At 71.1% G+C, this 112,226-nt stretch carries 110 protein-coding genes and 5 pseudogenes (2 of these 115 running past the window's edge); 44 read left to right on the forward strand and 71 right to left on the reverse strand.

What is annotated here, in order from left to right:
• Positions 1-765: the 5' portion of an Acg family FMN-binding oxidoreductase gene (locus RPX00_RS37590; protein WP_406632622.1), read on the reverse strand. Its footprint begins 216 nt before the window's first position; the window shows 765 of its 981 coding nt (coding positions 1-765); it begins with the start codon at positions 763-765; its stop codon lies beyond the left edge, outside the window.
• A gap of 193 nt (positions 766-958) precedes the next feature.
• Between RPX00_RS37590 and RPX00_RS37595 the strand changes: the two genes are divergently transcribed.
• Complete coding sequence (locus RPX00_RS37595) at positions 959-1,426, forward strand: universal stress protein (RefSeq protein ID WP_406632624.1); 468 nt, start codon at positions 959-961, stop codon at positions 1,424-1,426.
• Positions 1,427-1,510: 84 nt separating this feature from the next.
• On the opposite strand, the gene RPX00_RS37600 is transcribed toward RPX00_RS37595, so the two are convergent.
• From RPX00_RS37600 to RPX00_RS37630, 7 genes and pseudogenes are all read right to left on the reverse strand, one after another.
• Positions 1,511-3,871 carry a phosphoketolase gene (locus RPX00_RS37600; protein ID WP_406632626.1) on the reverse strand — a complete coding sequence of 787 codons (2,361 nt, stop codon included), beginning with the start codon at positions 3,869-3,871 and terminating at the stop codon, positions 1,511-1,513.
• Positions 3,868-4,764 (reverse strand): universal stress protein, encoded by an 897-nt coding sequence (locus RPX00_RS37605; RefSeq protein ID WP_406632628.1) that lies wholly within the window; start codon positions 4,762-4,764, stop codon positions 3,868-3,870. Before RPX00_RS37605 ends, RPX00_RS37600 begins: the two co-directional genes overlap by 4 nt.
• Positions 4,761-5,366: an HPP family protein gene (locus RPX00_RS37610; protein WP_406632629.1), complete on the reverse strand. Its 606-nt coding sequence runs from the start codon at positions 5,364-5,366 to the stop codon at positions 4,761-4,763. Before RPX00_RS37610 ends, RPX00_RS37605 begins: the two co-directional genes overlap by 4 nt.
• Positions 5,367-5,410: 44 nt before the next feature.
• Positions 5,411-5,686 carry a DUF1918 domain-containing protein gene (locus RPX00_RS37615; protein ID WP_406632631.1) on the reverse strand — a complete coding sequence of 92 codons (276 nt, stop codon included), beginning with the start codon at positions 5,684-5,686 and terminating at the stop codon, positions 5,411-5,413.
• A gap of 33 nt (positions 5,687-5,719) precedes the next feature.
• Complete coding sequence (locus tag RPX00_RS37620) at positions 5,720-6,292, reverse strand: HPP family protein (protein ID WP_406632633.1); 573 nt, start codon at positions 6,290-6,292, stop codon at positions 5,720-5,722.
• Between the two features lie 85 nt (positions 6,293-6,377).
• A pseudogene (locus tag RPX00_RS37625) lies at positions 6,378-6,786 on the reverse strand (hypothetical protein).
• 5 nt (positions 6,787-6,791) lie between these two features.
• Positions 6,792-7,424 carry a CBS domain-containing protein gene (locus RPX00_RS37630; protein WP_406632636.1) on the reverse strand — a complete coding sequence of 211 codons (633 nt, stop codon included), beginning with the start codon at positions 7,422-7,424 and terminating at the stop codon, positions 6,792-6,794.
• Positions 7,425-7,683: 259 nt separating this feature from the next.
• Between RPX00_RS37630 and RPX00_RS37635 the strand changes: the two genes are divergently transcribed.
• Positions 7,684-8,274, forward strand: a complete 591-nt coding sequence (locus tag RPX00_RS37635; RefSeq protein ID WP_406632638.1) for a hypothetical protein — start codon at positions 7,684-7,686, stop codon at positions 8,272-8,274.
• 68 nt (positions 8,275-8,342) lie between these two features.
• Here the strand turns inward: RPX00_RS37635 and RPX00_RS37640 are convergent, their stop codons facing one another.
• On the reverse strand, positions 8,343-9,341 hold the full coding sequence (locus RPX00_RS37640) for a zinc-binding alcohol dehydrogenase family protein (protein WP_406643225.1): 999 nt from the start codon (positions 9,339-9,341) through the stop codon (positions 8,343-8,345).
• Positions 9,342-9,482: 141 nt separating this feature from the next.
• Here RPX00_RS37640 and RPX00_RS37645 point away from each other — a divergent pair, with 141 nt between their 5' ends.
• The 7 genes from RPX00_RS37645 to RPX00_RS37675 all read left to right on the forward strand — a co-directional run bounded on the left by RPX00_RS37645 (position 9,483) and on the right by RPX00_RS37675 (position 15,041).
• Entirely contained in the window at positions 9,483-10,010 is a 528-nt protein-coding gene (locus tag RPX00_RS37645; protein WP_406632640.1) for a DUF6292 family protein, read from the forward strand.
• 124 nt (positions 10,011-10,134) lie between these two features.
• Positions 10,135-10,530, forward strand: a complete 396-nt coding sequence (locus RPX00_RS37650) for a DUF302 domain-containing protein (protein ID WP_406632642.1) — start codon at positions 10,135-10,137, stop codon at positions 10,528-10,530.
• Complete coding sequence (locus tag RPX00_RS37655; protein WP_406632643.1) at positions 10,527-11,111, forward strand: hypothetical protein; 585 nt, start codon at positions 10,527-10,529, stop codon at positions 11,109-11,111. The genes RPX00_RS37650 and RPX00_RS37655 overlap by 4 nt, the downstream gene beginning before the upstream one ends.
• Before the next feature lie 225 nt (positions 11,112-11,336).
• Positions 11,337-11,606 carry a metal-sensitive transcriptional regulator gene (locus RPX00_RS37660; protein WP_406632645.1) on the forward strand — a complete coding sequence of 90 codons (270 nt, stop codon included), beginning with the start codon at positions 11,337-11,339 and terminating at the stop codon, positions 11,604-11,606.
• A gap of 701 nt (positions 11,607-12,307) precedes the next feature.
• The gene (locus tag RPX00_RS37665) at positions 12,308-13,123 is read left to right on the forward strand and encodes a helix-turn-helix domain-containing protein (protein ID WP_406632647.1); all 816 of its coding nucleotides are present in this window, start codon (positions 12,308-12,310) and stop codon (positions 13,121-13,123) included.
• A 245-nt stretch (positions 13,124-13,368) separates the two neighbouring features.
• The gene (locus tag RPX00_RS37670) at positions 13,369-14,238 is read left to right on the forward strand and encodes an SAM-dependent methyltransferase (RefSeq protein WP_406632649.1); all 870 of its coding nucleotides are present in this window, start codon (positions 13,369-13,371) and stop codon (positions 14,236-14,238) included.
• 65 nt (positions 14,239-14,303) lie between these two features.
• Positions 14,304-15,041, forward strand: a complete 738-nt coding sequence (locus RPX00_RS37675; protein ID WP_406632651.1) for a CPBP family intramembrane glutamic endopeptidase — start codon at positions 14,304-14,306, stop codon at positions 15,039-15,041.
• 86 nt (positions 15,042-15,127) lie between these two features.
• Here the strand turns inward: RPX00_RS37675 and RPX00_RS37680 are convergent, their stop codons facing one another.
• On the reverse strand, positions 15,128-15,727 hold the full coding sequence (locus tag RPX00_RS37680; RefSeq protein ID WP_406632653.1) for a hypothetical protein: 600 nt from the start codon (positions 15,725-15,727) through the stop codon (positions 15,128-15,130).
• Between the two features lie 289 nt (positions 15,728-16,016).
• Here RPX00_RS37680 and RPX00_RS37685 point away from each other — a divergent pair, with 289 nt between their 5' ends.
• Both RPX00_RS37685 and RPX00_RS37690 read left to right on the forward strand, forming a co-directional pair.
• On the forward strand, positions 16,017-16,487 hold the full coding sequence (locus RPX00_RS37685; protein WP_406632655.1) for a universal stress protein: 471 nt from the start codon (positions 16,017-16,019) through the stop codon (positions 16,485-16,487).
• Positions 16,488-16,559: 72 nt separating this feature from the next.
• Positions 16,560-17,540 carry an Acg family FMN-binding oxidoreductase gene (locus tag RPX00_RS37690; protein ID WP_406632657.1) on the forward strand — a complete coding sequence of 327 codons (981 nt, stop codon included), beginning with the start codon at positions 16,560-16,562 and terminating at the stop codon, positions 17,538-17,540.
• A gap of 26 nt (positions 17,541-17,566) precedes the next feature.
• On the opposite strand, the gene RPX00_RS37695 is transcribed toward RPX00_RS37690, so the two are convergent.
• The 13 genes from RPX00_RS37695 to RPX00_RS37755 all read right to left on the reverse strand — a co-directional run bounded on the left by RPX00_RS37695 (position 17,567) and on the right by RPX00_RS37755 (position 28,336).
• A complete protein-coding gene (locus RPX00_RS37695; RefSeq protein WP_406632659.1) occupies positions 17,567-18,022 on the reverse strand; it encodes a CHAD domain-containing protein in 456 nt (151 codons plus the stop codon).
• A complete protein-coding gene (locus RPX00_RS37700; RefSeq protein ID WP_406632661.1) occupies positions 18,019-18,423 on the reverse strand; it encodes a hypothetical protein in 405 nt (134 codons plus the stop codon). The genes RPX00_RS37695 and RPX00_RS37700 overlap by 4 nt, the downstream gene beginning before the upstream one ends.
• Entirely contained in the window at positions 18,420-19,262 is an 843-nt protein-coding gene (locus tag RPX00_RS37705) for a universal stress protein (RefSeq protein ID WP_406632663.1), read from the reverse strand. Before RPX00_RS37705 ends, RPX00_RS37700 begins: the two co-directional genes overlap by 4 nt.
• 22 nt (positions 19,263-19,284) lie before the next feature.
• Positions 19,285-20,112 carry a universal stress protein gene (locus RPX00_RS37710; protein ID WP_406632665.1) on the reverse strand — a complete coding sequence of 276 codons (828 nt, stop codon included), beginning with the start codon at positions 20,110-20,112 and terminating at the stop codon, positions 19,285-19,287.
• A 159-nt stretch (positions 20,113-20,271) separates the two neighbouring features.
• Positions 20,272-21,144 (reverse strand): universal stress protein, encoded by an 873-nt coding sequence (locus RPX00_RS37715; RefSeq protein ID WP_406632667.1) that lies wholly within the window; start codon positions 21,142-21,144, stop codon positions 20,272-20,274.
• Complete coding sequence (locus tag RPX00_RS37720; RefSeq protein ID WP_406632669.1) at positions 21,141-22,154, reverse strand: Acg family FMN-binding oxidoreductase; 1,014 nt, start codon at positions 22,152-22,154, stop codon at positions 21,141-21,143. Before RPX00_RS37720 ends, RPX00_RS37715 begins: the two co-directional genes overlap by 4 nt.
• A gap of 176 nt (positions 22,155-22,330) precedes the next feature.
• Complete coding sequence (locus RPX00_RS37725; RefSeq protein WP_406632671.1) at positions 22,331-23,782, reverse strand: amidase; 1,452 nt, start codon at positions 23,780-23,782, stop codon at positions 22,331-22,333.
• Positions 23,783-23,867: 85 nt separating this feature from the next.
• Positions 23,868-24,494: a hypothetical protein gene (locus tag RPX00_RS37730; protein ID WP_406632673.1), complete on the reverse strand. Its 627-nt coding sequence runs from the start codon at positions 24,492-24,494 to the stop codon at positions 23,868-23,870.
• Positions 24,491-24,901 (reverse strand): hypothetical protein, encoded by a 411-nt coding sequence (locus RPX00_RS37735; protein ID WP_406632675.1) that lies wholly within the window; start codon positions 24,899-24,901, stop codon positions 24,491-24,493. The genes RPX00_RS37730 and RPX00_RS37735 overlap by 4 nt, the downstream gene beginning before the upstream one ends.
• Entirely contained in the window at positions 24,867-25,991 is a 1,125-nt protein-coding gene (locus RPX00_RS37740) for an acetate/propionate family kinase (protein ID WP_406632677.1), read from the reverse strand. The genes RPX00_RS37735 and RPX00_RS37740 overlap by 35 nt, the downstream gene beginning before the upstream one ends.
• Before the next feature lie 102 nt (positions 25,992-26,093).
• The gene (locus tag RPX00_RS37745) at positions 26,094-26,633 is read right to left on the reverse strand and encodes a hypothetical protein (protein ID WP_406632680.1); all 540 of its coding nucleotides are present in this window, start codon (positions 26,631-26,633) and stop codon (positions 26,094-26,096) included.
• 103 nt (positions 26,634-26,736) lie between these two features.
• Positions 26,737-27,306, reverse strand: a complete 570-nt coding sequence (locus RPX00_RS37750; protein WP_406643227.1) for a TetR/AcrR family transcriptional regulator — start codon at positions 27,304-27,306, stop codon at positions 26,737-26,739.
• A 28-nt stretch (positions 27,307-27,334) separates the two neighbouring features.
• Positions 27,335-28,336, reverse strand: coding sequence for a helix-turn-helix transcriptional regulator (locus RPX00_RS37755; protein ID WP_406632682.1), 1,002 nt, complete (start codon positions 28,334-28,336; stop codon positions 27,335-27,337).
• Positions 28,337-28,421: 85 nt separating this feature from the next.
• On the opposite strand from RPX00_RS37755, the gene RPX00_RS37760 reads away from it, so the two are divergent.
• Positions 28,422-29,636 carry an FAD-dependent oxidoreductase gene (locus RPX00_RS37760; RefSeq protein WP_406632684.1) on the forward strand — a complete coding sequence of 405 codons (1,215 nt, stop codon included), beginning with the start codon at positions 28,422-28,424 and terminating at the stop codon, positions 29,634-29,636.
• A gap of 102 nt (positions 29,637-29,738) precedes the next feature.
• Here RPX00_RS37760 and RPX00_RS37765 read toward each other — a convergent pair whose 3' ends face one another.
• The 10 genes from RPX00_RS37765 to RPX00_RS37810 form a co-directional block, all read right to left on the reverse strand.
• Positions 29,739-30,242 (reverse strand): hypothetical protein, encoded by a 504-nt coding sequence (locus tag RPX00_RS37765; RefSeq protein WP_406632686.1) that lies wholly within the window; start codon positions 30,240-30,242, stop codon positions 29,739-29,741.
• A gap of 36 nt (positions 30,243-30,278) precedes the next feature.
• Positions 30,279-31,010 carry an alpha/beta fold hydrolase gene (locus RPX00_RS37770; RefSeq protein ID WP_406632689.1) on the reverse strand — a complete coding sequence of 244 codons (732 nt, stop codon included), beginning with the start codon at positions 31,008-31,010 and terminating at the stop codon, positions 30,279-30,281.
• 181 nt (positions 31,011-31,191) lie between these two features.
• Positions 31,192-36,006 (reverse strand): RHS repeat-associated core domain-containing protein, encoded by a 4,815-nt coding sequence (locus RPX00_RS37775; RefSeq protein WP_406632691.1) that lies wholly within the window; start codon positions 36,004-36,006, stop codon positions 31,192-31,194.
• 271 nt (positions 36,007-36,277) lie between these two features.
• Positions 36,278-36,784 carry a TetR/AcrR family transcriptional regulator gene (locus tag RPX00_RS37780; RefSeq protein WP_406632693.1) on the reverse strand — a complete coding sequence of 169 codons (507 nt, stop codon included), beginning with the start codon at positions 36,782-36,784 and terminating at the stop codon, positions 36,278-36,280.
• Positions 36,785-36,865: 81 nt separating this feature from the next.
• Positions 36,866-37,681, reverse strand: a complete 816-nt coding sequence (locus tag RPX00_RS37785; protein ID WP_406632696.1) for an ABC transporter ATP-binding protein — start codon at positions 37,679-37,681, stop codon at positions 36,866-36,868.
• A complete protein-coding gene (locus RPX00_RS37790; protein ID WP_406632698.1) occupies positions 37,678-39,504 on the reverse strand; it encodes a dipeptide/oligopeptide/nickel ABC transporter permease/ATP-binding protein in 1,827 nt (608 codons plus the stop codon). The genes RPX00_RS37785 and RPX00_RS37790 overlap by 4 nt, the downstream gene beginning before the upstream one ends.
• Positions 39,501-40,442, reverse strand: a complete 942-nt coding sequence (locus RPX00_RS37795) for an ABC transporter permease (RefSeq protein WP_406632700.1) — start codon at positions 40,440-40,442, stop codon at positions 39,501-39,503. Before RPX00_RS37795 ends, RPX00_RS37790 begins: the two co-directional genes overlap by 4 nt.
• Before the next feature lie 58 nt (positions 40,443-40,500).
• Positions 40,501-42,024 (reverse strand): ABC transporter substrate-binding protein, encoded by a 1,524-nt coding sequence (locus RPX00_RS37800; protein WP_406632702.1) that lies wholly within the window; start codon positions 42,022-42,024, stop codon positions 40,501-40,503.
• A gap of 286 nt (positions 42,025-42,310) precedes the next feature.
• Positions 42,311-43,288, reverse strand: a complete 978-nt coding sequence (locus tag RPX00_RS37805) for a methyltransferase dimerization domain-containing protein (protein ID WP_406632704.1) — start codon at positions 43,286-43,288, stop codon at positions 42,311-42,313.
• Positions 43,289-43,376: 88 nt separating this feature from the next.
• Positions 43,377-44,333, reverse strand: coding sequence for an aldo/keto reductase (locus tag RPX00_RS37810; RefSeq protein WP_406632706.1), 957 nt, complete (start codon positions 44,331-44,333; stop codon positions 43,377-43,379).
• A gap of 86 nt (positions 44,334-44,419) precedes the next feature.
• On the opposite strand from RPX00_RS37810, the gene RPX00_RS37815 reads away from it, so the two are divergent.
• On the forward strand, positions 44,420-45,142 hold the full coding sequence (locus tag RPX00_RS37815; protein WP_406632708.1) for an SDR family NAD(P)-dependent oxidoreductase: 723 nt from the start codon (positions 44,420-44,422) through the stop codon (positions 45,140-45,142).
• A gap of 63 nt (positions 45,143-45,205) precedes the next feature.
• Here the strand turns inward: RPX00_RS37815 and RPX00_RS37820 are convergent, their stop codons facing one another.
• Positions 45,206-46,567, reverse strand: coding sequence for an amidohydrolase (locus RPX00_RS37820; protein ID WP_406632710.1), 1,362 nt, complete (start codon positions 46,565-46,567; stop codon positions 45,206-45,208).
• Between the two features lie 104 nt (positions 46,568-46,671).
• Between RPX00_RS37820 and RPX00_RS37825 the strand changes: the two genes are divergently transcribed.
• From RPX00_RS37825 to RPX00_RS37845, 5 genes are all read left to right on the forward strand, one after another.
• Positions 46,672-47,781 (forward strand): zinc-binding dehydrogenase, encoded by a 1,110-nt coding sequence (locus RPX00_RS37825; protein WP_406632713.1) that lies wholly within the window; start codon positions 46,672-46,674, stop codon positions 47,779-47,781.
• 47 nt (positions 47,782-47,828) lie between these two features.
• Positions 47,829-48,794, forward strand: coding sequence for an aldo/keto reductase (locus RPX00_RS37830; protein ID WP_406632715.1), 966 nt, complete (start codon positions 47,829-47,831; stop codon positions 48,792-48,794).
• A 108-nt stretch (positions 48,795-48,902) separates the two neighbouring features.
• On the forward strand, positions 48,903-49,880 hold the full coding sequence (locus tag RPX00_RS37835) for an alpha/beta hydrolase (protein WP_406632716.1): 978 nt from the start codon (positions 48,903-48,905) through the stop codon (positions 49,878-49,880).
• Complete coding sequence (locus tag RPX00_RS37840; protein ID WP_406632718.1) at positions 49,877-50,851, forward strand: alpha/beta hydrolase fold domain-containing protein; 975 nt, start codon at positions 49,877-49,879, stop codon at positions 50,849-50,851. Before RPX00_RS37835 ends, RPX00_RS37840 begins: the two co-directional genes overlap by 4 nt.
• A gap of 50 nt (positions 50,852-50,901) precedes the next feature.
• Positions 50,902-52,065, forward strand: a complete 1,164-nt coding sequence (locus RPX00_RS37845; protein WP_406632720.1) for a multidrug effflux MFS transporter — start codon at positions 50,902-50,904, stop codon at positions 52,063-52,065.
• On the opposite strand, the gene RPX00_RS37850 is transcribed toward RPX00_RS37845, so the two are convergent.
• Together RPX00_RS37850 and RPX00_RS37855 are read right to left on the reverse strand one after the other, a co-directional pair.
• A complete protein-coding gene (locus tag RPX00_RS37850; RefSeq protein ID WP_406632721.1) occupies positions 52,051-52,557 on the reverse strand; it encodes a GNAT family N-acetyltransferase; N-acetyltransferase in 507 nt (168 codons plus the stop codon). The two genes, RPX00_RS37845 and RPX00_RS37850, sit on opposite strands and share 15 nt — an antisense overlap.
• Complete coding sequence (locus tag RPX00_RS37855) at positions 52,554-53,120, reverse strand: hypothetical protein (protein ID WP_406632723.1); 567 nt, start codon at positions 53,118-53,120, stop codon at positions 52,554-52,556. The genes RPX00_RS37850 and RPX00_RS37855 overlap by 4 nt, the downstream gene beginning before the upstream one ends.
• Positions 53,121-53,313: 193 nt before the next feature.
• Here RPX00_RS37855 and RPX00_RS37860 point away from each other — a divergent pair, with 193 nt between their 5' ends.
• The 5 genes from RPX00_RS37860 to RPX00_RS37880 all read left to right on the forward strand — a co-directional run bounded on the left by RPX00_RS37860 (position 53,314) and on the right by RPX00_RS37880 (position 57,834).
• Positions 53,314-54,231, forward strand: a complete 918-nt coding sequence (locus RPX00_RS37860; RefSeq protein ID WP_406632725.1) for a diiron oxygenase — start codon at positions 53,314-53,316, stop codon at positions 54,229-54,231.
• A 1-nt stretch (position 54,232) separates the two neighbouring features.
• Positions 54,233-55,735, forward strand: coding sequence for an FAD-dependent oxidoreductase (locus tag RPX00_RS37865; RefSeq protein WP_406632727.1), 1,503 nt, complete (start codon positions 54,233-54,235; stop codon positions 55,733-55,735).
• Between the two features lie 331 nt (positions 55,736-56,066).
• Positions 56,067-56,915, forward strand: coding sequence for an alpha/beta hydrolase (locus tag RPX00_RS37870; RefSeq protein ID WP_406632729.1), 849 nt, complete (start codon positions 56,067-56,069; stop codon positions 56,913-56,915).
• The gene (locus RPX00_RS37875) at positions 56,912-57,253 is read left to right on the forward strand and encodes a sigma factor (RefSeq protein WP_406632731.1); all 342 of its coding nucleotides are present in this window, start codon (positions 56,912-56,914) and stop codon (positions 57,251-57,253) included. Before RPX00_RS37870 ends, RPX00_RS37875 begins: the two co-directional genes overlap by 4 nt.
• Entirely contained in the window at positions 57,187-57,834 is a 648-nt protein-coding gene (locus RPX00_RS37880; RefSeq protein ID WP_406632733.1) for a sigma factor-like helix-turn-helix DNA-binding protein, read from the forward strand. The genes RPX00_RS37875 and RPX00_RS37880 overlap by 67 nt, the downstream gene beginning before the upstream one ends.
• On the opposite strand, the gene RPX00_RS37885 is transcribed toward RPX00_RS37880, so the two are convergent.
• Positions 57,776-58,399 (reverse strand): hypothetical protein, encoded by a 624-nt coding sequence (locus RPX00_RS37885; protein WP_406632735.1) that lies wholly within the window; start codon positions 58,397-58,399, stop codon positions 57,776-57,778. The genes RPX00_RS37880 and RPX00_RS37885 overlap by 59 nt on opposite strands.
• A 48-nt stretch (positions 58,400-58,447) precedes the next feature.
• Entirely contained in the window at positions 58,448-59,224 is a 777-nt protein-coding gene (locus RPX00_RS37890) for a GH25 family lysozyme (protein WP_406643228.1), read from the reverse strand.
• A 295-nt stretch (positions 59,225-59,519) separates the two neighbouring features.
• Between RPX00_RS37890 and RPX00_RS37895 the strand changes: the two genes are divergently transcribed.
• Complete coding sequence (locus tag RPX00_RS37895; RefSeq protein WP_406632736.1) at positions 59,520-61,334, forward strand: hypothetical protein; 1,815 nt, start codon at positions 59,520-59,522, stop codon at positions 61,332-61,334.
• A 42-nt stretch (positions 61,335-61,376) separates the two neighbouring features.
• On the opposite strand, the gene RPX00_RS37900 is transcribed toward RPX00_RS37895, so the two are convergent.
• Positions 61,377-62,222: an oxidoreductase gene (locus RPX00_RS37900; protein ID WP_406632738.1), complete on the reverse strand. Its 846-nt coding sequence runs from the start codon at positions 62,220-62,222 to the stop codon at positions 61,377-61,379.
• A gap of 98 nt (positions 62,223-62,320) precedes the next feature.
• On the opposite strand from RPX00_RS37900, the gene RPX00_RS37905 reads away from it, so the two are divergent.
• The gene (locus tag RPX00_RS37905; protein WP_406632739.1) at positions 62,321-63,217 is read left to right on the forward strand and encodes a LysR family transcriptional regulator; all 897 of its coding nucleotides are present in this window, start codon (positions 62,321-62,323) and stop codon (positions 63,215-63,217) included.
• Between the two features lie 20 nt (positions 63,218-63,237).
• Positions 63,238-63,816, forward strand: coding sequence for a hypothetical protein (locus RPX00_RS37910; RefSeq protein ID WP_406632741.1), 579 nt, complete (start codon positions 63,238-63,240; stop codon positions 63,814-63,816).
• On the opposite strand, the gene RPX00_RS37915 is transcribed toward RPX00_RS37910, so the two are convergent.
• The gene (locus RPX00_RS37915; protein WP_406632743.1) at positions 63,803-64,693 is read right to left on the reverse strand and encodes a glycoside hydrolase family 16 protein; all 891 of its coding nucleotides are present in this window, start codon (positions 64,691-64,693) and stop codon (positions 63,803-63,805) included. The two genes, RPX00_RS37910 and RPX00_RS37915, sit on opposite strands and share 14 nt — an antisense overlap.
• A 218-nt stretch (positions 64,694-64,911) precedes the next feature.
• Between RPX00_RS37915 and RPX00_RS37920 the strand changes: the two genes are divergently transcribed.
• Genes RPX00_RS37920 through RPX00_RS37940 form a run of 5 tightly spaced genes read left to right on the forward strand, consistent with a single transcriptional unit; the run spans position 64,912 to position 68,892 of the window.
• Positions 64,912-65,730: a helix-turn-helix transcriptional regulator gene (locus RPX00_RS37920; protein ID WP_406632745.1), complete on the forward strand. Its 819-nt coding sequence runs from the start codon at positions 64,912-64,914 to the stop codon at positions 65,728-65,730.
• A 40-nt stretch (positions 65,731-65,770) separates the two neighbouring features.
• On the forward strand, positions 65,771-66,625 hold the full coding sequence (locus tag RPX00_RS37925) for an oxidoreductase (protein WP_406632746.1): 855 nt from the start codon (positions 65,771-65,773) through the stop codon (positions 66,623-66,625).
• Entirely contained in the window at positions 66,622-67,332 is a 711-nt protein-coding gene (locus RPX00_RS37930; protein ID WP_406632748.1) for an SDR family oxidoreductase, read from the forward strand. The genes RPX00_RS37925 and RPX00_RS37930 overlap by 4 nt, the downstream gene beginning before the upstream one ends.
• 16 nt (positions 67,333-67,348) lie before the next feature.
• A complete protein-coding gene (locus tag RPX00_RS37935) occupies positions 67,349-67,687 on the forward strand; it encodes a YciI family protein (protein WP_406632750.1) in 339 nt (112 codons plus the stop codon).
• Positions 67,684-68,892: an RNA polymerase sigma factor gene (locus RPX00_RS37940; protein ID WP_406632752.1), complete on the forward strand. Its 1,209-nt coding sequence runs from the start codon at positions 67,684-67,686 to the stop codon at positions 68,890-68,892. Before RPX00_RS37935 ends, RPX00_RS37940 begins: the two co-directional genes overlap by 4 nt.
• Here the strand turns inward: RPX00_RS37940 and RPX00_RS37945 are convergent.
• On the reverse strand, positions 68,870-69,472 hold the full coding sequence (locus tag RPX00_RS37945) for a TetR/AcrR family transcriptional regulator (protein WP_406632754.1): 603 nt from the start codon (positions 69,470-69,472) through the stop codon (positions 68,870-68,872). The two genes, RPX00_RS37940 and RPX00_RS37945, sit on opposite strands and share 23 nt — an antisense overlap.
• Positions 69,473-69,592: 120 nt before the next feature.
• Between RPX00_RS37945 and RPX00_RS37950 the strand changes: the two genes are divergently transcribed.
• Positions 69,593-71,026 carry an amidase gene (locus tag RPX00_RS37950; RefSeq protein ID WP_406632755.1) on the forward strand — a complete coding sequence of 478 codons (1,434 nt, stop codon included), beginning with the start codon at positions 69,593-69,595 and terminating at the stop codon, positions 71,024-71,026.
• 100 nt (positions 71,027-71,126) lie between these two features.
• Entirely contained in the window at positions 71,127-72,203 is a 1,077-nt protein-coding gene (locus RPX00_RS37955) for a GDSL-type esterase/lipase family protein (protein WP_406632757.1), read from the forward strand.
• 355 nt (positions 72,204-72,558) lie between these two features.
• Here the strand turns inward: RPX00_RS37955 and RPX00_RS37960 are convergent, their stop codons facing one another.
• The 4 genes and pseudogenes from RPX00_RS37960 to RPX00_RS37975 all read right to left on the reverse strand — a co-directional run bounded on the left by RPX00_RS37960 (position 72,559) and on the right by RPX00_RS37975 (position 74,764).
• On the reverse strand, positions 72,559-72,858 hold the full coding sequence (locus tag RPX00_RS37960) for a hypothetical protein (RefSeq protein WP_406632759.1): 300 nt from the start codon (positions 72,856-72,858) through the stop codon (positions 72,559-72,561).
• Positions 72,845-73,073, reverse strand: a pseudogene (locus RPX00_RS37965) (hypothetical protein). Before RPX00_RS37965 ends, RPX00_RS37960 begins: the two are co-directional and overlap by 14 nt.
• A 31-nt stretch (positions 73,074-73,104) precedes the next feature.
• Positions 73,105-73,557: an Lrp/AsnC family transcriptional regulator gene (locus RPX00_RS37970; RefSeq protein ID WP_009078207.1), complete on the reverse strand. Its 453-nt coding sequence runs from the start codon at positions 73,555-73,557 to the stop codon at positions 73,105-73,107.
• A 64-nt stretch (positions 73,558-73,621) separates the two neighbouring features.
• Positions 73,622-74,764 (reverse strand): M24 family metallopeptidase, encoded by a 1,143-nt coding sequence (locus tag RPX00_RS37975; RefSeq protein WP_406632761.1) that lies wholly within the window; start codon positions 74,762-74,764, stop codon positions 73,622-73,624.
• 162 nt (positions 74,765-74,926) lie between these two features.
• Between RPX00_RS37975 and RPX00_RS37980 the strand changes: the two genes are divergently transcribed.
• Positions 74,927-75,871 carry a 5'-3' exonuclease H3TH domain-containing protein gene (locus tag RPX00_RS37980; protein ID WP_406632763.1) on the forward strand — a complete coding sequence of 315 codons (945 nt, stop codon included), beginning with the start codon at positions 74,927-74,929 and terminating at the stop codon, positions 75,869-75,871.
• A gap of 39 nt (positions 75,872-75,910) precedes the next feature.
• Here RPX00_RS37980 and RPX00_RS37985 read toward each other — a convergent pair whose 3' ends face one another.
• The 13 genes and pseudogenes from RPX00_RS37985 to pafA form a co-directional block, all read right to left on the reverse strand.
• Positions 75,911-77,128, reverse strand: a complete 1,218-nt coding sequence (locus RPX00_RS37985) for a GNAT family N-acetyltransferase (RefSeq protein ID WP_406632765.1) — start codon at positions 77,126-77,128, stop codon at positions 75,911-75,913.
• Positions 77,129-77,169: 41 nt separating this feature from the next.
• Positions 77,170-77,556, reverse strand: a complete 387-nt coding sequence (locus tag RPX00_RS37990; RefSeq protein WP_406632766.1) for a DUF4333 domain-containing protein — start codon at positions 77,554-77,556, stop codon at positions 77,170-77,172.
• A 37-nt stretch (positions 77,557-77,593) separates the two neighbouring features.
• A complete protein-coding gene (locus RPX00_RS37995; RefSeq protein WP_406632768.1) occupies positions 77,594-78,793 on the reverse strand; it encodes a GNAT family N-acetyltransferase in 1,200 nt (399 codons plus the stop codon).
• A gap of 52 nt (positions 78,794-78,845) precedes the next feature.
• On the reverse strand, positions 78,846-79,526 hold the full coding sequence (locus tag RPX00_RS38000) for a DUF4333 domain-containing protein (RefSeq protein ID WP_406632770.1): 681 nt from the start codon (positions 79,524-79,526) through the stop codon (positions 78,846-78,848).
• A 127-nt stretch (positions 79,527-79,653) separates the two neighbouring features.
• The gene (locus RPX00_RS38005) at positions 79,654-82,419 is read right to left on the reverse strand and encodes a DEAD/DEAH box helicase (protein ID WP_406632772.1); all 2,766 of its coding nucleotides are present in this window, start codon (positions 82,417-82,419) and stop codon (positions 79,654-79,656) included.
• 51 nt (positions 82,420-82,470) lie between these two features.
• Entirely contained in the window at positions 82,471-83,361 is an 891-nt protein-coding gene (locus RPX00_RS38010; RefSeq protein ID WP_406632774.1) for a diacylglycerol/lipid kinase family protein, read from the reverse strand.
• A complete protein-coding gene (gene tatC, locus RPX00_RS38015; protein ID WP_406632776.1) occupies positions 83,361-84,335 on the reverse strand; it encodes a twin-arginine translocase subunit TatC in 975 nt (324 codons plus the stop codon). Before tatC ends, RPX00_RS38010 begins: the two co-directional genes overlap by 1 nt.
• A gap of 88 nt (positions 84,336-84,423) precedes the next feature.
• A complete protein-coding gene (gene tatA / locus RPX00_RS38020; protein ID WP_406632778.1) occupies positions 84,424-84,759 on the reverse strand; it encodes a Sec-independent protein translocase subunit TatA in 336 nt (111 codons plus the stop codon).
• Between the two features lie 37 nt (positions 84,760-84,796).
• Positions 84,797-85,009: a bacteriophage holin gene (locus RPX00_RS38025; protein ID WP_406632780.1), complete on the reverse strand. Its 213-nt coding sequence runs from the start codon at positions 85,007-85,009 to the stop codon at positions 84,797-84,799.
• 10 nt (positions 85,010-85,019) lie between these two features.
• A pseudogene (locus tag RPX00_RS38030) lies at positions 85,020-85,999 on the reverse strand (helix-turn-helix transcriptional regulator).
• On the reverse strand, positions 85,996-86,988 hold the full coding sequence (locus RPX00_RS38035; protein WP_406632781.1) for a helix-turn-helix transcriptional regulator: 993 nt from the start codon (positions 86,986-86,988) through the stop codon (positions 85,996-85,998). The pseudogene RPX00_RS38030 and the gene RPX00_RS38035 overlap by 4 nt, the downstream one beginning before the upstream one ends.
• A gap of 156 nt (positions 86,989-87,144) precedes the next feature.
• Positions 87,145-88,173, reverse strand: a complete 1,029-nt coding sequence (locus RPX00_RS38040) for a WD40/YVTN/BNR-like repeat-containing protein (protein WP_406632783.1) — start codon at positions 88,171-88,173, stop codon at positions 87,145-87,147.
• Between the two features lie 187 nt (positions 88,174-88,360).
• Positions 88,361-89,719, reverse strand: coding sequence for a Pup--protein ligase (pafA, locus tag RPX00_RS38045; protein ID WP_378304617.1), 1,359 nt, complete (start codon positions 89,717-89,719; stop codon positions 88,361-88,363).
• A 205-nt stretch (positions 89,720-89,924) separates the two neighbouring features.
• Here pafA and RPX00_RS38050 point away from each other — a divergent pair.
• From RPX00_RS38050 to RPX00_RS38065, 4 genes and pseudogenes are all read left to right on the forward strand, one after another.
• Positions 89,925-91,363 (forward strand): annotated as a pseudogene (locus RPX00_RS38050) (bifunctional phosphatase PAP2/diacylglycerol kinase family protein).
• A 289-nt stretch (positions 91,364-91,652) separates the two neighbouring features.
• On the forward strand, positions 91,653-92,870 hold the full coding sequence (locus RPX00_RS38055) for an alpha/beta hydrolase (RefSeq protein WP_406632785.1): 1,218 nt from the start codon (positions 91,653-91,655) through the stop codon (positions 92,868-92,870).
• A gap of 109 nt (positions 92,871-92,979) precedes the next feature.
• Positions 92,980-93,330 carry a YciI family protein gene (locus tag RPX00_RS38060; RefSeq protein WP_406632787.1) on the forward strand — a complete coding sequence of 117 codons (351 nt, stop codon included), beginning with the start codon at positions 92,980-92,982 and terminating at the stop codon, positions 93,328-93,330.
• Positions 93,323-94,558, forward strand: a complete 1,236-nt coding sequence (locus tag RPX00_RS38065; protein WP_406632789.1) for an RNA polymerase sigma factor — start codon at positions 93,323-93,325, stop codon at positions 94,556-94,558. Before RPX00_RS38060 ends, RPX00_RS38065 begins: the two co-directional genes overlap by 8 nt.
• On the opposite strand, the gene RPX00_RS38070 is transcribed toward RPX00_RS38065, so the two are convergent.
• The 5 genes and pseudogenes from RPX00_RS38070 to dop all read right to left on the reverse strand — a co-directional run bounded on the left by RPX00_RS38070 (position 94,537) and on the right by dop (position 98,969).
• Positions 94,537-95,274, reverse strand: coding sequence for a transglutaminase domain-containing protein (locus RPX00_RS38070; RefSeq protein WP_406632790.1), 738 nt, complete (start codon positions 95,272-95,274; stop codon positions 94,537-94,539). The genes RPX00_RS38065 and RPX00_RS38070 overlap by 22 nt on opposite strands.
• A 66-nt stretch (positions 95,275-95,340) precedes the next feature.
• The gene (gene prcA, locus RPX00_RS38075) at positions 95,341-96,126 is read right to left on the reverse strand and encodes a proteasome subunit alpha (protein WP_406632792.1); all 786 of its coding nucleotides are present in this window, start codon (positions 96,124-96,126) and stop codon (positions 95,341-95,343) included.
• Between the two features lie 61 nt (positions 96,127-96,187).
• Complete coding sequence (gene prcB / locus RPX00_RS38080; protein ID WP_406632794.1) at positions 96,188-97,045, reverse strand: proteasome subunit beta; 858 nt, start codon at positions 97,043-97,045, stop codon at positions 96,188-96,190.
• A gap of 138 nt (positions 97,046-97,183) precedes the next feature.
• Positions 97,184-97,378, reverse strand: coding sequence for a ubiquitin-like protein Pup (locus RPX00_RS38085; RefSeq protein ID WP_037363480.1), 195 nt, complete (start codon positions 97,376-97,378; stop codon positions 97,184-97,186).
• A gap of 89 nt (positions 97,379-97,467) precedes the next feature.
• Positions 97,468-98,969, reverse strand: a pseudogene (gene dop / locus RPX00_RS38090) (depupylase/deamidase Dop).
• A gap of 41 nt (positions 98,970-99,010) precedes the next feature.
• On the opposite strand from dop, the gene RPX00_RS38095 reads away from it, so the two are divergent.
• The gene (locus tag RPX00_RS38095; protein ID WP_406632796.1) at positions 99,011-99,535 is read left to right on the forward strand and encodes an NUDIX domain-containing protein; all 525 of its coding nucleotides are present in this window, start codon (positions 99,011-99,013) and stop codon (positions 99,533-99,535) included.
• A gap of 165 nt (positions 99,536-99,700) precedes the next feature.
• Here the strand turns inward: RPX00_RS38095 and RPX00_RS38100 are convergent, their stop codons facing one another.
• From RPX00_RS38100 to RPX00_RS38110, 3 genes are all read right to left on the reverse strand, one after another.
• Complete coding sequence (locus RPX00_RS38100) at positions 99,701-100,306, reverse strand: hypothetical protein (protein ID WP_406632798.1); 606 nt, start codon at positions 100,304-100,306, stop codon at positions 99,701-99,703.
• Between the two features lie 68 nt (positions 100,307-100,374).
• Positions 100,375-101,298 (reverse strand): aldo/keto reductase, encoded by a 924-nt coding sequence (locus RPX00_RS38105; protein ID WP_406632800.1) that lies wholly within the window; start codon positions 101,296-101,298, stop codon positions 100,375-100,377.
• A 93-nt stretch (positions 101,299-101,391) separates the two neighbouring features.
• Complete coding sequence (locus RPX00_RS38110) at positions 101,392-101,730, reverse strand: hypothetical protein (RefSeq protein ID WP_406632802.1); 339 nt, start codon at positions 101,728-101,730, stop codon at positions 101,392-101,394.
• Between the two features lie 121 nt (positions 101,731-101,851).
• Between RPX00_RS38110 and RPX00_RS38115 the strand changes: the two genes are divergently transcribed.
• Entirely contained in the window at positions 101,852-102,757 is a 906-nt protein-coding gene (locus tag RPX00_RS38115; RefSeq protein ID WP_406632804.1) for a DMT family transporter, read from the forward strand.
• 55 nt (positions 102,758-102,812) lie between these two features.
• Here the strand turns inward: RPX00_RS38115 and arc are convergent, their stop codons facing one another.
• Entirely contained in the window at positions 102,813-104,615 is a 1,803-nt protein-coding gene (gene arc, locus RPX00_RS38120; protein ID WP_406632806.1) for a proteasome ATPase, read from the reverse strand.
• A gap of 350 nt (positions 104,616-104,965) precedes the next feature.
• On the opposite strand from arc, the gene RPX00_RS38125 reads away from it, so the two are divergent.
• Both RPX00_RS38125 and RPX00_RS38130 read left to right on the forward strand, forming a co-directional pair.
• Positions 104,966-105,862 (forward strand): hypothetical protein, encoded by an 897-nt coding sequence (locus RPX00_RS38125; RefSeq protein WP_406632808.1) that lies wholly within the window; start codon positions 104,966-104,968, stop codon positions 105,860-105,862.
• Positions 105,863-106,321 carry a hypothetical protein gene (locus RPX00_RS38130; RefSeq protein WP_406632809.1) on the forward strand — a complete coding sequence of 153 codons (459 nt, stop codon included), beginning with the start codon at positions 105,863-105,865 and terminating at the stop codon, positions 106,319-106,321.
• Here RPX00_RS38130 and RPX00_RS38135 read toward each other — a convergent pair.
• The 4 genes from RPX00_RS38135 to RPX00_RS38150 all read right to left on the reverse strand — a co-directional run bounded on the left by RPX00_RS38135 (position 106,318) and on the right by RPX00_RS38150 (position 110,550).
• Complete coding sequence (locus tag RPX00_RS38135; protein ID WP_406632810.1) at positions 106,318-107,148, reverse strand: tRNA (adenine-N1)-methyltransferase; 831 nt, start codon at positions 107,146-107,148, stop codon at positions 106,318-106,320. The two genes, RPX00_RS38130 and RPX00_RS38135, sit on opposite strands and share 4 nt — an antisense overlap.
• Positions 107,149-107,227: 79 nt before the next feature.
• Positions 107,228-108,382 carry a M50 family metallopeptidase gene (locus RPX00_RS38140; RefSeq protein ID WP_406632812.1) on the reverse strand — a complete coding sequence of 385 codons (1,155 nt, stop codon included), beginning with the start codon at positions 108,380-108,382 and terminating at the stop codon, positions 107,228-107,230.
• Positions 108,383-108,593: 211 nt separating this feature from the next.
• The gene (locus tag RPX00_RS38145; protein ID WP_406632814.1) at positions 108,594-109,727 is read right to left on the reverse strand and encodes a 4-hydroxybenzoate 3-monooxygenase; all 1,134 of its coding nucleotides are present in this window, start codon (positions 109,725-109,727) and stop codon (positions 108,594-108,596) included.
• Between the two features lie 73 nt (positions 109,728-109,800).
• A complete protein-coding gene (locus RPX00_RS38150; protein WP_406632815.1) occupies positions 109,801-110,550 on the reverse strand; it encodes a helix-turn-helix domain-containing protein in 750 nt (249 codons plus the stop codon).
• 289 nt (positions 110,551-110,839) lie between these two features.
• On the opposite strand from RPX00_RS38150, the gene RPX00_RS38155 reads away from it, so the two are divergent.
• Positions 110,840-111,733 (forward strand): RecB family exonuclease, encoded by an 894-nt coding sequence (locus RPX00_RS38155; protein ID WP_406632817.1) that lies wholly within the window; start codon positions 110,840-110,842, stop codon positions 111,731-111,733.
• Positions 111,733-112,226: the 5' portion of a thioesterase family protein gene (locus tag RPX00_RS38160; protein WP_406632819.1), read on the forward strand. The gene runs 298 nt beyond the window's last position; only the first 494 of its 792 coding nucleotides appear in the window; the start codon lies at positions 111,733-111,735; its stop codon lies off the right edge, out of view. The genes RPX00_RS38155 and RPX00_RS38160 overlap by 1 nt, the downstream gene beginning before the upstream one ends.

The raw sequence follows: 112,226 nt of genomic DNA on the forward strand, positions 1-112,226 counted from the left end.
GAGCGCCACGCCCGCGTCGAGGTGCGCCCGTCTCGTGTCGTCCTCGGTGCAGAACACCACGAGGGTTTCCGCCGCGAGCCGTTCGGCCAGCCGGACGTCGTCCGGCACCGGAGTCGTCCGCCGGACGAGACCGGCGGCGGGCAACGGTTCGTTGCCGAAGGAGGCTTCCGGAACGCCGTCGACGGCTCCCAGCGCGTAGCGGCCGAAGGTGTGCGCGGTCCAGGTTTCCAGCTCGCGCTGGTAGGCCGCGTCGGCACGGAACACCCGGGTCGCGAAGCCGAGCATCTCCGCGAGGACGCCGACGCAAGCCGGTGCCACGGCGTGCACCGACGGTTCTTCGACGGTGTCGAGCAACTGGGCGAGGTCGTCCACGCGTTCCGGTGCGAACTCCCGGCGGTAGCTCCGGCGGCGGCCGATCGCGTGGTAGCGCGCCAGGTCCGCCTGGGCCGGGGCCTCGCCCGGTCGCGTGTGGACAGTCGCCGCCACGTCGCCGTGCTCGGGGAACGAGGTGGTGATGTCGCGGCGGAGCGCTCGCGCGGCGAGCTGGAGGTTCGCGAGCGCGGCTCCGCACGAGAGCAGCCGGTCCCGGCCCTCCGGATCGTGCCGGGGCAGGACGACGTCGGTGCGTTCGACGAGGTCGACGTCGGGTCCGCGCACGTGCAGCCGCCAGGGCTGACTGTTGTGCACCGACGGGGCCCGGCTGACCGCGCGGGCGAGGGTCGCGGTTTCCGCGGGGGCCAGTTCGGCGGGTGCCGAGGTCTTCATGTGGTCGCTCCTGAAGCCGGGATCCGTCGTCCCGGTCCCTTCCATGCTGGTCGTCCGCGGGCGCGCGGGGCTGGGGCCGAAAGTCATCGCGCGCGTTGCGGACGTCCCTGTCCGCAGCGATGACCTACGGCCCTGTCCAGCGGCCCGGATGCTGCCGCACTATCGGCCGGAACCTGAAGAAAGAGGCACGAAAATGACCTTCTCCGACCGTCTCATCGTCGTCGGCGTCGACGGCTCGCCGCCGGGCGACGCCGCCCTGCGCTGGGTGCTCGGCGTCGCCGCGCAACCCGGCGACCGCGTGCTCGCCGTCGTGGTGCGCCCCGCGGACACGCTGCTTCCCGGCACGTCGTTCGCGTTCCAGCCGCACGGCCGCCGTCCGGACCGGTGTTGCCTGCCGAACGAGCGCATCGCGAGAATCCGGCGCGAGTTCCCAGACGCCCCGGACGTTTCGGTCGCCACCCCGCAGGGCGACCCCGCGACGGAACTGGTGGCCGCGTCCGCCGACGCGGACCTGCTCGTCGTCGGCGCGCACGGCGCCGGGCTGACGCGGCAGCTGATGCTGGGCAGCGTGTCGCGGGAATGCGTGCGGTATTCGCGCTGCCCGGTGGTCGCTGTCACGCCGGAAGCGGCGGAGCGGCTGGCTGCCGCCGCGGCTGGGTGACCCCGCCAGCCGCCCCGAAAACCGCCCCGCCGATCTCCTCGGGCACTCGACAACGACGGTTGCGCGTGCCCGCTGGACCGGCCGTCACCGGCCCGGCCACCGCCACTCCCGCACCTCCGGCAGATCCTCGCCGTGCGCGGTGATCCAGTGGCGGTGCCGTTCCCGCGTCCTGGTCATCCGCTGGCGCAGCGGCCCGGTCGCGGCGAGCAGCCCGGGCACCCGGTCCAGTACGTCGATCACCAGCTGGAACCGGTCCATCCGGTTGCGCACCAGCATGTCGAACGGCGTGGTCGTGGTGCCGTGCTCGGTGTAGCCGCGCACGTGCAGCCCGGCGTGGTTCGTCCGGCGGTAGGCCAGCCGGTGGATCAGCCACGGGTAGCCGTGATAGGCGAAGATCACCGGACGGTCCGGGGTGAACAGCGCGTCGAACTCCCAGTCGCTCAGTCCGTGCGGATGCTCCGTCTCGGGCTGCAGCCGCATCAGGTCCACGACGTTCACCACGCGGACCGCCAGCTCGGGCAGTTCCGTGCGCAGGATCGCCGCCGCGGCAAGGACTTCCAGCGTGGGCGCGTCGCCCGCGCAGGCGAGCACGACGTCCGGCTCCCGGTCCGCGTGCGTGCTCGCCCATTCCCAGATGCCCAGTCCGCGTGCGCAGTGCAGCGCGGCTTCTTCCGCGTCCAGCCAGTCCGGCGTCTCGTTCTTGCCCGCGACCACCACGTTCACCAGGTCCCGGCTGCGCAGGCAGTGCGCGGCCACCTCCAGGAGGGTGTTGGCGTCCGGCGGGAAGTACACCCGCACGACCTCCGGGGCCTTGTTCGCCACGTGGTCGACGAAACCCGGGTCCTGGTGGGAGAAACCGTTGTGGTCCTGTCGCCAGACGTGCGAGGTGAGCAGGTAGTTCAGCGACGCCACCGGCCGCCGCCACGGGATCTCGCGGTGCACGCGCAGCCATTTGATGTGCTGGTTCACCATCGAGTCCACGATGTGCGCGAACGCCTCGTAGCAGGAGAACAGTCCGTGCCTGCCGCTGAGCAGGTAGCCCTCCAACCAGCCCTGGCACAGGTGTTCCGAGAGCACTTCCATGACGCGGCCGTCCGGCGCGAGACGGTCGTCCGGAGGGGCGGACGGCAGCTCCCAGGTCTTCGCGGTCACGTCGTACACCGCGTCGAGCCGGTTCGACGCGGTTTCGTCCGGGCCGAACAGCCGGAAGTTCGCCCGGTCGGCGTTGCGGCGGAACACTTCCCGCAGGAACCGGCCCAGCGCCCGGGTCGGTTCCGAGGTGCTCTCCCCCGCCGCCTGGACCTCCGTCGCGTGGTCGGCGACCGGCGGCAGCGAGAGCGGGCGCAGCAGCACGCCGCCGTTCGCGTGCGGGTTCGCGCCCATCCTTCGCACGCCGTCGGGGATCAGGGCGGTGACCGCCGCGGTCGGGCGGCCGGCCGAGTCGAACAGCTCCTCCGGACGGTAGGAGCGCAGCCAGTTCTCCAGCTGCCGCAGGTGCGCCGGGTCCTCGCGCACTCTGGTCAGCGGAACCTGGTGCGCCCGCCAGGTGCCTTCGACCTGCTGACCGTCCACTGTGGCCGGTCCGGTCCAGCCCTTCGGCGACCGGAGCACGATCATCGGCCACTGCCCCGCGCCGTCGCGGCGGAGCACGGCCAGGTCCGCGACCACCGTGTCCAGCGCGGCGGCCATCGCCTGGTGCATCGCCCGCGGCTCGTCGCCTTCGACATGCACCGGAGCCCAGCCCGCGCCGCGCAGCAGCGAGTCCAATTCGGACGGCGGGATCCGGGACAGCACCGTCGGATTGGCGATCTTGTAGCCGTTCAGGTGCAGGATCGGCAGCACCGCCCCGTCGCGGCGGGGGTCGAGGAACCGGGTGGCCTGCCAGCTCGTCGCCAGCGGACCGGTCTCCGCCTCGCCGTCGCCGACGACGCACGCGACGAGCAGGCCGGGGTTGTCGAACGCGGCGCCGAACGCGTGCGCGAGCGAGTACCCCAGTTCGCCGCCCTCGTGGATCGACCCCGGCACGTGCGGGGACACGTGGCTCGGCACGCCGCCGGGGAACGAGAACTGCCGGAACAGCCGGTCCATCCCCTCGGAGTCCCGCGAAACCTCCGGCCACGCCTCGGAATAGCTGCCCTCGAGCCAGGTGCTCGCCAGCAGCGCCGGGCCGCCGTGCCCCGGCCCGGTCACGAACATCGCGTCGAGGCCGTGCGCCAGGATCGCGCGGTTGAGGTGCGCGTACACGAAGTTCAGGCCGGGCGAGGTGCCCCAGTGCCCGAGGAGCCGGGGCTTGATCTGCCCCGGCTCCAGCGGTTCCCGCAGCAGCGGGTTGCCCATCAGGTAGATCTGGCCCGCGGCGAGGTAGTTCGCGGCGCGCCACTGGGCGTCGATCTGGGCGAGTTCCTGCTCGGTGAGGGTGCCGACGGGAGTCTCCGTCGCGGTCACCGCTTCGGCTCCCGCACCACGAGCACCGGGCACGACGCGTGGTGGACCAGTGCCTGGCTGGTCGATCCGAGCAGCATCCCGGCGAACCCGCCGCGTCCTCGGCTGCCGACGACCAGCAGCTGGGCGCGATCGGACTCGGCGAGCAGCACGTGCCGCGGCCGGTCCCGGACCAGCTTCCGCCGCACCTCGACGTCGGGGTATTTCTCCTGCCAGCCCGCGAGCCGCTGCGCCAGGAGCCGTTCCTCGGTCGGCTGCAGCGTTTCCCACTGCGGCATGAGCCGCGCCATGCCCTCGGCCGAGTCGTAGACCACATCGGCCCAGGCGTGCGCCGCGACGAGCGGGACCCGCCGGAAACTGGCTTCCTCGAACGCCGCCGCGATCGCCGCCTCGCTGTTCGGGCTGCCGTCGACCCCGACCGCCACCGGCCCGTCCTGCGGCACCGGGCCGTCGCCGTGCCTCCCGCGCACCACCGCCACCGGGCAGCCGGCGTGGCTCACCACCGCCGAGGTCGTCGCGCCCACCAGCATGCCGGTGAAACCACCGGTCCCGGTGCGGCCGAGCACGACCATCCGGGATCTGTGAGAGCGGGCGATCAGCAGGGCCGCTGCCGAATCGGTCAGCACTTCGCTGTCGATTTCCAGCGAGGCGTCGACCGAAAGCGCCAGTTCACGCGCCTCGGCCACGATGCGCTCGCCGCCCTCTCGGATGCCTTCGAAAAGCACCGCGCTGCCGGCGAGACCGCCGCCGTACACGAGCCCGGCCAACTGCAGGCAATGCACGAGTTCCAATTCGAGATCGCGTTCCGAGGCAAGCCGCGCGGCCCAGCGGACCGCGTCCGCCGACGCCTCCGAACCGTCGACTCCGACGAGCACCGTCCGGGTCTGATCAGTCATCTCCCCACCTCCTGTTCCGCGGACACGGTGTCCGCTCCGACCACGCCGGGCACCGCGAGCGCCAGCAGCGTCGCGACGTGGCGATCCGTTGTGTCGTCGAAAAGGTCGACGATCCGCACGACCCCGTCGTGCACCTCGACCTTCCAGCGGCCCGTGCCGCCGTAAATCTCCAGCCGGTGCCGGACGTCCGCGGCGATCGCGGAGTCTTCGCGGGCCAGCATCCGCACCACGTCGCCGCGCGTGACGATCCCGATCACCCGGCCGCCGTCCACGATCGGCATCGCCCGGATCCGCTCGTCCGCCAGCGCCTGGCACAGATCGGCCACGTCGGTACCGGAGGACATCGCGGTGGCCGGCGAGGTCATCACCGCCCCAACGGTCGCCTCGACCGCGTGCGGCTGCCGGTGCTCCGACCGGGCGTCCGCCGGGATCCGGTCGCGGATCAGGTCCGCCTCGGTGACGATGCCGATCAGCCGGTCGTCGTCGTCCACCACCGGCAGCGCGGTGAAACCGTGCTCGGACAGAATCTCGGCCGCTTCCTTCGCCGGCGTCCACGGACGCACCGTCTCCACCGGCGCGGACATCAGATCGCGTGCGCGCATCAGGTCCGTCCTTTCCTTGTGCTGCCTCGAAAATAGGAGCGGGCTCAACCGTCGACCACGGCTCTCCCGGCCCGCCGCAGCGCGCGCAGCCGCTCGAACCGTTCGCGTTCGTGCTCGTCCTGTTCGGCCATCTCGGCTTCGGTGAGCACGATCGCGTCCGGTCCGGGGAAAATCGTCGAGACGCGGTCGTCGGCGAGCCAGCGCACCGTGAACGGCGGGGCGCCGCCGGGGCCGCCGGCCGCGACGATCCGGCCGCGCTGCTCCGGGAGATCCACCCGGACGCCCTTCACCACCAGCCAGTCGCCGGGCTGTGCGTGCATTTCTCCTCCTCGGGTCCTGATGCTCCGCGGCAATCACCGCGGAGCGCGAAGCTCGACGGCGAGCACGCCCTCGATGGTCCGGGCGAGGGCCGTGACGAGACGGCGCTCGGCCTCGTCGGCGAAGGCGCCGCGGACGGTCACCGTCCCGCCGACGACGGTCACGTCCCACCGGTCCCGGTGCCCGGCATAGTCGCTCAGCAGCACGCGCAGCCGCGAGGCGATGGCGTCGTCGCGGCGGACCAGCGGGGCCAGCAGATCTCGGCGGCTCACGATCCCGGCGAGGCCGCCCTCGTCGACCACCGGCACGCTGCGCAGCCGGTCGAGGAGCATCCGGGCCGCGATGTCGCTGCCGTCGGCGTCGAGGCCGACGGTGTCGACGGACTTGGTCATCACGGCGTCCACCCGCAGATCCGCGGCGACCGGCTCGCCGGTCAGCACGCCGGCCAGCGCGTCCGCCTCGGTGAAGATGCCGACGACCCGGTTGCCGTCGTCGACCACCGGCAGCGCCGCGACACAGTGCTCGGTCAGCAGCGCGATGGCTTCGCGGACCGGCGTTCCCGGCCCGACCCGGACCACCGGCCTGGTCATGATGTCCCGTGCTCGCACGGCTTTCACCTCGTTCCTCGACGGACTGGCGGCCCGTGTCCACGGTCGCGCACCGGAACGGGCGCCGGGCAGAGCCCGAAGTCCCTTACCGTCGGGACGAAAGCGGCGTGTTCTTCGCCAGCGTCGCCGCGTGGTCGGGCACCTCGCGCAGCAAGCGCCGGTCGGTCCGCGCGTAGCCGGTGCCGGGCGAGCGGGGCGGCAGCTTCACCGGCGGGGGCGGGATCTCGCGGTAGGGAACGCTGGCGAGCAGGTGCGCGATCATGTTCAGCCTGCCGCGGCGTTTCTCGTCGCCGTCCACGACGTACCACGGGGAGTCCGGGGTGTCGGTGTGCAATGTCGTCCTTGGCCCGCGAGTAGTCGTCCCACCTCGGCACCGATTCAAGGTCCACTGTGGACAGTTTCCAGCGGCGGAGCGGGTCCTTCACCAGTTCGATCTGGAGGCGGGCCAGTTCCGCCTCGTAGACCGCCCTGGGCAGCCGTCCGTTCGCGCCCATCCGCGTCAGGCGACGTCGTCCCACACGTAGTCGAGTCCGTTGCTGACCGCGACCACGCCGGGGACGGCTTCGATCAGGCGGGTGACCGGGGCGATCTCGCTGCGCCGCTCCACCCGGCCCGCGACAGTCACCACGCCCGCGTGCACCATCGCGCGCGCCCGGTCCGGGCCGAGGTGCAGCGTCTCGTACAGCACGCCGGTCACCACGTCGCGTTCGATCTCGGAGTCCGGGCGGGTCAGCACGCTGAGCACGTCCCGCCTGGCGACGACTCCCACCGGACGCCCGTCCGCCACCACGAACAACCGCCGCAGGCCGGTTTTCTCCAGCTTGGCCGCGGCCGCGGACACCGGCTCCTCGGCCGAGACGGTCACCGCCGGGCTCGTCATGACGGCGCGTGCGCTCCGTCCGTGGGCCTTCCGCGCCTCCTTCCGGTGCCACCACCGGAAACGGCGGGCCTCCACCAACGGCAGCAAGTCCTTTTCGGACACTACGCCGACGAGCGACCCGGTGTGGTCGACCACCGCGACCGCGCTGATCCCTTCTCTCGCCAGCATCGCGGCGATTTCCTTCACCGGCGTCTCGGTGCGCACGCGGACCGGGCGGGCAGTCATCACCGCGGAGACCGGGGTCGTGTTCATTGTTCCTCCGTAGCGGGCCGCTGTCCGGCGCGGCGATCAAGTCCGTTTCCTTGTACTGCCTCGAAAATAGGCAATGAGGCCGCTCGGACACGCCGGTCCGGAGTCATCGGGGAGAGGGACCAACGTCCTCAGCGCGCCGTTCCGCACCTGCATGTCGTGAGACTGAGCGGCCAACGGCCCGCGCGACGGGGACCTTCGGCTCCAGAACCTCCGGTACCAGCGGGCCAGACTCGCTGGCAGAGACGAATGGAGGCCCTTCATGTCCGTGAAACACGAGCACGACAAGCCCACCGCGGCACGGATTCCCGCACACCGCACCGAAACGGACTCGCCGCGACCCGGCTACGGCGCGCGGTCGCTCGCCGTCCTGCGGATCGCCGCCGGACTGCTGTTCCTGTGGCCCTTCGCCGACAAACTCTTCGGCCTCGGCTACGCCACCCCCGCTTCGGGGGCCTGGCTCCACGGCGGCTCACCCACCTACGGATTCCTCAGCAAGGCCGACGCCGGCCCGCTCGCCCCGATGTTCCACGCCTGGGCCGGAACCTGGTGGGCCGACTGGCTGTTCATGCTCAGCCTCCTCGCCATCGGACTCGCCCTGATCGCCGGCGCCGGACTGCGCATCGCCGCCGTCTCCGGCACTGTCCTGCTCGTGCTCATGTGGGCCGCCGAATGGCCGCCCGCCCGCACCACCGGCGCCGGAGCGCCCACCCACTCGACCAACCCGATCCTCGACTACCACCTCGTCTACGCCCTCGTCCTCATCGCACTCGCCGCCACCTGCGCCGGCGACACCTGGGGCATCGGCCGCCGCTGGGCCGCCCTCATCGGACACCGCACCTGGCTGCGCTGAAGGCACTCGTGTACAACGAATCGGCGCTGCTGGCCAACATCATGCCCACGTCGTACGACATGGGTCACTCACGAGTCCGCGTGCAGGACGGCGGCTCCGGTGACCCGGTCCTCCGCCAGGTCGGTCAGTGCGTCCGCCGCCGCGGACAACGGATACGACATCGTCCGCACCCGCAGCCGGTGCGCTCCCGCGAACTCCAGGAACTCCCGCGCGTCCGCCCGCGTGTTCGCGGTGACGCTGCGGACTTGCCGTTCCTGGAACAGATGCCGCTGGTAATCCAGCACCGGGATGTCCGAGAGATGGATGCCCGCGATCGAGAGCGTGCCGCCGCGGTCCAGCGCCGCCAGCGCGACCGGCACCAGTTCGCCGACCGGAGCGAAGAGGATCGCCGAGTCCAGCGGTTCCGGCGGAGGCTCGGCCGCGTCGCCCGCGGAAGCGGCGCCGAGTTCGAGCGCCAGCTTCCGCGCCTCGGGGCTGCGAGTCAGCACGTGCACCGTCGCCCCGCGCGCGAGCGCGACTTGCGCGGCAAGGTGCGCGCTGCCGCCGAAGCCGTAGATGCCGAGCCGTCCGCCGTCGGGCACCTCGGCGCGTTTCAACGCGCGGTAGCCGATCACGCCCGCGCACAGCAAAGGTGCCAGCTCCTCGTCGGAGTACCCGTCGGGCAACCGGTGCGCGAACGCCGCCGGGACGACGGCGTACTCCGCGTAGCCGCCGTCGGCGTCCCAGCCGGTGTACCTCGATTCCGGGCACAGGTTCTCCTTGCCAGCCCGGCAATAGCGGCAGACGCCGCAGGTGCCGCGCAACCAGGCGATCCCGACCCGGTCCCCGGCCGCGAATCCGCCCGCACGCGGCGCGACCACCTCGCCGACGACCTCGTGGCCCGGCACCACTCCCACCCGGTGCACCGGAAGATCCCCTTCCGCGACGTGCAGATCCGTGCGGCACACCCCGCACACGCGCACCCGCACGAGCAGTTCGCCGTCCCCCGGCTCCGGGACCGGCCCGCGTTCGAGCACCAGCGGCCCGCTCGCCATCGGACCGGGCGCGCGCACCCGCCAGGCCCGCATTTCCGCCGTCATCGCGACTCCTCTCGTCCCGGACCGGTCCAGGATGTCGGCCCGCCCGGCGCCGAACGACGTCCGCAGGTCCCGCCCGCCGGGGACGTTCGGCTCTTCTCGCCGGGCACCGCCGTTTCGCAGAGTGGCACTATGGCTGCTCCCCCGCGCGGCGAACCGGGCGAACCGGCTCGCGCCGAACCTTCCCGCCGTCGTGTGCGGCAGCAGAAGCGAGAATCGATGGCCCGCCAGCCGTTGACCACCGACGACGAATACCGCCTGCTCTGCGGAATGAGCGCCTACCTCGACGCGGTGAGCGCCGCGGCCGCCGTCGGCCCGGAGTCCCGCACGATGGACCTCGACGGGCCGGTTTCGGCCTACCTCGCCCTCGACGGGCAGCTCGCCGCCCATCCCGGACGCGACACCGCGCTGGTGTGGGACGAACGCCACGGCTGGTCGTTCGCGATCGAAACCCACTCCGGCGAGGACCTCCTCGTCATCGCCTCTCTCGGCGGCGAACTGCTGCCGTCCCCGGACCGGGTCCGGGAGTTCGTCCGCGCGGTGCGAGCCCGGACCCAGCCCGCTCCCCCGCCCGCCCCGCCGGACCTGAGCCGTGATCGAGCCGACCTGATCGCCTGTCTCCTCGGCTACCGGACTCCCCCGGCTCCGCTCGGCCACTGAAGATCGCCGCCATTCCGCCGCCGGACTAAGGACGGGCGGCTCCGTTCCGCTTGTTTGACAGATACCCCCGGGGGCATGTGCAATGCCCCCGGGGGTATCGTGGAGCCCGAGGAAAGGAGCCGCCGTGACGCTGAGCCTGTCCCGCACCTACCCAGGCGCGGGTTTCGACGACGTGATGGCCAAGACGCGAACCGCGCTCGGGACCGCCGGTTTCGGCGTGCTGACCGAGATCGACGTGCAGGCGACGATGCGCGAGAAGCTGGACGAGCCGATGGAGCGCTACACCATCCTCGGCGCGTGCAATCCGCCGCTCGCCCACCGTGCGCTGACCGCGACGAGAGAGATCGGATTGCTGTTGCCCTGCAACGTAGTCGTCCGCGAGAACGGGTCCGGGGGCACGATCGTCGAGGCGATCAATCCCGCCGTCATGGCCGAGGTCGTCCCCGCGGCGGACGTCGCCGCGGAAGCCGCCGAACGGCTGGAGTCCGCACTCGACGCGCTCGACCGGGAGCTGACATGACCGGCGTGGTCCTCTACGGGGATCCGGTCTGCCCGTTCGCCTGGCTCGCCTACCGCTGGCTCGACGGAGCGGAAACGGATTTCTCGGTGCGGCCGATGAGCCTCGCCGTGCTCAACGAGGGAAACACCGTGCCGGAGTCGCATCGGCAGCGCGTCGAGGACTCAAGGCACGCGGGCCGCGTCCTCGCCGCGATCGAGGATCCGGCGGCAGCAGCCCGGTTCCAGGTCGCGCTCGCCCGTCGCATTCACGAGCAGCGGCAACCGTTCGGCAGCGCGCTGCTCCGCGCGGCCCTGCGTGACGCGGGGCTCCCGGAACACCTTGCCAGCCAAGCGGATTCGGCGGACGCGGACCCAGCGATGCACCGCGCGCACCAGGCGAGCCAGGACGCGCTCGGCGAAACCGGCGGCAGCCCGATCACCGAGATCGACGGCCAGGCTTTCTTCGGTCCGGTGCTGACCGAACTGCCCGCCCCGGCTGACGGACGCGCTCTGCTCGACGCCCTGCGCGCGGCCGCGGCCGTCCCCGCGTTCGCCGAACTCCGCCGTCCTCGCGCCGGCGCACCGACTATCCCGGAAGGATGACCATGTGCCGTCCCACCCCGTGCCGCACGTGCGGCAAAACCACCTGGGCCGGCTGCGGCAACCATGTCGCTCAAGTGAAAGCGGCCGTCCCCGCCGAACAGTGGTGCCCCGGACATCCCGCCGAACCGCGGCCGCCGCGCTCGTGGCCGTGGCGCAAGCGCCGCTCGTGAGTGCATACCCACAGGGGTATCGTCGGCTCCACCGACCAGCCACGGAGAGGACACCATGATCGGCGACCAGGACACCGTCACCCAGGTGCGCAACCGGCTCCGCCGCGCGCAGGGACAGCTCGCCGGCGTCATCGCGATGATCGACGAGGGCCGCGACTGCAAGGACGTGGTCACCCAGCTCGCCGCGGTCTCCCGCGCGCTCGACCGGGCCGGATTCAAAATCATCGCCAGCGGACTGCGCGAATGCGTCTCCGGCACCGGCGAGGACGGCGAAACCGCCATGACCGAAGAACAGCTCGAGAAACTCTTCCTCGCGCTCGCCTGAACCGGACGTCCGGAGTCCCGGCCCTTCGTCCTTCCCGGTGAGGACATTGCGCCCTGCCGCACGACGGCGAAACGAAGCAGTATCGAAAGCGCGAGAACGGCCGCGGGCCACCCCGACGAATCGGCAGCGGCGCTCTCGCCTGGAGCGGTGGCGGCGGCACGGGCTCTTCCCCCTCGCCCCCAGCCCCGCCGCTGCCGCCGCTTCTACGCCGTGCCGTACGGCACGCCGTCCAGCCAGCCCTGGTCGACAATGCGAATCTTCGACCAGGCGAAATGGTAAAAAATCGAAGGCAGCCGGACTGCTGATCCACATCTTGACGCCGTTAGTGATCAGGAAGGTGGCGTTGGTGGCGGGGCCCTTCGCCAGAGCCGCACCGTCCGACAAGTCGACGTCACGCGGAATGCAGTTCACATTGGTGGTGACTATTCCATTCCAGTCGACGAAAAGATTGTCGTAGGTGACCGGTCCCGGGATCCATCTTCGTGAGCCGCACAACACGAGGTCGTCTTTCCAGGATCGAAATTGATCCGAGTGATCCACGCTCCGCGAAGACCAGTCCCAGACGTTAGCGCCAGATCGGCAGATGGCCTTGTAAAAATGCGAAGCACGGGCGATGGCTGAGCGAAGATCCTTGTGGGAGCCTCGGGGAGCGCACTTCGATGCCAGAGGGTGGAGTATCGATGCGGAACTGGGGAACCGCCATGGCCGCTTACCGAACCCAGATCGAGCCTCGCGAGGTGGTGCACGGGACACCGCATACGGCGTTGCGGGACGTTATTGCCGGATATGTCGGATACCGGAGTTTCAGCTCGCGTCCGGTCGTGCGCCAGCTGTTCCCGCGCGGCTTCGTGGTGGTGCTGTTCGACTTCGAGTCGCCGCAGCGCTGGCTGCTCGGCAGGGAGCACCTGCTGCCCAGCTTGACCGTCCCGGTGCTCGGCCTGCACGACCGGGTCGTGCGGTTCGTTCAGGCGGGACAGCACAGCGGCATCGCGGTGGGGCTTCCCCCGAGAGCCGCGTTCAGGCTGCTGGACGTCAAGATGACCGAACTCGCGAATCGGCGGGGCGACCTCGTCGACCTGCTCGGCCGTCCGGTACTCGAGGTGGTCGAGCGGCTCGCCGAGGCGGCGGACTGGCCGTCCCGGTTCACCGTCCTGGATCAGTTTCTGCTCAGCGCGCTCCAGGTCCGGCCCGTCGACGACATGACGGGCGCCGCCTGGCACCGGCTGCAACGGGCCGGCGGCGCGATCTCCATCGCCGCGCTGGCCGACGAACTCAGCGTCAGTACGCGCACCCTGGAACTCCGCTTCCGGGCGCAGATCGGGGTTTCCCCGAAAAACGCGGCCCGGATCCTGCGCTTCCAGCACGCCGTGCACCTGCTCGGACGGGACTGCCGGGGTGGGCTGTCCTCGATCGCGCACGAATGCGGATACACCGATCACGCACACTTCGCCAAAGAGGTCCGGGTGATGGCCGGATGCACGCCGACCCAGCTGCGCGCCACTCTCCGGCGGCCCTGACACCTCCGGAACACGGCATTAGCGGCCGCCCGTTTCGCTTGCGCCGCAGTCGATCGGCTTCCGTGGGCGAAAGACTCGGACAGCCTTGCCCTTCGGCTCTGCCCGGGGCACCCCGTTCGAGGGCATTACGGACCGCCGAGTGCTCGGCATCGGCGCCTAGCTCCCGGCCGCGCGTATTGTGGGCTGTGGTGTGCCGGGAAGCCTGGTCGGCGTATATCTTCTTTGATCTGCCTGGGGAGCACGTCATGAGCACAGGAGCCGACCGGACCGCGTTCGGGCCGATGGTCATCGTCGCCGCAGACCAGCACGAAGCCCGGCCCCTGGTCGTGGATCCGTGGGCCCGCCGCCTCCTGCCCGCCAGCGGGCGGCTCGCCGTCGCACTGACGCGATACCGGCCGGTCCGACAGGCGATGATCACCGCGACCGAGAAGAGAATCCCCGGCCTGTGGGCGAGCATGTTGTGCCGCAAACGCTACGTCGACGACGTCCTCGTCGCCGCCCTCGACGACGGCGGGATCGAGGCGGTCGTCATCCTCGGCGCGGGCTTCGACACCCGCGCCTGCCGCCTGCCCGCGCTCGCGGAGATCCCGGTCTTCGAGGTCGACCTGCCCGCCAACATCGACCGCAAACGCGCCGCGCTCACCAAGGCACTCGGCCGGGTCCCCGACAACGTGACGCTGGTGCCGATCGACTTCGAAACCCAGAACCTCGCCGACACCCTCGCCCAGCATGGCTACCCCGGCGGGCGGACTTTCTTCATCTGGGAGGCGGTCACCCAGTACCTCACCGAGGACGGCGTCCGCCGCACTCTCGACGTCCTCGCCTCCGCCTCCGCGGGCAGCCGACTGGCGTTCACCTACGTCCGCAAGGACTTCCTCGACGGCAAGCAGTTCTACGGAGCACGGGCCGCCTACGACGATTTCGTCGTGAAGCGGCGGCTCTGGCGGTTCGGGCTGGAGCCCGGCGACGTCGCGGGCCTGCTCGCCGAGTACGGGTGGCGCGAACGCGAACAGCTCGGGCCGGACGAGTTCACCGCCCGCTACCTGCGCCCCGCCGGACGCGAGCTGCCGGTGTCGGAGATCGAGCGCTCGGTGCTGGCCGAGTTCACCGGCTGACGTCCGCGAACCGCACGCAGGAAATCCAGGTATGGCTCGCGTTCCGGGGGCACACTGGAAGCACGATGTCTGTCTCCGCCGTTGTCCCGGAACCGCCGGAAGTCACCGCTTTCCGGCGTCGTGCGCTCGCCGTGCTTCCCGCCGTCCTGCTGCTCGCGGCGGCTACGGTGCTGGCCAACCGGGTGCTGCCCGGCTGGGCCTACCCCGTCTGCGGCGCGGTCACCGCCGCCGTGCTCCTGGCGCTCGCCCGCTTCGCCCGCGTTCGCTGGGTCGAGATCGGATTCAGCCGCGCGCACCTGCGTCGGACGCTGTGGTTCGGACTAGGCGGGTTCGCGGGCGTGGCGCTCGGTTTCGGCCTCGCGGTCGCGATCCCTTCGCTGCACGTGCTGTTCCACGACGGACGGGTCGGATCTCACGGATTCGGGCAGCTCCTGTGGCTCGCGCTGGTGCGGATTCCGCTCGGCACGGTCCTGGTCGAAGAGGTTGCGTTCCGCGGCGTGCTTCCGGCTTTGCTCGGGGCAGGCGAACGGTGGCGCTGGTGGCCGGTGTTCGGCGCGTCCGCGCTGTTCGGGCTGTGGCACCTGCTGCCGTCGCTCGCGCTCACCCAGAACGCGGCCGTGCACCAGACCGTCGGCGGACTGCCGCTCGCGATGATCTCGGTGCTGGCCATGGTCGCCGCGGCCGGAGCGGGCGTGTTCCTATGCTGGTGGCGCTACACCGGGCGCGGGCTCCTCGCCCCCATGCTGGTACACCTCGCCACCAACTCCGGCGGACTGGTGCTCGCCTGGGCGCTCGTCCGCTGACCGGCCCGTCATCGCGCGCACGCTTGTCGACTCGATCCGCGTCGTCGATCTGCTGATCGGCGAACAGCTTCCGCGGATCTGCTGACTCACGGGTGGGTGCGCTTCTCCTGCTCGGCGTCCCATTCGCGCTGCCACTCGGCCATCCGGTGCCGGTCCAGCGCGAACACCACTCCGCCGCACACGACGGCGAGCAGCAAGCACACCGCCGCCCACAGCCCCACAGCCGCGCACACCGCGTCGACCAGCACCGCGGCGGCGCTCAACGGCGGCGGCACCGGGTTCCCGGCCCGGTCCACCCAGATCGAGACCTGCTCGCCGCGCCGCGTTCCCTCGTCGGCCGCCACCTTCCCGACCCGGCGCGACCCGTCCGGTGCCGGCCAGGCCGCGTCCGTCGGCGCGGAGTTCGCGACCACGCCGCTGCGCCCGCTCACCGTCGCCGCCGGACCGTCAGCCAGCAGCACCGCCTTCGCCGGACTGCGCTGCGCCACCTGCTCGACCGAGACCGGCTTCTGCGTCCCGTACAACTCCGAACCCGCCGCGGCCGCGAACGGAACGGCGGCCACCGCCACCAGAACCGCCCCGAGAAACAGACCGGCCTGGAACCGGTCCGAGGGCCGCGCGACTGAACCGCGCCCGGGAACGAGCATGTGCCACCACCGCACGACGCGGTCCGCCGACGCTTTCATCTGCCGCACCTTCCGTGAGGCTTCGCAGGTTCAGCCACCAGAATCGCCGGGAAAGCGAGTGGTCCGAAGAGGAATTCCGCCCTGCCGCCCGGGCCGCCGGCCCCGGCTTCCGAGGGCACTGCGGCACGGGCCAAAGGCCCTTCCCGAAACGGCTTCCGAACGACACGGGGGGCCGAAAGTCATCGCGAACACCGCGGACTTCCCCCTGCACAGCAATGACCTCCGGCTCTGTCCCGCCGCGCGCCCGCTGCCGCACGATCAGCCGTAACCGAGAGAAAGGGGCAGGCACATGAACGCACCCCGCCGTCTGATCGTCGTCGGAACCGACGGTTCGCCCTGCGGCGACGCAGCCCTGCGCTGGGCGCTCCGGATCGCCGCACGACCCGGCGACCGCGTGCACGCCATCGAGGTCCGCCCGGCGGAAGCACTGGCCTTCCAGCCGCACGGCCGTCGCCCCGCCGGGCATTCCCTGCCGCACCAGCGCATCACGGCCATCCGGCGGGAATTCCCGGACGCCCCGGACGTCTCGATCGCCACCCCGTACGGCGACCCGGCGACCGAACTGGTGACCGCGTCCACCGACGCGGACCTGCTAGTGGTCGGCACGCACGGCACCGGCCCGGCACGCGAACTGCTGCTCGGCAGCGTTTCCCGAGAATGCGTGCGGTACTCGCGGTGCCCGGTAGCGGTGATCACGCCCGAAGCGGCACGGCGGCTGGTTCCGGCCGCAGCGGAAGGAAAACGCGCCGGCGGCGAATGACTTTCGCCCCTGTGCGCTCCCCGCGCAACGGACGCATGCTGAACGGAACAAGCTAGGCGGTGTAGGAGAACAATGACGCTCAATGTGGCCCCCGCAGGCCAGCTCAGTGCCGATCAAGTGACGTCTGTGCTGCGCTCCGCGACGCTGGCACCGTCCACACACAACACCCAGCCCTGGCTGTTCAGCGTCGGACCGGCCGGGATCGAGCTGTACGCCGACCCCGACCGCACGCTGCCCGTCGCCGACCCCGACCGGCGCGAACTCCTGCTCTCCTGCGGAGCCGCGCTGTTCAACCTGCGCACCGCCATCCACGCGACCGGCGTCCACCCGGCCACAATGCTCCTGCCCCGCCGCAGCGACCCCGACCTGCTCGCCCTCGTCCGACCCCGAACCGCCGCCCCCATCGACCGCAGGCTGGCCGCGCTCGCCCGAGCCATCCCCCGCAGGCACACCAACCGCACACCGTTCACCGCCACCCCGGTGCCCGTCGAGGCGATCGGCGCCCTGCGGCACGCGGCCGAGGTCGAGCACGCCTGGATGCCGCACCTGGACGAGAGCCAGCTCGCCGGGCTCAAGGAATTGGTCCGCGAAAGCCACGGCGTCCAGATGAACGACCCGGCGTTCCTCGCCGAATGGCAGCGCTGGACCGGACGCGGCCGGGACGACCGGGACGGCGTGCCCTACGCCGCCGGCGGCGAACCCGCCGCGGACGACGCCTGGGTCCTGCGCGATTTCGGCGACGGCTCCCGCGCACCGGGAGCGAAACCCACGGTCGTCGTCATCGGAACGTTCGCCGACCAGCCGATCGACCGGCTCCGCGCCGGACAGGCCATGCAACGCGTCCTGCTGACCGCCACCGCACGTGGCATCGACGCCTCCTTTATCTCCCAGCCGGTCGAGGTGCCCGCGATCCGTGCCCGGCTCCGCGACCTGCTGGGCGGCGGGCTCTGGCCCCAGATCGTGCTGCGCCTCGGCTACGGCACCCCAGTCGCCTGGACGCCGCGCCGGGCGCTGGAGGACGTCCTCTTCGAACCGCCGCCGCTCAGCGCCTGACCCAGCGTCCCGCGCCGTATTATGTCCTATGTGGACAGCCAACAGGATGCCGTGGTGCGCGCCACGTCCCAGCGCCGCAACGGAAGCAGGTCCTGATAGGCCTTCCGCCACGCGTCAGGAAGCGCCTCGACCGCGTACCGGAGGCGCTTCACGCTCTTGCGCACCGCGTGCACAGCTGCGTTCAGCAGTTGCAGATACCGCAGCGAGTCGAGGACGACGGCGCACTCCGCAGCCGTCTCGGCCGTCTCGGCCGTCTCGGCGGCGAAAGCCTGCTCAGCGCTCGAACGCAGCTCGTCCGAAATCGACTCCGGCGGCAGGGTTTCCAGCGCGGCGAAGAACCGGGCGCGTTGCACGTCAACGTCCCGGGCCGCGCCGAGCCAGCGCAACCCTTCCCGAAATCTCTCGGCGAGCCGCCCGATCGCCAGCCCGTGCCGCCGCAACCGCAGGCTGGTCGTGTCGTAGTGCGTCACCGCGCCGGTCATGGCGACGACGCCCGCTGCGCGAACCGGCTCAGCAGGACCAGCAGCACGGCGAGACCGAGCGTCACCCATTGCACCGGCTCGCCGAAACCCAGCACGGCGAACTGGATCGCGAGCCAGCCCGCGAGCACGACGCTCGCGGCGTACCCGGACCAATGCGCCTCCGCGTCGCCGCGCCACGCCGCCAGTGCGGCCCAGCCGAGCGTCCCGCCGATCGCGATCACGAGGGCGAGCCCCGGCAGCACCCAGTCGGACAACCCGAGCGGTGCCAGCGCGACGACCGGCAGCCGGAACCCGGGCGCACCGACCATCAGGCAGATCCCGCCGGCCAGCGCACCGGCCGCGAACACCGTCTCGTAGGCCGCGAGCACCCGGAGCGCGGTCCGGCCGCGCAACCCGGTCACGGCGCGCTCCTCGGCCGGACCACCGCCACCGGGCACGTCGAATGCGCCAGCAGGGCCTGGCTCGTGGAACCCAGCAGCATTCCGGTGAACCCGCCCCGGCCCCGGCTGCCGACCACGACCAGCCGCGCGTTCTCGCCGTACTCCAGCAGCGTCCGCACCGGCCGCCCGCGCACGATCTCGACGTCGATCCGCAACCCGGGGTACTTCTCCCGCCACAACGCCAGCTGCTCCTCGACCCCGCGACGCTCGTCCGGGCTCAGCTCGTTCCAGGTGTGCACCACCGTCAGCGACGTGTCCCGCGCGATCGCCTCGGCACACGCGAACCCAAGCGCCTCGTCGCTGTCGGCCGCGCCGTCCAGCCCCACCACGACCGGTCCGGCCGCAGGCGGAACGTCGTCCGGCATCCGCCCGCGCACCACCACGACCGGACACCGCGCGTGCGCCGCCAGCGACACCGCCGTCGATCCGATCAGCAGACCGGTGAATCCGCCGAGCCCGCGCGAACCCAGCACCGCCAGCTCCGCGCCGCGGCTCTCCCGCAGCAACACCGCGACGGGGTTCCCCTCCGCGACCACCCGCTCGATCCGCACCTGTGGCCACTGCTCCCGCACCGCGGCTTCGGCCTCGTCGAGCCAACGCTCCGCCTGTCCCTGGAACCCGGAGCGCACCCCGGCCACGAACGGCCCGGTGATGCCCGGCGAGGGAATCAGATAGGCCTGCACCAACCGCAGCAGCGCGCCCCGCTGGAGGGCTTCCTCGGCCGCCCAGACCGCGGCGTTGCGTGCCGACGGGGAACCGTCGACACCAGCCAGCACCACGTTTTCGTCAAGTCCGGACATCGCGTGTTACTCCTCGTCCCCGTCAGTGCACGACCGCGACCGGGCACGCCGAGTGCGCGAGCAGCCGGTTCCCGGTGGAGCCGAGCAGCCCGCCCGCGACCGGGCCCCGGCCGCGGCTGCCGATCACGATCAGTTGCGCGGCCCCGGCCGTCATCAGCGCCCGTGCGGCCGAACGTTCGCGCACCGCCACCGTGCGGATCTCGACCGACGGGTACTTCTCCGCCCACACGGCGATCCGCTCGCGCAACGCACGTTCCTCCGCGCTGGCCCGCCCGGGCTCGTCGAACAGCGCACGGTGCCACGCCCGCACCGCCACAAGCGGCGCTCCCCTGCTCGACGCGGCCTCGAACGCGAACTCCAAGACTCCCTCGTCGCCGTCCACGCCGACCACGACCGCTCCGTCCGGTATCGCGCGCCCGCGCACGACGACCACCGGACAGGACGCGCTCGCCGCGACCCGCAGGGCGACCGAACCGATCGCCGCGCCGCGCAGGCCGCCGAGCCCATGCGAACCCACCACGATCAGCGACACCGACCTCGACGCCTCGATGAGCAGATCGGCCGCGAACCCGACCCTGGCGACCAGCCGGGTCCGCACGCCCGGCGCCGCTTCCTCGGCCACCTGCGTGGCCCGGCTCAGCCAGCGGTGCGCCCGTCCGAACAGCTGGGTCGCTTTCGGCTCCGCCACTTTCCCGGGCACGTCGACCGTCTCGCCGATCCCGGCGTGAAACAGCTCCAGCCGGCAGTCCCGCCGTCGCGCCTCCTCCGCCGCCCAGCGGACCGGAGCCAAGGCCGTCTCCGACTCGTCGATCCCGGCCAGCACCACGCCGTCCGGCTTGTTCCCACTCACCGCTCGCCTCCCCTCCCGCCGCCGGTTCCGGCGGCTAGGTTCACGGTCGCGCGCGAGGAGGGGTACCGGTCAGAGCCCGAAGTCCCTTACCTCCGGGACGAAAGCGGAGTGTCTTCGGCCGGTCCACTGTGGACAGCTGGCCGACCACGCCGATCTCCGTCATTCCTCGGCGGCCGGATGCCCGGACCGGACAACCAGCACCGGGCATTCGGCGTGGTGCAGCAGTGCGTGGCTGGTCGAGCCGAGCACCATGCCGGTGAACCCGCCCCGGCCGCGGCTGCCGAGCACCACCAGCGAGGCCCGCGCGCTCCACTCGATCAACCGGTCGCGCGGCCGGTCCTGCTCGACGACCTGCTCGACGCGCACGTCCGGGTACAGCGCGCCGTACCCGGCGAGCCGCTGCGCCAGCAGCCGATGCTCGGCTTCCCTTGCCTCGAACGGAAAATCGCGGTCGCCGAACAACCGGAAGCGGTCGGCGTCGAGCCACGCGTGCAAGGCGACCAAAGACACGCCGTGCACCGCGGCCTCCTCGAACGCACAGGAGATCGCCGCGTCGCTCAGCGGGCTTCCGTCGATGCCGACGACCACCGGGCCGTCGGCGCGGACCGTGCCCCGGACCACCACGACCGGACAGTGCGCGTGCGCGGCGAGATCGATGTCCGGCGAGCCCGCGAGAAGCCCGGACAGCGTCCCGGTCGGTTCGCCCAGCACGAGCAGCCGCGCTTTCGCCGAGGCTTCCCGCAGCGCGACCTCGGGACCGGCCGGACTCGTCTCGACGGTGATCCGGACCCGAGGCTCGGCCTCCGCGAGATCTTCCCGGACGGTTTGCAGCAGCTCCTCCGCAGCGGTTTCCTTCGCCTCCAACCAGTCCGCGGGCGGGTACCGTCCGCCGAAGCCGCTGTCGGCGAACCCGAACGCCGCGAGCACGGTCAACGGCACGTGCCGCAGAACCGCCTCGTGCGCGGCCCACCGAGCGGCCGCGGCGGCCTGCTCGCTCCCGTCGATGCCGACCAGAACCGGACTCGTGTTCATTGCCGTTCCCGCCATTTCTCGCCGAGAACCTCGGCGACGCCGCGGCGCAGGCTCGCCGGCGCCACCCGGGTCGAACGCCCCAGCCGCAGCAGCGCCTGCGGGAAACCGGCGAGCCGGTAGTCCTCGCACAACGCCGAACGCACCTCGGGCACCCGCAACGGCTGCGTCAGCACCGCGCCCGCCAGACCGAGCGTCACCCCTTCGAGCCAGCAGCGCTCCAGCGCGTAGCCGGCGTGGATGTGGTCGATCCGCGCGTCGCCGACCGTCGTGAACAGCAGCACCGTTTCGGCCTCGAGCCGCTCCCGCAGCACCCGCAGATCCGGCAGGACCGTCGCCCGCCGCACCAACCCTGCCCACGGCAATTCGCCAGGCGGCAGTGCGGAAAACCGTATGCCCGCGCCGTTCCGGTGCGCGGCTTCGTCCCGGATCGTCCAGAGCGCGAGTTCGCTTTGGTAGGCCTCGTCGTCCTGGAGGGCGCGCGCGGCGTGCTCGAAGAACCTCGCCAGCCGCTCCATCCCGTCCAGCCGGGTCGCCTCCGCCCCAGGCGCCACGGCGGCCCGCACGACCCGCGCGGTCTGCTCGGCGGTGACCGGCAGCCCGGTGAACGCGCCGCGATGGCTGCGCCGCACCATGATCGCCCCGTACCGCTGCAGCTCCTGGTCGGTCGGCGGCAGCAGTTCCGCCGTGTCGACCCGCGCGACCACGGCGGGATCGGCTGGGTCCGGCAGCACGGTCACCTCCGCGCTTCGGCCGAGCACCCGGACTGCCAGCTCAAGGTTCGCCAGCGCGGTCCCGCAGGACATCGCCAGGTCACGCCGGTGCGGATCATGCTGCGGCAGCGCGACGTCGGCGCGCTCGCGCAGCAGCACCGCGCCGTCGGCCAGCTCGATGCGCCACGGCTGGGTGTTGTGCACCGACGGAGCACGCAGGACTGAACGGCCCAGCACCTCCGCTTCGGCGAGCGTCCACTCGCCGGGCCGGCGGCCGACCGCAGTGGCTGTTTTCCGCATCGCGGTCACTCCTGTCGTCTCGGACCTCCCGAGCCAACCGCGACCCGCCCGGTTCGCGCTCCGGCCGCAAGCCACCGACCGCAGGGACCAACGTCACCGGACCTTTCCTGGGCGGGTAGCGCCGGTCCGGGGACCGACCGGACCGGCGCTGACCTCTCCGGAGCCGCTCAGCGGCCCTACTTCGGCACCTGAAACCCGCCGAGCTTCTCTTCCAGCAGTTCGGCCAGCCGCAACGGCGTACGGTCCTCGAACATCGGCCCGACGACCTGCACCCCCACCGGCAGCCCCTCCGCCGACAGCCCCGTCGGCATAGCCGTGGCAGGCAGGCCGGGCATCGTGGCGACACCAGCCCAGACGAGCTGGTCGAAGAACGGGTACTCAACACCGTCGATGTCGATCCGGCATTCCAGCAGCTCGGGATTGTGGTCGTGCGGGAACGCGGGAGTCGGGGTCACCGGGCACACCACGGCGTCGAACTCGGCGAAGAGCTGCCGCCAGCCCTGGCGGTGCAGCTCGCGGCGGTGGTTCACCTCCATCCAGTCGCGGTGGCTGAGCACCATGCCGCGCAGCCGCGACGCGTCGAGGCTCTGATCGTCCGCGCGCAGCCCGGCCGCGCGGATCTGCAGCTGCTCGATCGCCTCGACCGGGAAACGCGCCACTGAGCCGGAGAACAGCAGTTTCGTGTAGAGCGTCGCGGCTTCGGCCAGGTCGGGCAGCAGCGCGCTGTGCCGCTCGACGCGGGCACCGCCGTCGGCCAGCGCGTCGGCCACTCGCTGCACGCCCGCCCGCACCGCGGATCCGGTCGGGATGAAGGGGTGCTCGTCGAGGACCAGGACCCGGAAGTCGCTGAGGCGTTCGTGCCGCGCGGGCGGCAGGGCTAGCTGGTGCGCCACGCCGTACGTCAGCGGGTCCGGACCGGCCATGACGTCGAGCAGCAGCGCGAGGTCGCGGGCGGTGCGCGCCATCGGGCCGACGACGGCGAGATCGAGATCGACCGGCAGCGGCGGCGTGTCCGGTGCGACCATGCCGCGGTTCGCCACCAGTCCGAGCGACGGTTTGTGGCCGTAGACGCCGCAGAAATGCGCGGGCGTGCGCAGCGAACCGCCGATGTCCGAGCCGATGGACAACGCGCCGAACCCGCTCGCCAAAGCCGCCGACGAACCGCCGGAGGACCCGCCCGGCGTGCGGTCGAGATCCCACGGGTTGTTGGTGGTGCCGTAAACCGGGTTGGAACTCTGCAAACCCTGCAGTCCTAATGGGATATTGGTCTTGCCAAGGATCACCGCGCCCGCGTCCTTGAGCCGCGAAACCTGCACCGCGTCCTCGTCCGGCAGGAAGTCCTTGTGCTGCGGCATGCCCCAGGTCGTGCGCAGCCCGGCCACGTTGTAGCACTCCTTGACCGTCACCGGAATCCCGAGCAACGGCCGGTCCTCGCCGCGGGCGCGCGCCTCGTCCGCCGCACGCGCGGCGGCCCGCGCCCGGTCGAAGTCCGGCACGCAGATCGCGTTGATCGCCTTGTCTTCCCGCTCGATGGCGGAGATCGCCTCGTCGGTCAGCTCCGCCGACGTCACTTCCCCAGCACGCAAAGCAGCGATGAGTTCCTCGGCCGACTGAAAATTCCGCTCCATGAATCTGACCGTAACCGCACCATTACTGAGCCATAAAATACGAATTCGCACAACCGGATCGGGCCGCGATCCGGCATGGCGCGGCTCACCCCTCGAACACCAGAAGGACCGCCCCCGGCGCACTCCCCGCTGCCCCCGGACGCACCTCGGTGGTCAGTCCCCGGACCGCGGCCGCGACCCGCAGCGAATGGGCCGCCGCGCCGACCAGAACCCGGTCGACACAGCTCGTTCCTTCGGCGACGACCGCCAGCCCCCGGCTTCCCGCGTGCCGCGACGCCCGGGTGCGCGGCCACCGGTTCTCCTCCGCCAGTCCGGCGAGCACGCCGGGATCCGTGACCGGCACCGCCCGTCCGCGCGGCGGCCCGGAGACCGCGCGCAGTGCGAGAAACCGGTTCCAGTCGCCCGGGGTCGCCGGGTCGTCCGCGCCGGGCGTCACCGCCGCGACCACGTCCGGGCGGCCGGGATCGCGCGGGAACGACAGTTCCGGGCGGATTCCCAGCCCTCGCAGCACAATCCACGCCGTCGACAGGGCCGTGCCGCATCCGGCGAGCACGTGCCGTCCGCCCGGATCGTGCCGGAGCCGCCCGACGCGGGCGATCGCCAGCTCGCCGGGACGGGTCTCGACCACGAACCGGCGCACGTCCAGCCGCGCCAGCGCGTCCGCGAGCACCGCCCGCGCCGACCAGTCCCAGGCGAACGCGAGATCGGTCATCTCGCCGTCCCGGCGGGCATCGGACGCTGCTTCGGGATCAGAGCCGCCGCCTGGCAGGTCGCCAGCAGGCTTTCCGCGTCGGTGACCACGACCCGGTCCGCGAGGCCCGCCGGGACAGCCACCGGCAAACCCGGCGCCGGCGGGACGAGCACCACCGGGACCTGCGCCCGCAGCGCGCACACGACGCCGAACTCGCGCGCGGTGATCTCGTCCCCGGCGGCGCGGACGTCCACGGCGAGCACCGGCGGATCCGCCCGGTCGTCGAGCGGGCACGTGGTCCCCGGCGCGAGGGCCAGGCAGAATCCTTCCCGCGTGTGACACCGGCTCACCCGGCATCCGTTGTCCCGCAAGGGCTGGCAGAGCGCGTCGCAGTCACCGAACTTCGCTTCGGTCAGCAGTACGTGCACGGTGCACCTCATTTCCCAGATCCGCGAGCACGGCCTCCGCGCCGCGGGCGAGTTCCAGGTCTTCCCTGGCGCGGACCACCAGCACCGGCGCGGCCGAGCCGTCCGCGCTGATCGCCCGGTCCGCGTCCGACCGGGTCAGCGCGCCCACCCGCAGTCCCAGCGCCCCGAGACCGCGGGCGACCTCGGCGACCGTTTCCGGCTGGTGCTCCGCGACCCCGCCGGTGAACACGAGCGCGTCCAGCCGGTCGAGGCTGACCGCCGCCGCACCGATCTCCCGGCGGAGCCGATGGACGTAGACCGCGACCGCCAGCGCGGCGTCGGCGCTCCCGCCCGCGGCGGCCGTCCGCACCTCGCCGAGATCGCCGCTGGTCCCGCTCATCCCGGCGAGCCCGGACCGCAGGCACAGCGCGTCGGCCAGCTCGTCCGGCCCCATCGGCGCGGTCTTCATGACGTGCAGCAGCAGTCCCGGGTCGATCGAACCGGACCGGGTCGCCATCGCGGGCCCTTCCAGCGGCGTGAACCCCATCGAGGTGTCCACACTCCGCCCGCCGCGCACCGCCGTCACCGACACCCCGGCGCCGACGTGCGCGCAGACCAGCTGCAGCTTGTCCGCCGGCCGCCGCAGCAGTTCGGCAGTGCGGCGCACCGCGTACTGGACCGACAATCCGTGAAACCCATAGCGGCGCAACCGGTTCTGCCGCGTCCACTCGCGCGGCAGCGGATAGTGCGCGGCCGCGTCGGGCAGCTCGGCGTGGAACGCGGTGTCGAAGCAGGCCACCACCGGAACCTCGGGCAGCAGCGCCCGGACCTCCTTGGCGACCTCCAGCGACAGCGGCTGGTGGATCGGCGCCAGCGGGACAAGCCGGTCGAGACGCGCGAGCAGCCGGTCAGTCACGAGTACCGGTGCCTTCTGTGCGCCGCCGTGCACGAACCGCACCGCCACCGCGTCCGGCCGCGGCCAGCGCTCCACCGCGTCGAGGACCGCGCCGGACAGCCCGCTCGGCCAAGCCGCCCAGCCGACTGCCGCTCCGTCGTGCACGACCGCGGCCTTCAAACTGGACGAACCAGGGTTGAGGGTCAGGATTCGCACTGGGTTCTCCTCGCGCTCGGCGCTCCGCTCGTCCCGCGGGGTCGAAGCTAATCCGGCGCGACCCGCGGTCACTGCGGGCGGACGTCCGCGCTGCCGGAGTCTTTAGTCCCCAGTGCGCCCCAGCCGGAGCGCCGAGACCAGGAAGAAGATTCCGCCCAGGACCGCATAACCGGCCACGTTCGCCAGCGACGGCTCCGGCGCGGCGGCCCCGATGACGAAGTTCGCCCCGGCCAGCACGGAGATGCCGCCGCTGAGGATCATCGGCCACTGGCCGCCCATCCTGCGCCTGCCGACCGCCACGACCAGCTGGACCAGCCCCGCGACCACGGCCCAGGCACCCCACACGCGCAGCACCGCCGGAACCCCGGACGCGCTGGCGATCGCGAGGCCGATCCCCGCGAGCAGGCTGATCGCGATGTTCACGTACAGCCCGGCGGCCCGGGTCGAGCGCGCGTCCACGACCGCGGCGGCGACGTCGAACAGCGGATACCCGACGACCAGCACCACCCCGACCGGGCCGACGTGCGATTTCGACGTGAGGAACAGCAGCGCCGCCCAGACGAGGGCGAACGCGAACCGGACGAAGTACAGCCGGCGCAACACCACGGCGCTTCCGGCGGCGGGCGAGTCAACGATGGTCACAAGAATCCTTCCAGGACTACTAGAGAGATAGAACGTTCGTTCTCTCTAGTAGCCTGTCGGTCCGCCCTGGGCAGCGTCAAGGTGCCCCGTTCTTTCGGAAGTCTTACGGGGCCGCGGAGTCGAGGCGGTGCCGCAGGATGCCCTCGACGCCCTGCAGGAACGTCTCTCCGACCTCGGCCGCGTCCGTCAGGCAGCCTGAGGCCATCGCACCGTCGCGCAGCATGACGAAATGCCGCGCCGCAGGCTCCGGCGCGGTCTCGCCGACCTGCGCAAGCAAGTCCGTCACCGTGCGCAAGAACCAGTCGCGGTGCGCGAGAACGGCTTGGTGCACGGGATGCTCGCGGTCCGGGTACTCCGCCGCCGCGTTGAGGAACGCGCAGCCGCGGAAGTGCGCGGACTGGATGCTCTCGGCGATGAACCCGGCGACCGCGCGCAGGGCGTCGGCCGCGGGCGAATTGTCGGCGAGGATCTTGCCGATCCCCTCGCGCTCCATCTCCGAAACGCCCTGCAGATACGCGACGACGAGGTCTTCCTTGCCCGGGAAATGCCGGTACAGCGTGGCCCGGGTGACCTTCGCCTCCGCCACGATCCGGTCGACGCCCACCGAGTGGAGGCCCTCGGCGTAGAAGATCCGGGTGGCCGTCGCGAGCAGCCTGGACCGCGCCTCGGACACCTGGCCTTTCTGCACCACAACGGCAACGCTAGCAGGTCGCGGCTTCAACGATCGTGGTCCACCGCTGCGCAAGACGACCGCAGGCCGCGACAAGTTCCGGCGGGCGGACGTCGGTCAGCTCGGTGTCGAAAGTGGCCAGGATGCCCGCGATCCCGGCCCACGACCACGCCCCGAGCGTGAGCCGCGCGTGCTCGGCGTCGAGGTGTTCCACCACCGAGCCGCCCGGCGCCCAGCGGGCCACGACGTGCGCGGGCAGGTCCAGCCGCGCGGAGCCGGTGCACGGCCACTCCGCCGGGGTGTCGCCGCGGTCGTGGGTGCTCATCACGAACTGCGCCAGGTCTTCGGCGGGAAGCTCGCGAGCGCGGAAGACCTGGGTGGTCGGACGCGGACGCAGCCGGTCGACGCGGTGCACTCGCCATTGGCGGTCGGTGCGGTCGTAGGCGACCAGGTACCACCGCGCGGCCCACACGACGAGGTGGTGCGGCTCGATCTGGTGCGCGGGCTGGAAATCGGCGTCGGCGGGGTCCGGCCGGGTGCCGTCCGGGCGCAGGAACTCGGCGACGAGCAGGCGGCGGTGCCGTACGGCGGTCCCGACCGCGGTCAGTGCGGCCGGGTCGATGGGCGGCCCGGGGAATTCCCAGTAGTTCCGCAATCGGGTCAGGCGCAGGGATTCCATCGACGCGCGCAGTTCCGGCGGCATGACCTGGTGCAGGGTCGCCAGGGCGCGCGAGGCGTCGTCGCCGAGGCCGAACATCGTGCTGGGTGCGGTTTGCAACGCGACGGCGACCGCGAGGGCCTGGTCGTGGTCGAACAGCAAGGGCGGCAACGTGTTTCCGGCTCCGAGACGGTAGCCGCCGTCGGGGCCGTGGACGGTTTCGATCGAGTAGTCGAGCCCGCGCAGGGTTTCGATGTCGCGGCGGACGGTGCGTTCGCTGGTCTCGAGCCGGGCGGCGAGTTCGCGCAGCGGCCACACCCGTCCGGCGCCGAGCAGGGACAGCAGCCGGAGCGCCCGGTGCGAGGTGTTCGCCATCGTTCCATTGTGTACTGGCCACTCGGTGTCCACTACCCAGGGCAGGGTGGGTTCCGTTCCTGAAAGAACGGAAGGACAGGCAAGCATGCGGGTGGTTGTAGTCGGCGGCGGAATTGGCGGGCTCGCGCTGGGCGCGGGATTGCGCGGCCGAGGGTTCGACGTGGCGGTGTACGACCGCGACACAGACGTGGCGGCGACGGGCGGCTACCACATCACCTTGGACGACCGGGCGCAGTCGGCGTTGGCAGAGCTGGTGGAACCGAAGATCATGCAGCGGCTGCTGGCCTCGGGGTCAGCGCTCCGGCTCCGCGAGCGCGACGCGTTCTGGGACCGGCGCGGCCGGCTTCTCGGCCACGGACCGGACTTGAGCGCCAGCGGCAGTGTGGACGTCGACCGGATCACCTTGCGCACGCTGCTCGCCGAAGCGGTCGGTGACGACCTGCACCTGGGACGCGCCGTCTCCGGCGTCAGCAGCGACGGCCCCCAGGTCCTCTTCGCCGACGGCGCACCGGTCTCGGCCGACCTGGTGGTGGGCGCGGACGGGGCCCACTCGGTGGTCGCCCGACACCTCGCCGGCGGTCCGACGAACCGTCCGGCGGGCATCATCGGATTCTCCGGCCGCACCCTCCGCCGCGACCTGAGCCTGCCCGAGCAGGAACGGCTGCGATCTCGCTCCGGCACCGCGATCGCACCGCACGGTGCGGCGCTGTACGTCGGTTTCCTTGACCCAGTAGGCAATGCCGCGCTCGACGCCCCCGAACTCCGGATGTCCGTCACCACCGGCCCGACCTATATCTGGGGCGCGATGCTCCCCGAATCCGCCGCGACCGAAACCCTGCGCACCCTCCGCGGCGGCGAACTGCAGGCCGCGATCCTGGCCACCTTCCGCAAACGACGCTGGGCCGAGCACACCCTCGAGGTCATCGCCAAGGCCGATCCGCAGAGCGTCGCCGCGTTCCGCTTCAACGCCGCCTCCACTCGGGCCGCCGATCTCGCACCGTGGCCCGCCGGCCGGATCACCGCACTCGGCGACGCCGTCCACGCCACCCCGCCCACTGCTGGAATGGGCGCGGGCGCGGCGATTCGCGACGCCGCGAGCCTGGTGCGGCACCTGTCCGAAGACGACAGCACCGCTGCCGTCGGACGGTTCGAGGCCGAGATGCGCCAGCGTGGCAGCGAGGTGCTGACGTTGGCGATGAAGACCGTCCGGTGGATCCTCGCCACCGACACCGCTCTGGGCGCCGCCGCTACCGCCGCGGCCACGCCGATCCTGGCAGCGGCGGCTCGGCTGCGTCGCTGACTTGACGGGCAGAGCCGGTCGCGTGCTCTGCCCGCTCAAGGCCGCCGGAACGGCGTGTGCACACCGCGATAGCCCCTCCGCCGGCTCAAATTCCGCGGCGGGTCAGCCTTGAGCCTCGCGAAGAATCCGCACCGCCTTCGGGCCGACGCCGTGCAGTGCGAGGAGTTCCGCGTCGGTCCGCTCGGCGGTGTGCGCGAGGGTCGTGATCCCCGCCGCGTGGAGGGCACGCGTGGCGGGGCTCCCGATCGCCCTGGGCAGGTCGCCGACTTCGCCCGCTATCGCCGTGGCCGCCGCGGCTACCGGGGCGGCCAGCCGCTTCGGCGCGCGGGCCAGCCACGCCCGCCGGACCCAGTGGTTCAGCTGCTGTCCGTCGAGGTCCCCGATCGGCAGCCGCACCCCGGCGCGGGCGACCCGGCGCGCGGTCGGGTGTTCCGCGCGCAGTTCGTCCGCGTCGGGCCCGGTCATCCGGAGCACGACCTGCCGATCCGGGCGCAGGGCGGCGAATTCCTTGCCCCGCACGGCGAACGCGACCGTGCCGTCGACGGTCAGCTCGGCCGTTTCGGGGTAGGACAGGGCGGTTCTGCGAAGCTGGGCCAAGGTCGTCACCAGCACAGGCTGGCACGGACGCGGCCGTTTCGCCGGTCAGGCCGCGTCCGGCGCGCCGAGGAAGTCGAGCACTGCCTCGCGCAATTCCACTCCGACGAGCGCGCCGCGGTGATCGCCCGCGACCTGGCGCATCAGCGCGCCCGGCACCCGCGCGGCCAACTCCTCGATGCCGTGCGCCATCAGGTCTTCGCGTCCGGCGAGAAACAGCGTCGGGACGGCCGGGACGCCCGCACTCGGATCGAACGGCTCGGCTGCCAGGCCCTCGACGAGGTTCAGCAGCGACTCCGCGTCCCCCGCGCTCGCCATGGCGGTGATCGCGCCGGTAAGCGGATCGGCGGGCGACGGTCCTCCTTGGACAGCCGCCCGCGCGGCGGCGAGATCGACCGCGGCGAACGGTTCCCGCGGGCTCAGCCCGCCGAGAACGAGGCGGCGCACCGACGTCCGCGGATGCCGGGCGAGATCCCAGGCGAGCCGCGCGCCGAGCGAGTAGCCGACGACGTCGACCTCCTCCGTGCCCGCGCATTCGGCCAGCGCGTCGACGACCCGGGCGGCGGTGACTTCCCCCGCCTCGGCAACCTTCGGACCGCCGGGATGACCGGGCAGGTGCACCACGATCGTCTCCCGCCCGGCGGCCGCCAGCGGGTCGGCCCAGCACTCGGCGGGCCAGTCCGCCGCGGCCGAGGACGCGAAACCGTGGATCAGCACGACCGGAGGCCCGGCCGCGGGACGGACGGACAGCGTGCGGGTGACCGGGAACGCGGTTGTCATTCTCCAAGCGTAGACAAAACCTGCCGTCCGGTCCAGGCCGGTGCCGAACGGCCGGGAAACGGCCGCGCACCGGCCGGGCCGTCGAGATGCGCCCGGCCGATCCCGGCGAAAATCCCCGGCCCGCGCCTACGCGATCCGGCCGGGATCGCGTAGGCGAACCAGCGAGGACGACGCGCCCCGCCTAATCGAGCCTCGGGCGCTTGGCGGGCCGTCCGTCGGGAGCGGGCGGGTCCGGCAGCTTCGGCGCGGTGGGCGTGGTCGGCGCGGCGGGCGTCCACTCGCCTTCCTTGTAGGAAGGCCACGGCCCGCCCTGGTCCTTGAACCTCGGGTTGTCCCGGTTCCAGTACTCGGGCAGCCCGTGGTTGTTCGGTCCGGGGGCTTCGTACCGGTCCTCTTTCGACCCGCTGCCCGACGAACGGCCCGCGGACTCGATGCCGTGGTAGGTGTCGGTCTGGTTGTTGTGCTCGAGGTTGTCCTGGCGCGGCCGCTTCATCCCGTTCTTGTTCCAGTCGGTGCCCGCCGCGGTGTCGTGCCCGAGCACGCCGCCCTGCCGGTCGGGGTCGTTCTTGAACGCGGGGTTCTTGCTCTTGCTGTGCCCCTTGATCTCGTTGCCCGGCTGGCCGGTGTACGACTCGCCGGGCTGTTTCGTGTCGAACCGCCGGTCCGGATGGCTCAGCCAGTTCTTCAGCTTCGTCTGGTCAGTCCGGCTCAGCTGGCCGAGATTGTCCTTGTCCAGGTGCTTCAGTTCGGGAGGCAGCGGCGACTTCGCCGCCTTCGCCCAGAGCGGGATCATGTTGCCGTGCATGTGGTCGGGGTTGACGTAGCCCGCCGCGGTGCGGTTGCTGTACTTGGGCACCATCTTGCCCGTTTTCTTGTCCAGCTTCTTCGCCCCGTACTTGCCCCCGGGCGACATCTTCTCGTACCAGGCGGGCCCGTGAATGGGCAGGTCGGTGTTGATCCGGAGATTCGGCCGGCCTCGCGTGGTGGTGCCCGAGGGCCCGGCGCCCGAGGGCGTGGTCCCGGTGCACGACTGCGGGGCGAGCCCGTACGGGTCGGTGTACGCGTGCGGGTTGCCCGCGAAGGCGTACTCGTGGGAGCCGCCGTCGAGGCCGATCGGGTCCGGGCTGAGATAGCGGGCCAGCGCCGGGTCGTAGTAACGCGCGAGGTTGTAGTGCAGCCCGGTTTCGGCGTCGTAGTACTGGCCTTGGAACCGCAGCGGCGTGCTGGCGCCGGCCGCGGTCTCCTGCACGGCCGTGCCCCACAGACCGGTGCGCGCGTACCAGGTCACGCGGCCGTCCGGGGCCACCAGTTCCGCCGGGGCTCCCGAGAGGTCCGCCACGATCAGGTTGAACTGCTCGTCGACCGGCTCGCGCGGAGCCAGTTCCCGTTGCAGCAGCGGGCGGAAGCTGTCCGGCTCGTAGTCCCACGCGGTGACCCGGCCGCGCGCGGCCTGTTCCACCAGGACGCGGTCGTCCCAGGTGAAATCGATCCGCTCGAGCAGCGAGACGCCGTCCGCGGCGAAGTGCTCCTTGGCGATCCGGCGGCCGAACGGGTCGTACGTGTAGTGCCAGCGGGTGCCGTCCGGGGTCAGCACGTCGGTGAGCTGGTCGCCGGGATTCCACGAGAACTGCCAGACCGCGCCGGGAGCCTCCCGCCGGACCATGCGCCCGCGTTCGTCGTGGACGTAACGGACCGCGCCCGCGCCGTCGACGACGTTGCCGCGGAACATCCGTCCGCCGACCGCGTGCCGCTCGGTTTCGGTCGGCCAGTACGCGTTGACGAGGTTGCCCGCGGGGTCGTAGCCGTAGCGCTCGGTCCACTGCGGCGAACGCACCGCCGTGACGCGGCCGGCCGCGTCGAGGGTGAACTCGCGCGGTCCGGTGAGCCGGTCGCGGAGCGCGCCGAGGTGTCCGTCCGGGCGGTACTGGTACGCGCGTTCCTGCACCGGTTGCCCGGCGCCGGTGCTGATCGTCTGCGCGAGCAGCTGCGCCGCGGGCGACCAGGCGGACTCGACCGTGACGCCGCCGTCCAGCGTCCGCCGGACCTCCCGGCCCGCCGGGTCCCGGTCGAAGCGCAGCGTGCGCCCGCCCGCGTGCAGCGCCGCCGGTTCGCCGGCTTCGTACTCCCACGTGCTTTCCGCGCCGGACGGCGTCCGCCGCCAGATCCGGCGTCCGGCCGCGTCGTAGGCCGACCGGGTCGTGCGGCCGTTCACCGTCTCGGCGACGACGCGTCCGGCGGCGTCGCGTTCCAGGGTGACCTTGGTGCGCCCGTCGTCCGCGCCGGTGATCCGGTCGTCGGGGTCGTAGCTGAAGCGCGTGGTCACGTCGCCGACGGTCTGCTCGACGATGTTCCCGGCCAGGTCGTAGCGGTACGTCGAGGTGCCCGCCGGGTCGGTCCGCTCGATCAGCTGTCCGGCCGCGTCGTAGCGGTACCGCACGGTCACGCCGCCGAAATCGGTCTCCCGCACCAGATATCCGGCGGCGTCGTACTCGTGGCTCCAGACGAGGCCCTGCTCGTTGGTGACCGAGACGAGCCTGCGCTCGGTGTCGTAGCCGAACGAGACCCGGCTGCCGTCCGCGCGGTTCTCCGCGGCGAGCAGGTCGAAGTGGGTGTATTCGCCGGTGCTGACCCCCGCCCCGGCGTCGGTGTGGGTGCGGGCGTTCCCCTCGCCGTCGTAGGTCCACCTCTCGAGCGCGCCGTCGGCGTCCCGGTGCCAGACGAGCCGACCGTCCACTGTGTACCCGAACTGGTCCTGCGTGCCCGCCGGGGTGGTGATCGAGACGATCCGGCCGAAGCGGTCCCGGTCGTAGCGGGTCGTGCCCCCGCGCGCGTCGGTGACCGCGACCGGGAGCCCGCTCTCGTCGGACTCGATCCGCGTGGTCGCCCCGAGCGCGTCGGTCACCGACGTCAGGACCCCGCGGTCGTCGTACGTGCTGGTGACGGTCGCGCCGTCCGGTTCGGTCTCGCGCAGCAGGTTGCCGGACTCGTCGTACTCCCACCGCTTGACCTGGCCGGACGGTCCGGTCATCGACACCGGCAAGCCGAACTCGTTGCGCTCGTAGGTGGTGCGGGCGCCGTCCGGGGCGGTGACCGACAGCAGTTCGCCGAGGCTGTCGTAGGTGTAGGAAGTGGTGCGGCCCAGCGGATCGGTCTCGCTGAGGAGCCGGTCGCGGACGTCCCATTCGTAGCGGGTCGTGCGGCCGAGCGGGTCGGTCTCGGCGATCACCTGACCGGCCTCGTTGAACCGGAACTCCGTGGTTTGGCCCAGTGAATCGACCGACCGGGTAATCCGGTTGTCCCGGTCGTACTCCATGGTGCCGGTGAGGAATCCGCCCGAGCCCTCGGTGCGCACGACGCGGCCGTCGGCGTCGTAGTGGTATCGGTACCACTCGCCGTTGCGGTCGGTCCACGACACGATCCGGCCCGCGTCGTCGTACTCGTAGCGCATGGCCGCGCCGGACGGGTTGACCACCTCGGTGAGCTGGCCGTCGGTGTAGCCGAACCGGGCGAGTTCGACGTCCGGACCGGCGCCGACCGAATGGTAGGCGGTGACGCGGCCGCCGGACGTGGTCACGCGCACGCGGTACCCGGCGCTGTGCCGCAGCTCCACCGGGGTTCCGTCGGCGTCGCGCAGGAAGTCGACGCGGCGGCCGTGCCGGTCGCTGAGCGAGAGCAGCGCGCCGGTGTCCCCGGAGAACCGCATGGCGAGGGCCGTCACCTGGTCTTCCACCAGGTACCCGCCGTCGTCCAGCCGGGTCAGCGGGCGCAGCGGGCCCTGTTCGGCGACGATCCACTCGCCGACCCGCGGATGCGCGTAGTGGGCCACGGTGCCGTCCGCGACGGCGAGGCTGACGCCCGCGTCGTGCACCTCCAGCCGCTGGTCCACAGTGGACATCCAGCTCGCGCCGAACAGCCCGCCGGTGCGGAAACCGGAGAAATGCGTGCGTTCCAGCCGCAGCGGCAGCGTGCCGAGGAACTCGGCGTCGACCTCGGCGAGGATCATCTGCCCGGTCGAGACGTCGATCGGGTCCTTCTCGCAGCGCACGTTCTCCGGCGAGCGCGGGTTGGGGCCCTGGTCCTTCAGCGGCGGCGGCGATTTCGGTTGCGCGGCCGGGGGTTTCTTCGGCACCGGCGGCGGGGGCTGCATCCCGCGGGAAGCGGGCGGCGGCACCGGGCCGCCGCCGTGGCCGCCGCCCGGCGAGGAGTCGCCCTTCGGCGGAGGAGGCGGTGGGTCGCTCCGGTGCGGCGGGGGCGGAGCCGCCGAGGACGCGGTGGTGGACTCGTCGGCCTTGCCGCCGCCCTTCCCTCCTGGGGAGCCCTTCGGCGTCGAGATGTCCTTGGGCTTCGGCGCGGCGGGCGGCTTGCCGCCCTTGAGGCCCTTCAGGGACTTGGCGGCGTCGCCGAACAGCGTCCCGGCCTTCTTCAGCAGCGGCACCAACGCCTTGAGCGCCTGCACCAGGCGGGTCGTGAGCTTCGCGATCTGCGCTGCGGTCTTGGCGACCGCCGCGGCGACCTGCGGCACGACCCACGCCAGGCCGATGCCTGCCGTCAGCAGGACCTGCAGCGCCCAGCTGATCATGTGCCCGACCAGTTGCGCGATGATGTCGCGCACCAGCATCCGCACCGCGGCGACCACCTCGCCCGCGGTCTTCACCCCGGACGCCGCGCCCTCGGTGCCCTTCTGCGCCGCGCCCAGCAGGTTGGCGACGTCCTTGGTCCGCTCGCGGTAGGCGTCGGCCGCCTCGCCGGCCCAGGACTGCAGATCCCGTTCGACCTGCTCGGTGAGGTCGGCGCCGATTGACTCGAGTTCCTTCGCGACGTTCGTCCAGGTCTCGGCTTGGGCCTTGATCTGGTCCGCGTCGCCGGTGAGCGCGTTGAGCGCTTCCTTCAGCGGACCCACGTGCTCCATCAGCCAGGCGACCCCGGCCGCGAGGATCGCGCCGAACGGGTCGAGCGCCATCGAGAGCGCGTCCAGCGCGACCCCGACCGCCCCCATCGCGGCCGACGCCCACGACCCGCCTTCTGATCGCCTCTTTCAGTCCCGCCGCGCCCTCGAGAAGGCTGATCCCGGAATACGCCGTCGTCGAATCCTGCGTCGGCGCAATCAGCGGATTGCTCAAGAAGCCCCCTCGGCTCGTCCCTCGCTGGCATCCGACGTTAGCAGTGGACTCCCCGAGCGCGGGTTCAGAGAGCGACCCTGGCCATCAGCCCGTCGATGTAGGCGCGATACCGCCCGGCGACCTTCCCGACCGGATGCATCAGGCTGGTCACGTTGGCCCCGATGGACACCGCGACGATTTCGTCCGCCAGCACCGTGATCGCGGGCGCGTCGGGCTCCTCCCCTTCCCCCGGGCGGCGGCGATCCGCGTGGTCAGCTCGGCCCGCCAGCTGGTCAGCAGATCCCGGTACTGCCGGGCGAGATCCGGGTTCGCGACCGAGTGCTCCCACAGCACGAGCAGCACCCGCGCCGACGCGATCTGGTGCTCGTCGAACGGAATCGCCGCCTCGACGAACCCGCGCAGCGACTCCATCGGGCCGAGCGAAGGGTCCAGTTCGGACATCCGCTGCGACGTCTCCTGCAGCACGCTCTCGAACGTCGCCGCGATGATGCTGTCCTTGCTGGGGAAGTAGTGCTTGAGGGCACCGTTCGCGAACCCGGCCGCGGTGACGATGCTGCGCATCGTGGCGGCTTCGAACCCGCCTTCGATGATCAGCTTCTTGGCGACCTCGACGATCTCCCGTCGTCGCTGATCGTGATCGATGACCTTAGGCATGGTTACAGACTCTAACTCGTATTCTCGCGCTGCGGAGGTGACCCTGCGGGTGCCGATTCGGGGCGGCGGGCCCCGGAATCGTCACCCGAGCCCGAGCCGGGCGGCCCGGCGTTCCGCCTGCCGGGCCGGGTCCGCCACCGGCGCGGCCAGCAGCAGCCGCTGCGTGTACGGATGCTCCGGCGTGCGGGTGACCGTCGCCGTCAGACCGGATTCGACGATCTCTCCCTGGTACAGCACCGAAACCCGATGGCAGATCCGGTGCACGACGCCCAGGTCGTGCGACACGAACAGATAGGACACCCCGGTCTCCCGCTGCAGGTCCAGGAAGAGATCGAGGATCGTCGCCTGCGTGGTCAGGTCGAGCGCGCTCACCGGCTCGTCGCACACGATCAGCCGCGGCCGCCGGACCAGCGCCCGCGCGATCGCGATCCGCTGCCGCTGCCCGCCGGAGAACTCGCCCGGGTACCGGTGCACCGCGTCGGCGGGCAGCCGCACCCGGTCCAGCATGTCCGCCACCACCGAGCGGGCCGCCGTCCGCGACGTTCCGGCCACGACCAGCGGTTCCGCCAGGACTTCCCCGACGGTCATGGTCGGGTCCAGCGAACCGTACGGGTCCTGGAACACCACCTGGATGTCACTGGCCAGCCGCCGCCGGACCGCACCGCGCGCGTGCGTGATGTCCTCGCCGTCGAAGGTGATCCGGCCGGACACCGGCGCGGCGAGTCCGAGCACGGCTTTGCCCACAGTGGACTTCCCCGACCCGCTCTCGCCGACCAGCCCGACGCATTCGCCCGGCCCGACGTCGAGCGAAATCCCTTTCAGGGCCCGGAAGCGCACCCGGCGGCTGAGCCGGTAGTCGACCACCAGGTCCTCGATCGCGAGCAGCGGAGCCGTCATCGTCCGGCCTCCTCTCCGGCCGCGTGGGCGAGCCCGCGCCGTTCCCAGGCCTGGTCCAATTCGTCCCGTCCTTCGGTGTCGTCGAGCGACGCGCTGATCAGCTCGGCGGTGTAGGGGTCCTCCGGCGCGCGGAAGATCTGGTCCACCGGGCCGGTTTCCACGATCCGGCCGTCCTTCATCACCACGACGCGGTCGCAGATGTCCGCGACGACGCCGAAGTTGTGCGTGACGATCACCAGCGCCATCCCGTACTCGGCCTGCAGTTCGCGCAGCAGCTCCAGCACCTCGGCCTGCACCGTGACGTCCAGCGCGGTCGTCGGCTCGTCGGCGACCAGCAGCGACGGCCGCCCGGCCACCGCGCCGGCGATCAGCACGCGCTGCGCCATCCCGCCGGAGATCTGGTGCGGGTAGCTGGCCATGACCCGGTCCGGGTCGGTGAGGCCGACGCGCACCAGCACCTCGCGCGCCCGCTTCTTCGCCGCGGCCTTGTCCAGCCCGTGCACGCGACGCAGCGGTTCGACGAGCTGGTGCCCGATCGGGTAGCACGGGTCGAGGTTCGTCATCGGTTCCTGCGGCACGTACCCGATCTCGCGGCCGAGCAGTTTCGCGCGCTCCGCGGCTTTCCCGACCTCACGGCCGCCGACCCAGATGCCGTCCGCGACCCCGGTCCCGCCCGGTGGCAGGAGGTCGAGCACTGAGAACACCGTCTGCGTCTTGCCCGACCCGGATTCGCCGACGATCCCGAGCACCTCGCCGGGAGCCGCGTCCAGCGACACCCCGCGCACGACCTCTTTGACGCCCTTGTCTGTCGCGTACCCGACGCGCAGGTTCTCGATCCGCAGCGCGCAGTCCGCCGCCGCGTGCTCGTGCGCGCCCGAAGCGCCGTCATTGCCCAAGGCGTCCGGCGAAGGAGCTGCCAGCGCTTCCCGCACGCGTGCCCGGCCGCGCCGCGTAGGCTGTTCGGCGCGGACGCTGACCAGGTCGGCGAGCGTCGAGCCGATGAACGCCAGCGCCGCGATGGTCACGCCCAGCGCGATCGATGGCCACAGCAGGATCAGCGGGTACGTCAGCATGTTCAGGAAGCCGTCGTTCATCGTCTGGCCCCAGCTGGGCGTCGACGCCGAGCCGATGCCGAGGAACTGCAGACCGGCCTGCATGCCGATGGCGAGCCCGGCGGTGAGCGCGGTCTGCACGATGATCGGCGCGTACACCGCGCGCAGCAGGTGCGTGCGCAGGATCCGCAGCGTGCCGACGCCGGCCACGCGCGCCGCGTCGATGTACGGCTCCCGGCGAACGGTCAGCGCGCGGGCGCGGGTGATCCGGTAGTAGCCGGGCGAGAGGAACACGCCGAGCGCGATCATCAGCACGGTGAAGTCCTGGCCGGTGCCCGCCGCGACGACCAGCAGCACGATCATCCCGGGCACCGACTGCAGCGCGTCGCTGATCCACGAGCAGATCCGGTCGGTCGCGCCGCCGAAGTACCCGGCGACCACGCCGGTCGGGACGCCGAGCACGATCCCGGTGACGCAGGTGATCACGCCGCCGTACAGCGTGGTCCGCGCGCCGTAGAGCAGCCGGCTCAGGATGTCGCGTCCGGCGGAGTCGCCGCCGAGCAGGTGCCCGTTGCCGGGTTCGGCGTGGGTGAGCGCGAAGTCGACGTGGTTCGGGTCGTAGGGGGCCAGCCACGGCGCGAACACCGCGGCCAGCACGACCAGCGCGAACACGACCAGCGCGACGACGCCGACCGGGCGGCGGAAGTACCGGCGCAGCAGGGAAATCCGCTTCACCGGGGCGAGCGTGGCGGGGAACGGGGCAGCGGTCATCGGTCGCGCACCTTCGGGTTGACCCACCCGAGCACGAGGTCGAGCAGGAAGTTGACGATCACGACGAACACGACGGTCACCGCGGTCAGGCCGAGCAGCACCGGGATGTCGCCGATCTGCGACGCCGACTGCGTCAGGCTGCCGATCCCCGGGAGGTTGAAGACGATCTCCACGACCACCGCGCCGCCGAGCAGGCCGACGAACATCAGCGCCAGCACCGTCAGCGCGGACGGCGAAGCGTTGCGCAGCACGTGCGTCGTGACCCGGCGCGAGGACAGGCCGCGCGCCCGCAGCGTCCGGACGAAGTCCTGGTTGGCGACCTGCAGGAAGCCGTTGCGCAGTTGTTCGGCGATCATCACGATCGCGCCGAGCGACAGCGAGATCGACGGCAGCGCGATCGACCGCAGCCAGCCTACGAACGACTGGTCCGGCGACACGTAGCCGACCGCGGGGAACCACTGCAGCTGGATCGCGAACCAGGTGACCAGCACGAGGCTGACCCAGAACCCGGGCAGCGCGAACAGCACCACCGACGCGAGCTTCAGCACGCGGTCGACGACGCCGCCGGGACGCAGGCCGCAGATCACCCCGACGAGCACGCCGAGGATCGCCGCGAGCAGCGTCGCGGCGATGACGACCGACAGCGTCACCGGCATCCGCAACGCGATCTGCTCGCCGACCGGCTGGAAATTCCGCCAGGAAGTCCCAAAATCTCCGGTGGCGGCGTGCGACAGCCAGTCCCAGAACTGGACGAGCAGCGGCCGGTCGTACCCGATCTGGGCGCGCAACGCGGCCTGCTGGGCGGGGGTCGCGCTATTGCCGAGCAGCCCGGCGGTCGGGTCCCCCACCGCCGTGTGCGCCAGGAAGAACGTGCCGCTGGTGACGAGCACGAGCAGCAGGATCCCGGAGACCAGGCGTTTGACGATGAATGTGAGCATGTTCCGGCTCCTTCCCGTGGTCCGTCCACACAGGACGGACCACGGGACGACGGGCGCGTCAGCCGCGCTGGATGAACCGCAGCGTCGGGAACATCATGCCGGTGATCGGCGTGACGGTGATGCCCTTGACGCTGTAGTAGAGGTTGTCGGCCTGGTACCACACGTTCCACCAGGCGAGGTCCACGAGCTTCGTGTTCAGCTCCTTGAGCGCCGCGGTCTGCGCCGGGCCGGGCTGGGCCTGTTCCGCCTTCCGCACGAGCGCCTTCACCTCCGGGAAGGCGTCCACCGACGGATTGGGGTTGTACCACTGCTTCGACGTGACCTGGTCGGTCAGCGTGGCCATGTCGTTGCCGTCCATCGCGATCACCGCGAGGAACATCGGGTACGTCGGCGCGTTCTTCTGGTAGTCCGGCATCGACATGTTCTGCCAGTCGACCTTGATGCCCAGCTGCCCGAACGTCTGCTCGGCGGCGGGCTGCCACGCCTGGAAGATCGTGGACATCGGCATCTTCAGGCTGAAGCCGTTCGGATAACCCGCCTCGGCGAGCAGCTGCTTGGCCTTGGCGAGGTCCGTCTTGTACTTGCCGTTGCCCGCCGGGTCGTACACCTGGCTGCCGCTCGGCCACAGCTGGTCGGTGACCGTGCCGGCGTCGTTGCCGACCGCCTTGAGGATCCCGGCCGCGTCGAAGGCGTAGGAAATCGCCTGCCGCACGCGCTGGTCGCCGAGCGCCTTCACCTGGCTTCCGGTGCGGTCGGCGAACTGCACGCCGACCCACGACGCCGGTTTCTTCGCGACGTTCCAGCCGTTCTGCTGCGCCTTCGGCAGGTTCGCCGCGTTGGCGAACTGGACGTTCAGCTGACCGGACAGCATCGCGTTGAAGCTGGCCGCCTGGTCGGTGATCGGGAACAGCCGCACCGTCGGGAACGGATACGTGGCGCTGTCCCAGTGCTTCGCGCGCTTCTTGAACACGTACTGCGACTGCGGCTGCGAGGACGCCTTGTCGAAGGTGTACGGGCCGGAACCGTCCGGGCCGTTGGCGAGCGACTTGGCCTTGATCGCCTTGGGCGAGGCCATCCAGCTGCGGCCGAGACCCATGAAGTACAGCAGCGCGTCGTCGCGTTCGGACAGATGGAGCACGACGGTCGAGGGGTCCTTCGCCTCGACGCTCTTCACGTCGATGTAGGCCTGCCCGGACCGCGTGCCGGACTTGAGGTGGTTCAGGTTCTCGACCGCAGCGGCGGCGTCGAACTTCTGGCCGTCGTCGAACGCGACGTCGTCGCGCAGGTGCATCGTCAGGCTCAGCCGGTCGGCCGACCAGTCCCACGACTTCGCGAGCGCGGGAATCGGCTTGGCGTCCTTGTCCAAGGCGACCAGCGGGTCGTAGACCGCGGACAGGTACGGGCCGTCGAAGCCGATGTCGGCGTTGGCCGGGTCCCACGACGTCACGTCGAGGAACACGCCCGCCTTCAGCTCGTCAGTGCCCGCGCCCGCCCCGGCGGCGCCCGAGCCGGTGCATCCGGCGATCGCGAGCAGCGCCGCGGCGGCCGCCGCGAACAACGCCGCTGTCCTTGTCCTCGTCATTGAGTCCCTCTCTCAGGGTGCTGGACCGCCGGCGGGATCGCTCGGCGCCCCGCCGGGAACGGCGGGCCTTCGAGTGCGGCCCGGCTCGCCGTGGTGCGGGATAGTCTACGATTGTCGGCTAAAAAATCAACGGGCCGGATGCGTTTGTTACTGATCCGGCCAAAAGCAGGCCGACCCCCGCGCGGCACGCAACCGTTGCCGCGAAGCCATTCGGCCGTGGCTGTGGCCGGGTTAGTAACGATCAGCAGAGTATCCGCCGTGTTATCTGCTGGCTCGCGCGCCGTTTTCAGACGGCGTCGGCGACCAGAACGCGCGGACTTCCGGGCAGCGAGAGCACATCGCATACGCGCCATCCTGCACCGTCGAGCCATTCGCGGACTTCCGCCTCCGGATAGACGACGGTTCCGTCGATCACGAAGTACTCCCCCGCGTGCAGCGCGTCGATCGGGCGCTGCCGTTCGCCGTCGTCGAGGAAGAAGTCCAGCAGCAGCAACGTCGCTCCGTCCGCAGCCGCCGCCCGCGCGCTGGCCAGGATTTTCCGGTTCTGCTCGGCGGTGAACCGGTGCACGACGTGGTTCACCATCACCAGATCGTGCGCCCCGCCTGGTTCCGCGGATTCGGTCGGCGCGGGGTCGATGCTCGTGCGATCGGCGAACCCGGCCGCATTCACCGCGTCGGTGATCCCTTGCGTGGACTCGGGTCCGAAAACGAAGCGAGCGGTCAGTGCGGGATTCGCCCGCAGCGCGCCGATCGCGAATTCCGGCGACAATCCGCCCAGATCGAGCATCGAGCGGTAGGGCGAGAAATCGAAGGTGCGCGCGAGCATCGACGCGTGCAGCGCGTTGTAGCGCATGACGCCGGCCATGAACGTCGCCCAGCGGCCCTCGTCCATCTGGAGGTCGCCCGGTTTGCCACTGTCCACAGTGGCGTCGAACTGGAGCCAGTGGCCGTAGCTGATTTCGTTGAGGAAGGTCAGGAACGGCGCCAGATCCGTAGCGCCGTTCCCGCCCAAGTACTCCTGCGCGTCCTCGGCCAGCGAGTAACGGCCGTCCGCGCGTTCTAGCAGGCCGCGCGCGTTCATCGCGTCCGCCAGGATCCGGGTCAACTGCTCGCCCTTGCCGGTGGCGGCGGCGAGTTCCGGCACCGTGCGCGGACCGTCGGCCAGCGCGCGGAACAAGCCGATCCGCGAGGCGGCGAACAACTGCTTCGCGCCCATGTACCCGATGGCGATGTCGACGATGCGGTCCGGCGCTGGTTTCGTCATGTGGCGGCTCCTCACGGCGTCGGGGGTGCCTCTCCGGGCACCCCGGGGAGCTTTAGTCTACGCACGTCGACAAAAAACACCAGCCCCTTCACCAGGTTCCGTCGGCGGCGACCTCGCGGTCGAGCCACAACCCCTTGGTCAGCTCGCGAATCCGGTCCGCACCAACCCGTTCCAGCAAGGCCAGCGCGCCGACATTGTCCTCCAGCTGCGCCTGCCGCGATACGCCCACCAGGACGTTCGCCGTCGCGGGATTGGCCAGGCAGAAGGCAATTCCCAGCTGCGCGGGCGAGGCGTCCAGTTCGTCAGCGATCTTCTGCACGGCCGGCCAGGCAGCGGCGATTTTCTCGCGGATGCCTCCGACATCCGCGCCGATCTTGCGATTCGGCTTCAGATTCCCGACCAGCAGACCGCCTTCGAAAATGTCCGACGCCTGCAGCGTCAGCTGCCCAGAAGCGAACAGAGGCGCGTAAAACTCGCCCTCGGCCATCGACCGGCGCACCAGCCCGTACTTCAGCTGAGCGAACACCGGCGGCGGCAGATCACGTTTGCGCGCAATGGCAAAAGCCGTGCGCAGATCGTCAATCCGCCAATTGTTCACGCCCCACGCGCGGAACCGGCCAGCTTCGATCTGCTCGGCGACTTCCGCGACGACCCGTTCGAGATCGACCTCGCCGAAGTAGTCGCCGACCACGACCAAATCCGCCGACTCGACGCCGACGCGTTCCAGCGAGGTGTTCATCTGCTGCGCGAAGCCGACGTTCGGGTAGTCCCAGAGCCAGAGTTTCCCGCAGTAGAGCCAATCTTCGCGAGCCAGCCCGGCTTCGCGCACCGCGCGGCCGAAGATCCGGTCGGTCTCCGAACCCTCGGCGTGCGGGCCCATGTCGTAGTGCGCGACGTCGAAGAAGGCGTGCCCCAACTCGGCCGCGCGGGCGATCAGCGCCACCGCGTCGCCGAACTCCACCCGGTCCCAGGTGTTCCACGAGCCGAGCGACAACGCCGGCACGCGCGGGAACGCCGGGCCCAGTCCAGGTCGATCCGTCGCCACGATTCCTCCTGCGGTTCAAGGGATTTATTTTCTACGCTTGTATACTATAAGCCCGCGTACCCCGCTCCCGGCGAAAGGAAACGACGATGCCCGCTGCCCGTACCGTGCTGATCACCGGAGGTGCCGGCGGCATCGGCCGCGCGATCGGCGCCGCCTTCGCCCAGGCGGGCGATTCCGTGGTGCTCGCCGACCTCGACGGAGCCGAAGAAGCCGCCAAACCGCTTGGCGGGCGCGGAATCCGGCTCGACATCACCGACGAAACCGCGATCTCCGCCGCACTGGACGAGATCGGCCCGGTCGACGTCCTGGTCAACAACGCCGGCATGCTCAGCGTCCACGGCCGGTTGCTGGACCTGCCCGGCGCGGACCTGCTGCGCATTCTGTCGACCAACGTGCACGGCACGTTCCTGATGACGCAGCTGGTCGCCCGCCGGATGGTCGAACGCGGTGCGCCGGGCGTCGTGGTGAACCTGTCGTCGATCGGCGGACGGCAGCCGACGCCGGGCATGGGCGGCTACGAAAGCAGCAAGGCGGCGGTCGACGCTTTGACTCGCTGGGCCGCGATCGAGTTGGCCGAGCACCAGATCCGGGTGAACGCGGTCGCCCCCGGCCCGGTCGCGACGCCGATGCTCGCCGCCGCCATGCCGCCCGGCTCGCCCGCGCACGACGCGTGGGTGGCCCGGATCCCGGACGGCCGAATGGCCTCAGTCGAGGACGTCGCGGCAGCGGTGGTCTTCCTGGCGAGCCCGGCCGCCGCCCACATCACCGGCACCAGCCTCCCGGTGGACGGCGGACAGCTGCTCACCTGATCCAACCGTCCGTGAAGGACTCCTTGGGGGAATCTGATTCCCCAAAGGAGTCCTTCACGGACGTTAAGCGATCGTCCCAGGCGAACGCTCGAACACGATCCGTCCATCCAGGACAGTCAGATCAACATCCACCTCGGGCAGCTCAGCGGGGCTCACAGCGAACGGATCCGCCGACAGCACGCACAGATCCGCCGCCATCCCCGGCTCAAGCGTGCCCTTCCACGACGCAGCGCCGTCCTGTTGGGCCGGGTGCACGGTGTAGCAGCGGAGCAGGGTTTCCATCCGCTGCCGCACGTCCTCGGCCGGGCCCATCCACTGGTCCGCGGCGGCGATTTCCTTGCGCCAGTCCGGCGGGAGCACCGGCGCGTCGGACGTCAGGCACAGCGGGATCCCCGCGTCCAGCGCCTCCTGCAGCGGCCATGCCGCATCCGAACTGCCCGGGCCCATCGCGGCGTCGACGACCCCGGCGGTCCGCACCGCGATCCCGGCCTGCGCGGACAGCCCGACCCCCAGCCGGGCCATCCGCTTGAGCTGCGCCGCGTTCACCAGGTCGCCGTGGATGACGTAGTGGCCGAGGTCGACGTCCCGTTCTCCCCTGGCCCGCTCGACGGCGTCCAGCATCAGCTCGATCGCCCGGTCGCCCGTCGCGTGCACGCCGACCTGCAGCCCGGCCTCGTGCGCGGTCAGGAGCATCCGGGTGAAGTTTTCCTCGCGTTCCGGGTCGTCCGCGCCCCCGACGAGCAGGTGGGCGTGGCTGCCGTCGGCGTAGCAGTGGTGGGTGTAGGCCGAGCGCATGGGCGGGATGCCGTCGGCGAAGATCTTCACCCCGCGGAAGTTGAGCCGCCGCGGGTCGGGGCCCGGTCCGTCCACTGTGGCCAGTCCGGTGCGGAAGCTGTCGAACGTGCTCGGCCCGTCGAGTTCGCCGTACAGCCAGAGTGCGGTCACCCGCGCCCGCAGCAGCCCTTCGGCGGCCAGCTCCCGGTACTGCTCGACTACGGACATCCCGAACGCGCCGATGCGCCCGTCGTCCTCCCCCGGTCCGAGACCCGGTTCGGTGTAGCTCGTAATGCCCAGTGCGGCAAGGATTTCGCCCGCGCGGAGGATGGCCGCCCGGCGTTCGGCGGCGGTGCGCAACGGCTTCTCCGGACCGGGCCCGGGCGCACCGTCGTCGGCGAAGAGGGTGTCCGGCCACAGCGCGCCGAGCCAGGCACCGTGCAGGTGCGCGTCGTTGATGCCCGGCAGGACCGCGCGGCCGCCGAGGTCGAGCACCTTCGTGCGCGGGCCGATCAGGTCTCGCAGCTCGGCGTCGGTTCCGGCGCGCAGCACGCGTCCGTCCCGCACGGCCAGCGCGGTCGCGGGCGCGGCGCCGGCCATGGTGTGCACCGCCGCTGCCCGCAAGACGAGATCCGCAACTGAGGTCGGCACAGGCGCTCCTGGAGGGATTCGGGGACTCGACATTTTTGTCGACGTCCGTAGACTAACCCATCACACGGCCCGCCCGGGCCTGCCAGTCCCCGGAAAGGTTTCCCATGACCGTCCCGACTTCCACCCGCGCCGCGGTGCTGACCGAGCACGGCGCGCCGCTGGAGCTGACCGAACTCCCGCTGCCCGCCGAACTGGAAGCCGGTGCGGCGCTGGTCCGCGTCTCGTGCGCGACGCTGTGCGGCACGGACGTGGAGATCTGGTCCGGGAAGATGAGTTTCCCGGGCATGCTGCCGATGGTGCTTGGCCACGAAATGGTCGGCGAAGTCGTCGCGGCCGGACCGGACACGCGCGACGCGCTCGGCCGGGAGATCCCGGTCGGAGCCCGGATCGGCTGGTCGGAATCCACCTGCGGCGAGTGCTACGGCTGCACCGTGCTGCGCGAGCCGGTCGCGTGTTCCCGGCGCGGCTACGGATTCCTGCAGCGCTCCGACGTCGCACCGTTCGCGACCGCCGGGCTGTGCGAGTACGCCTACGTCGTCCCCGGCGCGGCGAAACTCCTGCTGCCCGCCGAGGTGCCTGACACCTGGGCCGCGATGGCCGGATGCGCGGCGAAGACCGTGCTGCGCGCGTTCGACCGCGTCGGCGGCGTCCGGCCGGGATCTCGCGTGGTGGTACAGGGATCCGGCGCGCTGGGCCTGTTCGCGACCGCCGTCGCGCACCTCAGCGGGGCGGGCAGCGTTATCACCGTCGGCGCCCCCGCGTCGCGGCTGGAGTTGGCGAAGGAGTTCGGCGCGGACGACGTAGTCGAGGTCTCCGGCGGTTCGGACGCGATCGTCGAGCGCGTCACGGAACTGACCAACGGACACGGCGGCGACCTCGTGCTGGACTTCGCGGGCGCGCCGTCGATCGGCCGCGAGGCGGTGGCGATGGCGGCGCAGCGCGGCCGGGTCGTGATCGTCGGCAGCACCGGGCCGGAGCCGACTCCGGTCCCGCTCGGCACGGTGATGGGCAAGGAGCTGACCGTCGTCGGATCGCTCAACGGCGACATCGCTGACTACCACCACGCCATCGAGTTCTTCGGTTCCTTCGCGACCCGGATGCCGTGGGACCGGCTGTTCGGCAGCACGGTCGGGCTGTCCGGCGCGAGCGAACGGATCGAGGCCATGCACCGGCTGGACGAGACGAAAGCCGTCGTCGACCCACGCCTCCCCTGATCGACCATTTCCTTACGAGCCAACCCCTTACGAGCCAAGGAGGTCTCGTGTCCGCATCCTCGCCCCTGCCCCGCCGCAAGGTCGGGACGTCCGGTTTGGACGTTTCGCTGCTGTCGCTCGGTTCGTGGCACACCTACGACCGGATGGACTTCGCCGACGCGGTCGCGATGATCCGCGCCGCGGTCGAGGCCGGCGTGAACCTGTTCGACGTCGGCGTCTACGGCATGCCCGGCCACCCGCCGGTCTTCACCGACGTCCTGTGGAGCGCGATCGTCCGCGCCGCCCGCATCCCGCGCGAGGACTACCTGGTCTCGGCGAAGCTCTGGATCGAAGGCTTCGGCGACCAGGGTTTCCGGCCACAGCTGGAAAACGCCTTCCTGCGCGGCGGTTTCGACGTCGCGGACCTGGTGATCCTCGGCGACCTGCGCCGCGACGACGTCCTGCTGGAAGACCTGGTCGAAGACCTCGCCGGACTCACCCGGTCCGGCTTGATCCGGGCGTGGGGCGTGAACAACTGGTCGGCCGGGAACATCGCCCGGCTGCGCGAAATCGCCGAAGCCCTGCAGGTGCCCGGGCCGCAGATCGCGCAGCTGAAGTACAGCATCGGCCGCCGCTCCATTCCGGACGGCGAACCGTTCGCCCGGCTGTTCGCCGACGGTTTCGTCATGCAGGCCTCCGACGTCCTCGAAGGCGGGATCCTCGCCGGGCGCACCAATCTGACCCGCGAAATCGGCCGCGACCCTGGCGACGTCCGCAAGCGCATCGTCCGCGACGCGCCCAAGGTGGTCAAAGCCGCGGAAGAACTCGGCACGACCGCCGCCCGGCTCGCGGTGGCGTTCACGCTGACGCATCCGGCGAACGTCACGACGCTCTTCGGCGCGACCCGGATGGAGCAACTGGAGGACAACCTCGCCGCGGTCGACCTGGTGGAGAAGGTCGGCGCGGACCAGATCCGCGCGCTGGTGGAGCCGTTCTGGGCCGACCGCGACGCCGTCGATCCCGAAGGCCCCTGATCGAAGCCCCCGTCTTCACGTCCGTGAGGGGAACCCTGGGGGAATCAGATTCCCGCAGGGTTCCCCTCACGGACCGCACCCCAACCCCGTCCGCCCCAGGAGGCCGCCTTGACCCATCCCCCCGTCCCGTTCGATCCGGAGATCGAGCCCGCGCTCGCCGAGATCGTCCCGGCCGACGCGCCGCCGTTCACCCCGGAGACGATCCCCGGCCTGCGCCGTGCGATGGCCGACATGTTCCCGCCCGCCGCCGAAGCCGTCGGCGACGCACCGGTCACCGTCGTCGAGCAAACCATCCCGGGCCCGGCCGGCGCCCCGGACCTGGAAATCACCATCCTGTCCCCGCACGAAAGCGACGGCGCGCTGCCGGTGCTCTACAACATCCACGGCGGCGGCATGATGGTCGGCCACCGCAACATGGATGTCGGCAGACTGCTCGCGCTGGTGCTGGAGCTGAACGTGGTGGCGGTGAACGTCGAATACCGGCTCGCCCCCGAGCACCCGCACCCCGCGCCGGTCGAAGACTGCTACGCCGGTCTGGTGTGGACAGTCGAGCACGCCGACGAACTCGGCGTCGACCCGTCGCGCGTGGTCGTCATGGGCGGCAGCGCGGGCGGCGGACTCGCGGCGGCGGTGTCCCTGCTCGCCCGCGACCGGAACGGCCCGGCGATCGCGGGCCAACTGCTGCTGTGCCCGATGATCGATGACCGCAACACGACCATCGCCAGCCAGCAGTACCCGGGCCTGGGCACCTGGACCCGCGAGTCGAACCTGGCGGGCTGGAAGTCCCTGCTCGGCGACGCGGTCGGCACCGACGACGTCTCCCCCTACGCCGCCCCGGCGCGCGCGACCGACCTGTCCGGACTGCCGCCCGCGTTCATCGAGGTAGGCAGCGCGGAACCGTTCCGCGACGAAGACACCGAGTACGCGCTGCGGATCTGGGCCACCGGCGGACAGGCCGAACTGCACGTCTGGGCGGGTGCCTTCCACGGCTTCGACATGTACGTGCCGGATTGGCCGATCAGCAAGGCAGCGCTCGAAACCCGGAACTCGTGGCTGCGCCGGATCTTCGGGAAGGCGGGGAAATGAGCGTCCCGCCGGTGCCGTACGACCCGGAACTGGAACCAGGGCTCGCCGCGTTCCTCGACCTGGTCGAGCGGATCCCGCTGCGCGCGGACACCATCCTGGCCAACCGCGCCCATTTCGCGACGATCATCCCGCCGGTCGAGCAGATGGTCGCCGACCGTCCGGTCGACCTGTCCGAACACACCGTCCACGGCCCCGAAGGCGCCCCGGACATCACCCTCACCGTCGTCCGCCCCCGGTCCGGAACGTCCGGAGCCCCCGCGCTCTACAGCATCCACGGCGGCGGCATGGTGCTGGGCAACCGGTTCTTCGGCCTGGACGGCCTGATCGACGACGTCCTGCGGTTCCGCGCCGTCGGCATCTCGGTGGAATACCGGCTGGCTCCGGAAAACCCGGCCCCAGCCGCCGTCGAGGACTGCTACGCCGGTCTCTTGTGGACAGTCGCACACGCCGGCGAACTCGGCATCGACCCGTCGCGGATCGTCGTCACCGGCGCCAGCGCGGGCGGCGGCCTGGCGGCGGGCGTGGCTCTGCTGGCCCGGGACCGCAACGGCCCGGCCATCGCCGGACAGCTGCTGGCGTGCCCCATGCTCGACGACCGCAACGAGTCAGTGTCGACCCGCCAGTACGACGGGATCGGCGCCTGGGACCGCAACAACAACGACACCGGCTGGAACGCCCTGCTCGGCCCGGCGCGATGCACCGACGCGGCCTCGCCGTACGCGGTCCCGGCGCGGATGGCCGATCTGTCCGGCCTGCCTCCCGCGTACCTCGACGTCGGCGCCGCGGAAATCTTCCGCGACGAGACGACCGAGTACGCATTGCGGATCTGGGCGACCGGCGGACAAGCGGAACTGCACGTCTGGGCAGGCGGCTACCACGGTTTCGCCGGTTTCTCCCCGGACGCGGAAGTGTCCCGCTCCGCCGTCGCGGCCCGGCTCTCGTGGCTGCGCCGGATCCTGCGCACCGGATGAAGCCACTGCACGCTGAAGCACCGCCGAAGAGACGCCCGACCGCGTTCCGCATGGCGGTGGTGCTGGGCCTGCTGGAGGTCTTCGGCCCGATCTCGATGGACCTCTACCTGCCCGCCCTCCCCCAGCTAGCCGACGATCTCCGCGCCGGGGAGAGCCTCGCGCAGGCGACCATGTCGGTGTGCATGCTCGGCCTCGCCTTCGGACAGCTCGTCGTCGGCCCGCTGAGCGACCGGCTGGGCCGGCGGCGTCCGCTGCTCACCGGGATCGGGCTGTTCACCGTCCTGTCGGTGGTGTGCGCGTTCGCCCCGTCGGTCGAGGTGCTACTCGCGGCGAGATTCCTCCAGGGGCTGTGCGGTTCGGCCGGAATCGTGCTGTCACTGGCCGTCGCGCGCGACCTCGCCGAGGGCGTCGAACTGGTGCGGTTGCTGGCCTTGCTGACCACCGTCGGAGCGCTCGCGCCGATCGTCGCTCCGGTGGTCGGCGGGCAGCTGGCGGCCATCGTCGGGTGGCGCGGCATCTTCGGCGTCCTGGCCGGAATCGGCGCGGCATTGCTGATCGTCGCCGCGACCGCGCTGCCGGAGAGCCTGCCACCGGAAGAACGACATCCACGTCGCGGCCGAGGCGAGTTCCGGGTGCTGCTGCGAGACCGCCTGTTCCTGGGCTTCCTGCTCGTGAGCACCTGCGGCGGGGCGGCGTTCTTCACCTACCTGGCATCGATCAGTTTCGTGCTGCAAGACGGGTTTTCGCTGTCGCCGCAGCTGTTCAGCGCGTGTTTCGCAGCGAACGCGGTGATGTCGGTGCTCGGCGCCCAGGCGAACCGGGCCGCCGTGCGACGAGCGGGTCCGGTCCGGATGTACGTCCTGGGCACGACCTTCACCGCCGCGGCAGCGCTGACGATGCTGGGCGCGGTGCTGTTCGGCGCGGGACTGGCCGCGTTGCTGATCCCGTTGGCACTGCTGATGTTCGCCGGCGGAACCACCCAGGCGAACGGCAACGCGCTGGCCCTGGCCAACCACGGCCGCCGAGCCGGAACCGCCGCGGCGCTGCTCGGCACGTCGTCGTTCGCGATCGGGCCGGTCGTGGCGCCGTTGGTGTCGCTGGGCGGGACGACGCCGCTGACGATGAGCCTGACGATGACGGTGGCATACGGAATCGCGACGGCCTTGCTGTGGTTCGCTGTGCTGCCCCGGCTCCGCCGGTCACGGACGGACTGACTCGAACACGAGCTGGCCGTCCTCCTTCCTGGCCTCCCGGAAGCCCGCTTTCTCCAGCACCCGGCAGCTAGCCGCGTTGCCGGGCAGCACGTACGCCCGCAGTTCGGGCGCGAGAGCGGGCTCCGGATGCTCCTCGTGCCACTGCCGGAGCGCCTGCGTCAGCTCTGTGGCCAGCCCGGCACCCCACGCCGCGCGCGCTAGCAGGTACCCGACCTCCCGGTACCCGCTGCGATGGGCAAGCCCGAACCCAGCACGCCCGAGAAACCCCGACGCACCTTCGACCCGCCACTTCGACCAGCCCCGCCGCTGGTGCTCTCCGATGAACGCCTCCAGCCGCTCCCGAGTAGCCGCGCGGGTCTGCGGGCCGGTCGTCATGTGCCGCATGACTTCCGGGTCCGCGTGCAGGGCGGCGAGATCGTCCAGGTCCGAGGGCAGCCAGGTGGTCAACCACAGCCGAGGGGTGCGGAGGATCTCTTCGCGGCCGCCGGTCACCAGCCGGGGTGGTACGGCATCGGCGGGGTCTTGGGCAGCAGCCACGCGCCGGTCCGCCGGTGCGCCGCCAGCACGATCGCGGCCACCGGGACGATCAGCCACAGGAAGCCGCTCGGGAACGACATCTGCAGCGTCGGCGGCGCGCTCTTGCGGACGAAGCTGGAGTCGAGGCTGACGATCATCAGGACGACAATGTCCAGCACCGCCAACCCGCTGCCGACCAGCACGCAGATCCGCCCGGCCGGGGAGCGTCTGAACAGCCCGATCGCTCCGGCGATCGCTAGCGCCGCGATCGCCAGGTCCACCGCGCCGACGATGCTGCTGGACAGCATCCTGGCCGAGGTCGGGTGCGTGGTCACCCGGAAGAACGCGACGACGACGCCGATCGTCGCCACCAAGCCGATGACCGACGCCAGGGTCGCCGCGGCGATCGCGGTCGCGCCGAAGTAGGCGGTCGGCGAAGGCGGCTGCGCGGCGAACTGCCCGCTGTAAGGAGCCTGCCCGCCGTAAGCGGGCGGCAGCGGAGGGTACGGCTCCGCGCCGGGATAGGGCGGTTGCGTCACGACGGCGGTTCCTCCGGGGTCAGGAAGCTGTTCGCGGCTCATCCTGCCAGGTCAGCGGCGCTTTCCCGGGCTCATTGCCCGAACGGACGACACGCGGTTCGCCGGGGCCTCTCGCGATACGGCCAGATAGGTGTTACCTTAGGTAACAGTGAATCGCGGTAATACCTAATCAACGTCGCTCAGGGAGGACCGAATGACCAGCGCAGACGTGCGGCGAGCACCGGAAGCAGCCCCGTCCGGCCGGCACGAGACCGCGCAGCGGCTGCTCGACTCCTCCGCGACCCTGTCCTACGACCCGGCCACCGAGGTCGACTGGGAAACCCCGCTGGACAAGGACTTCCACGGGGCCAGCCCGGAGTGGAGCACGCTCTACGGCACGAGCTACTGGGCCGAGATGACCCCGGAGCAGCAGAAGGAGCTGACCCGCCAGGAGGCGGCGTCGGTCGCGAGCACCGGGATCTGGTTCGAGATGATCCTGCAGCAGATGGTGCTGCGCGATTTCTACGCCAAGGACCCGACCGACCCGGCGTTCCAGTGGGCGCTCACCGAGATCGCCGACGAATGCCGCCACTCGATCATGTTCGCGCGCGGCGCGCAGAAGCTCGGCGCTCCCCCGTACCGGCCGCGCAAGCTCGCTGTCGAACTCGGCCGCGTCTTCAAGGCGGTCGCAGGCGGCGAAGCGGCGTACGCGGCGATCCTGGTCGCCGAAGAGGTGCTCGACGTGATGCAGCGCGACTGGATGCGCGACGAGCGCGTGGTCCCGTTCGTGCGCACCATCAACAACATCCACGTCGTGGAAGAGTCGCGGCACATGAAGTTCGCCCGCGAGGAGACGCGCGAGCAGCTGGAGGGCGCGGGAGCCGTGCGCCGTCAGTTCAACGCGCTGGTCATCGCGATCGCGTCGTACTTCATCGTCAGCAGCATGGTCAACCGCGACGTGTACAAGAACGCCGGGCTGGACGCCGAGCGCGCGCTGCGCGAGGCGAAGAACAACGAGCACCACAAGTCGATGATGCGGTCGAGCTGTGCCGGGCTGATGGAGTTCCTCGGCTCGTGCGGCCTGCTCACGAAGCCGGCGCTGGTGTTCTACAAGCGGGCGAATCTGATCTGACATGGCCTTCGCGATCACCCAGACCTGCTGCAACGACGCGACGTGCGTGTCGGTCTGCCCGGTCAACTGCATCCACCCGACGCCGGACGAGCCGGACTTCGGCACCACCGAGATGCTCTACGTCGACCCGGACTCGTGCATCGACTGCGGCGCCTGCGCCGACGCGTGCCCGGTCGACGCGATCTTCCCGGTGGACCTGCTCACCGACTCGATGAAGGTGTACGCGGGGATCAACGCGGACTTCTTCGCCGACCGGCCGCCGGTCGCGGCGAACCCCGCGCCGAACTTCCACCGCTGGGGCCCGCCGACGTTCGACCGCGACATCCCGAGCGACCTCGAGCCCGCGGACGTCGCCGTCGTCGGCACCGGCCCGGCCGGGATGTACGCGGTGGAAGACCTGTTGCTGCACACCAACGCGCGCGTCACGCTGATCGACCGGCTGCCGGTCGCGGGCGGGCTGGTGCGCTACGGCGTCGCGCCGGACCACCCGGACACGAAGCGGATCGGCGAGACGTTCTCCCGGTTCCACCAGCACCCGCGGCTGAAGCTGAAGCTCGGCGTCGAGGTCGGGCGGCACGTCACGGTGGACGAGCTGGCCGAACGGCACGACGCGGTGATCTACGCGGTCGGCGCTTCTTCGGCACGCAACCTCGGCCTCTCCGGCGAGGACCTGCCCGGCAGCCTCGCCGCGACGACGGTGGTCGCCTGGTACAACGGCCATCCCGACGTCCCCGCGCACGCGGTCGACCTCTCCGCGGAGCGCGTCGTGCTGATCGGCACCGGCAACGTCGCCCTCGACGTGGCCCGCATCCTCACCGCCGACCCGGACGACCTGGCCGACACGACCATCGCCCCGCACGCGCTGGAACGGTTGCGCTCCAGCAAGGTCCGCGAGGTGGTCCTGCTCGCCCGGCGCGGCCCGGAAGACGCCGCCTACACCTCCCCCGAACTGATCGCGCTGGCCCAGCGCGCGAACGTGCCGCTCGTGGTCGACACCGAGGACCCGCGCACCGCCGAGGCCATCGACGCGGGCACCGGAAAAGCCGCACTGCTGCGGGGATCGGACCGGGAAGCGGTCGACTGGAGCGCCCCGCCCGCCGACGGCCCGCGCCGGATCGTCCTGCGCTTCCACTCCGCACCCGCCGAGATCACCGGCGACCGCCAGGTGCGCGGTTTGCGGGCCGAAGGCCCCTCCGGACCGATCGAGATCGCGGCCGGACAGGTCGTGCGAGCGGTCGGCTACCGCGGCCGCCCGGTGCCGGGCCTGCCGTTCGACGAGGCCGCCGGAACCATCCCGAACACCGCGGGCCGGGTCGACGGCCGCACCGGCGCGTACGTGGTGGGCTGGATCAAACGCGGCCCGTCCGGCGGGATCGGCGCGAACCGGACCTGCGCGAGCGAAACGGTGGCGACCCTGCTGCAGGACATCACCTCGGGCCAGGTTCCGCTGCGCGGACGCCGTTCGCCGATCGCGGCGCTGGCCGCGCGGTTCCGGGGTCGCTGAACCCCATTCTGTCGTCACCCCCCGGCCGCGGTTCCCCTTCGCGGCCGGGGGTTTTGGTTGCCGGATTGACGAACCCCATCACCGGCCTTGGCACGAACATCCAGCGGCAGAGCACGGCCGAGCAATCCGCCGACGCCGCCCGCACCGCCGTCGAACTGACCGCGGCCGACGCCCTCACCGAGCACCCGCCGAGGAAGACGCCCTCACCGCCAGCCACGTCCGCCGCGTACCCGCCGATCCCAACGCAATCACCGCCGCCCTCCGCCAGCTCGGCACCGACCTCGTCTACACCTGACCGATTCCTTTCCGACCCGCCCGGGGTCTACCCGTCATGACCACCACGACGAACGACCCCAACCGCGCACTCTGGGAAGCACAAGCGCGCGGCGAACAGCTCTCGGCCTGGGAAACGCTCGGCACGGAACCCGACGACGTCACGGCCGAACCAGTCGAAACCCCAGCCGGACTGTGGCTCCGCCCGCCCGGCGCGCTCGCCGGGCCGGTGATCCTGGCGATCCACGGAGGCGGTTTCGTCAGCGGATCGTCCGCCACGCACCGCCGGATGTTCGGCCACCTGGCCCGGTCCTCCGGGGTGAGCACGTTCGCCGTCGACTACGGCCTCACCCCCGAGCACGTCTTCCCCAGCCAGCTCGACATCGTGACCGCGGCCTATCAATGGCTGCACCGCAACGGCTCCGGCCCGATCGCGGTCGCCGGAGACTCCTGCGGCGCAACACTCGCGCTCGGCCTCGCCGTACGCGCCCGCGAGGAGAACCTGCCGATGCCCGCGTCCTTGCTGCTGCTGTCGGCGTGGACCGACCTCGACGCAACCGGCAGCTCCTACGACACGGGCAGCGACCCGTTCTTCACCCGAGACCTCGTCCGCGGGCTGGCAGCCGGTTACCTTGCCGGAGCGGACCCGCACAACCCGCTCGCGGCCCCGCTGCACGCCGATGTGTGCGGGCTGCCGCCGACGTATCTTCAGGTAGGCGCGGAGGAAGCGCTGCTGGACGACAGCCGGGAGCTGGCCAGGCGGATGCGGGCGGCCGGCGTCGAGGTCCGGCTCGACGAGTTTCCCGGTCAGGTGCACACGTTCCAGATGGCGGCCGGGCGCACGGCGGTGGCGGACGAGGCGGTCAGGGAGGCGGGATCGTGGCTGCGGTCGACACTGGTCCGGTGACGGAGTTCGAACGGGCGGCGGCCCCGCTTCGCGGCGAGCTGCTGGCGCACAGCTACCGGCTGCTCGGGTCGTGGCACGAGGCCGAGGACGCGGTCCAGGAAACCTACCTACGCGGATGGCGCGCCTGGGACGACTTCGAGCAGCGGTCCTCGGTGCGCACCTGGCTGCACCGCATCGCCACCAACGTCTGCCTCAACGCCGCCCGCGATCGCGGACGGCGCGCCCGTCGCCGTCGGGCATCGGCGCGCCCGACGGCGACGGGCAACCGGACGTGCTGCCGCCGGAGACGTGGATCGAGCCGTTTCCCGGCGACCGCGCCGACCTGCGGCTGGCGTTGATCGCCGCGATGCAGACACTGCCTCCCGCACAGCGCGCGGTGTTGCTGCTCCGCGACGTGCTGGCGTTCCCCGCCGCCGAGGTCGCCGAGATGATGGACATGTCCGTCGCCGCGGTGAAGAGCAGCCTGCAACGGGCCCGCGCCCGGCTGGCCGAGGCCGATTCCGGTCCCGAGGACGTCGTCGAACCCAGCTCCCCGCAGGCACGACGGCTGCTCGACACGTACGTCACCGCGTTCGAGCGAGCCGACGTTTCCGGCTTGACCAATGTGCTTCGCTTGGACGCCACGCTGGAACTGCTGCCGAGCCGGACCTGGTTCTCGGGCATGGACGAGTGTTCGCCGGTGTTCGCCGCGGCAGTGGGCAGCCCCGGGGACTGGCGGATGGACCGGCTGGTGCTCAACGGCCAGCCCGCGGCCGTTGTCCGCCTGCACGATCAGCCGTTCGGCGTCGCGGTGCTCGACGTCCGCCGGGACGGCATCGCCGGGGTGACCGTGTTCAACGACCCGGCGCTCGTCGAGCGGATCACTCGGGTTTCTGGACCGCCGCCAGCGTCTCCTCCACGTCCGGCACCCAGAAGCTGAGTTCCAGGGTCTTCACGCTCGCCCAATGCGACAGCAACCGGGCCTGCGCGATCAACGCGGGACACGCGGCGGCGAACAGCACCACGCCGCACGCCGCGAACACCGGGTGCGACCCGACGATCAGCTCCACCACCGACGCCACGAACGCGAACGCCATGACCGGGCTGGAATTGCGCAGCATCAGCCCGGCCGTGCGCAGCCGCGTCGCCTCCACCGCCGCGTCCGCGTCGTGCAGTTGCAGCGCCGAAAGCAGCAGAAACGAGTCCGCTTCAACGAACGCTCGCCCGCGCGCGGCGGGGTTGCGGCGCAGGAACTCCTCGCGCGCGTTCCGCTTCCGCCGCCGCGGCACCCACCGCGACAGCCGCGCGCCCATCGGATACGCCAGGTACCCGAGCAGGTAGCTCGCCACCGCGATCCCGATCACCAGCACCACTCCCGGCCCGCGCGAGACGGCGGCGAGGTCGAGCCAGTGCAGCCGTCCGGCGACGTAGGTCAGGAACGCCAGGTGCAGGGCACCCGGGATCGCGTAGGTGAAGAGGTCGAAGAGCCCGATCGCGAAAGTCACCCGGTGATCCAACTACGCCGGGGACCGCCCCGTAAGGCTTTTCGGCGATCACGCCGACGAAGCGGCTCCCCTGGCGAGCGCCTGCACGCGGTTCATCGGCCCGTTGTAGTAGTTCTGGTCGCCGGGCAGGCTGCCGGTGCGCGAGAACTGCCAGATGCTCTGCTTGTCCCAGCCCGCCGGGAGTTCGCCGATCTCCGGGGCGTACCGGGCGAGCCACAACGGGTTCGTGTTCCCGAAGCCGCCCGCGTTGCCGGTGCAGAGCTTCCACCATGACGTCGAGGTGTAGATGATCGCGCTGCGGCGCTGTTTCGCCAGGTACCGGTGGGTGAAGTCGGCGATCCAGGCGGTCATGTCGGCCTGGCTTTTGCCGTAGCAGGCGTCGCCGTACGGGTTGTACTCGATGTCCAGCGCGCCCGGCAGCGTCGTGCCGTCGCCGCGCCAGGCACCGCCGTGGGCGATGAAGTAGTCCGCTTGCTGTGCGCCGCTGGAGACGTCCGGGCGGGCGAAGTGGTACGCGCCGCGGATCAGGCCCGCGTCGTGCGCGCCGTTGTACTGCTGGCCGAACTGCGGGCTCACGAACCCGGTGCCCTCGGTCGCCTTGACGTAGGCGAACCGCGCGCCCGCGCCGGCGGCCCGGCCCCAGTCGACCGGACCCTGGTGCCCGCTCACGTCGTGGCCGAGGGTCTGCCCGGCCGCCGGGTCGAGCCGAGGGCTCCCGCTCCGCACGCCCTCGTGGCGCAGAATTTGTGAACCGGCAACATTCTCGCCGGCCTTCGAGTAGTCGGCGGCGGAAGCCGGTCCGGCGGTCGCGACCCCGCACGCCATCGCCAGGGCCGACACGGTGGCGGCGAAGCCGATCCGCCAGGTTTTGTCCGTCGCTGTCCGGGTCACCGGGACTCCGATCTTCACGGCTGCAGGTCCACGGCCATCGTGCGGCACATCGCGGCGCCGGGCTGGCTGCGTCACCCGGACGTGAACGAGTTTCCGATAGCCGGAATCGCGCCAGTGGTCCAGACAACTGTGACCGAGTTGTGACCGGCGCCACGTTGCTGGGCGTTTAATTTGTTGTTGCCAACCACAAACCAGTTGGCAAATCCCCTACCGGCGGAGGTGTCCCCACGTGAACCGGACTTGTCGACCACCCGGGCGGCCGTCTCGCTCCCGCGGACCAGCACTGATCGCACTGGCGCTGCTCGCCGCGGCCGGGCTGGCCGTCCCCGCCGCCGCGGCCCCACCGTCCCCGCGGGCGGGCTGCACCGGCCAGTCCGATCAGCCGGATTTCGGGCCGAACGTGCACATTTTCGACCCGGGAATGCCCTCCGAGACGATCCAGGCCCAGCTGGACAAGGACTTCGAGGCGCAGAAGGACACGCAGACCGCGCAGTTCGGCTCGGGCCGCGTCGCGCACCTGTTCAAGCCCGGCGCGTACTCGGTGCACGACAACGTCGGCTTCTACACCTCGGTCGCCGGTCTCGGCCAGAATCCGGGCGACGTCCAGATCAACGGTGACATCACCGTGGACGCCTTCAACGAGTCCGACCAGGGCTCTGCGCTGCAGAACTTCTGGCGGTCGGCGGAGAACATGGCCGTCACGCCGTCGAGCGGCAGCGACCGCTGGGCGGTGTCGCAGGCCGCGCCGTTCCGCCGGATGGACATCAAGGGCGGGCTGCAGCTGTTCCCGGCCAGCTACGGGTACGCGAGCGGCGGCTACGTCGCCGACACCCGGGTGTCCGGCCAGGCCGCCTCGGTTTCGCAGCAGCAGTGGTACACGCGGGATTCGGCGCTGGGCAGCTGGGACGGCGGCGTGTGGAACATGGTCTTCTCCGGGACCGCGGGCGCGCCGGCCAACTCGTTCCCGAACCCGCCGGAAACGACGCTCGACACCACGCCGGTCTCGCGCGACGTGCCGTACCTGTACGTGGACAGCGGCGGCAACTACCGCGTCTTCCTGCCGTCGCTGCGCAAGAACGCGTCCGGGCCGAGCTGGGCAAACGGCGGCACGCCCGGCGATTCCGTCCCGATGAGCCAGTTCCGCGTCGTCAAGCCGGGCGACACCGCCGAGAGCATCAACAGTTCCCTCGACTCCGGCTGCAACCTGTTCTTCACCCCCGGCGCCTACCACCTGGACCAGACGCTGAACGTGACCCGCCCGGACACGACCGTGCTCGGCATCGGCTACCCGACGCTGATCCCGGACAACGGGGCCGACGCGATGCACGTGTCCGATGTGGACGGGGTACGGGTGAAGGGCCTGCTGTTCGACGCCGGAACGCAGAATTCGCAGTCTCTGCTGACCGTCGGCGAAAGCGGGAAGCACACGAGCCACGCGACGAACCCGACGTCGCTGCAGGACGTGTTCTTCCGCGTCGGCGGTGATCTGGCGGGCAAGGCGGCCACCAGCCTGGTCGTGAACAGCGACGACACGATCGTCGACCACGTCTGGGCCTGGCGGGCCGACCACGGCAAGAGCGGGACCGTCGGCTGGACCACGAACACGGCGGACACCGGCGTATTGGTCAACGGCGACAACGTGACCGCGACTGGGCTGTTCGTGGAGCATTACCAGAAGTTCCAGGTCGTGTGGAACGGCCAGAACGGGAAGACGGTGTTCTTCCAGAACGAGATGCCGTACGACGTCCCGGACCAGGGTTCGTGGAATTCCGCGCCGGGCACCGCCGGCTACGCCGCGTACAAGGTCGGCCCGGACGTGAAATCGCACGAGGCGTGGGGCTTGGGCAGCTACTGCTTCTTCGACAACAACCCGGCGGTCTCGAGCTACCACGCGTTCGAGGTGCCGCAGAACGACGGGGTGAAGCTGCACAGCCTGCTGACGGTGTCGCTGAACCACCGGGGCACGATCACCCACGTCGTGAACGACACCGGCGACGTAACCCCGGACGGCACGAAGCCGGTGAACGTCCCGAATTACCCGTGAACGCGGCGGCCGCCTCCCTGGTCCGGGGAGGCGGCCTCGCTGTCACACGTCCAGCGCGGTGGCCCGGCTGACCGTCTCCCAGGAGTCAAGATCCTTGGCCAGCGCCTCGATTTTGCCCCGGATCGCGTCCACCGCGTCGCCGCCGAGCGCGAGCCGCAGCGGCGCGTCGGGCGCGTCCACCGCCCGCAGGATCGCCGCCGCCGCTTTCGCCGGGTCGCCGGGCTGGGTGCCGTCCATCCCCTCGATCGCGGCGCGGGTGGCCGCGGTCGAGGCGGCGTAGGCGTCGATCCGCTGGGAGCGGTGCATCGCCGTGCCGCCGAACGACGTCCGGAACGCGCCCGGCTCCACGATCAGCACCTTGACCCCGAGCGGCGCGACCTCTGCCGCGAGCGCCTCGGACATCCCTTCCAGCGCGAATTTCGCCGCGCAGTAGGCCCCGAACGCGGGCGGCGCGAGCAGTCCGCCCATCGAACTCATCTGCACGATCGTGCCGCTCCCCTGCTCGCGCAGCAGCGGGACGACCGCCTTCGTCATCGCGACCGCGCCGAAGAACATCACCTCCATGACCGCGCGCAGGTCGGTCAGCGTCAGTTCCTCGACCGCGCCGACGGACCCGTGGCCGGCGTTGTTGACGAGCACGTCGATCCGGCCGAACTCGTCCAGCGCGGTCCGCACGACGGCGTCGATCTGTGCCGGGTCGGTGACGTCCAGCGCAGCCGTGCGCACCCGGTCCCCGCCCGTTGCGGCGAGGTCGGCGAGCGTCTCCGGTTTGCGGGCGGTCGCGAGGACCCGGTCCCCCGCGGCGAGCGCGGCCTGGGCGAGTTCGCGGCCGAAGCCGCTGGAGCACCCGGTGATCAGCCACACGCGGCCGGCGGTTTCCTCGGTCATTGAGCAGTCCCTCCAGTGGTTTCTTCCGCCTCCGATCGTGGCTGGTGTTCGCCCGGGACCGCCAACACCGGTTTCCTGGCGGGCTACAGTCTCAGCCTGTGACCCCTGAGCTGCGCCAGCTGCGCTATTTCGCCGCCGTCGCCGAGACGACGAGCTTCACGCGCGCGGCGGCGAGCCTGCATATCGCGCAGCAGTCGTTGTCGCAGCAGATCACCGTGCTGGAGCGGCAACTAGGCGCGAAACTGTTCGACCGCGACGCCCGCGGCACCCGTCTCACCCCGATCGGCGAACTGTTCCTGCCAGAAGCACGAGCGGTACTGGCCCGCGCCGACGAGGCAGTCGCTACCGTCGCCCGCGCGGTCCGCGGCGAAATCGGCACCCTCCGGCTGGCTTTCCTTGCCAGCACAGCGAATTACCTCCTGCCGCCAGTCGTGCGCGCGGTACGCGAACAGCTCCCGGAGCTGACCGTGACCACCGCGGAAGTCCCGATCGCCGAACTGGCCGACGGCGTGCTCAGCGGCCGCTTCGACGCAGGCTTCACCCGCCCGCCGCTGGTCGACGGCCTGGAGACGCACACGCTGCTGACCGAGGAGGTCTGCGCGGTCCTGCCGTCAGGCCACCGACTGGCCGACCGTTCCTCGCTGCGCCTGTCCGACCTCGCCGACGAACCATGGGTCTTGACGCCGCGCACGTCGTGGGACCCGTGGCACCGCAAGTACGACGCCGACTTCGCCGCCGCCGGGTACACGCCGAACGTCGTGCAGCGGACCGCGACCGTGCAGGGCCTGCTGGGCCTGGTCGCGGCGGGCGTCGGGGTGACGCGGCTGGCACGGTCCGCACACAGCCTCCGCCGGACGGGCGTGGTGTTCGTGCCGCTGCAGGGCGAATCCGCCCGGACGGTGGTGGTATGGCGCTCAGACGGCCCTCGCCCGGCCGCCCTGCTGGACGTGGCGACCAGGCTGGCGGAAACGACGGACCTTTCCGGCGCGGGCTGACGCTCCGAGATACTGTCGTTGTGGCATACGACGAGTGGATGGTCGAGCGCGCGCAGGATTTCGGCTCGCTGCGCGGTCGGCGCATCGAATCGTGGGCCGGCGTGGAGATGGCGCTGTGGGAACACGGCCCGGACGGCGGCCCCCAGTTCACCGAACCGGCGGTGGAATGTCTGCAGTTGTGGGGAATGCAGGCGTATTTGGACGACGGCCGCGCGCTGTGGATCGGCACGTATCAAGACGACGACCTGTTCGGGTTGTGGCCGCAACGCCGTCCGGATCCCCGGCTCGAGAACCCGGAGATGTGGGACGGGATCTATCGCTGGACGGCGCTGAGCGAACTGCCGACCGGGCCGGTCGAGGACGTCGTCGTCTTCGCTGAAGAAGGCGTGCTCGCCGAAGTCGAGCTGCGCGTCGGCGGCCGGCCGCTGGTGCTGGTCGCGGGCGAATTCGTCGAATGCGGGCGCATGCTGTCGCTCAACCGGCTCGACGAGTCAGTCCTGGTCTTCACCGATCCGGCCGCGGCCGAGCGCGTCGAGTGGTCAACGCCGCAGCGCGGCCGCGTCCGGATCGACCCGTGGCCGAAGATCAGCTTTTGCTGACCTTCACCGAAAACGCGTCAATGCTCATCCCCGCCCCCGGAGTAATATCCGCCCCCGGACTCGTGCACCCGCACACCTTGTTCGGATAAGACCCACCAATCGCCACGTCGAAGATCGCGAAGAACCCGTGGTCCACCGCCGCCTTCCACGTCGCATCGGAGACCTGGTTCTGCTTCACCGCAAAGGTCTCCCGGCCGTCCAACGAAAACCGCAGCGACTCGGCCGCCGCATCGCGCCGGTCCACTACCACTGAATACGTGTGGTATCCGGTCTTGCAGCCGCCGCAGTCCTGCAGGTCGCTGCTGATCCCGTCCGGGTCGTGGCATTCCCCGGCCCACTGTCCACAGTGGAACGTGCTGGAATGCTTGTCCAGCGCGTTGACGTTCTCCATGATGTCCAGTTCGCCGATGCTCGGCCAGTTCGTCGCGCCGACCGGACGGGCGTCCGCGCCCATCGCCCAGAACGCGGGCCAGTAGCCGAGGCCGTGCGCGGGGTCCGGCTGCTGGATCGTCGCGCTCATCTCCATCTGGCCGCCCTCGGGCGCGCCGAAGTCGGTGCGCTGGGTTTCGATCCGCCCGGACGTCCACGCGCCGTTCGCGTCGCGCAGCGGTTTGATCACCAGGTGCCCGGAACCGTCGTGGTAGACGTTGTCCGTCGAGTCGGTCGCGGTCTCGATCTCTCCGGTGCCCCAGTTCGCGGCGCCGCCCGGGTAGCCGGTTCCCTTGTCGTAGAGCCAGTTCTGCGGGTCGAGACCGGTGCCGGCGGGGCCGTCGAAGGTGTCCTCGAAGACCGTGGTCCAGGTTTCGGCGGCCTGCGCGGGCGCGGCGGCCATCGACGCGGCGGCTACGGCGGCCAGGATGAGCGGGAGTCGGCGCATGGTTCGCCTTTCCGATGGGGAGGGGTGGTCCCAGCAGGGTCGGCCAACGCCGCTGACCAGTCAAAACAGTCTGCCTGCCGGTTCCGCGGCGGCGGTGCGCGCGGGCAGAGGGCGGCCGGAAAGGTTTGAACCACTGCGCGGCGGGGTACCGCCAGGGTGGGAGAACCACACCCCCTTTGCGTCCCCCACGGCCGCCCTCGCCGATCTAGCCTGGTCCCATGAGCGACAGCAACCTCCTCGGCGAGTTCCTGCGGGCCCGGCGCGGGATCACCGCCCCGGCCGACGGGTTCGCCGACACCCGGCGGCGCGTCAGCGGCCTGCGCCGGGAGGAGGTCGCGCAGCTGGCCGGAGTGAGCACCGACTACTACGTCCGGTTGGAGCAGGGCCGGGAGCGCACGCCGTCGGCCCAGGTCGTCGACGCGCTCGGCCGGGCGCTGCAGCTGGACGACGAGGCGCTCGCGCACTTGCACTCGCTGGCCCGGCCGAAGCCGCGGGCCCGGCGCCGTCCGGCGAAAGAACGCGTCAGTCCTCGGCTGGTGCAGCTGATGGACGCGTGGCCGCAGACGCCTGCGGTGGTGCTCGGCCGGACCATGACCGTGCTCGCGGCGAATCTGCTCGGCGAAGCGCTGTTCGGCGGGCACGAGCACAGCGGCGACCTGCTCCGGCTGGTGTTCCTCGACCCGGACGCGCGGGAGTTCTATCCGGACTGGGAGCAGGTCGCGGTCAACACCGTCGGCGGACTGCGGTCGGCGGCGGGCACCGATCTGGACGATCCGCTCCTGATCGAGGCAGTCGGCGAACTGTCGCTCAAGAGCGCCGATTTCCGCCGGTTGTGGGCGCGCCACGACCTCCGGCAGAAAACGCACGAGACGAAACGGTTCCGGCACCCGCTCGTCGGCATGCTCACCCTGCACTACGAATCGATGACCGTGAACAGCGCGCCCGGCCAGCAACTCGTGGTGTACCAAGCGGATCCGGGCAGTCCGTCGGAGTCCGCGCTGGGCCTGCTCGGCAGTCTCGCCGCCGGCGACCGCTGACACTTTTCGCAATTTCCCGAATTACTTCAGGGGTATCTCCATGTCTGAAAACAACGCACCGGTGTGGTTTATCACCGGCTGCTCCAGCGGACTCGGCCGCGCACTCGCGACCGCGGTCCTCGAACGCGGCCTGCGCGCAGTCGTGACGGCCCGCGATCCAGAACGCGTCGCGGACCTGGTCGCCGCACATCCCGGCCGCGCAGTAGCCGTCGCACTCGACGTGACCGACCAGCAGCAGATCACCAACGCGGTCGCCGAAGCACACAGCGTTTTCGGCCAGATCGACGTGCTCGTCAACAACGCCGGTTACGGCTATCTCGCCGCCGTCGAAGAAGGTGAGGACACCGAAATCCGCGCATTATTCGAAGCCAACGTTTTCGGCCTGATGGCAATGACCCGCGCCGTCCTGCCGGGAATGCGGGCGCGGCGCAGCGGTCACGTCGTTTCGGTTTCGTCGCTCGGCGGGCTGGCCGCGTTCGGTGCGACCGGGTACTACCACGCGACCAAGTTCGCCGTCGAAGGCTTCACCGAGTCGCTGGCCGCCGAGGTCGGGCCGCTCGGCATCGGCGTCACGATCGTCGAACCGGCCGCGTTCCGCACCAACTGGTCGGGCCCGTCGATGCGGGAATCCGCGATCCGCATCGACGATTACGCCGAGACCGCGGGTGCCCGCCGCACCTCGACGCTCGCCACCTACGGCAAGCAGCCCGGCGACCCGGACCGCGCCGCGACCGCGGTGCTCGACGCCGTCACCTCCGCCGAGCCGCCGCTGCGCCTGCTGCTCGGCCAGGCCGCCTACGACATCGCCACCGCCCGCCTCGACACCCTCCGCAAGACGTTCGACGACTGGCGCGACGTCACCCTGTCCGCCGACTTCCCGAAGGAATCCGCATGACCAAGACCGCCCTGATCACCGGTGCCAGCAGCGGCATCGGCGAAGCCACCGCCCGCCGCCTCGCCGCCGACGGCTGGCACGTGATCGCCGGAGCGCGCCGCGAGGACCGCCTGGCCCAACTCGCCGAAAGCGCGGAAGGCATCGAAGTCCACCGCCTCGACGTGACCGACCGCGCCGACGTCACCGACTTCGTGGACCGCGCGGTGCGCGACCACGGCGAGATCGACGCGTTCATCGCGAACGCCGGGGTAATGCCGCTGTCCCGGTTGGACGCCGGACTGGTCGAGGAATGGGACCGGATGATCGACGTCAACATCCGGGGCCTCCTGCACGGCATCTCCGCCGCGCTGCCGCACTTCACCCGCCAGCGCCGCGGCCACTTCGTGACGGTCGCGTCCGTCGGCGCGCACCAGGTCACGCCGACCGCCGCGGTCTATTGCGGCACGAAGTACGCGGTGTGGGCGATCACCGAGGGCCTGCGGCTGGAATGCGACCCGTCGATCCGCGTCACCACGGTCTCCCCCGGCGTCGTGACCTCCGAGCTGGCGGACACGATCAGCGACCCGGAAACCCAGGAGTTCATGCGGATCTACCGCAAGGACGCCATCGAACCGAAGGCCATCGGCGACGCCATCGCCTACGCTCTCGACCAGCCGGCCGACGTCGACGTCAGCGAGATGATCGTGCGCCCGGCCCGGCAACGCTGAGCGAAGGAGGGCGCCCATGCCGCAGTACCTGCTCGGGATCTACCAGCCCGACAGCGGGACCCCGGAACCCGACGTGCTGGCGGACATCGCGGCGCGCCTCGACGCGGTGACCGACGAGATGAAAGCCGTCGGCGCCTGGGTGTTCTCGGGCGGGCTGCATCCGGTGGACGCCGCGAAGGTGGTCCGGGCCTCCGGCGACGACGTCCTGTACACCGACGGGCCGTTCGCCGAGGGCAAGGAACACCTGGGCGGCTTCACCATCGTCGCCGCGCCCGATCCGGCCGCGGCGGACGAGTGGGCGCGGCGGATCTCGGAGATCACCACGTTGCCGGTGGAAGTCCGGGAGTTCCAGTGATCACGACGGCCGTGCTCGAGCGGGTGTTCCGCGCCGAGCACGGCCGCGCGGTCTCGGTGCTGACCGGGGTCTTCGGCGACCTCGATCTCGCCGAGGAAGCAGTCCAGGAAGCGTGCGCGATCGCCACCGTGAAATGGCGCGCCGAAGGGCTCCCGCCGAGTCCGGCGGGCTGGCTCATCACCACGGCGCGCAACCGCGGGATCGACCGGCTCCGCCGCGAATCGGGCCGCGCCGACCGGCACGCGCAGGCCGCGCTCCTGCACGCCAACGAACCGTTCGACGAAGGCGCGGTGCCCGACGACCGGCTCCGGCTTATCTTCACCTGCTGCCACCCCGCGCTGAACACCGCCGCCCGCGTCGCGCTCACGCTGCGGCTGCTGGGCGGGCTCACCACCGCCGAGATCGCGCACGCGTTCCTCGTGCCGGAATCGACGCTGGCACAAAGGCTTGTGCGCGCGAAAGCCAAGATCCGCGCCGCCCGCATCCCCTACCGCGTACCCGATGAGGCGGACCTCCCGGAGCGGCTCAACGCCGTCCTCGCCGTGCTGTACCTGATCTTCACCGAGGGCCACACCGCCAGCACCGGCCCGGAGCTGACCCGGCCGGACCTCGCGTCAGAAGCGATCCGCCTGACCCGGGTCCTGTCCGCCCTGCTGCCGGACGAACCCGAGGTACTGGGCTTGCTCGCGCTGCAACTGCTCACCGAATCGCGCCGCGCCGCCCGGCTCGACGCCGACGGCATCCCGGTGCTGCTGCCCGACCAGGACCGCGCCCGCTGGGACCGGACACTGATCGCCGAGGGCCAAGACCTGGTCCGCCAGTGCCTGCGGATCGACCGCCCGGGCCCGTACCAGCTCCAGGCCGCGATCAACGCCGTGCACAGCGACGGCACCGACTGGGTCCAGATCCTCGCCCTCTACGACCAGCTGCTCGCCCTGACCCCGACGCCGATCGTCGCCCTCAACCGCGCGGTCGCGGTCGCCGAGGTCGAAGGCCCGGCCGTCGCACTGGCCATTGTGGACAGTCTGAACCTCGGCCACCGGCACCTGTTCCACGCCGTGCGCGCCGACCTGCTCGCCCGCCTCGGCCGGACCGCCGAAGCCGCCGAGGCCTACGACGAAGCGCTCCGGCTCGTCGCCAACGAAGCCGAACGCCTTCTCCTGCAACGAAAACGCGCCGCGCTCAGCCCGGCTTCCCCCGGCTGATCACCCCTTCGACGATCTTCGTCAGGTGCGCGCCGACGTTCTCGACGCCGCCGTTCTGCACCGCGATCTGCGCCCCCTCCATCGCGAACGTCAGCTCCGCCGCGCCCAGCTCCGGGTCGGCCAGGCCGAGCCCCTCGCACATCGCCCGGAGCCTGCCGAACTGCCGGGTCTTGTGCTCGCTGATCAGCCGCCGCGCCGGATGGTCCGGATCGGGCAGTTCGGCGACCGAGTTCGTGAACGGGCAGCCGCGGTGGGAGAACTCCGGCAGCCCGTCGACGATGAACCGCCCGACCGCGCGGATCTGCTCCGCGAAATCGCCCGGATGCGCCTGCTCGGCCGCGTCGAAGGCCGCGGAGTAGTCGTGCACGACGATCCGCAGCCATTCCGCGATGAGCGCGTCCTTGGTGCCGAAGTGCCGGTAGATCGCCATTTTCGTGGTCCCGGCGCGGTCCGCGATGGCCTGGACCCCGACCCGGACGACGCCCTCGTTGAGGAACAGTTCCTCGGCCGCGTCGAGGATGCGCTCGCGGGGCGGCAGGGTCGCGACCCTCGTCGGCCGCCGGGCGGAGGTGCTGGTCATCGGTCCGTCCTTCACGAGCCGGGGTGGCATTGCGCTGCTTCACCGGCTACGGTACACAATCGTTCCTCGTGATACCGCTCGGTATCACGCAAGACGGTTGAGTCTCCCGAAAGGTGTGCAGTGAAAATCTCCGAGTACGCGAGCCACGACGCGGTCGGCCTAGCCGAGCTGATCGCGCGCGGCGAGGTGACGCCTGCCGAGGTCGCCGACGCGGCCGCACGGGCGGTCGAAGCGGTTAACCCGCAGCTCAACGCGGTAGTCGAGACCTGGGCCGCCGAGGACACCCCCGCCCCTGGTTCCGCCCCGCTGGCAGGCGTGCCGTTCCTGATCAAGGACCTCGGCGTCACGATGGCGGGCAAACGCAGCGAACTGGGCAGCCGCTTAGCCGCGGGTTCGGTCGCCGCGGAGGACTCGTTCCTGATGCGCCGCTTCCGCCGCGCCGGCCTGGTCACAATCGGCCGGACCGCGACACCGGAACTGGCCTACAGCACCACGACCGAACGGGAGTTCTACGGCCCGACCCGCAACCCGTGGTCGCCGGACCGCAGCGCCGGCGGCTCCAGCGGCGGCTCCGGTGCCGCCGTCGCCGCCGGGATCGTCCCGATCGCGCACGCCACCGACGCCGCGGGTTCCATCCGCGTTCCCGCTTCCGCCAACGGATTGTTCGGCCTGAAGCCGACTCGAGGCCGGGTTTCGCAGGGCCCGGGCGCGGACGAGGTCTTCAACGGCCTGGCTGTGCAAGGAGCTTTGAGCCGAACCGTGCGCGACAGCGCCGTGCTGCTGGACCTGATCGAAGGCCCCGAGCCCGGCGACCCGTACTCCGCCCCGCGCCCCGAGCGCCCCTACGCCGACGAGGCCACAACGGACCCGGGCAAACTCCGGATCGCACTGCTGCGCCAGCCCTGGGGCGGCCTCCATCCGACCGAACCAGTCTCCGCGGCCGTCTCCGAAACCGCGCGCCTGCTGGCCTCCCTCGGCCACGACGTCGAAGAGACCCAACTCGACCTAGGCGTCTCATGGGAGGAGTTCGTCCTGGGCAACGCCCGGATGTGGACCGCGAACCTCGCCCCGTGGATCGACAGCATCGCCGCCGCGACCGGCCGCCCGGTGGACGAGACCACCCTGGAACCGGTCGTGCTGGCCAGCTACCGCTACGGACACCAGGTCACCGCCGACGAGTTCGTCCGCGCCCTCGCGATCCGCAACAGCGTGTCCCGCACCTTCGCCCAGCACTTCGAGCACTACGACCTGCTCCTCTCCCCCACCCTCCCCGAACTGCCCGTCCCCCTCGGCGTCTACGGCGAGGATGCGGACCGCCTAGACGGCCGAGGCTGGCTGGACCGCCTCCTGACCCGCTCCCCCTACACCGCCGCCGCGAACGTTTCAGGGGTTCCGTCGATGTCCGTCCCGCTGGCCACCGCCGCCGACCTGCCGATCGGCATGCAGTTCACCGCCGCCTACGCGCGCGAGGACCTGCTGTTCCGCCTGGCCGGCCAACTGGAACAAGCCGCCCCCTGGACCCACCGCAAGCCCCCTGTGTGGGCAGGCGCATAGCTCTCGGTGTCCACAGTGGACAGTCGACCCAGGTGACCCTCGTCCCAGCCACCCCAGACTCCGCCGTCGTCGCTGCGGTTCTCGCTAGACTTGGCAAGCGATGCGACGATTCCGGTGGTGGTGGGGGACGCTGGTCCTGGCCTGCGTGGCTGTCCTCGTGGGCTTCTTCGTTTTCTTCGGCACCGAAAGCCGCCCCGGCCAGCCTTTCCCGCGCCAGGGCCCGCCCGGACGCGGCCCGCTGACCGTGGTCGCGATCGGCGACAGCACCGTCTCCGGCGAGGGCGCGGGCGCCTACAGCCCCGACACCGACGGCCGAAACGGCGACTGGTGCCACCGCTCGTCGGCCGCGTTCGTGGAGAAGGTCCGCATCCCCGGCGTCACCGCCCGGGTCAACCTGGCCTGCTCAGGCGCCCCCGCCGCACAGGTAGCCCTGGGCGACGCGAAACAATGGGGCGAACGCTCCCAAGCCGCACAATTGGCCGACGTGATTAAAAATCATCGCGTCGCAGCGGTAGTCATCGCCGTAGGCGCGAACGACGACCCGAAGTTCTCCGCCCAAGTCAGCGAATGCTTCAAAGCCTGGTTCTCCGCCGGCGGCCCGTCCTGCAACGTGGCTCTGAAGGAAACCTGGAAGTCCAAAGTGGACGCAATGGTCCCGAAGGTGACAAACGCGGTCGGCGACGTGAAAAAGGTCTTGGCCGACGCCGGCTACGTCCCCGCCGACTACCAACTGGTCCTGCAGTCCTACGCAACCCCGGTCGGCCCGGACATCCCCCTGGATCTGCAAAGCCTCAACGGCTGCCCCTTCCGCACCGACGACCTGCAGTGGATTTCCACCGCCGGAATCACCACGCTGTCCGCGGGAATCAAGCAAGCAGCCGCACAATCCGGCGCCCGTTTCCTGGACCTGGCAAGAGCAGGAGAAAACCACGAAGCCTGCTCCGGCGGCCCCAACCCGGCGACGGAATGGTTCACCCGCCTGACCCTGCACCTGAGCGACCTGACCCAGGTAGACCGCGCGACGCACGCCCTGCAGGAATCCTTCCACCCCAACGCCGCAGGCCACGCCGCCATCGCCGACTGCCTAACCGACTTCCTCACCACCCGCCAAGGCAACGCCTCCTGCCAGTCCGGCCCAGACGGCAAACTCCACGCAGTCCCAGAACCCGTCAGCTGACCCCCCGGCCCAATTTCGTGAGAGCCACCCTCACACCCCCTGATTCCCCCAGGGTTCCCCTCACGCCCAACCGCCGCCCCACCCGGCCGTGAGGGACCCCTTCACGGACTCAGATTCCCTCAAGGAGTCCTTCACGCCCCGCCGCTGAGAACCGCCGCCGATGCACCCACCCAACCAGGCACCCACACCCCCCGCTCCCCGATACGAAGCCAAAACACGGCGCGGGAGTGCTTGTCAAGGCATCTTTCCCGCCTTGACAAGCACTCCCGCGCCGTAGTCACAATGAAACTTCGGGGTGCCCCACACCAGCCCAAAGCAATGTCGCCCCAGGCGACGAGCCGAAACGCACAACACCTCAAAGATCCAACGCAGCCCTCAACGCCACATCGATCTGCTCCTGAACCCCGGCATCCACCTCAGCCACCCGCTCCGCCAGCCAAGGCCGATACAACCGGGTCAGATTCAACGTGGAAACCCAATACCGAGCATCCACCGCGACCCCCAAAATATCCTGAGGATCCCGATCCAACAGCTCAGTCCCCAGCAACCAGGGCCGCTCCGACTCATTCACCCCGTCCGACGACAGCAGCACCACAGTCCGCTGCCGAGCCGGATCCGTCGGCGGGTGGTAAGTCCAGACCTCACCCCTGCGCACGCATCTCCTTCTCCGCAGCCGCCCGCTCCGCCTCATCCGCCTCAGCCAGAAGGCGCGGCAGGAGCCCGCTGCGGGGTATACCCAGTCCGAACCGCCTCGCGCCGAGCCGCCTTCGACAGCCAGGACGAGACCGAAATACCGTGCGCTTTAGCAGCCCGCTCGGCGTACTCGAGCGCGCCACTGTCGAGCGAGAGTGTCACCTTACGTGTCGCCATACCATTTACCGTACCACCGCCACCACCACTGTCACAGCGTCGGCGACCGCCCCTCGAACGGCGTGGACAGCACGACCGTGGTCCGGGTGGACACTTTCGCCGCCTCGCGGATCCGCCGGAGCAGGTCCTCGAGGCCGAGCGGCGACGCGACCCGCACCAGCAGGATGTAGGACTCGTCGCCGGCGACCGAGTAGCAGGACTCGATCTCGGTGATGTGCTGGATCCGCTGCGGGTAGTCGTCGGGCGCGGCGGGGTCGTTCGGGGTGAGCGAGATCAGCGCGGTGAGCGGGAGGCCGATCTGCTCGCCGTCGAGGCGGGCGGTGTAGCCGAGGATGACGCCGCGCTGTTCGAGCCTGCGGACGCGCTGGTGCACCGCCGACACCGACAGCCCGACCCGTTCGGCGAGGTCGGTGAAGCTGCGCCGGCCGTCGGCGGCCAGCTCCTGCACGATCGCCTGGTCGAGCGGTTCCAGCGGCCCGCTCATGCCGTCGCCTCCTCGAGGAGTTTCCCGCTGGCTGTCCGGGAGGCGATTCGCTCGCGAGCTGCGCTCATGCGTCCAGCACGACCAGTTCGTGCGGACGCGTGTTCACCGGCTCGACGCCCGATTCGGTGACGAGCACGATGTCCTCGATCCGGGCGCCCCAGCGGCCGGGCTGGTAGATGCCCGGCTCGACGCTGAACGCCATGCCCGCCTCGAGCGGCAGCGCGTTGCCCGCGATGATGTAGGGCTCCTCGTGGACGTCGAGGCCGATGCCGTGGCCGGTGCGGTGGATGAAGTACTCGCCGAAGCCGGCGGCGTCGATGACGTCGCGCGCGGCCTTGTCGATGCTCTCGGCGGTGGCTCCGGGGCGGACGGCGTCGACCGCGGCCTGCTGCGCGCGCTGCAGCACGGCGTAGGTCTCGGCGACGTCGGCGTCGCGGGGTTCGCCGATGGAGTAGGTGCGGGTGGAGTCGGAGTTGTAGCCCTCGGGCACCGGTCCGCCGATGTCGATCACGACGACGTCGCCGCGTTCGATGACGCGGTCGGACACGTCGTGGTGCGGGCTGGCTCCGTTGGGGCCGGAGCCGACGATGACGAAGTCGGCGTGCGTGTGGCCCTCTTCGACGATGGCGGCGGTGATGTCCGCGCCGACCTCGGCCTCGGTGCGGCCGGCGCGCAGCCACTCGCCCATCCGCGCGTGCACGCGGTCGATCGCCGCGCCCGCCTTGCGCAGGGCGTCGATCTCGGCGGCGTCCTTGCGCATCCGCAGCTCGCGCACGATCGGGCCGGCGAGGGTCTGCTCGGCGTCGCCGAACGCGGCGCGCAGGGACAGCACGTGCAGCGCCGGGGTGAAGTCGCTGACCGCGATCCGGCCGGGCTTGCCGAGCCGGTCGGCGACCAGCCGGTACGGGTCGTCGCCGTCGACCCAGGTGAGCACCTCGACGCCGAGGTCGTCGGTGGGCACGCCGGCGTAGCCGGGGGCCTCCAGCTTCGGCACCACGAGCGCGGGGGTGCCGTCGGCGGGCACGACGAGGGTGGTCAGCCGCTCGAACGAGCCGCCCGCCTGGCCGAGCAGGTACCGCAGGTCGGATCCGGGCGCGACGAGCAGCGCGTCGGTGCCGGCGGCGGCGGCCGCTTTCGCGGCGCGGTCGAGACGGGCGCGGAGCGCGGCGGCGTCGGGGGCGGGCGTGTGGATGGATCGGCTCGACATGACGCCGAGCCTAGTACCGGCCTCCCGGCGGAGCCCGCCCGTCCTCCCCAACCCGGCGCGCCGCCCCGGCTACCTCGGCGAAGTCCCCGGCGCCACGACACACCCGGTCCGCGACACCGCGATCCGGCGCGGGCGGCGGGCCGGACGTGGCAGGCTGTGCGGGTGACCGGACCACTCGCTCTCCTCGATTCCGCGAGCCTCTACTTCCGCTCGTTCTACGCGCTGCCCGATTCCATGACCGCACCCGACGGGACGCCGGTCAACGCCGTGCGCGGGTTCACCGACACGATCGCGCGCATCCTCGCCGACCGCCGTCCGTCGCGGCTGGTCGCCTGTCTCGACGCGGACTGGCGGCCGAAGTTCCGCACCGATCTGCTGCCGAGCTACAAGGCGCACCGGGTCGCCGAGCCCGGGGACGGCGGGGCGGACGTCGAGGAGGTGCCCGACACGCTGACGCCGCAGGTGCCGATCATCCTGGAGGTGCTGGAGGCGTTCGGGTTCGCCGTCGCGGAGGCCGCCGGGTACGAGGCGGACGACGTGATCGGCGCGCTCGCCACGCGGGAGAGGGACGCGCCGGTCGAGGTGATCACCGGCGATCGCGACCTGTTCCAGCTGGTGCGCGAGGAGCCGACGCCGACGTCGGTCGTCTACGTCGGGAAGGGCTGGGCGAAGGCGGAAGTGCTGGGGCAGCGGGAAATCGCCGAGAAGTACGGCGTGCCGGCCGAACACGCCGGGCCCGCGTACGCCGACATGGCCGCGCTGCGCGGCGACCCGTCGGACGGGCTGCCCGGGGTCGCCGGGATCGGCGAGAAGACCGCGGCGAAGCTGATCACCCAGTTCGGTTCGCTGGAGGAACTCGTCGCCGCGGCCTCGGCCGGGGACGCGCGGGTGCCGTTGAAAACGCGGCTGCGGCTTTCCGACGCGGCGGATTACCTGGCGGTCGCGCCGACCGTGGTGCGGGTCGCGGTGGACGCGCCGGTCGAGCAGTCCGGGCCGGACGCGGTGCCCACCGCGCCCGCCGATCCGGAGCGGGTCGCGGCGCTGGCGGAGCGCTGGAACCTGGGCCGCTCGGTGGAGCGGCTGCTGGCGGCGCTGCCGAAAGCGTGACCGAAGGGGTTCCAGCGAGCGCTGGAACCCCTCTTCCGGTCAGAAGTGCGTGCCGGTCCAGGGCTGCGTCCCGGTGCGGAACAGCGCGTCCGTCCGGGCCAGGGTTTCCGCGCTGGCGCCGGTGATCCGACCGGACAGCGCCAGCGGCCCGGCCTCCCAGCCGCCGAGGTACAGCATCGCCAGCGTGTCGACGTCGAGCTGCAGATCCGCGTCGGCCTCGGTGCGTTCGACGCCGTCGCCGCCGACCCGGTACCGGCCGCGGTTGCCCGGCAGCATCCGGTCGTTCACCTCCAGCACCACCGGTTCCGCGGAGCCGTAGGCGCGCGCGGCGAGCGCCGCCGGCACGTCGATCAGCCGCAGCCACAGTTCGTCGTCCACGCCGATCGTCTGCGCGCGGCGCGGGTCGACCAGCAGCAAGCCCACCGGATCGTCGACCGGGCGGCCGCGGACGTTCACGACCTCGACCAGGTCGACCGAGAGCAGGAACCGCCACAGACCGGCGAGCGCTTCGGGGTTCGCCGCGTGCAGGTCGTGGATTTCGAGGGCGGCGCCGCGTTCCGGGTCGAGGTAGGTGTTCTGCGGCACGACGAGGAACCGGGCGAAACCGTCGTCGCCGTCGGGTCCGGTGTGGACGGCGACGCGATGGTGGCCGCCGTCGGCGTAGAGATGCCAGTTGAACGCGATCGGCCACCACAGGTCCGGGCGGGCGATCGTGCCGGGGCGGCGGACGTCCATGCTCCGGTACAGCGCGGGCATCGTGTCGATCGCCTCGTCGGTGGACAGCAGCCGGACCCGGCCGGGGGCGGCGACACCCTCGCGCAGCGGGGCGGGTTTCTTGACCTGCATGGTGGCCATGCGGGTCGCGACGCCGTAGCCGAACCGGCCGTAGATCAGCGCTTCGCTCGCGTGCAGCGCGGCGACGGGGAAGCCGCGTTTGGCGAAGTCGTGCAGTTGCGTGTCCATCATCGCGGTGAGCACGCCGCGGCGGGTCCAGTCCGCGCGGACGCCGACGCCGTCGACCGCGGCCATCGGCACGGCGCCGCCGCCGGGGACGGCGAGCGTGGTGGCGAAGGAGCTGGCGATGCCGATCGGTTCGCCGTCGTGGAACGCGCCGGTCCGCCCGTCCGCCGTCCAGGATTCCCGGACCCGCTCCCAGCGCTCGTCCGGCGGCGGGTTTCCGTGCAGGGACCGCACCAGCAGGTCGAAGGTCGGACGGCATTCTTCTTCGGTGATCGGGCGGACCACGTAGTCGCTCATGACCCGATTGAACCAATGCCGCCGCCGCACGGCTATCGGATTTACCGCGGCGGGTCGACCTTGTACTTGCCGTCCGCACCGGTCACCGTGATGGGGACGTGTTTCGTCGTGCCCGCGATGTCCACAGTGCACTGGAAGTGCGAGCCGTCGGCGACGGGCTGGCGGTCCGGGCAGGACACCGGGCCGACGTCCGCCATCTTGTAGTCGGTGGTGAGGAGCCGGGTGACCGCCGAGGCCATCGCCCGGGAGTCGAAGACCCGCATCGCGCCGGAGGACGGCGGCGCGGACGACGGCGCGACGCCCGGCTGCGCGGGGCTGCTCGGCGTGACAGTGACGGTGTGGACCGCGGGCGGGGGCGTCCCGCTGTCGCAGCCCGCGGCGGCGAGGATTCCCAAGCCGCACAACAGCAGCACCCGCACGGCGCGCATCAAACCCGCTCCTCTGCGCGAAACCTCTGGTCAACGGTCAGAAGAACGTACCGCACCACACCGATTCGCGCGTGCCGAACAGAACGTCGGCGGCCGCCGGCGCGGCCGGGTCGAGCACCTCGATCCGGCCGGTGCCCGCGAGCGACGACGCGCGCCAGGTTCCGAAGTAGAGCATCGCGAGGGTGTCCACCGAGAGCCGCAGCGCGGGTTCCTCTTCGGTGAGGGAGGCACCGTCCGGGCCGACGCGGTAGCGGCCGTCGTTGCCGGGCAGTGACGGGTCGGAGACTTCGAGGACGACGGGTTCGGCCGGTCCGTAGGTGCGGGCGGCGAGCGCGGCGGGGACGTCGACCAGCCGCAGCCAGCTTTCGTCGTTGGTGCGTTCGGTTTTCGCGACCCGGGGGTCGGTGAACAGGAGCGCGTGCGGTTCGTCGAGCGGGCGCATCGGGAGGACGATCTCGTCGACCAGGTCGACCGACAGCAGGAACCGCCACAGTCCGGCGAACGCGGCCGGGTTGGCGTAGTGGAGCGCCAGCACCTGCAGTTTCGCGTGGTCGTTGGCGTCTTCCTCGACGTAGTAGGTCAGGTAGCCGTCGACGCCGTCCGGGCCCCGGTGCACGGCGGTCTGGACCAGTTTCGCGCGGCGGCGGGTCTGCGCTTCGTAGCCGGGCCAGTAGACGTCGGACCGGGTCATCGCGGCGACGCGGCCCATCGCGGTCGCCGCGTACAGTTCGGGCCATTTCGGGGCGGCTTCGTCGATGCCGAGGACGGTGACCTCTCCCCCGGCCGGCACGTCCGGGCGCAGCTGCGCGCGGTGCTTGTCCACCACGACCCGCTTCGCGAGCGTCGCGATTCCGTAGCCGTAGCGGCCGTAGATCGTGCCTTCCGACGCGTACAGCGAAGCGAGCGCGACGCCGCGTTCGGCGAAGTCCGCCAGCTGCGCGGCCTGCAGCGCGCTGAGCACGCCGCGCCGGGTGCGTCCGACGCGGACGCCGACTCCGGTGACCGCGGCGAGCGGAAGCCGTGCTCCGCCGGGGACGACCATTTCCGCGTCGAACGACCGCGCGGTGCCGATCAGGTCGGGTTCGAACACGCCCCAGCTGCGTTCGGCGGAGTACGCCGCGGAGACGCGCTCCCATTCCTCGTCGGTGCCCGGCTGGACGTGCAGCGCGGCCCGGAACAGGTCCCAGGCCGCGCGCTGTTCGTCGGGACGGAGGATGCGGACGGTGCGGTCGCTCATGCCCCCGATCATCGCCGGGTCGGCCGCCCGGCCGCCACCGAATTGAATCGCGTCACTTGGCCGCGGGCGGCGAGACCTCGTAGTTGCCGTCGGTGCCCTTGACGGTGATCGGGACCTGCTGCGGTTTGCCGTTGATGGTGGCGGTGCATTCGAATTTCGCGCCGTCCTCCACCTTCTGCTCGGCCGGGCAGGTGACGCCGCTGACGCCGGGGATCTTGTAGGTGTCGGTGAGCAGCTTCGCGACGTCGGTCTGCATCTGGGTGTTGTTGAAGACCTGGGTCTTGAAGAAGCCGGGCGCGACGAAGCCGAGGATCGCCACGACCGCGACCACGACGACGAGCGCGCCGATCCCGATGAACAGGCCCTTCTTCGACCCGCCGCCGGAGGATTCCGGGGCGGCGCCGCCGGGCTGGCCGTAGTCGTACTGGCCGGGCTGCTGGCCGCCGTACTGCTGCTGGCCGTAAGGCTGCTGCCCGTACGGCGGCGGCTGCTGACCCCACTGCGGCTGCTGTGGCTGCTGCTGTTGCGGGTAGCCGCCGGGCTGCTGGCCGTACTGCGGGTCCTGACCGTAGGGCTGCTGTCCGTACTGCTGGGGCGGGTACGGCTGCTGCTGCGGCCCGCTCTGCGGGTACGCGCCGCCCGGCTGCTGCCCGTACTGCGGGTCCTGGCCGTAGGGCTGTTGCCCGTACTGGGGCTGCTGCCGCGGGTCGTTGCCGCCATACGGCGTGCTCATCGTTAGCCTCCGCCTTCGTGTGTCCGCATCCGCAGGCCCGGCCGCGGGTGTCGTGCGCGATCCAACCACAGGTCTGGACCTAGCACACCTGTCCGCGCGCAGTCGCTACGAAGGTGTGCCCTGACGGTCACGCCGCGCCCGCCGCCACGACGCCGCGGCGCAGCGCCTTCACCGCTTGCGCGGCGGCCGAGCCGACCGGATCCTCCTTGCCGAGGACGTCGCGGACCTGGTCGAGCAGGTCGATGACCTGGCGGCACCAGCGGACGAAGTCGCCCGCGGACAGTTCCTGTCCGTTGGTCTCGGCCGCGGTGAGGACCTTCTCCAGGGATTCGCCGCGGGCCCAGCGGTAGACCGGCCACGCGAAGCCGGCGTCGGGTTCGCGGGTGCGGTCGAGGCGGTGGCGGCGTTCGTCCTCGGTGAGTTCGACCCACAGCCTGCTGGTTTCCTGCCACGCGCCGGGGACCGCGCCGCCGGGGAGGCGGGGTTCGCCCGCGGTGTCGCGGCGGGCTTCGAACACGAGCGTGGACACGACGGCGGCGAGTTCGGCCGGGCCGAGGCCGGTCCAGACGCCGTGCCGGATGCATTCGGCGGCGAGCAGGTCGGATTCGCTGTAGAGGCGGGTGAGGCGGCGGCCGTGTTCGGTGACGCGGTCCTCGCCGTCGCCGGGGCGGACGTAACCGCGTTCGCCGAGCAGCCGCAGGATCCGGTCGAACGCGCGGGCCAGGGAGTGCGTGGTGGCCGCGACCTTGCGTTCGAGCTGTTCGGTTTCGGCGGAAAGCCGCTGGTAGCGCTCGACCCAGCGGAGGTTGGCCTCGCGTTCGGCGAGGCCGTGGCAGGGGTGGGCGCGCAGGGCGCGGCGCAGCGAGGCGAGTTCGGCGTCGTCGGCGGCCGCGGTGCGGCGGCGCTGCCGTCCGGGCAGCGCGATGCCGGCGTTGCGCAGCGACGAGGCGATGTCGCGGCGGGTCTTGGGCGAGCGCAGTTCGATGTGCTTGGGCAGCCTGATCCGGCCGAGCGCCTCGACCGGGGCCGGGAAGTCGGACACCGACAGCGGCCCGGACCAGCGGTCCTCGGTGACCACGACCGGCCGCGGTTCGCGGATCGGGTCGAGGCCGGGGTCGACGACCACGGCGAGCCCGGCGCGGCGGCCGGCCGGGACCGCGATGACGTCGCCCTTGCGGAGTTTTTCCAGCGACTGGGCGGTTTCGGCGCGGCGGGAGGACGTGTTCTGCCGCGACAGGGTCTTCTCTCGGGCGGAGATCTGCGCGCGGAGTTCGACGTACTCGAGCATCTGGTCGAAATCGCCGGAGATCGCGGCGGTGTAGCCCTTGAGGGCTTCCTTGTTGCGTTCGATCCGGCGCGCGGTGCCGACCACCGACCGGTCGGCCTGGAACTGCGCGAACGACTGTTCCAGCAGGTCGCGGGCGGCGTCCGCGCCGACCTGGGAGACCAGGTTGACCGCCATGTTGTAGCCGGGCCGGAACGACGAGCGCAGCGGGTACGTGCGGGTGGAGGCGAGGCCCGCGACGGCCTTCGGGTCGACGCCGGGCTGCCAGGACACGACGGCGTGGCCTTCGATGTCGATGCCCTGGCGCCCGGCGCGGCCGGTGAGCTGGGTGTATTCGCCCGGGGTGAGGTCGACGTGCGCCTCGCCGTTGTATTTCACGAGCCGTTCGAGCACGACGGTGCGGGCGGGCATGTTGATGCCGAGCGCGAGGGTTTCGGTGGCGAACACGACCTTGACCAGGCCGCGGACGAACAGTTCCTCGACGGTCTCCTTGAACGCGGGCAGCAGCCCGGCGTGGTGGCCCGCGAAGCCGCGTTCGAGGGCCTCGCGCCATTCCCAGTAGCCGAGGACGCCGAGGTCGCCCTCGGGCAGCTCAGCGGTGCGCTCGTCGACGATGCGGCGGATCTCCTCGACCTGTTCGGGGCCGTTGAGCCGCAGGCCGGAGCGGACGCACTGGGCGACCGCGGCGTCGCAGCCGGCGCGGGAGAAGATGAACACGATCGCGGGCAGCAGCCCGGCGTGGTCGAGCCGTTCGACGACGTCGACGCGGGACGGCGGGCGGAACCGGGGCCCGCGCGGCGGGGCTCCCCGGCGGCCGCCGCGGGGTCCGCGGAAGTTGGGCGCGAACCGGCCCATGTCGTCGGTTTTGCGCAGCAGGGTCGGGTTGATCCGCAGTTGTTCGCCCGGGTCGGCCTCGTTCTGGCCGGCGAACAGGTCGAGCAGCTGGTTGCCGACGAGCATGTGCTGCCACAGCGGGACCGGCCGGTGCTCGTCGACGACGACGGCGGTGTCGCCGCGGACCTCGACGAGCCATTCGCCGAACTCCTCGGCGTTGCTGACGGTGGCGGAGAGGCCGACGACGCGGACGTGCTCGGGCAGGTGGAGGATCACTTCCTCCCAGACCGCGCCGCGGAAGCGGTCGGCGAGGTAGTGGACCTCGTCCATGACGACGTAGCCGAGTTCGGGGATGGCGGAGCTGCCCGCGTAGAGCATGTTGCGCAGCACCTCGGTGGTCATGACGACCACCTGGGCGTTGCCGTTGATCGAGGTGTCGCCGGTGAGCAGGCCGACGGCGTCGTTGCCGTAGCGGTCGACGAGGTCGGCGTACTTCTGGTTCGACAGTGCCTTGATCGGCGTGGTGTAGAAGCATTTGCGGCCCTCGGCGAGGGCGAGGTGGACGGCGAACTCGCCGACCACGGTCTTGCCCGCTCCGGTGGGGGCGCAGACGAGGACGCCGTGGCCTTCTTCGAGCGCCTCGCAGCCGCGGATCTGGAAATCGTCGAATTCGAAGGCCGATTCGGCGGAAAACCGGGTCAGCTGGGGGTGCTTGGCGCGGCGACGGGAGGCAGCGTAGGCCTCGGCCGGCGATGGTGAAGGGCTAGTGGCCACTCCGTCAGGGTTTCATACGCCCCCGACATTCCGCACGCGGCGTGCCGCCGGTCACGGCGTGGGCGCGACGACCGTGAGCGCGGAGGGCACGCAGGTCGCTTCGACCGGTGCCTGGCCTTGGTCTTCGCCGTCGGCGTAGACGGGCCAGCCGGGTGCTTCGATGCGCAGGGTGCGGGTGCGGAAGGTCTCGACGCTGGGCTTGTGCACGTGTTCGCCGGTGCGCAGGTGCGGGAGCATCCGGAGCAGGCGGGCGCGGCCGGGCGCGCCGATGACGGTGACGTCGAAGAGGCCGTCGTCGGGGGTCGCGTCGGGGCAGATCGGGATGCCGCCGCCGTAGTACGGGGTGTTGCCGACGGCGATGAGGCTGGAGTCGCCGGAGAAGGTGCCGTGGTCGGTGTGCACGACGAGCGGGCGGGGCTGGAACGCGGCGAGTTCGGCGAGGATCGCGAGGTCGTAGCGGCGGGGTCCGGCGGGCCAGCGCATCGCGTTCGCGCGGGCGTTGACGGCGGCGTCGAAGCCGGCGCAGAGCACGGTGGCGAACCAGGTGTCGCCGGCGCGGCCGAGGTCGACGCTGCGGCGGTGCCCGGCTTGCAGGGCTTTCGCGAGGGCGTCGGTGGCGGCGCGGGGGTCGGCCGGGACGCCGAGGGCGCGGGCGAAGTCGTTGCCGGTGCCGGAGGGGACGAGGCCGAGCGCGACGCCGTGGTCGGCGCAGAACTGGACGCCCTGGTGGGCCGCGCCGTCGCCGCCGAGGACGATCAGCGCGTCGAGGCCTTCGGCGTGCGCGGACCGCATGAGCGCGCGGGATTCCTCGACGCTGCCGGCGGTGAGGATGTCGAGCCGGTCGACGGCGGGCCGGAGCCGCGCCGCGACCACTTCGGCGAGGCGGGCCGCGGCGCCGCGTCCGGAGGCCGGGTGCACGGCCAGTGCTGCGTTCAGGCCCATCAGGTGATGTCGTCGGTGGACGAGCGGCCGGCAGGCGGGCTCTGCGGGGCGGCCGGTTCCTCGCCGTCGGCGGTGGTCGGCGTGTAGCTGAACGGCGCGGCCTCGTCGTCGGCGAGCTGGTCCCAGCCCTCGTCCTGGCGGGCGCGGTCGAGCTTGCGGTCGTGGAAGCGGGCGATCTGGATGGCCAGCTCGAACAGCAGGGTGAGCGCACCGGCGAGGCCGAGCATCGAGAACGGGTCCGAGCCGGGCGTGGCGAACGCGGCGAACACGAACAGCGCGAACACGATGCCGCGGCGCCACTTCTTGAGCTGCTGGTACTTGACCACGCCGACGCGGTTGAGCATCACGACGAGCAGCGGCAGCTCGAAACTGACGCCGAAGATGACCAGCAGCGACAGGATGAAGGAGATGTACTTGTCACCGGTGAGCGCGGTGACGAACTGGTCCTGGCCGAAGCCGGCGAGCAGCGCGAGCGCGTGCGGGACCAGCAGGTACGCCAGCACCGCGCCGGCGGCGAAGAGCACCGAGGCGAAGCCGACGAAGGTGAGCGCGTACTTGCGCTCCTTGGAGTAGAGGCCGGGGGCGATGAACGCCCACAGCTGGTAGAGCCAGGCCGGGGACAGCAGGACCGCGCCCGCCGCGACGCCGACCTTCAGGCGGAGCATGAACACTTCGAACGGAACGGTCTGCAGCAGGCGGCAGCCGGTTTCGCCGCCGAACCGCTGCGAGGCCGGGATGGCGCAGTACGGGTGGGTCATGATGTCGCCGAGCGACGGGATCGGCCCGAAGCGCTGGCCGAACCAGATGAACCCGAAGATCGCGCCGATGACGATGAAGACGACCGCCCAGCCGAGGCGGCGGCGGAACTCGTAGATGTGCTCGATGAGCGTCATCGTGCCGTCGGGGTTCTTCCGACGGCTGCGCCGGCTCCGCTTGCTGGACCGGCTGCCGTTGCCGTTGGCGGCTTCCGCCACTGGTCGTTCCGTTCTCGTCAGAGCCCAGCGGGGCGCGCCGCGCCGGCGCGCCTCCGTGGACCGGGGACCGGGTGGTGCGCGCGGAGGGTCAGCTCGCGTTCTTCTGCGGCTGGTCGGCCGGGGCGGCCGCCTGCTGCTTCTTCAGTTCGTCGAGCTGGCGCTGGAGATCGGCGACCTGCTTGTCCTGCGCGGTCTGGGCGGACGGCGCGGGGGCGGGAGGGGCCGGCGGGGCGATGTGCCGGGTGTCGGCGGACTCGGCTTCGGCCTCCGCCTTCTGCTCTCCCGTGAGGTCCTTGGTCTCGGCCTTGAAGATCTTCATGGACTTGCCGATGGACCGGGCCGCGTCCGGGAGCCGCTTCGCTCCGAACAGCAGAACCACCACGAGCACCAGAACGATGATGTGCCACGGCTGCAGCGCGTTCATGGTCGCCTGCCCTCCTTGTCTGGGGTCTGTGCCGATGTTACTTGTTGCCGGGCGCCGGGCGGCGTTCGGCCACGGCCACACGGAGTGCCGCGGACCGGGCCCGGATCAGTCCGGTCCGGTCGTGGGTGTCCGCACTGACCATGCTCATGGTGCGGCGGAAGCGGCGCAAGACTCCGGCGGTCCGTACCAGCAGCAGGGCCAGGACGAGCAGGCCGGCCGCGAGCAGCACATAGACGGGCAGGTACGGCACTGAAACCACCTTATCGGTCGGAGATGGACGTGAGGTGACGGGCACGCGCCACGGCGTCGGCGGCCCGGCGACCGACTGCCTCGGCGAGTGTGGCGGGGCTCTCCACCTGGGCTTCCCCGCCGAGGCTGAGCACGAGGCGGACCATCCACGGCTCGTCGCTGTAGCGCATGGCGATGCGCAGGCGGCCGCCGTCGAGTTCGTCGAGTTCCTCGCACGGGTAGTACTCGGCGACCCAGCGGGCGTCGGGGTCGAGCACGAGATGCGCGACCCGCTGATCGGGACGGGCGGAGAAGACGCCGTCGGACAGGTCGGTGGGCCGCGCGTGGGCGGGCGGAGCGGCGGGTTCGTCCAATACGGTGAGGTCGTCCACCCGGTCGAGCCGGAAGAGGCGGACGCCTTCGACGCGCCGGCACCACGCTTCGAGGTAGCCGACGCCCTGGACGATGACCAGCCGCATCGGGTCGACGGTGCGTTCGGTGATCTGGTCCCGCGACGCGGTGTAGTAGCGCATCCGCAGCGCGCGGCCGTCTTGCAGCGCGCCGGAGACGGTCTCGCGGGTGCGGGCGGCGCGGGCTCCTTCGCGCACTCCTCCCCGACGACGACCCCGGCCGGGCGGGCCTGCCCGGCGGCGTCCTCGATTTTCGCGATGGCGCGGCGGACCGCGTCGCCGTCGGCCACGCCCGGGGTTTCGGCGAGCGCGCGCAGCGCGACCAGCAGCGCGGTGGCTTCGCCGCCGGTGAGGCGCAGCGGGCGGCTCATCCCGGCGTCGTGGGTGACGACGATGGTGTCGCCCTCGAAGGACAGGTCGATCAGGTCGCCGGGGCCGTAGCCGGGCAGACCGCACATCCACAGCAGTTCGAGGTCTTTGCGCAGCTGGCGGGGGGTGACGTCGAAGTCCTGCGCGGCCTCGTCGATCCGGATGCCCGGCCGGGCCAACAGGTACGGGACCAGCGCGAGCAGGCGCGGCATGCGTTCGCCGGACGCGCTCATCGCACGCTCCCCTGTCCCGCGCGGGCGAGCACGGCCTCGAGCCGGTGCTGCACGGACTTGGCCAGCACGTCCGGTTCGAGCACGAGCACGTCCGGTCCCTGCGCGGCGATCCAGTCGGCGGCCGATTCGGGGAAGTACAGCCCGATCTCGATCACGTCGCCTTCCTCCCCCGCGACGGTCTCGCGTCCGACGACGTCCCCGCGCCGGCGAACCCCCGCCGCCCGGCCGTCGGCGATCCACAACCGCGCGGTGGTGACCGGGGCCGGGTCCTCGCTGCCGCCGGTGACGGACACGAGCTGCATCAGGTTGACGCCCTCGGGCCGCGCCACCGCGCCCGGCTTCCCGATCGCCGTCACTTTCCCGGTGACGCGAGAGAGCCGGAAGCACCGAGGCGCGTCGCGGTCGCGGTCGTGCCCCACGACGTACCAGCGGGCGCGCCACGACACGACGCCCCACGGTTCGAGGGTGCGGATGCGCCGCTCAGGCGACCCGCTGCGCCGGTACTCGAACCGCACCGCCTGCCCGGCCTGGACCGCGGCGAGCATCGGCGCGAACGCCGGTTCCGCCCGCACCCGAGGCTCGATCACCGTCGGAGCCTGGTCGTCGACCTCGACCCCGGCCGCGCGCAGCTTCACCAGCGCGCCCTGGGCCTGCCCGGTGAGTTCCGGCGAGTCCCACAGCCGGACCGCGAGCCCGACCGCCGCGGCCTCGTCCGGGGCGAGGTCGATCTCGCCTAGTTCGTAGTCGCGGCGGGCGATGCGGTACCCCTCGACGGGGTCGAAGACGGAGTTGCGGCCGGTCTCGAGCGGGATGCCCAGCTCCCGCAACTCGGTCTTGTCCCGCTCGAAGGTGCGGAAAAAGGCGTCGTCGCTGGCCGCGTCGGCGTATCCCGGCACGATGCCGCGGATCCGCTCCGCGGTCAGGTACTGCCGGGTGGAGAGCAGGGCCAGCACGAGGTTGACCAGCCGTTCGGCACGTGCGGTGGACACCAGACGACTCTAGCTCTCCCCGCCCCGAGCGATCGCGAGGTCCGCCCCGCGCGCGTCGCCCCAGGTAGCACCGCCCGCGAGCGACGGGACCCCTCGCACCCGCCCTCGTCACCCAGCGCCGCGCCGGACCGCACTGACCCCCGGATCGGTTTCGCCCTACGGCACCAGCTTCGCCACCCGCCCCTTGACCCCGCTGGCCCAGCAAGCCCCGCCCCACGTGCAATCCACGGTGTCGAAACTGCCGCTGTCGAACGAGACCCAACGCCGCCCGCCATCCCGGCTGAGGTCACTGCCCCCAGGCCCCACAGCCAGCACCGTCCCACCACGCCAAGCAAGCCCAGACCGATAGCCGCGGGGATACTCAGTCGGCGTCCGCCAGGTCCGCCCGCGGTCGTGACTCAACGCCACCGCAGGACCAGCCGCGGTCGGATTGGCGTAGTCCCCGCCGATCGCCACCCCTTGCCAAGGCGTCCGAAACGCCACCGCGAACACCCCAGCCGACGCACTGCTAGGCAACGGCGTGTCACTGGCAGCCCAATGCCGCCCGCCGTCCCCGGAGTGCAGCACCCGCGCATGCGCCCCACCACCAGTAGCCAGCCAAGCGTCAAACGGCCCAGACGTCGCAACGCACTGCCCACTGGCAGCGAACCCAGCCTCCCCCGGCTCCGCAGCCGGAAACGCGTCGTCCGGCACCTGCCGCCAGCTGCGCCCGCCGTCAACCGTGGCCTGCACCCGAAACCGCCCGTTGACGGGATCGCTCATCGCCAGCCCGCGCCAAGGATCAAAGAACGCAAGACAGTCGTAAAACGCCGCGGCATCAGGATTGCTGAACGTCTGCCGCCAGCTACGCCCGCCATCTTCAGTGCGATAAACCCGAGAATCCGCCCCAGGCCCAATCGACAACACCACAGCCCGCTGGTCGTCAAACGCCTCAATATCCCGAAACTCAAGCTTCGCCGCGTCAGGCGGCCCCACAGCACTCCAACTACGCCCGCCGTCCACCGTCCGCAACACAGTCCCCTGAGTCCCGCTAACCCAAGCGACCCGCCCACTAACCGCAGACAACCCCCGAAACTGCGCCGCCGTCCCCGTAGACAAAACCCGCCAAGACGGCAACTCAGCCGCCGCCGCAACCCCACCCAGCAACACCGACACCACAGCCACCAGCACCAGAACCGCTCGCATAGGCCAAATCCTGCCGCACCCAGCTGGCAACTTTCGTCGGTTCCCAGCCCCGGCTCACTCGACCACAACGCGGGATCGCGTCGGCGTCTGACCGAGCGGGGTGCCCGGCCCTCCGGGCCCAGCACCCCGCTCGGTCAGACGCCGACTTAAAGGCGATCCCGCCGCGGCGGCGGAGCCGACGCCAAAATTACAGCGAGCCGATCAACCTCTCCACCCGCTCATCCACAGCCCGGAACGGGTCCTTGCACAGCACAGTCCGCTGCGCCTGATCGTTCAGCTTCAGATGCACCCAGTCCACCGTGAAGTCCCGCCCAGCAGCCTGCGCCGCCGCGATGAAGTCCCCACGCAACTTCGCCCGAGTCGTCTGCGGCGGAGTGTCCTTAGCCGCCTCGATCTCCCCGTCATCGGTAACCCGCCGCACCAGCCCCTTCCGCTGCAGCAGGTCAAAAACCCCGCGCCCACGCCGAATGTCGTGGTACGCCAGATCCAGCTGAGCCACCCGAGGACTGGACAGATCCAGGTCGTGCTTGGCCCGGTACCGCTCCACCAGCCGATGCTTGATCGCCCAGTCGATCTCGGTGTCGATCTTGCTGAAGTCCTGCTCCTCGACCGCCTCCAGCGCCCGCCCCCACAGCTCCACCACCCGCTCGTTGGCCGGCGTGGACCCGTTCTCCTTCAAATGCTGCACCGCCCGGGCGTGATACTCCCGCTGGATGTCCAGCGCCGAAGCCTCCCGCCCGCCGGCCAGCCGGACCTGCCGCCGCCCGGTCAGGTCGTGGCTGATCTCGCGGATCGCCCGGATCGGGTTGTCCAGCGTGAAGTCGCGGAACTGCACCCCGGCCTCGATCATCTCGAGCACCAGATGCGCCGACCCGACCTTGAGCATGGTGGTGGGCTCGGCCATGTTGGAGTCGCCGACGATGACGTGCAGGCGCCGGTACCGTTCGGCGTCGGCGTGCGGTTCGTCGCGGGTGTTGATGATCGGCCGGGACCGGGTGGTGGCGCTGGAGACGCCCTCCCAGATGTGCTCGGCGCGCTGGGAGAGGCAGTACACCGCGCCGCGCGGGGTCTGCAGGACCTTGCCCGCGCCGCAGATGAGCTGGCGGGTGACGAGGAACGGGAGCAGGACGTCGGCGATCCGGGAGAATTCGCCGGCCCTGGTCACGAGGTAGTTCTCGTGGCAGCCGTAGGAGTTGCCCGCCGAGTCGGTGTTGTTCTTGAACAGGAAGATGTCGCCGCCGATGCCCTCGTCGGCGAGCCTGCGCTCGGCGTCGACGAGGAGGTCCTCGAGGATCCGTTCGCCTGCTTTGTCGTGGGTGACGAGCTGGGTCAGGTCGTCGCACTCGGCCGTCGCGTACTCCGGGTGCGAGCCCACGTCGAGGTAGAGCCGGGAGCCGTTGGACAGGAACACGTTGGACGAGCGTCCCCACGAGACGACCCGCCGGAAGAGATAGCGCGCGACCTCGTCGGGGGAGAGCCTGCGCTGGCCGTGAAAGGTGCACGTGACCCCGAACTCGGTCTCGATGCCAAAGATCCGCCGCTGCATCCCACCAGAGTAGGCGCTGGACCCCCGCCGAAGGTGCGCCGTTCGGGCGGCGACACGCGGTCGGTACGTTGCAACTGGTGACATTGCGGCGGAAACCGGTCGCCGGGGCCGGTCGCGGGCCCGGCTCGGCCAGCGGAGGTGGACGAGGGTGTTCCAGCAGGTCGGGCGGGCATTCCGGCAGGTGGGGCGGCGCGATCGGGCGCTGATGCGGCGCAGTGCGGCGCTCCCCGCACGCGGGCCGACGACGTGGTGACCGCGTTGTCCCGGAGTGCGGACAAATCGCGGCTCTGGTGGGGCGTGGCGGCCGCGCTGGCGGTGCGGAAGGGCCCGGCGCGGCGGGGCGCGCTGCGCGGGATCGCCGCCATCGCGGGGGCGAGCGCCGCGGCGAACCTGGTCGCGAAGCCGTTGTTCCCGCGCCGCCGTCCGGCCGAGGAGGAAGTGCCCGCGCACCGTCAGCTGCGCAAACGGCCGACGTCCTCGTCGTTCCCGTCCGGGCATTCGGCTTCGGCCGCCGCGTTCGCGGCCGCGGTCGCGATGGAATCGCCGCGCGCCGGGCTCGCCGTCGTCCCGCTGGCCGGGGCGGTCGCGTACTCGCGGGTGCACACCGGCGTGCACTGGCCGAGCGACGTCGCCGCCGGGCTGGCGATCGGGACCGGGATCGCGGTGCTGACCCGGCACTGGTGGCCGCTGCACCCGGATGTCCGCGCCCGCACCGCCCACGCGGCCGAAGCGCCGGAGATGCGCGACGGCGAGGACATGCTGGCGCTGGTGAACCCGCATTCGGGCGTCAACGGCCAGGACCCGACCGAGGACGTCCGCTACGCGTGGCCGAAGGCGTCGCTGATCTATCCGGACCCGACGCGGGACCTGCGCGACCAGCTCGCCGACGAGATCGAAGCGCACGGCTCGGTCCGCGCGCTCGGCGTGGCGGGCGGGGACGGCACGGTCGCGGCCGTCGCGTCGGTCGCCGCCGAGCGCGGGCTGCCGCTGGCGCTCATCCCGGCCGGGACGCTCAACCACTTCGCCCGCGACGTCGGGGTCCGCTCGATGCCGGACGCGGACGAGGCGACCGAGGGCGGGCACGCGGTCGGCATCGATCTCGCGGAGGTCGAGATCGACGGTTCCGGCGAGCCGGGGCACCGCTGGTTCGTGAACACCGCCAGCCTCGGCGGGTACCCGGAAATGGTGCGGCTGCGGGAAAAGCTGCAGAGCCGGTACCCGAAGTGGCCGTCGGCGGCGATCGCGCTCGTGCGGGTGATGCGGCACGCGAAACCGCTGCGGGTCCTGCTGAACGGGAAGCCGACGCAGGTGTGGCTGATCTTCGTCGGCAACGGCACGTACGCGCCGAAGGGCTTCGCGCCCTCGCGCCGGCCGGCGCTCGACACCGGTCTGCTGGACGTCCGCTACGTGCGGGCGGACGTGCGCTGGTCGCGGGTCCGGTTCGTGCTCGCGAGCCTCACCAACAGCCTGCACGCGAGCCACGTCTACCGGCAGCGGGACCTGCCGGAACTGCACGTGCGGCTGCTCGACGGCAACCGCCGGGTCGCGACCGACGGCGAGGTCGGCCCGCTGGGGCGGGAGTTCCGGTTCCGGTCGCGGCCGAGCGCGCTGACCGTGTACCGCAATCCCGACAGCGCTTCCTGACCGTGGCTCCAGGCCGGGTTGTGCCCTAAGGTCCCTCCGGGGACGCCCGGCCGGGCATCGCTTCGTGAACGCCGCCTCCCGGCCCTGACCTGCGCGCTTACCGTCCCCTCGCCCGTTGAGCAAGCTTTCTTGACCCTTCCTTTACCTTCTCTCAACGAATCCACAGCGAGCCCTCCCTAGCGTGATCTTCGAGGTGCGGACTGTCCTGTCCGCGCCAGTTCACGGCAGGGGTCTAGTCAGTGCGTTTTTCCTCCCGCGGTGCGAGCTGCCCGAGTCAGGCAGGCCGCGGATGACCCCGCAGGCTGTCGACCCGGTGCTGCCGCCGTCGGTCACCTCTCAGGCCAGGGACCTCGGCCCGCTCGAATCGCCCTTGCTGTGGCTCGCCTTCGCTGGAGCCGCCGCGGCGGTCCTCGCCGTGACGATCGCGCTCGCGCACCGCCGCCGCGTCCGGCGCTGGGGCGTCAACGGCTCGATCGCGCTCTTCCTGATCGCCGCGGTCACCGCCGTGAACAGCTACGTCGGCTACGTCCGCACGCCCAGCGACCTCGGCAGGCTGCTGCAGCGCGGCACCGGCGCGATGAACGTCGCGGGCACCCTGCTGCGCCGCACCAGCGACGATCCGGCCGAGGACTCGGACCCGAGCGCCGCCAGCTCCGCCTCGGGCAACAGCGGCAGCTCCGCCGGCCGCCCGGCGGCCCCGTCCAACGCCAACGGCAGCACCGAGGTGCTGAACGTGCCCGACCCGGCCCACGGCGTGCAGAACGGCGAGAACTACGTGGTCCTCCCGGCCGGCTACCACGACCCGGCCAACGCGAACCGGCGCTACCCGGTCGTCTACCTGATCCACGGCTACCCCTACGGCGGGCCGCGCGACTGGCTCACCTCCGGTTCCGCGCCGCAGACGCTGAAGAGCCTCGAGGACGCGCACGTCATCCAGCCGATGATCATCGTGAGCGTCGACCTCACCGCCAACCGGCCGAGCACCGACTGGGAATGCCTCAACGTCCCCGGCGGGCCGCAGCTGGAAACGTATCTCGCCAGCAGCATCGTGCCCGCGGTCGACAAGCACTACCGCACCTACGCCGACCGCGGCCACCGTGCCCTCGGCGGCATGTCCGGCGGCGGGTTCGGCGCGCTGAACATTGGCCTGCACCACCTCGACGAGTTCGGCACGCTGCTGATCTCGCTGCCGTACGACGACCTGAACGATTCGGTCGGCGTCCTCGGCGGCAACCAGGCGGCGATCGCGGCGAACACCCCGCGCCGCTACATCCCGACGATGCCGTTCCCGCAGAAGATCGCCGTGATGCTCACCGTCGGCACCGGCGCGCCCACCGACGTCGCGACGGCGCACCGGATCGCCGGGTCGCTGCAGCGGCGCGGGCAGGACGTCGTGGTGCACGCCGAACGCGGGTTCAACCACACCTGGCACACCGCCCGGGCGACGCTCCCGTACATGCTCGCCTTCGCCGATCAGAACTTCCGCAGCGCGCCTGCGTCCTTCTGAGCGGATTGCCCGGAAAGATTCTTTCCGGGCCCTGTCCATCCGGGCGGGCGCCGTTCGTGGTGAGGTCGACGCGGCACCACGGCCGCGCTGACCGACGAAGGAGCCCGACATGAAGTACCTGCTGCTGATCCACGCTTCCGCGGCCACCGAACAGGGCGCGGCCGCCGGCTGCGAGCCCGCCGACTGGATGGCCTACGACAAGGAAGTCCGCGACGCGGGGGTGTTCGTCAGCGGGGAGTCGCTCGCCGATCTCGTCACCGCGACCAAGGTCCAGGTCGGCGCGGACGGCGAGCGTTCGATCACCACCGACGGCCCGTTCGCCGAGACCCGCGAGCTGCTGGGCGGGTTCTACGTGCTGGACGTGCCGGACCTCGACGCGGCGCTCGACTGGGCGGCCCGCTGCCCGGGGTCCCGCGACGGTTCGGTCGTGGTCCGCCCGATCGCCGATTTCGATGCCTGACGCGCGAGCGTCCGTGGCGGCCGTGTTCCGCGAGGAGCACGGCCGCCTGCTCGGCGCGCTCGTCCGCCGCTTCGGCGATCTCGACCTCGCCGAGGAGGTGGCCGCCGAAGCGGTCGAGGCCGCGCTGGTGCGCTGGCCGGTGGACGGCGTCCCGCCGAAACCCGGCGCGTGGCTGATGACCACCGCGCGCCGCAAGGCCGTCGACCGGCTCCGGCGAGACCAGGCGTACGCGGCGAAACTCGCTGTCCTGCAAGCGGAATCCGACCGCAGCGACCCGCCCCCGCTGCCCGGCGCGGACGGCGACCTGCCCGACGACCGGCTCCAGCTGTTCTTCACCTGCGCGCATCCCGCGCTGGCCGCCGAGGACCGGCTCGCGCTCACGCTGCGCTGCCTGGCCGGGCTCACGACGCCCGAGGTGGCGCGGGCGTTCCTCGTGCCCACCGCGACGATGGCGAAGCGGGTCGTGCGGGCCAAGAACCGGATCCGGGACCACCGCATCCCGTTCCGCGTCCCGTCCGGCGACGAACTCCGGTCCCGGCTGCCCGGCGTGCTGCAGGTGCTGTATTCGCTGTTCACCGAGGGCTACGCGGCCAGCTCCGGCCCGGACATCCAGCGTCCCGACCTGGCCGAAGAAGCAATCCGGCTGGCGCGGATCCTGCACCGCCTGCTGCCCGCCGAACGCGAAGCCACCGGGCTGCTGGCGCTTCTGCTGCTGGTCCACGCCCGCCGCGCCGCCCGCACCGGCCCGGACGGCGAGTTCGTCCTGCTCGAAGACCAGGACCGGACAGCCTGGGACGCGGCGCTGATCGACGAGGGCCGCGCGCTGGTGCCGGTCGCGCTCACCGGCGGTCCGCCCGGGCCGTACGGGGTGCAGGCAGCGATCGCCGCGCTCCACGCCGAGGCACCCGACGTCGCCAGTACCGACTGGCCGCAGATCGTCGCGCTGTACGACATCCTGCTGACGCTCACGCCGACCCCGGTGGTCGCGCTCAACCGCGCGGCAGCGGTAGCGATGCGCGACGGACCCGAAGCCGGACTCGAACTCCTGGACGGCTTAGCCGACGAACCCCGGCTGCAGGGCTACCACCCGTACGCCGCCGCGCGCGGCGACCTGCTGCACCGCCTCGGCCGAGACGACGAAGCAGCAGCGGCCTACCGGGAAGCGTTGGCCAGCGCGGGAACCGAGCCGGAACGCGCCCACCTGCGTCAGCGGCTCGACGCGCTCTGAGGCGGTGCCCACCGGCTGAGCACCGGGTCGACGAGCACCGTCAACGGCCCGGACAGGGTCTGCCCGTGCCGCCGGAACAGGTCGTCGCGCGAATCGAACCGGCCCAGATCCGTCAGCACCGTCGCCGACAGGTCGCATGCCCCGCCGGCCTCGCAGGTGACGCCGTCCCAGTCGATCGCCGTGCGGGACACCGCGTCGAACAGCGTTTCCCCGCTGTCGTTGGTGAACCCGGGACCCGCCGTCAGCTCGGTCAACGGCCCGAACAGCTCCCCCACCGGCACCCACGCGTCCGCGACCCGGAACTCCGGCCACGCCACCAGCACCCGCGACGGCACCAGGAACTTCGCCCGGGGAAACCGCGGATACCAGAACCGGCCGTCCACGACCAGACCCCGCACCCGCGTCGGAATCCCTTGCGCCCGAGCGACGCCTTCCAGAATCGCCAGCCGCTGACTGCACGAACCTCGCCCGCGCCGCAGCGTCCGCGAAATCGGCTGCCGCTCCTGCACCGCGTACACCGGCCGCACCGACCCGGCGATCACCCGGTGCGCCGCCCGCAACCCGGCGAGCCGGTCTTCAGCCGCCGTCGCCCGCACCAGGGACTGCACCGACGGAGCACGCCAGTCGAGAATCGGCGTCGGAACCACGCCGCCCGCGGCCGAACCGTCCCCGGCGATCCGCTGCCGCCACCACGGAGTCACGAGCGCACACGTCACCCCGCCAGTATCCCGGAAACGACGATGGGCCGTCGGCACCCGCCGACGGCCCATCAGTCCGCTACGTCACTCCTTCTCGGCCGACCCCTTGCCAGCGTCGCCCGAGTCGTCCTTGCCGCCGTCGCCGTCCGGCTTCTCGGCAGGCTCCTCCTTCGCCGGCAGCAACGCCTCCAGCGCCGCCCCCGACAACCGCCGGAACGCCCGCCGCGGCCGCGCCCGGTCCAGCACCGCGACCTCGAGCTTGATCTCCGTCTCGGCCGCCGGGCCGTTGCCGTTCGACGTCGCCGTCGACCGCAACCCCTCGATCGCCGACGCCAGCGCCGTCCGCAGATCGTGCTCCGGATCCACCACGTCCTTCAGCTTCGCGCTGATGGTGTCCGTCTGGCCGCCCATCACCACGAACGGCGACTCGTCGAAAATCCCGCCGTCGAAGGTCAACCGGTACAACTGGTCCTCGGCCGCGGTCGCCCCGACCTCCGCCAGGCAGACCTCGACCTCGAACGGCTTCAGCTGCTCGGTGAAAATGCTGCCCAGCGTCGCCGCGTAAGCGTTCGCCAGCGCCCGCGCGCTCACGTCGCGGCGGTCGTACTGGTAGCCCTTCAGATCCGCGTGCCGGATCCCCGCCACCCGCAGATTCTCGAACTCCGAGAACCGGCCCACCGCGGCGAACCCGATCCGGTCATAGATCTCCGCGACCTTGTGCAAAGTCGCCGAAGTGTTCTCCGCGACGAACAGCACCCCGCCGGAATACTTCAGCACCACCACGCTCCGGCCCCGCGCGATCCCCTTGCGCGCCAGCTCGGAACGCTCCCGCATCAACTGCTCGGGAGAGGCATACAACGGCATCGTCACGGTGTCGGCTCCACGTTCTCCGAAAACTCGGCAGTCATTGATTCAGCGGACATCGGCGGCCTCACACCGGCCGGTGGTGATTGCGCTCCGCGCGCCCGGCCACCACCGCCTCGGCCACCTCGCCCGTCCGCTCCGCGGGCAGCACCACCGCGCCGTCCTCCGCGGTGATGGTGATGACGTTCGGGAAAATCCGGCGCACCAGATCCGGCCCGCCGCTCGCGGTGTCGTCGTCCGCCGCGTCGTACAACGCCTCCAGCGCCGTCCGCACCGCCGCGTCGACATCCGCGTCCGGGTCGTACAGCTTCTTCAGCGAAGACTTCGCGAACAGCGACCCCGAACCCACGCTCGCGTACCCGGCGTGCTCCTCGTAGCGCCCGCCCGCCGCGTCGTACGACACGATCCGGCCCGCGTGCTTCGCGTCCTCGGCCTCCAGGTCGTACCCGACGAACAACGGCACGACCGCCAGCCCCGCCATCGCCATCTCCAGGTTCGCCTTCACCATCCCGGCCAGCTTGTTCGTCTTGCCGTCCAGCGAAAGCGAAACGCCCTCGATCTTCTCGTAATGCGCCAGCTCCACCGCGTACAGCCGGACCATCTCCACGGCCAGCCCCGCGGTCCCCGCGATGCCCACCGCCGAGTACTCGTCCGTGACGTGCACCTTCTCGATGTCCCGGCTCGCGATCAGATTCCCCGACGTCGCCCGCCGGTCCCCGGCGATCAGCACCCCGCCGGCGAACGTCACCGCGACGATCGTGGTGCCGTGCGGCACGTCCAGCTCACCCGCCGGCACCCGCCGCGCGGGCAGCAGCTCCGGCGCGGTCGCCCGCACGAAATCCGCGAACGACGACGTCGCCGGCGAAAAGTAGGCCGACGGCAGGCCGGGTCCGGAAAAACCCGCCCCAGAGGAGGTGTTGTCCATACGTGCTCTCGGTTCCCATCTCAATCCGTGCCCGGCAACGCCGAGCACAAACCTGCCCCCGGCGCCACCGCGCGAAACCTCCGGCCCAGCGCGCCCGCCGCACCGCCCCGCACCCGGGACGGCCCGACGGGCGGACGGCTACTCGCCGCCCTTCTGCACGTAAGCGCGGACGAAGTCCTCGGCGTTCTCCTCCAGCACGTCGTCGATCTCGTCGAGAATCGTGTCCACGTCCTCGCCGAGCTTCTCCCGCCGCTCCTGGCCCGCCGCACCAGCGCCGTCGAACTCCTCGTCGGAGTCTCCGCCGCCGTGCTTCTCGATCTTCTCCTGCGCCATCTCGCCTCCCGGTCTGGCCGATGTTCCCTAGCCTACCCAGCGGTACCGACGAAAAGGGCCTTCAACCGGCCCGAAACGCCGGGATCGCGCTAGTCCGAACCGGTGATCGCCTCCACCAGCTCCTCCGCCGTCGCCGCCGCGTCCAGCAGCTTCCCGACGTGCGCCTTCGTCCCCCGCAACGGCTCCAGCGTCGGAATCCGCACCAGCGACTCCCGGCCCACGTCGAAAATCACCGAATCCCACGACGCCGCCGCGATCGACGACGCGTACTTCTCCAGCGCCCGGCCCCGGAAGTAGGCGCGCGTGTCCGACGGCGGATTCGTGATCGCCGCCTGCACCTCCTCCTCGGTGACCAGCCGCTTCATCGAACCCCGCGTGACCAGCCGGTTGTACAGCCCCTTGCCCAGCCGCACGTCCGAATACTGCAGGTCCACCAGCCGCAGCCGCGGCGCGCCCCACGCCAGCTGGTCCCGCTCCCGGTACCCCTCCAGCAACCGCAGCTTCGCGGGCCAGTCCAGCCGGTCCGCGCACTCCTGCGGATCCCGCGCCAGCGCGTCCAGCACCTCGCCCCACACCCGCAGCACTTCCTTCGACGCCTCGTCCGCGCCCGTGCGCTCGAGGTTCGCCGCCGCCAGCTCGTGATAGGCGAACTGCAGGTCCAGCCCGGTGAACTTCTTCCCGTTCGCCAGCTCGACCTTCGTCTTCAGCGTCGGGTCGTGGCTGATCTTGTGCACCGCCCGCACCGGCTCGTCCAGCTTCAGGTCGTCGAACCGCACGCCGGCCTCGATCAGGTCCAGCACCAGCGCCGTCGTCCCGACCTTCAGATACGTCGAGTGCTCCGACAGGTTCGCGTCCCCGATGATCACGTGCAGCCGCCGGTACTTGTCCGCGTCCGCGTGCGGCTCGTCGCGCGTGTTGATGATCCCGCGCTTCAGCGTGGTCTCCAGCCCGACCTCGACCTCGATGTAGTCCGAGCGCTGCGAAAGCTGGAAACCCGCCTCCTCGCTCTGCTGCCCGATCCCCACCCGGCCGGACCCGCACATCACCTGCCGCGACGCGAAGAACGGCGTCAGCCCCCGATCACCGCGGTGAACGGCGTCGACCGCTGCATCAGGTAGTTCTCGTGCGTGCCGTAGCTCGCGCCCTTGCCGTCCACGTTGTTCTTGTACAGCTGCAACGGCGGCTGCCCCGGCACGGTGGCCGCCTTCAACGCGGCCTCCTCCATCACCCGCTCGCCCGCTTTGTCCCAGATCACCGCGTCCCGCGCGTTCGTGACCTCCGGGGCGGAGTACTCCGGATGCGCGTGGTCCACGTACAACCGCGCACCGTTGGTGAGGATGACGTTCGCCGCGCCCAAGTCCTCCACGTCCGGGTCGTGCCCCGGACCGCCCGGCCCGGTCAGGTCGAACCCGCGCGCGTCGCGCAACGGCGACTCCACCTCGTAGTCCCAGCGCGCCCGGCGCGCCCTCGGGATGTCCGCAGCCGCGGCGTAGGCCAGCACCACCTGAGTCGAGGTGAGCACCGGGTTCGCCGTGGCGTCCCCGGGCACGGCGATGCCGTACTCGACTTCGGTTCCCATGATCCGACGCATGCCCACCACCCTACGGGTTCGACGCGTGCGACGATGCCCCCATGCCAGGCAGTGACGAACTCGTTGCCCTCTATGACGACGCAGGCCAGCCGGTAGGCGAGGCCCTCCGCTCCCGCGTACGAGCCGAAGGCCTCTGGCACGCCGCCGGCGTGGTTCTCGTCCGATCGGGCGACGGCCAGTCCGTCTACGTGCACCTGCGCACCCCCGACAAGGACGTTTTCCCGTCCACCTGGGACTGCTGGGCAGGCGGAGTAGTCGCCGCCGGCGAAACCCCCGCCGACTGCGCCCGCCGCGAACTGGCCGAGGAACTGGGCGTCCACGGAGTGGAACCGAAACCGCTGTTCACCAAGATCTACGACAACGGAAGCATCCGCTGCCACAACTTCGCCTACGAAGTCCGCTGGGACGGCCCCATCCACACCCAACCCGAGGAGATCGTGGAGGGGCAGTGGATCTCACTGGAGCACCTCCGGACCTGGGTCTTCGACCCCAACCCCAGCCGCCCCTTCATCCCAGACGGCCGCTCAGGCATCCAAGAATGGTTCCGCAACCACAAGAAGCTTTAAACCCAGCCACAACCGCGGGATCGCGTCGGCGTCTGACCGAGCGGGGTGCCCGGCCCCCTGGGGCCCAGCACCCCGCTCGGTCAGACGCCGACTAAAGGCGATCCCGCGCGCGCCGACGAAGTCGGCGCCAAAAGCACAGCTGGTGACCCTAGGCACCCAACGCCACTACAACTTCCCCGCAACCTTCGGCAGCAACCTCTTCGCCGCATCCTGCGCCCGCGCGGGCGTACTAGCCGCCACACTCAACGCCGACACCAGATTCCCCTTGGCCACCAGCACCGCACACGTCGAGCCCTCACACCATGCTCGCTGCACGGTGATTCCCGGCTGCGGCGGCAACTCCACCTCGGTGCCTGCGCAATGCGTGCCTGCGACGACGTCCTCGCCCGACCGATCCGCGTACATCGTGACCTCGTGCGTCAACGCCGACCCGCTCGGATAGACCCAGCTCACCGACTTGCGCTCCCCCGCAGCCAACCCGCTCAAACACCCGGAAACCCGCCCGGACCCCGGAGCGACTCCCTCCTCGGCAACGTCCGAATCGGACAGCAGGGCTGCCTCCGCGCGCCGCGGATCCGGGGCCGGTGAAGAAGAAACAACCGGCGGATCGACCGGACGCGACACCGGTGGTGCCACCGGGGCGCTCGTGTCCGGGACTGGATCGTCGTAGTAGGTCTCGAGGTTGTTGGGTCGGTTGCCGCATCCGGCGAGCCCGGCCAGCGCGCCCAGCCCGACCAGCACAGCGACTGCTGGCACCTGCCGACGACGCACGTTGCCCCTCCGCGCTCAGTGTTGCCCGTCCGCCCCGGGCCATGTTCGCCCGAGGGTAATGCAGCCGCTCAGCTCCACCCGAGGTGGGATCGGTGCGCCCAGTACTCCCGCGCGTCCTGCGCGAGTTCGCCCAGCACAGCGCGGTCTTCGTCGCTGAGTCGCACTCGCGTGGCAGCGAGGTTCGCGGCCAGCTGCGCCGGGCTCGACGGGCCCAGCACCGCCACCGGAGCCCACTCCTGCCCGAGCACCGCGGCTACCGCGATCGCGTCCGGGCCGACGCCGTGCGCCTCGGCGATCCGCCGCAGCGGCTCGGGAGCCTCGACCGCGAGCCGCCCGTTCGCGAGAGTTTCCTTGACCAGCACCCGTTTCCCGGCCGCCCGCGCCTCGGCCAGCGCCGGGCCGACGGACGGCTCGAACACGTTCCAAGTGGACTGAACCGACGCGAACACCGGCCGCCCGCCCGATTCCAGCTCGAACGCCCGCCGCACCACGTCGGCCTGCGCGGGTCCGGAGGTGGAGAACCCGACCTCGACGCCGCCGTCGGAAAGCGCGGCCAGCGCGTCGATCAGCGCGTCGTCGGAGAACAGCGGACTGTCCACAGTGAGCGAGTGCACCTGGTACAGATCCACGTGCCCGGCCAGGAGTTCCCGGGTCTGCGCCCACTGCTCGCGGAACCGCGGCAGCGTGTGTTCCTTGACCTCGTGGACCTCCGCGTCGAGCCGCCAATCGCCGACGTAGCGGTAGCCCCACTTGCTGGACACGGTGATGTCCTCGTGCCCGCGTTCGGCCAGCCAGCCGCCGAGGAACTCCTCCGAACGGCCGTAAGACCGCGCGACGTCGACCCACCGCACCCCCGCCGCGTAGGCGGCGTCGAGCACCGCGTGCGTCGCCGCTCGCATCGACGGCACATCCCGGACCTCGGGCAAATCCCGCCCCAGGTTGATATATGCCGGACGGCCGAGCGCGGCCAGGCCCACCGCGATGCGGTCCATCGGATCCCCTTGTCGTTGCTGTGTTTGGGAATTGCGGAAAAAGGTTAGGCGACGCGGCGCAGAGCGTTTTCCAATCGCCAGATGTATAGGTCGTTATACACTTTGTTTGTGCCGGAGGATGGCGAGCCATTGGCTGGAGTTTTGGGCTTGGCGGTGGAGTTTTTCGAGGCGGGCGGCGGGTGCTCGGACGTAGCCTTTGCCGAAGACCGGGGCGATTTGGCGAAGGCTGGCTCCCTCTTCGCGGGCGGCGAGGAGTGCCCAGTCGGAGGCGTCGGCGCAGGCCGCGGAGGCGCGGCGCAGCTCCCCCAGCAGGTCGATCAGGTCGTTGGCGTTCAGCTCCCCCGCTTGGACGGCCGCGGCGGTCGTCTCAAGCCAGGCAAGGACGTCGGCTTCGGTGATGGGCGGTCGCGGACGGACGCTGTCAGTGCTCACGCGGCGCAGTATAGGGCGTTATACACCAAGGTCGAGCGCAGTGACCGAAACCCGCTGGACTCCGGGCGTGGCGCGGACGTTGACTGGCCGCAGGAGTCAGTTGGCCGTTAACGGAGGTTCAGTGAGGTTCGGCATCGCCGCGCGCTTCGTCGCGCTCGCCGTCGTGTGGGGCGCGAGTTTTCTCTTCATCAAGGTGGGCCTGGAAGGGCTGTCGCCGGCCCAGGTGGCGTTGGCCCGGGTCGCACTCGGCGCGCTGACGCTCGGCGCGTTCCTGGTGCTGCGCAGGCGATCGCTCCCCCGCGATCCCGCGTTGTGGGCGCATCTCGCGGTGGTTTCAGTGTTGTTCTGCGTGGGCCCGTTCCTGCTGTACTCGTGGGCCGAGCAGTACGTGGCGTCCGGACTCGCCAGCATCTTCAACGCCACCACTCCCCTGCTGACCATGCTGTTCGCCGCGGCCGCGCTGCCCGCCGAACGGCTCACGCGGCCGAAAACCGCCGGACTGCTGCTGGGTTTCGCGGGCGTGCTCACGCTCGTCGGGGTCTGGCGCGGCATCGACCTGAGCCACGAAGTCCTCGCGCAACTCGCCTGCCTCGGCGCGACCACCTGCTACGGCCTGGCTTTCGTGTATCTGCGGAAGTTCGTTTCGCCGCGCAACCCCGACCCGGTCGTGGTCGCCTTCGGACAGACCGGTTTCGCCACCATCATCCTCCTGGCCGCGACGCCGGTGATCGCCGCGCAGCCGGTGCACCTGAATCTCGCCGTGGTCCTGTCGATGCTCGCGCTCGGCGTGCTCGGCACCGGCGTGGCCTACACCTGGAACACCGCCATCGCAACCGCCTGGGGCGCCGCCAATGCCTCTGCAGTGACCTACCTCACACCGGTGGTCGGGGTGCTGCTCGGCGTCCTGATCCTCGACGAACCGGTGCACTGGAACGAACCCGTCGGCGCGCTGCTGGTCGTGCTCGGGATCCTGGCGTCGCACGGACGGCTTTCCCGGGCGCGGCAACCGGTGCTGGAAAAGGTCTGAAACGGCCTGTGGGGCCGCCGGACGATGCCGGCGGCCCCACAGGTTCGCGCTTGCGCTACAGGTACTGACCGGTGTTCGTGGCGGTGTCGATCGCCCGCCCCGATTCCTGGTTCTTGCCGGTGACGAGCGTGCGGATGTAGACGATCCGCTCGCCCTTCTTGCCGGAGATCCGGGCCCAGTCGTCCGGGTTGGTGGTGTTGGGCAGGTCCTCGTTCTCCGCGAACTCGTCGACGATCGCGTCCAGCAGGTGCTGCACGCGCAGGCCGGGCTGCTTGGTCTCCAGCACCGACTTGATCGCCGACTTCTTCGCCCGGTCCACGATGTTCTGGATCATCGCGCCCGAGTTGAAGTCGCGGAAGTACAGGACTTCCTTGTCCCCGTTGGCGTAGGTGACCTCCAGGAACCGGTTCTCGTCGCTCTCCTCGTACATCCGCTCGACGGTGTGCTGGATCATCGCGTCGAAGGTGGCCTTCTGGTCCCCGCCGAACTCCGCCAGGTCGTCGGCGTGGATCGGCAGGCCCTCGGCCAGGTACTTCGAGAAGATGTCCTTCGCGCCCTCGGCGTCCGGCCGCTCGATCTTGATCTTCACGTCGAGCCGTCCCGGCCGCAGGATCGCCGGGTCGATCATGTCCTCGCGGTTGGAGGCGCCGATGACGATGACGTTCTCCAGCCCCTCGACGCCGTCGATCTCCGACAGCAGCTGCGGCACGATCGTCGTCTCCACGTCCGACGACACGCCGGAGCCGCGGGTGCGGAAGATCGAGTCCATCTCGTCGAAGAACACGATGACCGGGGTGCCCTCGGAGGCCTTCTCCCGGGCCCGCTGGAAGATCAGCCGGATCGACCGTTCGGTCTCGCCGACGAACTTGTTCAGCAGCTCCGGGCCCTTGATGTTGAGGAAGTAGGACTTGCCGTCCGCCGTGTCGCCGCGGGCCTCGGCCACCTTCTTGGCCAGGGAGTTCGCCACCGCCTTGGCGATGAGCGTCTTCCCGCAGCCCGGCGGGCCGTACAGCAGGACGCCCTTGGGCGGGCGCAGCTGGTACTGCTGGTAGAGGTCCGCGTGCAGGAACGGCAGCTCCACCGCGTCGCGGATCTGCTCGATCTGCCTGGTCAGGCCGCCGATGTCCTCGTAGCGGACGTCCGGGACCTCTTCCAGCACGAGGTCCTCGACCTCGGCCTTCGGCACGCGCTCGTAGGCGTAGCCGGCCTTGGAGTCCACCAGGAGCGAATCGCCCGGTTTGAGCGTCTGCTCGGCCAGCGGGTCGGAGAGCAGGACGACCCGCTCCTCGTCCGCGTGGCCGACCACGAGAGCGCGCGTGCTGCCGCCCTCGACGTCCGGTGCGAGCACCTCGCGCAGGGCGCACACCTCGCCGGTGCGCTCGAATTCGCCGCCTTCGACGACGGTGAGCGCCTCGTTGAGACGCAGCGCCTGCCCGCGCCGCAGCGACGAGACCTCCACCGCGGGCGACACCGAGACGCGCATCTTGCGCCCCGCGGTGTACACGTCCACCGTGTTGTCCTCGTACGCCTCGACGAACACCCCGTAACCGCTCGGCGGCTGGGCCAGCCGGTCGACCTCCTCGCGGAGGGCGAGCAGCTGCCCCCGCGCCTCGCGCAGGGTTTCGACGAGTTTCGTGTTCCGCTCGGTGAGCTGACTCACCCGTTCCGACGCCTCGGCGAGACGTTGTTCGAGAACGCGGTTCTGTCGCGGGGAATCGGTGAGCCTGCGGCGCAGCAGCGCCACTTCTTCCTCGAGAAAACGGATCTGCCGGGCTTGTTCCTCAGTTGTCTGCCCTGCTCCGCCGGTTGCTGAAGGGTCGGCCTCCTCGCGCCGACCTCCGGGAAGGTCATGATGCATCGGGCACCTCCTCGGAGTGCTTTTCATTCCACGGTACCGGCGATCACCGACAAGAAAAGGCCTTTCCGCATCACAAGACCGGCGCGTCGCGCTTTTTCCGGTCGGCAGCACGCCCGCGCGCGCAGCGCAAGCGGCCGATTCGGTGCCGCGCGCGGGATTCCGCTCGCCGCGGGTTTCCGCAACGCGGAACCGAACACGTTCCGGATGCCCCGCCCGGCGCCCGGCAAACCCGGATCTCGTCCCGACTCGCGGCCTGGCTGCGCGGAAACGCGCGCGGCTGGCTAGCATCCCCGGGTGGCCACGTTCCGCTGGTGGCCTGGACTTTCGCTAGCACGGCAGGGGGAACCGAAATGACTTATCCGCCGCAGCAGCCCGGCGGCTGGAACCAGGGCGGCCAGCAGCCGAACCCGTACGGGCAGCAGCCCGGCGGCCAGCAGCCGTACGGGCAGCCGCAGCAGGGCGGCTGGAACCAGGGCGGGCAGCCGCCGCAGGGCCCGCAGTCCGGCGGGTTCCCGGCCGCGCCCGGCGCACCCGGCCAGGGCGGCCCCTACCAGGGCGCATACCAGCAGCCGGGCGGTCAGCAGTTCGGGCAGCAGCCGGATCAATTCGGGCAGTTCGGGCAACAGCCGGACCAGTTCGGACAGCAGCCCGGCGGGCAGTTCGGGCAGCAGGGCGGGCAGTTCGGCGGCTTCGGCGAGGAGCCGCCGAAAAAGAAGAAGACCGGCCTGATCGTCGGCATCGCGGTCGCCGCGGTGGTCGTCCTCGGCGGCGCGACCGGCCTGGTCATCTGGCTCACCGGCGACAAGAAGGACGACACCAAGACCGCCGCCCCGCCCGCGTCCTCGTCGGCCCCGGCCGGACCGCAGTCGAGCGGCCCGAGCGGCAGCTCCTCGTCGTCCCCGTCGACCTCGGCGTCCTCGGGTTCGGGCAGCGGCGACTCCCCGGCCGCGGCCGGGGCGAAGCCGACGCCGGGCGAGCTGTTCCAGGCCGCGTCCGAGGCGTACAACAGCTCCGACACCGACGGGCTGTTCTCGCTGCTCTGCACCAGCCTCACCAAGGGACAGAAGCCGACCTCGCAGATGCCCTCGGGCATCCACTTCGAGCTGACCAGCAGCCCGCAGGAAAGCGGCGACCAGGCGACGGTGAAGTACCACGTCACCACGTCCAGCAAGACCGCCGACGGCACCCTCACCGCCCTGCGCCAGGGCGGGGCCTGGTGCCTCGGGAAGGTCAGCACGGACCACTGAGTGAGACGCCGGCTCAGCACGGCACTCGTCCTGCTCGCGGCCGTCGTCGCGGGCGGTGTCCTCGGCCTGGTCTTGATCGGCCTGCCGGGGCCCGCCCGCCCGACGAGCGAGCCGCCCAGTCCCCCGCCTCCGCCGCGCACCAGCGCGTCCGTTTCTCCCGCTCCCGAGGCCGATCAGGCGGCGGTGGCCACGCTGGCGCGGACTCTCGTCGACGCCATCACCCGCGCCGACTCGGCCGAATTCGGCACCCTCACGTGCAAACCGCAAACCGCGGCGGCGCTGAAGGAACTCCAAGCCACGTGGGACGCCGCGGGCCCGCTGCAGGTCTCGCTCACCGAACCGCCCGCGATCGCGGGCGACAAGGCCACGGTGACGGTGCGCGTCGAAGGTTCCGGCGGGCGCAAGGACACCCCGTTCCCGCTGCGTCGCGAGAACGGCCGCTGGTGCGTCCCTGGTTAGCCTTTGCCCTTGCTGGGCCGCCGCGAAACGCGCGGCGAAACCGTGCCGTCCGCGAGGCGGCGCGCGGTGAGCAGGAACGCGGTGTGCGCGACCATCCGGTGGTCCGGCCGCACCGCGAGGCCGACGACGTGCCAGGGCCGCATCAGCGTCTCCCACGACTCCGGTTCGGTCCAGCACTGCTGTTCCCGCAACGATTCAGTGACCCGGGACAGCTGCGTGACGGTGGCGACGTAGACGGTCAGCACGCCGCCGGGCACCAGGTGCGCGGCGACGTTCGGCAGCTGTTCCCACGGTGCGAGCATGTCCAGCACGACCCGGTCGACCTCGCCGGCGTGCGTGGCCAGATCGGCGACGGTGAGTGTCCAGTTGTCCGGCTTCTCGCCGAAGAACTTCACGACGTTCCGCTCGGCGTGCTCGGCGTGGTCGTCGCGGATCTCGTAGGAAAAGACCTGTCCCGCCGGGCCGACCGCGCGCAGCAGCGAGCAGGTGAGCGCGCCCGAACCGGCGCCGGCCTCGAGGACGCGCGCGCCCGGGAAGATGTCGCCCCACATCACGATCTGCGCGGCGTCCTTGGGGTAGATGACCTGCGCGCCGCGCGGCATCGACAGCACGTAGTCCGGCAGCAGCGGCCGCAGCGCGAGATACGTGCTGCCTCCGGCCGAAGTGACCACGCTGCCCTCGGGACGGCCGATGAGGTCGTCGTGCGCGAGCGCGCCGCGATGCGTGTGGTACTCGCCGCCGTCGGCGAGCGTGAGGGTGTAGTGCCTGCCTTTCGAGTCCGTCAGCTGAACCCGGTCACCTGCACGAAACGGTCCGCTGACCGACAACTTCTTCCTCCACTGAAACCCGGAACGCCGACGTCGAATCCTCGCAGGTCGTCCCCCGCGCGTCGTGCGCGGGTGCCCCTCACCGCGCGCGGCGGCCCTGCATCAGCGCGGCCCGCAGGTCTTCGCGGCGCAGCACGCCCGCCGGCCGCCCTTCGTCGTCGACCACGAGGAACTGCCAGGCGGGCGTCTCGCGGACGCGCTCGGCGATCTCCTCCCCCGGTTCCGACGCCAGCAGCACGGTCTCCGCGCGGATCGGCTCCGCGGCCTGTTCGGCGGGCGCGTGCGGGCTGAGGCTCGCCAGCTGCTGCGCGGCCTGCTCGTCCAGCAATCCCGCCGCGACCCCGTCCGCGCGCACCAGCACGACCCCGCGCCCCGCCGACGCCGCCAGCGCGTCGGACACCGGGCTTTCGGCGGGAAGCTGCAGCACCGGCCGGACCACATCGGACAGTTCCAGCCCCGCCGGCCAGCCGCGCCGGGCTTCCGCGGCCAGCTCGGACCGCGCGCCGAGGATCACGAACCACGCCGTCACGACGCACACGCCGAGCCGCAGCCACCGGTCCGGGCTCTGCATCGCCAGCCCGAGCAGCGCCCACACGATCAGCCCGGTCGCGACCAGCGCGCCGCCGGCGACCGCCGCCTTGGTCCCCTTGGCGCGCAAGCCGGTCATCGCCCAGACCCCGGCGCGCACGAGCCGTCCGCCGTCCAAGGGCAATCCCGGCAGCAGGTTGAAGAACCCGACCGCGAAGTTGGCCACCGCGCACTCCGCGACCAGCAGCCACACCGCACCGTCCGGCGGCACCGCGAACAGCAGCAGCGAGCAGAACCCGCCCAGCACCAGCGAAACCGCCGGACCCGCCGCCGCGACAAGCCCTTCCTGCCCCGGCCGCCGCGGCGTGCGGGCCACTTCGGACAGTCCGCCGAGGAGGAACAGCCGCAGCCGCCGCACCGGGATCCCGAGCCGCAGCGCGACGAGGCAGTGGCCCAGCTCGTGCGCGAGCACGGAAAGCCCGAGCAGCACCGCGAACGCGGCGGCGAGCAGCCACGCGGTCGGCGTCGAAACGTCCGGCAGCAGTCGTCCGACCAGCGGCGCGTACAGCACCACGATGATCAGCGACCCGATCCACCACGAGGGGGCGAGCAAAACGGGCACCCCGCCGACCCGGAACAGCAGCAGGCCGCCGTCCCCGCCGGCGCGCCGGGCGGGCCCGGCGCCGTGCTGACTGGTCGCGGCCATGCGGCCCAGCGTAGGGGTCCGGGTGTGGGAAGCCGGTGACCCGGTGTCCCCGGACGAGTGGTGTCGGTCTCGCCCGGCCTGCCCGGATCGCCGGGAAGGGCCCGCAGAGCCGGTCGGTCGACTGTCCACACGGGACGCAATTCAGCCAAAATGCCCGGTTGATGCCCATCTGACCGTATTCGCAGATATGGGCCCTTCCCGGCAGGTCGGGTCAGGCGGATTCCGGCTGGACGAGGTTCTCCAGATTCGCCCGCGCCACCTGCTTCCGGAACTCCCCGCGATACGAAGCGTCACCGGAATCGTGCATCGCGTCGGTCATCCAGACCGCCGCTGCCTGCCGCTCCCAGACATGGGCGAGACAGGTGTCCGAGTAGCCCTCCAGCGGGCCCGGGTCGTCCTTCTCCACCTGAGCGACGATCCCCTTGGCAAGCACCTCGGCGTCGTGCAGCGCGAGGCTCATGCCCTCCGCGCTCATCGGGGAAATCAGGTGCGCGGCGTCCCCGAGGAGGCACAACCGGCCGTAGCGCATCGGGCTGAACACCACCCCGCGCAACGGCACCACCTGCTTGGTCGCGATCGGCCCCCGCGCCACGGGCATGCCGAACCGCTCGGCGAGTTCGTCCCAGACCCGCTCGTCCGGCCAGTCGCCGACGGTGTCGTCCACCGGACACTGCAGGTAGACCCGGCTCGCGTTCGGCCCGCGGGTGATCTGCGCGGCGAAGCCCCGCGAATGCACCGCCATCACGGCCGCCGGGTCCGCGGGCACGTCCGTCATCGCCGACAGCCAGGCGTACCCGAACTCATAGCTGTGACAGGTGAGGAACCCGTCCGGAATCGCCGACCTGCTGACGCCCTGAAACCCGTCGGCGCCCGCGACGAATTCGCAGCTGATCGCCCCGTCCCGGTACCGCACCCGGGGCTGCTCCGTGTCGAGCCCCTCCAGCGCGACGTCCTCCGCCCCGAACCTGAGATCGCCGCCGTCGCGCAGGAAGATCCGGATGAGGTTCCGGACGAGAACCTGCTGCGGGATGAACGCGCCCGCGCCGTCCTCATCCGCGTCCATCCGCCACGCCCGCCGCTCGCCGTCGACCATCAGCGGCAGCACCACGTCGGACGGCCCGCCCCCGTGCTCCTCGACCGCCTCGCCCACGCCCCATTCGCGCAGCATCCGCACCCCGCGACCGTCGAGCGATCCAGCTCGCTGCCGCTGCTCCACGTACTCCCGGCGGTGCTTTTCCAAGACCACGCAAGGAATCCCGCTGCGCTGGAGAAACACCCCCAGCGCAAGCCCCGCGACCCCGCCGCCCACAACAACCACAGTGGTTTTCTCGTCTGCCTGATTCATGATCACCACTGTGTTCCGGCCCCTGCCCCGCGGACCACCAGCAACCGGGCAGCCGATGCCCCAAACCCGCCAATTACTCGGCGCGCTCGCGCAACTCAGCCTGATACCGCCCCGGCGTCTGCCCCACCAACGCCGTGAACGCCCCGATGAACGCCGACGGATTCGCCCACCCGCACGCGATCGCGGTATCCGTCACCGACGCCCCCTCCGTCAGCCGGAACAACGCGTGATGCACCCGCAGCACCGTGCGCCACCGATGAAAACTCATCCCGAGGTCGCTCTGAAACAGCCTGCTCAACGTCCGCTCACTAGCCCCCGCGAGCCGCCCCAGCTCAGCCAACGTCTCGCCCCGCCCCGGCTCGGCATGCAGCAACTCGGCAACCACGCGCAGCCGATCGTCCCGAGGCTCCGGCAGATGCAGCCCCTCCCCAGGCACCACCCCCAGCTCGTCCAGCACCACCGCCCGAACCCGCCGAGCCGCCTCAGCCGACCGCACCTCGTCCCCGGTCAAGGCCAAAATCCCAGCCCGCAACAACGGCGAAACCGCAAACACCCCAGCCCGCCGGCCCAACCCCCCGCACTCCTCGACGGGAACAGCCAGAATCCGAGTATCAGTGCGCCCGTAAAACCGATGCGAATGCCCCACCCCAGGAGGCGTCCAGCTAACCCGGTCCGCAGGAGCCACCCAAGTCCCAAACTCGGTGGTGGTACTGAAAACCCCAGACGCCGCATACACCAACTGCCCGTCGCGATGCGAGTGCCTGCCCATCAAAAACCCGCCCGGCAACCACCCCGCCCCCTGCGGCGTCATCCCCTCCGGCATCCCGGCCTCTCCTCTAACCCACAACCCCACCACCCCTTACCCAGCCACCCCTCACCCGACCACAACCGCGGGATCGCGTCGGCGTCTGACCGAGCGGGGTGCCCGGCCCCCCGGGGCCCAGCACCCCGCTCGGTCAGACGCCGACTAAAGGCGATCCCGCGCGCGCCGACGAAGTCGGCGCCAAAACACAGCTGGTGACCCTAGGCACCCAGTCCCCACCCCCACGTCACCACACCCCCGCCTCCCCGGGTCACCACAATTGTCGTACCCCAGCGTTACGCTCTGCCCCATGCCCGACACCGCCACGGTCACCACCCCTCCGGGGGAGACCAGTCCACCCGCCAGGAGGCGGCCCGCGTTGTCGCCGTCCCGGGCGAGCGACTTCAAGCAGTGCCCGCTGCTCTACCGGTTCCGCGCGGTCGACCGGCTGCCGGAGGTGCCCACGAGGGCGCAGCTGCGCGGCACGCTCGTCCACGCGGTCCTGGAGCGGCTTTTCGCGCTGCCCGCCGCCGAACGCGTCGCTCCGCGGGCGAAGGAGCTGCTCGCGCCCACGTGGACGGAGCTGTCCAGCGAGAGTCCGGAGTGGACGGAGCTGTTCGCGGACGGCGAACCCGGCGAGACGGAGAAGTGGCTGGCCTCGGCCGAAAAGCTGCTTGATTCGTATTTCGAGCTGGAGGATCCGAGCCGGCTGGAGCCGGAGGCCTGCGAGCTGCACGTGGAGATCGAGCTGGGCTCGGGCGTGCTGCTGCGTGGGTACATCGACCGGGTGGATGTCGCGCCGACCGGCGAGATCCGGGTCGTGGACTACAAAACCGGCGCCGCCCCGCGCGAGATCGGCGAGGCGAAGGCGTTGTTCCAGATGAAGTTCTACGCGCTGGTGCTGTGGCGGCTGCGCGGGGTCGTCCCGCGGCAGCTGAAGCTGATGTATCTCACCGACGGCCAGTCGCTGGCCTACACGCCGGACGAGGGCGAGCTGGTCCGGTTCGAGCGCACTCTCGAGGCGATCTGGCAGGCCATCCTGAAAGCGGGCAAGACCGGCGATTTCCGGCCGAACAAGGGCAAGCTGTGCTCGTGGTGCGACCATCAGGCGCACTGTCCGGAGTTCGGGGGCACGCCGCCGGAGTATCCGGGCTGGCCGGAGCCCGATCCGGGCGAGGAGACGGCCTTGGACCGGGCCGACTGATGGGCGACGCCTTCTTCCTCCCGCTCGGCGACGAGCGGTACGAGGCGACCGAGCACACCGTCGGTCCGTGGGATCCGGGCGCGCAGCATTTCGGCCCGCCCTCGGCGCTGCTCGTGCGCGGGCTCGAACACCTCGAGTCGGCGCATCCGGCCCAGCTGGCCCGGGTGACGGTCGAGATCCTCGGCCCGGCCCCGGTGGGCGTGCTGGAGCAGCGGTCCTGGGTCGAACGGCCGGGCCGGACGGTCGAATTGGTCCAGTCCGAGCTGTCCGCGAACGGCCGGACGGTGGCGCGGGCGTCCGGGTGGCGGATCGCGACGTCCGACACCGCCGGCATCGCCACCGACGGCGGTCCGCTGCTGCCCTCGGCCGACGCCGGGGCCGAGGCGGCCTTCCCCGACGACTGGCAGGGCGGCTACCTGCACGCGATCGAATGGCGTTCGGTGCGCGGCGCGATCTCCTCGCCCGGTCCGGCCGCGGTGTGGGGGCGGCAGCG

The organism is Amycolatopsis sp. WGS_07 (genome assembly GCF_045278895.1).
Taxonomy (GTDB): Bacteria; Actinomycetota; Actinomycetes; order Mycobacteriales; family Pseudonocardiaceae; genus Amycolatopsis.

What these genes read in the sequence shown, in the direction of transcription:
- RPX00_RS37705 (WP_406632663.1), bottom strand. Translation starts at nt 19,262, where the DNA reads ATGTCCGGACTTGACGAAAACGTGGTGCTGGCTGGTGTCGACGGTTCC.
- RPX00_RS37780 (WP_406632693.1), bottom strand. Translation starts at nt 36,784, where the DNA reads ATGCCTAAGGTCATCGATCACGATCAGCGACGACGGGAGATCGTCGAG.
- RPX00_RS37670 (WP_406632649.1), top strand. Translation starts at nt 13,369, where the DNA reads ATGAGCACAGGAGCCGACCGGACCGCGTTCGGGCCGATGGTCATCGTC.
- RPX00_RS37675 (WP_406632651.1), top strand. Translation starts at nt 14,304, where the DNA reads ATGTCTGTCTCCGCCGTTGTCCCGGAACCGCCGGAAGTCACCGCTTTC.
- tatA (WP_406632778.1), bottom strand. Translation starts at nt 84,759, where the DNA reads ATGAACGCGCTGCAGCCGTGGCACATCATCGTTCTGGTGCTCGTGGTG.
- RPX00_RS38095 (WP_406632796.1), top strand. Translation starts at nt 99,011, where the DNA reads ATGCCAGGCAGTGACGAACTCGTTGCCCTCTATGACGACGCAGGCCAG.
- RPX00_RS37680 (WP_406632653.1), bottom strand. Translation starts at nt 15,727, where the DNA reads ATGAAAGCGTCGGCGGACCGCGTCGTGCGGTGGTGGCACATGCTCGTT.
- prcB (WP_406632794.1), bottom strand. Translation starts at nt 97,045, where the DNA reads ATGGACAACACCTCCTCTGGGGCGGGTTTTTCCGGACCCGGCCTGCCG.
- RPX00_RS37920 (WP_406632745.1), top strand. Translation starts at nt 64,912, where the DNA reads ATGAGCGACAGCAACCTCCTCGGCGAGTTCCTGCGGGCCCGGCGCGGG.
- RPX00_RS38140 (WP_406632812.1), bottom strand. Translation starts at nt 108,382, where the DNA reads ATGGCCGCGACCAGTCAGCACGGCGCCGGGCCCGCCCGGCGCGCCGGC.
- RPX00_RS37815 (WP_406632708.1), top strand. Translation starts at nt 44,420, where the DNA reads ATGCCCGCTGCCCGTACCGTGCTGATCACCGGAGGTGCCGGCGGCATC.
- RPX00_RS37935 (WP_406632750.1), top strand. Translation starts at nt 67,349, where the DNA reads ATGCCGCAGTACCTGCTCGGGATCTACCAGCCCGACAGCGGGACCCCG.
- RPX00_RS38085 (WP_037363480.1), bottom strand. Translation starts at nt 97,378, where the DNA reads ATGGCGCAGGAGAAGATCGAGAAGCACGGCGGCGGAGACTCCGACGAG.
- RPX00_RS38145 (WP_406632814.1), bottom strand. Translation starts at nt 109,727, where the DNA reads ATGAATCAGGCAGACGAGAAAACCACTGTGGTTGTTGTGGGCGGCGGG.
- RPX00_RS37865 (WP_406632727.1), top strand. Translation starts at nt 54,233, where the DNA reads ATGGCCTTCGCGATCACCCAGACCTGCTGCAACGACGCGACGTGCGTG.
- RPX00_RS37795 (WP_406632700.1), bottom strand. Translation starts at nt 40,442, where the DNA reads ATGCTCACATTCATCGTCAAACGCCTGGTCTCCGGGATCCTGCTGCTC.
- RPX00_RS37990 (WP_406632766.1), bottom strand. Translation starts at nt 77,556, where the DNA reads ATGCGCGCCGTGCGGGTGCTGCTGTTGTGCGGCTTGGGAATCCTCGCC.
- RPX00_RS37785 (WP_406632696.1), bottom strand. Translation starts at nt 37,681, where the DNA reads ATGACGGCTCCGCTGCTCGCGATCGAGGACCTGGTGGTCGACTACCGG.
- RPX00_RS37840 (WP_406632718.1), top strand. Translation starts at nt 49,877, where the DNA reads ATGAGCGTCCCGCCGGTGCCGTACGACCCGGAACTGGAACCAGGGCTC.
- RPX00_RS37825 (WP_406632713.1), top strand. Translation starts at nt 46,672, where the DNA reads ATGACCGTCCCGACTTCCACCCGCGCCGCGGTGCTGACCGAGCACGGC.
- RPX00_RS37790 (WP_406632698.1), bottom strand. Translation starts at nt 39,504, where the DNA reads ATGACCGCTGCCCCGTTCCCCGCCACGCTCGCCCCGGTGAAGCGGATT.
- RPX00_RS37630 (WP_406632636.1), bottom strand. Translation starts at nt 7,424, where the DNA reads ATGAACACGACCCCGGTCTCCGCGGTGATGACTGCCCGCCCGGTCCGC.
- RPX00_RS38155 (WP_406632817.1), top strand. Translation starts at nt 110,840, where the DNA reads ATGCCCGACACCGCCACGGTCACCACCCCTCCGGGGGAGACCAGTCCA.
- RPX00_RS37685 (WP_406632655.1), top strand. Translation starts at nt 16,017, where the DNA reads ATGAACGCACCCCGCCGTCTGATCGTCGTCGGAACCGACGGTTCGCCC.
- RPX00_RS37645 (WP_406632640.1), top strand. Translation starts at nt 9,483, where the DNA reads ATGGCTGCTCCCCCGCGCGGCGAACCGGGCGAACCGGCTCGCGCCGAA.
- RPX00_RS37635 (WP_406632638.1), top strand. Translation starts at nt 7,684, where the DNA reads ATGTCCGTGAAACACGAGCACGACAAGCCCACCGCGGCACGGATTCCC.
- RPX00_RS37660 (WP_406632645.1), top strand. Translation starts at nt 11,337, where the DNA reads ATGATCGGCGACCAGGACACCGTCACCCAGGTGCGCAACCGGCTCCGC.
- RPX00_RS37725 (WP_406632671.1), bottom strand. Translation starts at nt 23,782, where the DNA reads ATGGAGCGGAATTTTCAGTCGGCCGAGGAACTCATCGCTGCTTTGCGT.
- RPX00_RS38055 (WP_406632785.1), top strand. Translation starts at nt 91,653, where the DNA reads ATGACCCCGCAGGCTGTCGACCCGGTGCTGCCGCCGTCGGTCACCTCT.
- RPX00_RS37640 (WP_406643225.1), bottom strand. Translation starts at nt 9,341, where the DNA reads ATGCGGGCCTGGCGGGTGCGCGCGCCCGGTCCGATGGCGAGCGGGCCG.
- RPX00_RS38060 (WP_406632787.1), top strand. Translation starts at nt 92,980, where the DNA reads ATGAAGTACCTGCTGCTGATCCACGCTTCCGCGGCCACCGAACAGGGC.
- RPX00_RS37615 (WP_406632631.1), bottom strand. Translation starts at nt 5,686, where the DNA reads ATGCACGCACAGCCCGGCGACTGGCTGGTGGTGAAGGGCGTCCGGGTG.
- RPX00_RS37930 (WP_406632748.1), top strand. Translation starts at nt 66,622, where the DNA reads ATGACCAAGACCGCCCTGATCACCGGTGCCAGCAGCGGCATCGGCGAA.
- RPX00_RS38125 (WP_406632808.1), top strand. Translation starts at nt 104,966, where the DNA reads ATGACTTATCCGCCGCAGCAGCCCGGCGGCTGGAACCAGGGCGGCCAG.
- RPX00_RS37665 (WP_406632647.1), top strand. Translation starts at nt 12,308, where the DNA reads ATGGCCGCTTACCGAACCCAGATCGAGCCTCGCGAGGTGGTGCACGGG.
- RPX00_RS37805 (WP_406632704.1), bottom strand. Translation starts at nt 43,288, where the DNA reads ATGACGAAACCAGCGCCGGACCGCATCGTCGACATCGCCATCGGGTAC.
- RPX00_RS37595 (WP_406632624.1), top strand. Translation starts at nt 959, where the DNA reads ATGACCTTCTCCGACCGTCTCATCGTCGTCGGCGTCGACGGCTCGCCG.
- RPX00_RS37915 (WP_406632743.1), bottom strand. Translation starts at nt 64,693, where the DNA reads ATGCGCCGACTCCCGCTCATCCTGGCCGCCGTAGCCGCCGCGTCGATG.
- RPX00_RS37860 (WP_406632725.1), top strand. Translation starts at nt 53,314, where the DNA reads ATGACCAGCGCAGACGTGCGGCGAGCACCGGAAGCAGCCCCGTCCGGC.
- RPX00_RS37800 (WP_406632702.1), bottom strand. Translation starts at nt 42,024, where the DNA reads ATGACGAGGACAAGGACAGCGGCGTTGTTCGCGGCGGCCGCCGCGGCG.
- RPX00_RS37730 (WP_406632673.1), bottom strand. Translation starts at nt 24,494, where the DNA reads ATGACCGATCTCGCGTTCGCCTGGGACTGGTCGGCGCGGGCGGTGCTC.
- RPX00_RS37925 (WP_406632746.1), top strand. Translation starts at nt 65,771, where the DNA reads ATGTCTGAAAACAACGCACCGGTGTGGTTTATCACCGGCTGCTCCAGC.
- RPX00_RS37845 (WP_406632720.1), top strand. Translation starts at nt 50,902, where the DNA reads ATGGCGGTGGTGCTGGGCCTGCTGGAGGTCTTCGGCCCGATCTCGATG.
- RPX00_RS38150 (WP_406632815.1), bottom strand. Translation starts at nt 110,550, where the DNA reads ATGCCGGAGGGGATGACGCCGCAGGGGGCGGGGTGGTTGCCGGGCGGG.
- RPX00_RS38040 (WP_406632783.1), bottom strand. Translation starts at nt 88,173, where the DNA reads ATGCGAGCGGTTCTGGTGCTGGTGGCTGTGGTGTCGGTGTTGCTGGGT.
- RPX00_RS38105 (WP_406632800.1), bottom strand. Translation starts at nt 101,298, where the DNA reads ATGGACCGCATCGCGGTGGGCCTGGCCGCGCTCGGCCGTCCGGCATAT.
- RPX00_RS37900 (WP_406632738.1), bottom strand. Translation starts at nt 62,222, where the DNA reads ATGACCGAGGAAACCGCCGGCCGCGTGTGGCTGATCACCGGGTGCTCC.
- RPX00_RS37715 (WP_406632667.1), bottom strand. Translation starts at nt 21,144, where the DNA reads ATGAACACGAGTCCGGTTCTGGTCGGCATCGACGGGAGCGAGCAGGCC.
- RPX00_RS37605 (WP_406632628.1), bottom strand. Translation starts at nt 4,764, where the DNA reads ATGACTGATCAGACCCGGACGGTGCTCGTCGGAGTCGACGGTTCGGAG.
- RPX00_RS37760 (WP_406632684.1), top strand. Translation starts at nt 28,422, where the DNA reads ATGCGGGTGGTTGTAGTCGGCGGCGGAATTGGCGGGCTCGCGCTGGGC.
- RPX00_RS37690 (WP_406632657.1), top strand. Translation starts at nt 16,560, where the DNA reads ATGACGCTCAATGTGGCCCCCGCAGGCCAGCTCAGTGCCGATCAAGTG.
- RPX00_RS37955 (WP_406632757.1), top strand. Translation starts at nt 71,127, where the DNA reads ATGCGACGATTCCGGTGGTGGTGGGGGACGCTGGTCCTGGCCTGCGTG.
- arc (WP_406632806.1), bottom strand. Translation starts at nt 104,615, where the DNA reads ATGCATCATGACCTTCCCGGAGGTCGGCGCGAGGAGGCCGACCCTTCA.
- RPX00_RS37775 (WP_406632691.1), bottom strand. Translation starts at nt 36,006, where the DNA reads ATGGGGGCGGTCGGGGTCGCGCTGGACGCGCTCTCGATGGCGCTCGAC.
- RPX00_RS37770 (WP_406632689.1), bottom strand. Translation starts at nt 31,010, where the DNA reads ATGACAACCGCGTTCCCGGTCACCCGCACGCTGTCCGTCCGTCCCGCG.
- RPX00_RS38010 (WP_406632774.1), bottom strand. Translation starts at nt 83,361, where the DNA reads ATGGGCCTGAACGCAGCACTGGCCGTGCACCCGGCCTCCGGACGCGGC.
- RPX00_RS37890 (WP_406643228.1), bottom strand. Translation starts at nt 59,224, where the DNA reads ATGGCGTGCGGGGTCGCGACCGCCGGACCGGCTTCCGCCGCCGACTAC.
- RPX00_RS37975 (WP_406632761.1), bottom strand. Translation starts at nt 74,764, where the DNA reads ATGTCGAGCCGATCCATCCACACGCCCGCCCCCGACGCCGCCGCGCTC.
- RPX00_RS37870 (WP_406632729.1), top strand. Translation starts at nt 56,067, where the DNA reads ATGACCACCACGACGAACGACCCCAACCGCGCACTCTGGGAAGCACAA.
- RPX00_RS37610 (WP_406632629.1), bottom strand. Translation starts at nt 5,366, where the DNA reads ATGCGCGCACGCGATCTGATGTCCGCGCCGGTGGAGACGGTGCGTCCG.
- RPX00_RS37720 (WP_406632669.1), bottom strand. Translation starts at nt 22,154, where the DNA reads ATGCGGAAAACAGCCACTGCGGTCGGCCGCCGGCCCGGCGAGTGGACG.
- pafA (WP_378304617.1), bottom strand. Translation starts at nt 89,719, where the DNA reads ATGCAGCGGCGGATCTTTGGCATCGAGACCGAGTTCGGGGTCACGTGC.
- RPX00_RS37755 (WP_406632682.1), bottom strand. Translation starts at nt 28,336, where the DNA reads ATGGCGAACACCTCGCACCGGGCGCTCCGGCTGCTGTCCCTGCTCGGC.
- RPX00_RS37945 (WP_406632754.1), bottom strand. Translation starts at nt 69,472, where the DNA reads ATGACCAGCACCTCCGCCCGGCGGCCGACGAGGGTCGCGACCCTGCCG.
- RPX00_RS37970 (WP_009078207.1), bottom strand. Translation starts at nt 73,557, where the DNA reads ATGAGCGGGCCGCTGGAACCGCTCGACCAGGCGATCGTGCAGGAGCTG.
- RPX00_RS37695 (WP_406632659.1), bottom strand. Translation starts at nt 18,022, where the DNA reads ATGACCGGCGCGGTGACGCACTACGACACGACCAGCCTGCGGTTGCGG.
- RPX00_RS37655 (WP_406632643.1), top strand. Translation starts at nt 10,527, where the DNA reads ATGACCGGCGTGGTCCTCTACGGGGATCCGGTCTGCCCGTTCGCCTGG.
- RPX00_RS37985 (WP_406632765.1), bottom strand. Translation starts at nt 77,128, where the DNA reads ATGAGCGACTACGTGGTCCGCCCGATCACCGAAGAAGAATGCCGTCCG.
- RPX00_RS37995 (WP_406632768.1), bottom strand. Translation starts at nt 78,793, where the DNA reads ATGAGCGACCGCACCGTCCGCATCCTCCGTCCCGACGAACAGCGCGCG.
- RPX00_RS38000 (WP_406632770.1), bottom strand. Translation starts at nt 79,526, where the DNA reads ATGAGCACGCCGTATGGCGGCAACGACCCGCGGCAGCAGCCCCAGTAC.
- RPX00_RS38065 (WP_406632789.1), top strand. Translation starts at nt 93,323, where the DNA reads ATGCCTGACGCGCGAGCGTCCGTGGCGGCCGTGTTCCGCGAGGAGCAC.